Annotated in this window: 102 protein-coding genes and 1 riboswitch (1 of these 103 running past the window's edge); of the genes, 54 read left to right on the forward strand and 48 right to left on the reverse strand. The window is 69.4% G+C overall.

What is annotated here, in order from left to right:
• Window positions 1-57 precede the first annotated feature (57 nt).
• Both K0817_RS00220 and K0817_RS00225 read right to left on the reverse strand, forming a co-directional pair.
• Window positions 58-1161 (reverse strand): BMP family protein, encoded by a 1104-nt coding sequence (locus K0817_RS00220; protein ID WP_219978325.1) that lies wholly within the window; start codon window positions 1159-1161, stop codon window positions 58-60.
• Between the two features lie 164 nt (window positions 1162-1325).
• Window positions 1326-2441: a mannose-1-phosphate guanylyltransferase gene (locus tag K0817_RS00225; protein ID WP_219978326.1), complete on the reverse strand. Its 1116-nt coding sequence runs from the start codon at window positions 2439-2441 to the stop codon at window positions 1326-1328.
• 116 nt (window positions 2442-2557) lie between these two features.
• Between K0817_RS00225 and sdhC the strand changes: the two genes are divergently transcribed.
• The 8 genes from sdhC (at window position 2558) to K0817_RS00265 (ending at window position 11530) form a co-directional block, all read left to right on the forward strand.
• Window positions 2558-2989 carry a succinate dehydrogenase, cytochrome b556 subunit gene (gene sdhC / locus K0817_RS00230; RefSeq protein ID WP_219978327.1) on the forward strand — a complete coding sequence of 144 codons (432 nt, stop codon included), beginning with the start codon at window positions 2558-2560 and terminating at the stop codon, window positions 2987-2989.
• Window positions 2989-3447: a succinate dehydrogenase hydrophobic membrane anchor subunit gene (locus tag K0817_RS00235; RefSeq protein ID WP_219978328.1), complete on the forward strand. Its 459-nt coding sequence runs from the start codon at window positions 2989-2991 to the stop codon at window positions 3445-3447. The genes sdhC and K0817_RS00235 overlap by 1 nt, the downstream gene beginning before the upstream one ends.
• A gap of 38 nt (window positions 3448-3485) precedes the next feature.
• Complete coding sequence (sdhA, locus tag K0817_RS00240; protein WP_219978329.1) at window positions 3486-5312, forward strand: succinate dehydrogenase flavoprotein subunit; 1827 nt, start codon at window positions 3486-3488, stop codon at window positions 5310-5312.
• Window positions 5312-6115, forward strand: a complete 804-nt coding sequence (locus tag K0817_RS00245; RefSeq protein ID WP_253735082.1) for a succinate dehydrogenase iron-sulfur subunit — start codon at window positions 5312-5314, stop codon at window positions 6113-6115. Before sdhA ends, K0817_RS00245 begins: the two co-directional genes overlap by 1 nt.
• Before the next feature lie 10 nt (window positions 6116-6125).
• A complete protein-coding gene (locus K0817_RS00250) occupies window positions 6126-7397 on the forward strand; it encodes an MFS transporter (RefSeq protein ID WP_253735083.1) in 1272 nt (423 codons plus the stop codon).
• Between the two features lie 9 nt (window positions 7398-7406).
• Entirely contained in the window at window positions 7407-8651 is a 1245-nt protein-coding gene (locus K0817_RS00255; RefSeq protein WP_219978330.1) for a YihY/virulence factor BrkB family protein, read from the forward strand.
• 30 nt (window positions 8652-8681) lie between these two features.
• Window positions 8682-9530, forward strand: a complete 849-nt coding sequence (locus K0817_RS00260) for an exodeoxyribonuclease III (protein ID WP_219978331.1) — start codon at window positions 8682-8684, stop codon at window positions 9528-9530.
• Between the two features lie 116 nt (window positions 9531-9646).
• Window positions 9647-11530, forward strand: coding sequence for an NHL repeat-containing protein (locus tag K0817_RS00265; protein ID WP_219978332.1), 1884 nt, complete (start codon window positions 9647-9649; stop codon window positions 11528-11530).
• A gap of 18 nt (window positions 11531-11548) precedes the next feature.
• Here the strand turns inward: K0817_RS00265 and K0817_RS00270 are convergent, their stop codons facing one another.
• A complete protein-coding gene (locus K0817_RS00270; RefSeq protein WP_219978333.1) occupies window positions 11549-12592 on the reverse strand; it encodes an NAD(P)-dependent alcohol dehydrogenase in 1044 nt (347 codons plus the stop codon).
• Between the two features lie 150 nt (window positions 12593-12742).
• On the opposite strand from K0817_RS00270, the gene K0817_RS00275 reads away from it, so the two are divergent.
• From K0817_RS00275 to K0817_RS00290, 4 genes are all read left to right on the forward strand, one after another.
• Window positions 12743-13441, forward strand: a complete 699-nt coding sequence (locus K0817_RS00275; RefSeq protein ID WP_219978334.1) for a TetR/AcrR family transcriptional regulator C-terminal domain-containing protein — start codon at window positions 12743-12745, stop codon at window positions 13439-13441.
• A gap of 27 nt (window positions 13442-13468) precedes the next feature.
• A complete protein-coding gene (trpS, locus tag K0817_RS00280; protein WP_374209509.1) occupies window positions 13469-14473 on the forward strand; it encodes a tryptophan--tRNA ligase in 1005 nt (334 codons plus the stop codon).
• A 219-nt stretch (window positions 14474-14692) separates the two neighbouring features.
• Window positions 14693-15259, forward strand: a complete 567-nt coding sequence (locus tag K0817_RS00285) for a GNAT family N-acetyltransferase (protein WP_219978336.1) — start codon at window positions 14693-14695, stop codon at window positions 15257-15259.
• A 54-nt stretch (window positions 15260-15313) separates the two neighbouring features.
• Window positions 15314-16174 carry an Fpg/Nei family DNA glycosylase gene (locus K0817_RS00290; protein ID WP_219978337.1) on the forward strand — a complete coding sequence of 287 codons (861 nt, stop codon included), beginning with the start codon at window positions 15314-15316 and terminating at the stop codon, window positions 16172-16174.
• A gap of 1 nt (window position 16175) precedes the next feature.
• Here the strand turns inward: K0817_RS00290 and glpK are convergent, their stop codons facing one another.
• Both glpK and K0817_RS00300 read right to left on the reverse strand, forming a co-directional pair.
• The gene (gene glpK, locus K0817_RS00295) at window positions 16176-17714 is read right to left on the reverse strand and encodes a glycerol kinase GlpK (RefSeq protein WP_219978338.1); all 1539 of its coding nucleotides are present in this window, start codon (window positions 17712-17714) and stop codon (window positions 16176-16178) included.
• Window positions 17715-17788: 74 nt separating this feature from the next.
• Entirely contained in the window at window positions 17789-19504 is a 1716-nt protein-coding gene (locus K0817_RS00300) for a glycerol-3-phosphate dehydrogenase/oxidase (protein ID WP_219978339.1), read from the reverse strand.
• 96 nt (window positions 19505-19600) lie between these two features.
• Here K0817_RS00300 and K0817_RS00305 point away from each other — a divergent pair, with 96 nt between their 5' ends.
• The 8 genes from K0817_RS00305 (at window position 19601) to K0817_RS00340 (ending at window position 28591) form a co-directional block, all read left to right on the forward strand.
• The gene (locus tag K0817_RS00305; RefSeq protein WP_219978340.1) at window positions 19601-20560 is read left to right on the forward strand and encodes a sugar-binding transcriptional regulator; all 960 of its coding nucleotides are present in this window, start codon (window positions 19601-19603) and stop codon (window positions 20558-20560) included.
• Between the two features lie 310 nt (window positions 20561-20870).
• Window positions 20871-21953 (forward strand): bifunctional diaminohydroxyphosphoribosylaminopyrimidine deaminase/5-amino-6-(5-phosphoribosylamino)uracil reductase RibD, encoded by a 1083-nt coding sequence (gene ribD, locus K0817_RS00310; protein ID WP_219978341.1) that lies wholly within the window; start codon window positions 20871-20873, stop codon window positions 21951-21953.
• Window positions 21953-22636 carry a riboflavin synthase gene (locus K0817_RS00315; protein ID WP_219978342.1) on the forward strand — a complete coding sequence of 228 codons (684 nt, stop codon included), beginning with the start codon at window positions 21953-21955 and terminating at the stop codon, window positions 22634-22636. Before ribD ends, K0817_RS00315 begins: the two co-directional genes overlap by 1 nt.
• A complete protein-coding gene (gene ribA, locus K0817_RS00320; protein WP_219978343.1) occupies window positions 22633-23961 on the forward strand; it encodes a GTP cyclohydrolase II in 1329 nt (442 codons plus the stop codon). Before K0817_RS00315 ends, ribA begins: the two co-directional genes overlap by 4 nt.
• Window positions 23958-24434: a 6,7-dimethyl-8-ribityllumazine synthase gene (gene ribH / locus K0817_RS00325; protein ID WP_219978344.1), complete on the forward strand. Its 477-nt coding sequence runs from the start codon at window positions 23958-23960 to the stop codon at window positions 24432-24434. The genes ribA and ribH overlap by 4 nt, the downstream gene beginning before the upstream one ends.
• Before the next feature lie 83 nt (window positions 24435-24517).
• Entirely contained in the window at window positions 24518-24868 is a 351-nt protein-coding gene (locus K0817_RS00330) for a Fe-S protein (RefSeq protein WP_219978345.1), read from the forward strand.
• 226 nt (window positions 24869-25094) lie between these two features.
• Window positions 25095-26570, forward strand: coding sequence for an MFS transporter (locus tag K0817_RS00335; RefSeq protein WP_219978346.1), 1476 nt, complete (start codon window positions 25095-25097; stop codon window positions 26568-26570).
• An 11-nt stretch (window positions 26571-26581) separates the two neighbouring features.
• Window positions 26582-28591, forward strand: coding sequence for a YgcG family protein (locus K0817_RS00340; RefSeq protein ID WP_219978347.1), 2010 nt, complete (start codon window positions 26582-26584; stop codon window positions 28589-28591).
• Between the two features lie 11 nt (window positions 28592-28602).
• Here K0817_RS00340 and K0817_RS00345 read toward each other — a convergent pair whose 3' ends face one another.
• The 3 genes from K0817_RS00345 to K0817_RS00355 are packed head-to-tail and all read right to left on the reverse strand — an operon-like array spanning window position 28603 to window position 31240.
• Window positions 28603-29421, reverse strand: coding sequence for an ABC transporter permease (locus K0817_RS00345; protein ID WP_219978348.1), 819 nt, complete (start codon window positions 29419-29421; stop codon window positions 28603-28605).
• Entirely contained in the window at window positions 29418-30302 is an 885-nt protein-coding gene (locus K0817_RS00350; protein ID WP_219978349.1) for an ABC transporter permease, read from the reverse strand. The genes K0817_RS00345 and K0817_RS00350 overlap by 4 nt, the downstream gene beginning before the upstream one ends.
• Window positions 30299-31240, reverse strand: a complete 942-nt coding sequence (locus K0817_RS00355; protein WP_219978350.1) for an ABC transporter ATP-binding protein — start codon at window positions 31238-31240, stop codon at window positions 30299-30301. Before K0817_RS00355 ends, K0817_RS00350 begins: the two co-directional genes overlap by 4 nt.
• A gap of 139 nt (window positions 31241-31379) precedes the next feature.
• Here K0817_RS00355 and K0817_RS00360 point away from each other — a divergent pair, with 139 nt between their 5' ends.
• A complete protein-coding gene (locus tag K0817_RS00360) occupies window positions 31380-31595 on the forward strand; it encodes an AsnC family protein (RefSeq protein ID WP_253735084.1) in 216 nt (71 codons plus the stop codon).
• Between the two features lie 26 nt (window positions 31596-31621).
• Window positions 31622-33604 (forward strand): ABC transporter ATP-binding protein, encoded by a 1983-nt coding sequence (locus K0817_RS00365; protein WP_253735085.1) that lies wholly within the window; start codon window positions 31622-31624, stop codon window positions 33602-33604.
• 121 nt (window positions 33605-33725) lie between these two features.
• Here the strand turns inward: K0817_RS00365 and K0817_RS00370 are convergent, their stop codons facing one another.
• Window positions 33726-35606 (reverse strand): phosphoenolpyruvate carboxykinase (GTP), encoded by a 1881-nt coding sequence (locus K0817_RS00370; protein ID WP_219978351.1) that lies wholly within the window; start codon window positions 35604-35606, stop codon window positions 33726-33728.
• A 122-nt stretch (window positions 35607-35728) separates the two neighbouring features.
• Between K0817_RS00370 and K0817_RS00375 the strand changes: the two genes are divergently transcribed.
• A complete protein-coding gene (locus tag K0817_RS00375) occupies window positions 35729-37165 on the forward strand; it encodes an XRE family transcriptional regulator (protein WP_219978352.1) in 1437 nt (478 codons plus the stop codon).
• A 172-nt stretch (window positions 37166-37337) separates the two neighbouring features.
• Here the strand turns inward: K0817_RS00375 and K0817_RS00380 are convergent, their stop codons facing one another.
• The 4 genes from K0817_RS00380 to K0817_RS00395 form a co-directional block, all read right to left on the reverse strand.
• Window positions 37338-38450 (reverse strand): winged helix DNA-binding domain-containing protein, encoded by a 1113-nt coding sequence (locus tag K0817_RS00380; protein ID WP_219978353.1) that lies wholly within the window; start codon window positions 38448-38450, stop codon window positions 37338-37340.
• A gap of 36 nt (window positions 38451-38486) precedes the next feature.
• The gene (locus tag K0817_RS00385; RefSeq protein ID WP_253735086.1) at window positions 38487-38660 is read right to left on the reverse strand and encodes a hypothetical protein; all 174 of its coding nucleotides are present in this window, start codon (window positions 38658-38660) and stop codon (window positions 38487-38489) included.
• 32 nt (window positions 38661-38692) lie between these two features.
• Window positions 38693-38854 (reverse strand): hypothetical protein, encoded by a 162-nt coding sequence (locus K0817_RS00390; RefSeq protein ID WP_253735087.1) that lies wholly within the window; start codon window positions 38852-38854, stop codon window positions 38693-38695.
• A 348-nt stretch (window positions 38855-39202) separates the two neighbouring features.
• On the reverse strand, window positions 39203-40117 hold the full coding sequence (locus tag K0817_RS00395; protein ID WP_253735088.1) for a DMT family transporter: 915 nt from the start codon (window positions 40115-40117) through the stop codon (window positions 39203-39205).
• 81 nt (window positions 40118-40198) lie between these two features.
• On the opposite strand from K0817_RS00395, the gene K0817_RS00400 reads away from it, so the two are divergent.
• Window positions 40199-41164, forward strand: a complete 966-nt coding sequence (locus K0817_RS00400; RefSeq protein ID WP_219978356.1) for a LysR family transcriptional regulator — start codon at window positions 40199-40201, stop codon at window positions 41162-41164.
• A gap of 12 nt (window positions 41165-41176) precedes the next feature.
• Here the strand turns inward: K0817_RS00400 and K0817_RS00405 are convergent, their stop codons facing one another.
• Window positions 41177-41686 carry a DUF1990 family protein gene (locus K0817_RS00405; protein ID WP_219978357.1) on the reverse strand — a complete coding sequence of 170 codons (510 nt, stop codon included), beginning with the start codon at window positions 41684-41686 and terminating at the stop codon, window positions 41177-41179.
• 63 nt (window positions 41687-41749) lie between these two features.
• Between K0817_RS00405 and K0817_RS00410 the strand changes: the two genes are divergently transcribed.
• On the forward strand, window positions 41750-42439 hold the full coding sequence (locus K0817_RS00410; protein WP_219978358.1) for a DUF4166 domain-containing protein: 690 nt from the start codon (window positions 41750-41752) through the stop codon (window positions 42437-42439).
• Here K0817_RS00410 and K0817_RS00415 read toward each other — a convergent pair.
• From K0817_RS00415 to K0817_RS00425, 3 genes are all read right to left on the reverse strand, one after another.
• On the reverse strand, window positions 42408-42821 hold the full coding sequence (locus K0817_RS00415; RefSeq protein ID WP_219978359.1) for a hypothetical protein: 414 nt from the start codon (window positions 42819-42821) through the stop codon (window positions 42408-42410). The two genes, K0817_RS00410 and K0817_RS00415, sit on opposite strands and share 32 nt — an antisense overlap.
• A gap of 77 nt (window positions 42822-42898) precedes the next feature.
• Window positions 42899-44380 (reverse strand): NAD-dependent succinate-semialdehyde dehydrogenase, encoded by a 1482-nt coding sequence (locus K0817_RS00420; protein ID WP_219978360.1) that lies wholly within the window; start codon window positions 44378-44380, stop codon window positions 42899-42901.
• A gap of 164 nt (window positions 44381-44544) precedes the next feature.
• A complete protein-coding gene (locus tag K0817_RS00425; protein WP_219978361.1) occupies window positions 44545-46473 on the reverse strand; it encodes an FAD-dependent monooxygenase in 1929 nt (642 codons plus the stop codon).
• 168 nt (window positions 46474-46641) lie between these two features.
• On the opposite strand from K0817_RS00425, the gene K0817_RS00430 reads away from it, so the two are divergent.
• Window positions 46642-47361 carry an IclR family transcriptional regulator gene (locus K0817_RS00430; protein WP_219978438.1) on the forward strand — a complete coding sequence of 240 codons (720 nt, stop codon included), beginning with the start codon at window positions 46642-46644 and terminating at the stop codon, window positions 47359-47361.
• 6 nt (window positions 47362-47367) lie between these two features.
• Here K0817_RS00430 and K0817_RS00435 read toward each other — a convergent pair whose 3' ends face one another.
• Window positions 47368-47679, reverse strand: a complete 312-nt coding sequence (locus K0817_RS00435; RefSeq protein WP_219978362.1) for a hypothetical protein — start codon at window positions 47677-47679, stop codon at window positions 47368-47370.
• 139 nt (window positions 47680-47818) lie between these two features.
• On the opposite strand from K0817_RS00435, the gene K0817_RS00440 reads away from it, so the two are divergent.
• Both K0817_RS00440 and K0817_RS00445 read left to right on the forward strand, forming a co-directional pair.
• A complete protein-coding gene (locus K0817_RS00440) occupies window positions 47819-49471 on the forward strand; it encodes a thiamine pyrophosphate-binding protein (protein WP_219978363.1) in 1653 nt (550 codons plus the stop codon).
• A 165-nt stretch (window positions 49472-49636) separates the two neighbouring features.
• Window positions 49637-51682, forward strand: coding sequence for a primary-amine oxidase (locus tag K0817_RS00445; protein ID WP_219978364.1), 2046 nt, complete (start codon window positions 49637-49639; stop codon window positions 51680-51682).
• 69 nt (window positions 51683-51751) lie between these two features.
• Here K0817_RS00445 and K0817_RS00450 read toward each other — a convergent pair whose 3' ends face one another.
• The 3 genes from K0817_RS00450 to K0817_RS00460 form a co-directional block, all read right to left on the reverse strand.
• Window positions 51752-53233, reverse strand: coding sequence for an APC family permease (locus tag K0817_RS00450; protein WP_219978365.1), 1482 nt, complete (start codon window positions 53231-53233; stop codon window positions 51752-51754).
• A 132-nt stretch (window positions 53234-53365) separates the two neighbouring features.
• The gene (locus K0817_RS00455; protein WP_219978366.1) at window positions 53366-54166 is read right to left on the reverse strand and encodes an SDR family NAD(P)-dependent oxidoreductase; all 801 of its coding nucleotides are present in this window, start codon (window positions 54164-54166) and stop codon (window positions 53366-53368) included.
• On the reverse strand, window positions 54153-54776 hold the full coding sequence (locus K0817_RS00460) for a TetR/AcrR family transcriptional regulator (protein ID WP_219978367.1): 624 nt from the start codon (window positions 54774-54776) through the stop codon (window positions 54153-54155). Before K0817_RS00460 ends, K0817_RS00455 begins: the two co-directional genes overlap by 14 nt.
• A gap of 80 nt (window positions 54777-54856) precedes the next feature.
• On the opposite strand from K0817_RS00460, the gene K0817_RS00465 reads away from it, so the two are divergent.
• The 3 genes from K0817_RS00465 (at window position 54857) to K0817_RS00475 (ending at window position 58298) form a co-directional block, all read left to right on the forward strand.
• A complete protein-coding gene (locus K0817_RS00465) occupies window positions 54857-55900 on the forward strand; it encodes a phosphotransferase enzyme family protein (protein ID WP_219978368.1) in 1044 nt (347 codons plus the stop codon).
• Entirely contained in the window at window positions 55897-57189 is a 1293-nt protein-coding gene (locus K0817_RS00470) for an aspartate aminotransferase family protein (protein WP_219978369.1), read from the forward strand. Before K0817_RS00465 ends, K0817_RS00470 begins: the two co-directional genes overlap by 4 nt.
• Before the next feature lie 158 nt (window positions 57190-57347).
• Window positions 57348-58298, forward strand: coding sequence for a helix-turn-helix domain-containing protein (locus K0817_RS00475; protein WP_219978370.1), 951 nt, complete (start codon window positions 57348-57350; stop codon window positions 58296-58298).
• A 9-nt stretch (window positions 58299-58307) separates the two neighbouring features.
• Here the strand turns inward: K0817_RS00475 and K0817_RS00480 are convergent, their stop codons facing one another.
• The 6 genes from K0817_RS00480 to K0817_RS00505 form a co-directional block, all read right to left on the reverse strand.
• Entirely contained in the window at window positions 58308-59309 is a 1002-nt protein-coding gene (locus K0817_RS00480; RefSeq protein ID WP_219978371.1) for an ABC transporter permease, read from the reverse strand.
• The gene (locus K0817_RS00485; RefSeq protein WP_219978372.1) at window positions 59306-60838 is read right to left on the reverse strand and encodes a sugar ABC transporter ATP-binding protein; all 1533 of its coding nucleotides are present in this window, start codon (window positions 60836-60838) and stop codon (window positions 59306-59308) included. Before K0817_RS00485 ends, K0817_RS00480 begins: the two co-directional genes overlap by 4 nt.
• Before the next feature lie 59 nt (window positions 60839-60897).
• Entirely contained in the window at window positions 60898-61902 is a 1005-nt protein-coding gene (locus K0817_RS00490; RefSeq protein ID WP_219978373.1) for a sugar ABC transporter substrate-binding protein, read from the reverse strand.
• A 46-nt stretch (window positions 61903-61948) separates the two neighbouring features.
• On the reverse strand, window positions 61949-63598 hold the full coding sequence (locus K0817_RS00495) for an amidohydrolase (protein WP_219978374.1): 1650 nt from the start codon (window positions 63596-63598) through the stop codon (window positions 61949-61951).
• A 246-nt stretch (window positions 63599-63844) separates the two neighbouring features.
• Window positions 63845-65332 (reverse strand): aldehyde dehydrogenase family protein, encoded by a 1488-nt coding sequence (locus K0817_RS00500; protein WP_219978375.1) that lies wholly within the window; start codon window positions 65330-65332, stop codon window positions 63845-63847.
• 156 nt (window positions 65333-65488) lie between these two features.
• Window positions 65489-66391, reverse strand: coding sequence for a LysR family transcriptional regulator (locus K0817_RS00505; protein WP_219978376.1), 903 nt, complete (start codon window positions 66389-66391; stop codon window positions 65489-65491).
• A gap of 134 nt (window positions 66392-66525) precedes the next feature.
• Between K0817_RS00505 and K0817_RS00510 the strand changes: the two genes are divergently transcribed.
• Complete coding sequence (locus K0817_RS00510) at window positions 66526-67902, forward strand: aminomethyl transferase family protein (protein ID WP_253735089.1); 1377 nt, start codon at window positions 66526-66528, stop codon at window positions 67900-67902.
• A gap of 17 nt (window positions 67903-67919) precedes the next feature.
• On the opposite strand, the gene K0817_RS00515 is transcribed toward K0817_RS00510, so the two are convergent.
• Genes K0817_RS00515 through paaA form a run of 6 tightly spaced genes read right to left on the reverse strand, consistent with a single transcriptional unit; the run spans window position 67920 to window position 72499 of the window.
• Complete coding sequence (locus K0817_RS00515; protein ID WP_219978378.1) at window positions 67920-68681, reverse strand: enoyl-CoA hydratase/isomerase family protein; 762 nt, start codon at window positions 68679-68681, stop codon at window positions 67920-67922.
• Window positions 68682-68700: 19 nt separating this feature from the next.
• Complete coding sequence (paaE, locus tag K0817_RS00520; RefSeq protein WP_219978379.1) at window positions 68701-69867, reverse strand: 1,2-phenylacetyl-CoA epoxidase subunit PaaE; 1167 nt, start codon at window positions 69865-69867, stop codon at window positions 68701-68703.
• Window positions 69867-70367, reverse strand: a complete 501-nt coding sequence (paaD, locus tag K0817_RS00525) for a 1,2-phenylacetyl-CoA epoxidase subunit PaaD (protein WP_219978440.1) — start codon at window positions 70365-70367, stop codon at window positions 69867-69869. The genes paaE and paaD overlap by 1 nt, the downstream gene beginning before the upstream one ends.
• Window positions 70368-70378: 11 nt before the next feature.
• Entirely contained in the window at window positions 70379-71200 is an 822-nt protein-coding gene (gene paaC, locus K0817_RS00530) for a 1,2-phenylacetyl-CoA epoxidase subunit PaaC (RefSeq protein WP_219978380.1), read from the reverse strand.
• A gap of 7 nt (window positions 71201-71207) precedes the next feature.
• Window positions 71208-71513 carry a 1,2-phenylacetyl-CoA epoxidase subunit PaaB gene (gene paaB / locus K0817_RS00535; protein ID WP_219978381.1) on the reverse strand — a complete coding sequence of 102 codons (306 nt, stop codon included), beginning with the start codon at window positions 71511-71513 and terminating at the stop codon, window positions 71208-71210.
• A complete protein-coding gene (gene paaA / locus K0817_RS00540) occupies window positions 71510-72499 on the reverse strand; it encodes a 1,2-phenylacetyl-CoA epoxidase subunit PaaA (protein ID WP_219978382.1) in 990 nt (329 codons plus the stop codon). The genes paaB and paaA overlap by 4 nt, the downstream gene beginning before the upstream one ends.
• A gap of 54 nt (window positions 72500-72553) precedes the next feature.
• Here paaA and K0817_RS00545 point away from each other — a divergent pair, with 54 nt between their 5' ends.
• Window positions 72554-73192 (forward strand): TetR/AcrR family transcriptional regulator, encoded by a 639-nt coding sequence (locus tag K0817_RS00545; RefSeq protein ID WP_219978383.1) that lies wholly within the window; start codon window positions 72554-72556, stop codon window positions 73190-73192.
• Between the two features lie 273 nt (window positions 73193-73465).
• Here the strand turns inward: K0817_RS00545 and paaZ are convergent, their stop codons facing one another.
• Together paaZ and K0817_RS00555 are read right to left on the reverse strand one after the other, a co-directional pair.
• The gene (gene paaZ, locus K0817_RS00550) at window positions 73466-75574 is read right to left on the reverse strand and encodes a phenylacetic acid degradation bifunctional protein PaaZ (RefSeq protein ID WP_219978384.1); all 2109 of its coding nucleotides are present in this window, start codon (window positions 75572-75574) and stop codon (window positions 73466-73468) included.
• Entirely contained in the window at window positions 75571-76317 is a 747-nt protein-coding gene (locus tag K0817_RS00555) for an enoyl-CoA hydratase/isomerase family protein (RefSeq protein WP_308211834.1), read from the reverse strand. Before K0817_RS00555 ends, paaZ begins: the two co-directional genes overlap by 4 nt.
• A gap of 113 nt (window positions 76318-76430) precedes the next feature.
• On the opposite strand from K0817_RS00555, the gene paaI reads away from it, so the two are divergent.
• The gene (gene paaI / locus K0817_RS00560; protein ID WP_219978386.1) at window positions 76431-76847 is read left to right on the forward strand and encodes a hydroxyphenylacetyl-CoA thioesterase PaaI; all 417 of its coding nucleotides are present in this window, start codon (window positions 76431-76433) and stop codon (window positions 76845-76847) included.
• Between the two features lie 88 nt (window positions 76848-76935).
• Here paaI and K0817_RS00565 read toward each other — a convergent pair whose 3' ends face one another.
• The gene (locus tag K0817_RS00565; protein ID WP_219978387.1) at window positions 76936-78321 is read right to left on the reverse strand and encodes an MFS transporter; all 1386 of its coding nucleotides are present in this window, start codon (window positions 78319-78321) and stop codon (window positions 76936-76938) included.
• A 129-nt stretch (window positions 78322-78450) separates the two neighbouring features.
• Between K0817_RS00565 and K0817_RS00570 the strand changes: the two genes are divergently transcribed.
• The 9 genes from K0817_RS00570 (at window position 78451) to K0817_RS00610 (ending at window position 87598) form a co-directional block, all read left to right on the forward strand.
• Window positions 78451-80061 (forward strand): fumarylacetoacetate hydrolase family protein, encoded by a 1611-nt coding sequence (locus K0817_RS00570; RefSeq protein WP_219978388.1) that lies wholly within the window; start codon window positions 78451-78453, stop codon window positions 80059-80061.
• A complete protein-coding gene (locus K0817_RS00575) occupies window positions 80058-80750 on the forward strand; it encodes a GntR family transcriptional regulator (protein ID WP_219978389.1) in 693 nt (230 codons plus the stop codon). The genes K0817_RS00570 and K0817_RS00575 overlap by 4 nt, the downstream gene beginning before the upstream one ends.
• A 58-nt stretch (window positions 80751-80808) precedes the next feature.
• Entirely contained in the window at window positions 80809-82371 is a 1563-nt protein-coding gene (gene hpaE, locus K0817_RS00580) for a 5-carboxymethyl-2-hydroxymuconate semialdehyde dehydrogenase (RefSeq protein ID WP_219978390.1), read from the forward strand.
• 120 nt (window positions 82372-82491) lie between these two features.
• Window positions 82492-83658: a 3,4-dihydroxyphenylacetate 2,3-dioxygenase gene (hpaD, locus tag K0817_RS00585; RefSeq protein WP_219978391.1), complete on the forward strand. Its 1167-nt coding sequence runs from the start codon at window positions 82492-82494 to the stop codon at window positions 83656-83658.
• A 137-nt stretch (window positions 83659-83795) separates the two neighbouring features.
• A complete protein-coding gene (locus tag K0817_RS00590) occupies window positions 83796-84581 on the forward strand; it encodes a 2-keto-4-pentenoate hydratase (protein WP_219978392.1) in 786 nt (261 codons plus the stop codon).
• Entirely contained in the window at window positions 84566-85369 is an 804-nt protein-coding gene (locus tag K0817_RS00595; protein ID WP_219978393.1) for an HpcH/HpaI aldolase/citrate lyase family protein, read from the forward strand. Before K0817_RS00590 ends, K0817_RS00595 begins: the two co-directional genes overlap by 16 nt.
• A gap of 99 nt (window positions 85370-85468) precedes the next feature.
• Window positions 85469-86023, forward strand: coding sequence for a hypothetical protein (locus tag K0817_RS00600; protein WP_219978394.1), 555 nt, complete (start codon window positions 85469-85471; stop codon window positions 86021-86023).
• Window positions 86024-86096: 73 nt separating this feature from the next.
• Entirely contained in the window at window positions 86097-86477 is a 381-nt protein-coding gene (locus K0817_RS00605; RefSeq protein WP_219978395.1) for a YciI family protein, read from the forward strand.
• Complete coding sequence (locus K0817_RS00610; RefSeq protein WP_219978396.1) at window positions 86477-87598, forward strand: RNA polymerase sigma factor; 1122 nt, start codon at window positions 86477-86479, stop codon at window positions 87596-87598. The genes K0817_RS00605 and K0817_RS00610 overlap by 1 nt, the downstream gene beginning before the upstream one ends.
• A 237-nt stretch (window positions 87599-87835) precedes the next feature.
• Here K0817_RS00610 and K0817_RS00615 read toward each other — a convergent pair whose 3' ends face one another.
• Window positions 87836-88717, reverse strand: a complete 882-nt coding sequence (locus tag K0817_RS00615; RefSeq protein WP_219978397.1) for a bifunctional methylenetetrahydrofolate dehydrogenase/methenyltetrahydrofolate cyclohydrolase — start codon at window positions 88715-88717, stop codon at window positions 87836-87838.
• A gap of 87 nt (window positions 88718-88804) precedes the next feature.
• Window positions 88805-90079 carry a serine hydroxymethyltransferase gene (glyA, locus tag K0817_RS00620; protein WP_219978398.1) on the reverse strand — a complete coding sequence of 425 codons (1275 nt, stop codon included), beginning with the start codon at window positions 90077-90079 and terminating at the stop codon, window positions 88805-88807.
• A gap of 47 nt (window positions 90080-90126) precedes the next feature.
• Window positions 90127-90211: riboswitch (ZMP/ZTP riboswitch) on the reverse strand.
• A gap of 64 nt (window positions 90212-90275) precedes the next feature.
• Here glyA and K0817_RS00625 point away from each other — a divergent pair.
• The 4 genes from K0817_RS00625 (at window position 90276) to K0817_RS00640 (ending at window position 95051) form a co-directional block, all read left to right on the forward strand.
• Window positions 90276-91823 (forward strand): beta-N-acetylhexosaminidase, encoded by a 1548-nt coding sequence (locus K0817_RS00625; RefSeq protein WP_253735090.1) that lies wholly within the window; start codon window positions 90276-90278, stop codon window positions 91821-91823.
• Window positions 91820-92965, forward strand: a complete 1146-nt coding sequence (locus K0817_RS00630; protein WP_219978399.1) for an N-acetylglucosamine-6-phosphate deacetylase — start codon at window positions 91820-91822, stop codon at window positions 92963-92965. Before K0817_RS00625 ends, K0817_RS00630 begins: the two co-directional genes overlap by 4 nt.
• A 302-nt stretch (window positions 92966-93267) precedes the next feature.
• The gene (locus K0817_RS00635) at window positions 93268-93660 is read left to right on the forward strand and encodes a YrdB family protein (protein WP_219978400.1); all 393 of its coding nucleotides are present in this window, start codon (window positions 93268-93270) and stop codon (window positions 93658-93660) included.
• Window positions 93660-95051 carry an FAD-binding oxidoreductase gene (locus K0817_RS00640; protein WP_219978401.1) on the forward strand — a complete coding sequence of 464 codons (1392 nt, stop codon included), beginning with the start codon at window positions 93660-93662 and terminating at the stop codon, window positions 95049-95051. The genes K0817_RS00635 and K0817_RS00640 overlap by 1 nt, the downstream gene beginning before the upstream one ends.
• Before the next feature lie 36 nt (window positions 95052-95087).
• Here K0817_RS00640 and K0817_RS00645 read toward each other — a convergent pair whose 3' ends face one another.
• From K0817_RS00645 to K0817_RS00675, 7 genes are all read right to left on the reverse strand, one after another.
• On the reverse strand, window positions 95088-95765 hold the full coding sequence (locus tag K0817_RS00645) for a hypothetical protein (protein WP_219978402.1): 678 nt from the start codon (window positions 95763-95765) through the stop codon (window positions 95088-95090).
• 31 nt (window positions 95766-95796) lie between these two features.
• Complete coding sequence (locus tag K0817_RS00650) at window positions 95797-96576, reverse strand: glucosamine-6-phosphate deaminase (protein ID WP_219978403.1); 780 nt, start codon at window positions 96574-96576, stop codon at window positions 95797-95799.
• Window positions 96569-97516: an ROK family protein gene (locus tag K0817_RS00655; protein WP_219978404.1), complete on the reverse strand. Its 948-nt coding sequence runs from the start codon at window positions 97514-97516 to the stop codon at window positions 96569-96571. Before K0817_RS00655 ends, K0817_RS00650 begins: the two co-directional genes overlap by 8 nt.
• A gap of 43 nt (window positions 97517-97559) precedes the next feature.
• Complete coding sequence (locus tag K0817_RS00660) at window positions 97560-98459, reverse strand: carbohydrate ABC transporter permease (RefSeq protein ID WP_253735094.1); 900 nt, start codon at window positions 98457-98459, stop codon at window positions 97560-97562.
• A gap of 2 nt (window positions 98460-98461) precedes the next feature.
• Window positions 98462-99457 (reverse strand): carbohydrate ABC transporter permease, encoded by a 996-nt coding sequence (locus tag K0817_RS00665; protein ID WP_219978405.1) that lies wholly within the window; start codon window positions 99455-99457, stop codon window positions 98462-98464.
• A 138-nt stretch (window positions 99458-99595) separates the two neighbouring features.
• Window positions 99596-100840, reverse strand: a complete 1245-nt coding sequence (locus tag K0817_RS00670) for an extracellular solute-binding protein (RefSeq protein WP_219978406.1) — start codon at window positions 100838-100840, stop codon at window positions 99596-99598.
• Between the two features lie 96 nt (window positions 100841-100936).
• Window positions 100937-102091: an ROK family transcriptional regulator gene (locus K0817_RS00675; protein ID WP_219978407.1), complete on the reverse strand. Its 1155-nt coding sequence runs from the start codon at window positions 102089-102091 to the stop codon at window positions 100937-100939.
• A 291-nt stretch (window positions 102092-102382) separates the two neighbouring features.
• Between K0817_RS00675 and K0817_RS00680 the strand changes: the two genes are divergently transcribed.
• A complete protein-coding gene (locus K0817_RS00680; RefSeq protein WP_219978408.1) occupies window positions 102383-103894 on the forward strand; it encodes a L,D-transpeptidase family protein in 1512 nt (503 codons plus the stop codon).
• Window positions 103895-103982: 88 nt separating this feature from the next.
• Here K0817_RS00680 and K0817_RS00685 read toward each other — a convergent pair whose 3' ends face one another.
• Window positions 103983-106214: an NADP-dependent isocitrate dehydrogenase gene (locus K0817_RS00685; RefSeq protein WP_219978409.1), complete on the reverse strand. Its 2232-nt coding sequence runs from the start codon at window positions 106212-106214 to the stop codon at window positions 103983-103985.
• Window positions 106215-106358: 144 nt separating this feature from the next.
• Between K0817_RS00685 and K0817_RS00690 the strand changes: the two genes are divergently transcribed.
• Window positions 106359-106811: a GNAT family N-acetyltransferase gene (locus tag K0817_RS00690; protein ID WP_219978410.1), complete on the forward strand. Its 453-nt coding sequence runs from the start codon at window positions 106359-106361 to the stop codon at window positions 106809-106811.
• 160 nt (window positions 106812-106971) lie between these two features.
• Window positions 106972-107937: an acetylxylan esterase gene (locus K0817_RS00695; protein ID WP_219978411.1), complete on the forward strand. Its 966-nt coding sequence runs from the start codon at window positions 106972-106974 to the stop codon at window positions 107935-107937.
• 30 nt (window positions 107938-107967) lie between these two features.
• On the opposite strand, the gene K0817_RS00700 is transcribed toward K0817_RS00695, so the two are convergent.
• A complete protein-coding gene (locus K0817_RS00700) occupies window positions 107968-110097 on the reverse strand; it encodes an alpha-galactosidase (RefSeq protein ID WP_219978412.1) in 2130 nt (709 codons plus the stop codon).
• Complete coding sequence (locus K0817_RS00705) at window positions 110094-111116, reverse strand: LacI family DNA-binding transcriptional regulator (protein WP_219978413.1); 1023 nt, start codon at window positions 111114-111116, stop codon at window positions 110094-110096. The genes K0817_RS00700 and K0817_RS00705 overlap by 4 nt, the downstream gene beginning before the upstream one ends.
• 287 nt (window positions 111117-111403) lie before the next feature.
• Here K0817_RS00705 and K0817_RS00710 point away from each other — a divergent pair, with 287 nt between their 5' ends.
• The 4 genes in view from K0817_RS00710 to K0817_RS00725 are tightly spaced (at most 19 nt apart) and all read left to right on the forward strand, a layout consistent with a single transcriptional unit that may run on beyond the window.
• The gene (locus K0817_RS00710; protein ID WP_219978414.1) at window positions 111404-112717 is read left to right on the forward strand and encodes an ABC transporter substrate-binding protein; all 1314 of its coding nucleotides are present in this window, start codon (window positions 111404-111406) and stop codon (window positions 112715-112717) included.
• A gap of 19 nt (window positions 112718-112736) precedes the next feature.
• A complete protein-coding gene (locus K0817_RS00715; protein WP_219978415.1) occupies window positions 112737-113729 on the forward strand; it encodes a carbohydrate ABC transporter permease in 993 nt (330 codons plus the stop codon).
• Complete coding sequence (locus K0817_RS00720) at window positions 113726-114625, forward strand: carbohydrate ABC transporter permease (RefSeq protein WP_219978416.1); 900 nt, start codon at window positions 113726-113728, stop codon at window positions 114623-114625. Before K0817_RS00715 ends, K0817_RS00720 begins: the two co-directional genes overlap by 4 nt.
• Window positions 114622-115343, forward strand: partial view of a glycoside hydrolase family 2 protein gene (locus K0817_RS00725; protein ID WP_219978417.1) — the start only. Its footprint extends 1804 nt past the window's final position; 722 of the gene's 2526 nt are visible here — the first part of the coding sequence; it begins with the start codon at window positions 114622-114624; its stop codon lies off the right edge, out of view. Before K0817_RS00720 ends, K0817_RS00725 begins: the two co-directional genes overlap by 4 nt.

The following is a 115343-nucleotide window of genomic DNA, read 5'->3' on the forward strand; positions in this document are numbered from 1 at the left end:
GGACAGATGCGCGCATCTGTCCGGCCGCCTGGTGTGTGTGTGTGTGCTGTTCGGGCCTTACGGCGACGACGGCGAGGTGGCGTCGATCGAACCGTCGATGATGCCCTGACGGATCTCCTCGAGCTCGTCGGCGAGCGCCGGGTCGACCAGCGACTCGAAGTCGTGGAACGGCGAGATGCCGACGCCGTCGTTCTCGAGCGTGCCGATGAACGGCGTCACGTCGAACTCGCCGTTGGCGGCCTCGGTCGCTGCCTCCTGGACGGCGACGTCCATGCCCTTGAGGATCGACAGGAGCAGCAGGTCGGCCACCGACGAGTCGGTCTCGTAGACATCGGCGTCGACACCGAGCAGCGCGATGCCGCCGCCCGAGTCGCGGATGGCCTCAGCGGCCGACTGGTAGATCGGGCCGCCGACCGGCAGCAGAACGTCGACGCCCTGGTCGATGATCCCCTGCGCGACCTGCTTCGCCTTGTCGTTCGCCGCGAACTCCTCGGTGAACTGACCTTCCTGCGTCTCGACGTCCCAGCCGACGACCTGCACGTCAGTGCCGTTCTGCTCGTTGTAGTACTCGACGCCGCGCTGGTAGCCGTCCATGAAGATCGTCACCGGCGGGATCTTGGCGCCGCCGAAGGTGCCGACCTTGCCGGTCTCGCTGAACGAGGCCGCCGCGTAGCCGCCGAGGAACGCGGCCTGGGCGGTGTCGAACACGAGGGGCTTGATGTTCGGGGCGTCGGTCTCACCGTCGAAGTCGTTGTCGGCCCAGTCGTCGATGATGGCGTAGTTGATGTCGGGGTTGGCCAGTGCCGCCTCGACCGTCGGGGCGCTCAGCAGGAAGCCGACCGAGACGATCAGGTTGCAGCCTTCCGCAGCGAGGTTGTCGAGGTTCGCCGCATAGTCGCTCGCGGAGGCCGACTCGGTCGTGGCGATCTCGAAGCCGAGCTCGTCTGCCGCTGCTTCGAGGCCGGCGAGGCCGAGCTGGTTGAACGACTTGTCGTTGAAGCCGCCCTCATCCGAGACCATGCAGGCCTTGAAATCCGTCGCGGCGTCGCCGCCGTCGTCGGTCGGGTCCGCCTCAGGTGCGGTGCCGCAGCCCGCGAGGGCCAGGGCGATGCTCGCGGCGGCAGCCACGCCGGCGAGCTTCTTGGTGCGTGAGATGGTCAACTCAGCCTCCACTAGATGGCCCCGCGTCCTTCACGGGGACTGCATAAAGTTACACACTGTGACGCCGCAGTTGCATACGCGGCGAACGCCTTCCGGGCAATGGTTACAAAGACGCAATACAGCCGTCATGAGCGGATGCCGCGGCATCCGTCCCCCGCCGACGATCAGAGCACTTCGCCCCGCCCGCTCAGCTTGAGCGCGTCGACGACGCCCTTCACGCGCTGGGCGTGCTCGCTCGTGGTGACCAGGAGTGCGTCCTCGGTGTCGACGACGACGATGTCGCGTACCCCGATGAGGCTGATCACGCGACGAGTCTGGCTCACGACGATGCCGCTGGCGGCGTCCGAAAGGATCCGGGCGTTCGGACCGAGGATCGCCAGGTCGTTCTTGCGTCCGCCGGAGTTGAGCTTGGCCAGGCTCGCGAAGTCTCCCACGTCGTCCCAGTCGAAGTGCCCGGGGATGACGGCGAGACGGCCACGTGCCGCGGCGGGCTCGGCGACGGCGTAGTCGATCGCGATCTTGGTGAGTGTCGGCCAGATGCGGTCGACGACGGGACCGCGCAGGTCGCGGTCGTCCCACGCCTCGGCGAGGTCCATGAGGCCGGCGTACAGCTGCGGCTCGTTCTCGGCGATCTCGCCGAGAAGCACGTCGGCGCGTGAGATGAACATGCCCGCGTTCCACAGGTAGTTCCGATCGGCGAAGTACTCCTTGGCCGTCTCGAGGTCGGGCTTCTCGACGAAGCTCTCGACCAGACCGGCCTCAGGAGCACCGTCGACGACGAGCGCCGAGCCCTTCTTGATGTAGCCGAATCCGACGGATGCCTCGGACGGCTGGATGCCGATCGTGCAGATGTATCCCTCGCGAGCCGTGGCGACGGCCTGACGCACCGCCCAGTCGAACAGCTGCGGCACGCGGATGACGTGGTCGGCGGCGAACGAGCCGATGATCACGTCGGGCTCGCGACGCACCAGGATCGCGGCGGCCAGGCCGATGGCGGCCGTCGAGTCGCGGGGCTCGGACTCGAGGAACACGTTCTTGTCGGCGATGCCCGGCAGCTCCTTCTCGACGGCGGCGCGGTGCGCGCGGCCGGTGACGACCGCGATGCGATCGCTGCCGGCCAGCGGCTCGAGCCGGTCCCACGTGTCGCGCAGGAGGGTTTGCCCGGACCCGGTCAGGTCGTGCAGGAACTTGGGCGCATCGGCACGTGAGAGGGGCCAGAGCCGGCTGCCGATGCCGCCGGCGGGGATGACGGCGTAGAAGTCCTCGATCGCGTGGGCCATGCGTCACAGGCTAACCGGCTCTCGCTCACCGGGACGGGGTGAGGTCGCCCTTCGTCGCCGGTCGGCGAATGCGGGAATAGGATGAAACGGACAGGTTCCAATCAGGGAGGACGGCCGTGTCTGCACCAGCGCGCGTCACACCGTCGGTATCCGAGACCACTTCCCGAGTCCCCCGCGGCACGTTGTACCGCGGGAACGAAGGCATGTGGTCGTGGGTGCTGCATCGCATCACCGGCATCGCCATCTTCTTCTTCCTCCTGGTGCACGTGCTCGACACGGCACTGATCCGGGTCTCTCCCGAGGCGTACGACGCCGTCATCGGCACGTACAAGAACTGGGTGATGGCGCTCGGCGAAGTCGCCCTCGTGGGCGCGATCGCCTATCACGCCTACAACGGCCTGCGCATCATCGCGGTGGATCTGTGGGCGTGGGCCACACGCCACCAGCGTCAGCTGTGGTGGGGCGTGCTGGGTCTGTGGGTCGTCACGATGCTCGGCTTCACGCCGCGCCATCTCATGCTGGCGTTCGCGACGGGAGGCGGCCACTGATGACAACCATCGCCGATCCCCGCGCACCGCGCACCCCCGTCCGCCGCAAGGGTCCGAACCTCGAGAAGTGGGGCTGGATCTACATGCGGGTCTCGGGCGTCTTCCTCGTGATCCTCATCTTCGGCCACCTGTTCGTGAACCTGATGCTCGGCGAAGGCATTCACGGGCTCGACTTCGCCTTCATCGCCGGCAAGTTCGCGACCCCGTTCTGGCAGTGGTGGGACGTGCTCATGCTGTGGCTCGCGCTCATCCACGGCGCCAACGGCATGCGCACCATCGTCAACGACTACGTGACGCACCCCACGGCCCGCCGTGTGCTGGTGTGGGCGCTGTGGCTGTCAGCCGCGTTCCTGATCCTGCTCGGCACGCTCGTCGTGTTCACGTTCGACCCGTGCCTCGGCTTCGACCCCGAGACCGCGTCCGACGTGATCACCGAGATCTGCAGCGCGCAGAGCTGAAGCGAATCCCCGCAAGAGACAATCGAGGCAATCGACACGTGAGCACTCAGACCGCGGACTCCTACGTCAAGGACGGCGTCCACTACCACCAGTTCGACATCGTCATCGTGGGAGCCGGCGGCGCCGGCATGCGCGCGGCGATCGAGGCGGGACCGGGGGCTCGGACGGCCGTCATCTCGAAGCTGTACCCGACGCGCTCGCACACCGGTGCGGCGCAGGGCGGCATGGCGGCGGCGCTGGCCAACGTCGAAGAGGACTCGTGGGAGTGGCACACCTTCGACACCGTCAAGGGCGGCGACTACCTCGTCGACCAGGACGCGGCCGAGATCCTCGCCAGGGAGGCCATCGACGCGGTCATCGACCTCGAGAACATGGGCCTGCCCTTCAACCGCACGCCCGAGGGCAAGATCGACCAGCGCCGCTTCGGTGGCCACACCGCCGATCACGGAAAATCCCCCGTGCGTCGCGCGTGCTACGCGGCCGACCGCACCGGCCACATGATCCTGCAGACGCTGTTCCAGAACTGCGTGAAGCTCGGCATCAATTTCTTCAACGAGTTCTACGTGCTCGACCTCATCACGGTGCAGGGCGAGGCCGGCGGCACCGAGGTCGCCGGAGTGGTGGCTTACGAGCTCGCCACCGGTGACCTCCACGTCTTCCACTCGAAGGCCGTGATCTTCGCCACCGGCGGCTTCGGCAAGATCTTCAAGACGACCTCCAACGCGCACACCCTCACGGGCGACGGCGTCGGCATCGTCTGGCGCAAGGGCCTGCCCCTCGAGGACATGGAGTTCTTCCAGTTCCATCCGACGGGCCTCGCCGGACTCGGCATCCTGCTCACCGAAGGCGCGCGTGGCGAAGGTGCGATCCTGCGCAACGCCTCGGGTGAGCGCTTCATGGAGCGCTACGCCCCGACGATCAAGGACCTCGCACCGCGCGATATCGTCAGCCGCTGCATGGTGCAGGAGGTGGCCGAAGGCCGTGGCGCCGGACCCCACCGCGACTACGTGCTGCTGGACTGCACCCACCTCGGCGCCGAGGTGCTCGAGACCAAGCTCCCCGACATCACCGAGTTCGCCCGCACCTACCTCGGTGTCGACCCCGTGGTCGAGCCGGTGCCGGTCATGCCCACCGCGCACTACGCGATGGGCGGCATCCCCACCAACGTCGAAGCCCAGGTGCTCAGCGACAACACCACCGTCGTTCCCGGCCTGTACGCCGCCGGCGAGTGCGCGTGCGTGTCGGTGCACGGCTCGAACCGTCTCGGCACCAACTCGCTCCTGGACATCAACGTGTTCGGAAAGCGGGCCGGGCGCAACGCGGTCGAGTACGTCAAGACCGCCGAGTTCGTGCCGCTTCCGGAGGACCCGGCTGCTGAGGTGCGCGGCCTGATCGAGGGCCTGCGCAACAACCAGGGCACCGAGCGGATCGCGGTGCTGCGCAAGACCCTCCAGGACGAGATGGACCGCAAGGCGCAGGTGTTCCGCACCGAGGAGTCCCTCGGCGAGGTGCTCGAGGTCATCGCCGAGCTGCGCGAGCGATTCAAGAACATCCACGTCGACGACAAGGGCAAGCGCTACAACACCGACCTGCTCGAGGCGGTAGAGCTCGGGTTCCTGCTCGACATCGCCGAGGTGGTCGTCGTGACCGCCCGCAATCGCAAAGAGAGCCGCGGCGGGCACATGCGCGACGACTTCCCCACGCGCGACGACGAGAAGTACATGCAGCACACCATGGCCTACCTGTCCGGAGATGCCGGGTCGTCGCACGCGGACGACCACATCCGCCTCGACTGGAAGCCCGTCGTCTTCACGAAGAACGAGGCCGGCGAGTTGCGTTACCCGCCGTTGGAGAGGAAGTACTGATGGCGACCACAGCCACAGACGTCATCGAGCGCACCGATGCCGACGCCCAGGAGATCGCTGAGGATGCCGCGGCGCAGGACACCGGCATCCAGTCGTTCCTGGTGACCTTCATCATCCGCCGGTTCAACCCGGAGGTCGACGAGGAGCCGCGCTGGGTGGACTACGATGTGGAGCTCTACTCCACCGACCGGGTGCTCGACGCGCTGCACAAGATCAAGTGGGAGGTCGACGGGTCACTGTCGTTCCGCCGCTCCTGCGCGCACGGCATCTGCGGCTCGGACGCGATGCGCATCAACGGCCGCAACCGGCTGGCGTGCAAGACCCTCATCAAGGATCTCGACATCTCGCAGCCGATCTACGTCGAGGCGATCAAGGGCCTGCCGCTCGAGAAGGACCTCATCGTCGACATGGAGCCGTTCTTCGCCTCCTACCGCGAGGTGCAGCCCTTCCTCATCGCGGGCTCCAAGCCCGAGCCCGGCAAGGAGCGCATCCAGTCGATCGTCGACCGCGAGGTCTTCGACGACACCACCAAGTGCATCCTGTGCGCGGCGTGCACGTCGTCGTGCCCGGTGTTCTGGACCGACGGCCAGTACTTCGGCCCCGCGGCCATCGTCAACGCCCACCGGTTCATCTTCGACTCGCGCGACGACGCGGGCGATGTGCGCCTGGACATCCTCAACGACAAAGAGGGCGTGTGGCGGTGCCGCACGACCTTCAACTGCACCGAAGCCTGCCCCCGCGGTATCGAGGTGACCAAGGCGATCGCCGAGGTCAAGCAGGCCGTGCTGCGCGGACGGCCCTAGGACGCCCGCAGTGGGCGAGTCGCAACGGAGCGACCGGCCGCAGTACGAATCCGGCGGCGGCGGACGACATGACGACGAGCGGATGCCGACGGCATCCGTTCCGGTAGGTCTGCGGTCGTCGCGCTTCGCGGTCTCGGCCGCGTACGTGGCACAGGGCCTCGGCTACGCCGTGGTCGTCACGTCTTTGCCCGCCCTCAAGGCCCGCCAGGACGTCGATGACACGGTCGTGTCGCTGCTGGTTCTGGGCGTGGCACTGGCCGCCGCGGCGGGATCGGTGCTGGCCAATCTCGTCGCCGTGCGCTTCGGCAGCCGCGCGGCACTCGCGCTCGGGCTCGTGATCCAGGCGGTCGCGCTTCCGGTGATCGCCGTGCCCACTCCTTTCGCGGGATTCGCGGCGGCCTTCGCGGTCTTCGGCATCGGCCTCGGCTGTGTCGACGCCGCGGCCGCGATGCAGGGCGTCGCCGTCCAGCGCGCATACGGCCGGCATCTGCTCGGCGGATTCTTCGCCGGCGCCACGGCTGCTGCGATCGCCGGCGCCCTGCTGGTCTCGGTGGTTGCGGCATCCGCCCTTGCCGCCGGCATCGCGCTGACGTGCGCCGCCGCGATCGCACTCGGCGCCGCGATCGTCGTGGCCCGACTCGGCCTTCGCGAGACCCCGGTGGATGAGGCGCTGCCGAAGGCCGAGCGGGCGCGCCTCCCCCGGGCGGGCATCTGGGTGTTCGGCCTCGTGGTGCTCGCGGTCTTCGTCGCGGACTCGGCGGTGAGCACGTGGAGCACGGTGTACCTGCAGGACGACCTGTCCGCACTCGCCTGGATCGCGCCGCTCGGCTATGCCGCGTACCAGTCGGTGGTGCTGGTCACGCGGCTGGTGACCGACCGACTTGTGACGGCGATCGGCCGGCGCCGGCTCGTCGCGATCGCGGCGAGCGTCTCGGCCGTCGGCTGCGCCCTCGTCGCGCTGGTTCCGGTTCCGGCAGCGGCGGTGGCCGGGTTCGCGCTGGCCGGTGTGTCGGCGGGCGTGCTGATCCCGGTGACCTTCGGCGCCGCCGGCGAGCTCGACCCGCGCCATAGCGACCAGGTCATCGCGCGCGTGAACCTCTTCAACTACGCCGGGGCGATCCTCGGCGCCGTGGTGGTCGGACTGCTGGCGGATGCGCCCGGGCTCGGGCCGGCGTTCCTGCTTCCCGCGGTCGCGCTGGCGGCGGTGCTCTTCGCGGTGCCGCGATTCCAGACGAGAACGGATGCCGCGTCCACCGCGGGACGAGGCATCCGTCATCGCTAATCTGACATCGTGAGCGAAAAGGGCCGATCCGGCCGGCACCGGCACCGGCACGCGCAGGTTCAGGCGGACGCGGCGCAGCGCGAGGAGGAGTCTCTGCGGGAGCGGTGGGAGGCGACCCAGGAGAGCCTGCGCGAACGCTTCGACGAGCCGATCAACCGGGCCACCGCCCTCACACAGCGCACGCTCGCGTGGTTTCCGGTGCGCGTGTGGCGACGGTTCCTGCAGCGCAACGGCTTCCTCCTCGCGGCGGGCGTCAGCTACCAGGCCCTGTTCGCCACGTTCGCGGGGATCTACGTCGCCTTCGCGATCGCCGGGCTGTGGCTCGGCGGCAGCTCGGAGGCGGTCGACGGGCTCATCGATCTCATCAACAGCTACATCCCCGGACTGATCAGCGAGAACGGCCTTTTCACGCCGGAACAGGTCACCGCGATCGCCACGAGCAACGCCGGCGTGCTCGGCATCACGGGTGCGATCGCCCTCGGGACACTGCTGTGGACCGCCATCGGCTTCGTCACCTTCGCCCGGCGTGCCGTGCGCGACATCTTCGGGCTGCCGCCGGACCTTCGCAGCTACTTCATGCTGAAGGCTCGCGACCTGTTGGGCGCCATCCTGTTCGCGCTGGCGCTTCTGCTCGGCTTCGCTGCCACCTCGATCGGAACCTGGGCGCTGCAGCTCGTCTTCGGGCTGTTCGGGTGGAGCGATTCGTCGGGCTGGTTCGGCATTGCGACCCGCATCGGCTCGATCCTCATCTCGTTCGTGATCTTCACCGCGGCCCTGGCCGCGCTCATCCGTTTCCTCACCGGGACCAAGCTGCCCTGGCGGCGCATCTGGCCGGGGGCACTGCTGGGCGGCGGCGCGATCACCGTCCTGCAGCTGTTCACCGGATGGCTCTTCATCTACACGCCGACCAACGCGCTGCTGGCGACCTTCGCGATCTTCGTCGGCATGCTGCTGTGGTTCCGGATCATCGGGATCATCATCCTCGTTGCCGCCTCGTGGATCGCCATCTCGGCCGAGGACCAGGACATCCCGCTGCGTCCGCAGAGTGACGCGGAGCGCGTCGCCGCCGAGCATGCCGCGCTGGTGGTGGCCGCCCGCGTGCGCCTGCGCACCGCGCAGCAGGCCCGCGACGCTGCACCGTGGTTCCGCGCGTGGGCGGCCGACCGCGCGGTGCGCAGCGCCGAGCAGGAGCTGGCGCAGGTGCAGGCATCCGCTCCCCCCGCACCGAAGCACGCGGGCAGTTTGTTCGAGTGAGTGTCGGCGGGGCTGGATAGGCTGGCGGGCGTGTCTCGCCGTGTTCGCATCGCCTCTGTCAACGTCAACGGAATCCGCGCGGCAACGCGCAAGGGCATGCTCGAGTGGCTCGACGCCGCAGACATCGACGTGATGGCCCTCCAGGAGGTCCGCGCCACCGAAGAAGAGCTGCGCGCCGCCCTGCCCGGCTGGGAGATCGTCAACGATGAAGCGCTCGCGAAGGGCCGTGCCGGCGTGGCGGTCGCGAGCCGGATGCCGTCGGTCGAGGTGCGCCGCGTGCTCGGACCCGAGCCGTTGGACAGTGCCGGGCGGTGGATCGAAGCCGACTTCGACATCGACGGCGAGCGATTGATCGTGGTCAGCGCCTACGTCCACACAGGCGAGGCCGAGACCCCGCGGCAGGATGCGAAATGGGCGTTCCTGGACGCGATGGAGGCGCGGCTGCCGCAGCTGGCCGCCGCGTCGCCGCTCGCCCTCGTGATGGGCGACCTGAACGTCGGGCACCGCGAGCTCGACATCCGCAACTGGAAGGGCAACGTCAAGAAGTCCGGGTTCCTCCCCCGCGAGCGCGCCTACTTCGACCGGTTCTTCGGCGAAGCCGGAACCGAGGTCGCCGGCGTCGACGGCTCGGTGGGAACGGGGCTCGGCTGGGTCGATGTCGGCCGACGATTCCACGGTGACGTCGACGGACCGTACACGTGGTGGTCCATGCGCGGGCGCGCGTTCGACAACGACGCGGGCTGGCGGATCGACTACCACCTCGCCACTCCGGCGCTCGGCGAGCGCGTGGCGGACTACCGCGTCGTGCGCGCACCCTCGTGGGACACCCGCTGGAGCGACCACGCCCCCGTCGTCGCGGACTACACCGTCGGCAGGTAGCCCGGTCGGAGCAAGCCGTCCGGCGCCGGGGCGGGCGGTGTCGAGGAGCGCCTTCTCTGGCGCGAAACCTCGTATGGCTAGACTCCGCGAGGGGAAGGCCACGGACGGGGGTTACTGTGCACGACCGGAAGATGCTCGCGAGCGCGAGCGCGCTCATGGCGGTGGCGGCCGCGCTGGTTCTGGGCGGCTGCGCCCCGGCGGCCGAATCGGAGCCGACGCTCACCGGATCCATCGACCCCGTCGCCGGTGGCGTCGACGCGGCCGGATGGACGGTCACCGCGTGGACCCTCGGAGCGGACGCAGCCGAACCGGGCGCGACCGCCACGACCGACGATGCCGGCGCCTTCGAACTCGACGCCGGAGACGCCGGCATCGTGTACGTCGACGCACGACCGGCCGACTCGGATCGGGCCCTGCTGGCCGCGGTCGCGGCCGCCGACGCGAGCGAGGTCACGCTCAACGAGCGAACGACGGTCGCGGCCGGATACGGGCTCGCCCAGTTCTACGACGACAGCGCCCCCTCGGGCGAAGCGAAGTGGCTGGCGAACGCGACGAGCATGGCGGCCAATCTCGCCGACCCGGTGTCGGGCGACTACGGCGAGGTTCTCACGACCTCGCCGAACGGATCCGAGACGAGCACGCTCGCCACCTTCACCTCACTGACCGACATTCTGGGCGCCTGCCTGACCGACGACGACGCGTGCGACGTGCTGTTCGACGCCGGCGCCGACGACGCCGTGCCGGCGACCGCGCCCGCCGCCTTCGCGGCGATCGCGCGCGACCCGTCGGCTTCGGTTGCGGCGCTGTTCGACGTGGCGACGAGAGCGAACGGCGAGAACCCGGGACTCTCCGACCCGCCCGCCGCTTGGACGCTCGCGCTGCGCTTCGACGGCGACGGCGAGTCGCTCGCCGGCCCTGGCAACTTCGCCATCGACCCGGACGGAAACATCTGGATCAACAACAACTACCAGTACAACGCCGACCCCTCCGTCGCCGTGTGCGGCAGCGATCAGGCCTTCGGATTCGCCCCGAACGGCGAGCTGATCACCACGCTCGAGGGCGGCGGACTGAGCGGCTCGGGCTTCGGTATCGAGTTCGACCGCACCGGGCGGCTGTGGTTCAGCAACTACGGGTTCGCTGCGCCGGCTCCGGGATGCCCCGAGGAGGATCAGCCGCTGCACAACAGCATGTCTCTCTTCGAGGGTGACAGCCCGCTGTCTCCCGACACCGGTTTCACGCAGGGAGACCTGAGCTGGCCGCAGGGCATCGAGTTCGACGCCAACGGCGATCTGTGGATCGCCAACTGCGGCAACGATTCGGTGGCCGTCTACCCCGGGGGTGATCCTGCGCAGGCGCGCAACCTCGGCTCGTTCGGGCTCGATGCGCCCTTCGCGATCGTCGACAACGGACAGAACGTCTTCATCACCGGCACGGTGAACAGCGCCGTCGCCGTGCTCGATCGCGACGGCACAGCAGCACCCTTCTCTCCGCTGACCCAGGGTTTCGATCGGCCGATGGGCATCGCCGCGGATGCGGCGGGCAACGTGTGGGTGGCGAACTCCGGCGGTATCACGCTGCCGTGCCCCGACCGGACCGCGGAAGGACGCGGCACGCCGTCGGTCACGATGATCGCGCCGGACGGCACCGTCTCCACGCCGTACACCGGCGGCGGCGTGACACTCCCGTGGGGTATCGCGACGGACGGCGACGGCAATCTGTGGGTCGCCGACTTCAGCGAGCAGCGGGTCGCCGCATTCTGCGGAGCGGATGCCACCACCTGCCCGCGCGGCCTGGTCACGGGCGAGGCGATCTCACCCGACGACACCGGGTACGCCTTCGACGGTCTGACCCGCAGCACGGGCATCGCCGTCGACCCATCGGGCAACGTGTGGGTCACGAACAACTGGATCACCGTGGCGGAGCAGACGAATCCCGGCGGTCACCAGATCGTGGCGTTCGTCGGGGCGGCGGCACCGGTCCCGGTCGAGCCCTTCGAATAGGACCTCCGCGCGATCGCCTCACTCACCGAGCGTGATGAGGACATTGCCGCGCTTGCGCCCGGTGGCGACGTACTCGTGGGCTTCGCGGATCGCCTCGAGCTCATACACGCGGTCGATGACGGGCCGGATGGCTCCGGTCGCGGCGAGCTCGGCGAGCCGCGCCAGCTGGGGGCCCGTCACGGCGGCGACGTCCTGGATGCGCCGGATGCCGTCACGCGTGGGTCGCAGCTTCGACCCCAGCATCCCTGCAAGATCGGCGATCACGAGCAGCAGCACCCCACCCGGCCGGAGCGCGCGTACCGACCGTGCGTGAGGCGCGTTGCCGACGCACTCGACGATCGCGTCGTATTCGATGCCGCCCGCCGAGAAGTCCTCGCGCGCGTAATCGATCACGTGATCGGCGCCGAGGTCGCGAGCCAGCTCGGCGTTGCCCGCGCTCGTGACGGCGGTCACCGTCGCGCCGCGCAGTTTCGCCAGCTGCACGGCCGCTGACCCCACGGCGCCCGACGCCCCGTTGACCAGCACGTGCTGCCCCGGCCCGATACGGCCGGCCTCGAGAAAGGCGTCCGCCGTGACGAAACCGAACGGCACGGCCGCCGCGTCGACGAACGAGACGCCGTCCGGGATCTTCGTCACCGCTCCTCCGGCGGAGATCGTCGTGTATTCGGCGTGACACCCGAAGCGCGCGCCGTGCATGAGCAGCACCCGGTCTCCCGGCGCGAACCCCGTCACGCCTGCGCCGACCTGCGCGACGACGCCGGCGGCGTCCATGCCGAGCACAGGGTGCCGCGGCCGCGTCATGCCGAGCGCGAACATCGTGGGGATGCGCAGCCCGCGCGGCACGTCGCGCGCCCGGACCCGGTGGTCGGCGATGCTGACGCTCGCGGCGTGCACCCGGACGAGGATCTCGCCCTCGCGCGGCTCGGGTCGCGGCACCCGTTCCACCGCCACGACATCCGGACCGCCGAAGCGGTGGACGACGGCAGCACGCATGGTCTGGCCGGGAACGGATGCCACCGCAGGAGCTTTGCCGGGGGCGTGGTCGTGATCGGTGCTGCTCATCGGGAGTCTCCGCTCTGGATTCGTACCTTACGATGTACGACTTACAACGTAAGGTAGCGGATTTCGCAACCGATGTCCAGCCTTCTTTGTGCCTCCGTGTTCGCGCCCGAGCTTGCGCGGGGGCGGTACCGTGGACGCGGGAGGTCAGGCATGACGACGGCCGCGACGACGCCGCGCAGGGAGCCGCTCTCGCGCGAGCGCGTGCTGCGCGAAGCGATCTCGATCGCCGACGACGGCGGGATCGACGCGCTCACGATGCGCCGTCTCGCACAGCAGCTGGGCGTCGAGCCCATGTCGATCTACTACCACGTGCGCGGCAAGGACGCCGTCATCACCGGCGCGCTCGACCTCATCTTCGAAGACGTCGGAGAGCGTGCGGCACACGCGACCACTCCCCCGCCGCCGTCGTGGCAAGACCATCTGCGCACCCGGATCCTCGCCGCGCGCGAAGTGCTCCTCCACCACCCGTGGGTGCCCCGCGCCCTCGAGGCGCGCGGCACGATGACCCCCGCCTTCGCCACGTGGGTCGACACCAACGTCTCGGTCATGCGATCGGGCGGGCTGTCGTGGGACCTCATCCATCACGCCATGCACACGCTCGGCAGCCGCCAGTTCGGCTTCTCGCAGGAGCTGATCCTCGACGACCCGCCGGGGACCGATGGCGAGGTGGACCCCGCGCGGGTTGCCGAGCTCGGCGCCCTCATGCCGAACGTGCAGGCCATGCTCGCGGAGGTCGTGCACGAAGACGAGGTCGGCACCCTGGGCTGGTGCGACGACCGCGTCGAGTTCGAGTTCGCGCTCGACATCCTGCTGGAGGGACTCGAGCGTCGCGCGCGCGCGACCGGCTGAAGCATCCGTCGCCCTTAGGATCGTGTGGTGAGCAAACCGCGTCTGTACTCCGGCATGCAGCCCTCCGCCGACTCGCTCCAGATCGGCAACTACATCGGGGCGCTCATGCAGTGGCGCGACCTCCAGCTCTCGTACGAGGCGTTCTTCTCCGTCGTCGACCTGCACGCGATCACGGTCGCGCAGGACCCCGAGCACCTGCGCGAGAAGACCCGTCGCACCGCCGCGCAGTACATCGCCGCCGGCATCGAGCCGTCGAAGTCGACCCTGTACGTGCAGTCGCACGTGCGCGCGCACGCCGAGCTCGCCTGGATCCTGTCGACCATCACGGGCTTCGGCGAGGCCGGGCGCATGACGCAGTTCAAAGACAAGTCGCAGCGGTATGGCGCGGACGCGACCTCGGTGGGGCTCTTCACCTACCCGGTGCTGATGGCCGCCGACATCCTCCTCTATCAGACCGACATCGTGCCCGTCGGCGACGACCAGAAGCAGCACGTCGAGCTCACGCGCGACCTCGCCGAGCGCTTCAACAGCCGGTTCGGCAAGACGTTCACCGTGCCGATGCCGGTGATCCAGCAGGAGACCGCGCGCATCTACGACCTGCAGAACCCGATCGCGAAGATGTCGAAGTCGGCGGAGTCGGATGCCGGGGTGCTCTGGCTGCTCGATGACCCGGCCGTGTCGGCGAAGAAGATCATGCGGGCCGTCACCGACTCCGAAGGCTCGGTGCGGTACGACCGCGAGGCCAAGCCCGGCGTGTCGAACCTGCTCGTGATCTACGCGGCATTGACCGGCCGCCAGATCCCTTCGATCGAGGACGAGTATGCCGGCCGCGGCTACGGTGACTTCAAAAAGGGCCTCGCCGACGTGGTCGTGGAGGAGTTCGGCCCGGTGCGCGCCCGCGCGCTCGAGCTGCTCGACGACCCCGCCGAGCTCGACCGCGTGCTGGCCATGAACGCCGCCAAGGCCGACGAGGTCTCGGGCCGTACGCTCGCCGACGTCTACGACAAGGTCGGCCTCCTCCGCCGCGTCTGACCCGCAGCCGCCGTCTCCCCCCTTCGCCTCCCTCTCCATCCCCCCGCCTCGTCGCCGAGCATGTGGGTTTTGCGCCGAGCATGTGGGTTTTGCGCCGAGCATGTCGACATGCTCGCTGCAAAACCGACATGGTCGGCGCGGGAGGGACATGGTGGGCGAAGGAAGCGGAGCGGGAAGGGAGGGAAGGAGGAAGGGATCCGGATCCCCTACGGTGGTGCGATGGAGCCCGTCACCCTGCGCACCGAACGGCTCGAGCTGTCGCTCCCGACACTCGACGACGTCGACGCGATCTTCGACGCGTGTCAGGATGCCGACACCCAGCGGTACACGACGGTGCCGTCTCCGTACGAACGTCGTCACGCCGAGGAGTTCGTGCCGAAGGTCGCCGAGGAGTGGAAGAGCGGCGCGCACGTGACCTGGGCGATGCGCGAGGGCGAAGTGCTGGCCGGGATGATCGGCCTGTACCGGCTGGACGGCCGAGGTGGCGGTGAGCTCGGCTACTGGGTCTCACCGTGGTCGCGTCGGCGCGGGCTGCTGATCGAGGCATCGCGCGCGGTGATCGACTGGGGCTTCGACCCCGCCGGAGCGGATCTGCACCGCATCGAATGGCGTGCCGTCGTCGGCAACGTCGGCTCGGCGCGCGCCGCACGGACCCTGGGCTTCCGCTACGAAGGCACCCTCCGCGAGGCGCTCGTCGGCTCGTTCGGCCGCGACGACGGCTGGATCGCGGCGCTCTTACGCACGGACGACCGGATGCCGCAGCCCTGGCCCGTCATCGAAGGCTGAAGCCGTTGCTGCCCTCGCGTGCGTCACGTCGGTGACGCGTGGCAGGATGAGCGCATGCCCGAGATGCCCGAGGTGCAGGGGCTCGTCGACTTCCTCGGCGAGCGCGTCACGGGGCTGCGCATCACCCGCTCGATGGTGGGCAACATCGCGGCGCTGAAGACCTACGACCCGCCGATCGACGCGCTGAAGGATGCCGAGATCACCGGAGCGTCTCGCCACGGCAAGTTCGTGGACCTCGCTACCACGGGGCCCCACCTGATCTTCCACCTCGCGAAGGCCGGCTGGCTGCGGTTCACCGACGAGCTCGCCCCGACCCTCATCAAACCCGGCAAGACGCCGATCGCGTTGCGCGTCGCGCTCAGCGACGGGTCGGGGTTCGATCTCACCGAGGCCGGCACCAAGAAGTCGCTCGCCGTGTACGTCGCTCGCGACCCGTCCGACGTCCCCGGCATCGCGCGGCTCGGCCCCGATCCCCTCGACCCGGGGTTCACGCGCGACACGCTGGCCTCGCTGCTCGAGGGGCGGCGCACCCAGATCAAGGGCGTGCTGCGGGATCAGGCGACGCTCGCGGGCGTGGGCAACGCGTACTCCGACGAGATTCTGCACGCTGCCAAGATGTCGCCCTATGCGCTCGCCTCGAGCCTCACCGCGGACGACATCGACCGACTCTACGCCGCGATGACACAGACGCTGACGGATGCGGTGACCGAGGCATCCGGCAAGCCTCCCGCCGAGCTCAAAGACGCCAAGCGGCGCGGCATGCAGGTGCACGGACGACGCGGCGAAACCTGCCCCGTGTGCGGCGACGAGGTGCGCAGCGTCTTCTTCGCCGACAACTCGCTGGAGTACTGCCCGACGTGCCAGACCGGCGGCAAGATCCTCGCCGACCGGCGCCTGTCACGCCTGCTGAAGTAACTCAGCCCTCGGTGGTGCCCATGAGCACCCGGGCATCGTCGTCGACCCAGTCAAGCGACTTCGACACGGCCTTGCGCCACATGCGGCACCGGCGCTCGCGTTCGTCCTGCGGCATCCGCGGCTCGAAGCGCACGTCCTCCTGCCAGTGCGCCCGCAACTCGTCGCGGTCGCGCCACACCCCCGTGGCGAGCCCGGCCGCGTACGCGGCGCCGAGCGCCGTCGTCTCGATCACCTTCGGCCGCACGACGGGGATGCCGAGGATGTCGGCCTGGAACTCCATGAGCAGGTCGTCGCGCGTCATGCCGCCGTCGACGCGCAGTTCGTCAAGTCCTCGCCCCGTGTCGGTGATGACCGCGTCGATGACGTCGCGCGTCTGGAACGCGGTGGATTCCAATGCGGCTCGCGCGATGTGGGCCTTGTTGACGTACCTCGTGAGGCCGACGAGCGCACCGCGCGCGTCCGGCCGCCAGTACGGCGCGAACAGGCCCGAGAACGCCGGAACGAAGTAGGCGCCTCCGTTGTCGTCGACGCTCGCCGCGAGCGTCTCAACGTCTTCGGACCGCTGGATGATGCCGAGATTGTCGCGCAGCCACTGCACGAGCGATCCGGTCACGGCGATCGATCCCTCCAGCGCGTAGCGCGCGGGCTCGTCGCCGCACCGGTAGGCCACCGTGGTGATCAGGCCGCTGCCCGACCGCACGATCTCGGTGCCGGTGTTGACGAGCAGGAAGTTGCCGGTGCCGTAGGTGTTCTTCGACTCGCCGGCGTCGAACGCGGCCTGCCCGAACGTGGCCGCCTGCTGATCTCCGAGGATGCCGGCGATCGGCACCCCGTCGAGCACGGACGGCAGGCGCGAGTGACCCATCACCTCGGACGACGACCGGATCTCGGGCATCATGGCGCGCGGGATGCCCCAGACCTCGAGCAGGTCATCGGCCCAGTCCAGGGTGCGCAGGTCCATCAGCAGCGTGCGCGAGGCGTTCGTGACATCGGTGACATGGATGCCGCCGCGCGTGCCGCCCGTGAGATTCCACACCACCCACGTGTCGGGCGTGCCGAACAACAGCTCCCCGGCCTCGGCGGCGGCCCTCGCACCGGGCACGTTCTCGAGGATCCACGCGACCTTCGACGCCGAGAAGTACGTCGCCAGCGGCAAGCCGGTCGTGTGCGCGAACCGGTCGGCTCCGCCGTCCTGCGCGAGCCGGTCGACGCGCGGCTGCGTGCGGGTGTCCTGCCAGACGAGTGCGTTGAAGACCGGGCGGCCGGTGCGCTTCTCCCACACGATCGCCGTCTCACGCTGGTTCGTCACGCCGATGGCGGCCACATCGGATGCCGCGACTCGCGCACGCGACAGGCAGGAGGCGATCACCCATTCGGTGTTGGTCCAGATCTCGACGGGGTCGTGCTCGACCCACCCGGCGCGCGGGAAGATCTGCTCGTGTTCGCGCTGCGCGGACGCGACCACCTGGCCGCCGCCGTCGAAGACGATGGCGCGGGTCGAGGTGGTTCCCTGATCGATCGCGAGCACGTGGTCGCCCAAGATCGTCTCCTTCCTGACGGGCGGCTGCGCCCGCGTGCGTGGCCGGCACGCCCTCGCGTCCGGCTGCGGTCAGGCTATCGGCTGGCGGCGGTCGCCCCGGCCCAGGACGGGTCTGCCGCGTGCACGGCTCGCAGCCCGCGAGCGACCTCGGACTCGACGCGCGCGTCATCCCACTCGAGAACCGGCGCCACCGTCGCGGCGATCTCGGCCGCGGCGGCCTCGGTCGCTCCCCCGACGAAGGCGATGCTCGTGCGCCGCATGAGCAGGTCATCGAGATGCACGACGTCCTCGGTCTCGGCGAGGAAGCGCAGCTCGGCCGTGGTGAAGCCGGGCACGTGGTCGAGCATCCGATCATCCGGGTCGTCCGCGATCGCTCGGATCACACTCGTCGCGACGGTTCCATAACGGTCCAGGAGCGTCCCGACGCGATCGGCGGGAAGTCCGTCGGCGTGCCCCGAGATCCACTGCTGCCGCGCCCGCTCGGTCGTCGGGAACCCCTTGCCTCCGCCGATCGCGACGCCCTTGGTGGTGCGGCGTCGCGGCTGTGCCAGCAGCTCGAGAGCACGGTCGGCCAGGTGCTCTGCCGACGCGCGGAAGGTCGTCCACTTGCCGCCGACGAGGCTCAGCACCGTGGCATCCGCGCCCGCGAGTGGTGTCGCCTCGATGCGGTAGTCCCGAGAGACGAAGCCGGGTGCGAGGTCGCCGTGCCCCGGCAGCGGCCTTACGCCGGAGAAGCGGTAGACGATCTGCGAGCGGTCGACCGGGATCTTCGGCAGCACCTGCGCGATGAGGTCGATGAAGTAGTCGACCTCGGCCTCGGTGCACACGATCGGGTCGGCCATGTCGTGTTCGAGGTCGGTCGTGCCGACCAGCACCCGCCCCTTGATCGGGTAGATGAGCACGATCCGGCCGTCCTCGTTCTCGAAGAACAGCTCGCGTCCGCCCGTCGCGGCCAGCAGCGCCGGATTGTCCACGACGATGTGGGACCCCTTCGTGCCGCCCATGTAGCGGGTGGCGTGGCCGAGGGCCTCGTTCGTAAGGTCGGTCCACGGCCCCGAGGCGTTGATGACGACGGATGCCGCGAACGCCACGTCGCGCCCCGACACCATGTCGCGCAGCACGACGCGGCCCTGCTCGACGCCCACCGCCGCCGTGTAGTTCGCGGCGCGCGCCGTGTCGACGCCGGCGTCGCGTCCGTCGCGCAGTACGTCGATCGCCAGCCGCTCGGGGTCGTGCAGCGAGGCGTCCCAGTATGTGGCGGTGTACTTGATGTCGGGGTTCAATTCCGGCAGTTCTCGAAGCGAGCGCTTGCGGCCGCGGAAGGCGTGCCGCGGGACGCGTCCGCCCCCGCGAGAGAACGAGTCGTAGATCACCAGTCCGATCTTGATGAGCGCCGCGCCGCGCTCGGTGTGCGCGCCGCCGCCGTGCCGGAGGAATCTCAGGGGCGCGCTCAGTACGCCCGAAAACGTCGAGAAGATCGGGATCGTCGTCTGCAGCGGACGGACGTAGTGCGGCGCGATGCGGAGGAGGTCGTTGCGCTCTGTCACGGCTTCGTGCACGAGCCGGAACTCCCCGTTCTCGAGGTAGCGGATGCCGCCGTGGATCATGTGGGAGGAGGCGGCGGATGCCCCGCTCACGAAGTCATCGCGTTCGACCAGGACGACGTCGACGCCCTGCATAGCGAGGTCCCGGAAGGTGGCGAGCCCATTGATCCCGCCGCCGATGATGAGGACATCGGCGTAGGGCCGTTCCGCCAGAGAGTCGAACGTGCGCCCTGTGCCCCGGGTCATTGCCATCGCCTGCCGTTCCTTCTTCGTCGTGACTCCATCATGACATCGCTGGACGTTGTTGCAGGGCATCTGCACATACGTGCAATGATGTCGCTCATGGACGAGCTGGACGACGAGCGGGATGTTCAGCGAGCGCTCACGGCCGCGCACCTCTACTACGTGCAGGACCGCACGATGGAGGCCATCGCGCGGGAACTCGGCACCTCGCGGTCGACGGTGTCGCGGCTGCTCGCGCGCGCCCGCGCGACGGGCATCGTCGACATCCGCATCCGCTCCCCTTTCGCGGCACCTCAGCTCCTGGAGGAACGGCTCGCCGACCGCTTCGGCGTGACCGCCCACGTGGTGCCCGTCCCCGACGATGCGAGCGAGGTCGAGCGTCTCGAGCGGGTGGCCGTCGCCGCCGCCCACCTGTTCGGCGACCTCATCGTGGACGACATGACAGTGGGCGTCGCGTGGGGCTCGACGACCGCCGCCATGAGTCGGCGACTGCTGCCCAAGCCGGTGCACGGCACTCGCTTCGTCCAGCTCAACGGCTCGGGCAACACCCAGACAACGGGACTCCTCTACGCGAGCGAGATCCTGAGCCGCTTCGCCTCCGCGTACGGCGGCAGCGCACAGCAGTTCCCCGTGCCGGCGTTCTTCGACGACCCTCAGACCAAGCGCGCGATGTGGCGCGAGCGCAGTACCCAGCGCATCCTCGCGATGCAGTCGGCCATGGACCTCGTCGTCTTCAGCACCGGCTCGGCCGGATCGACGGTGCCCAGCCACGTGTACTCCGGCGGCTATCTCGAGGCTCCCGAGCTCTCCGTCCTCGCGTCGGAAGGTGTCGTCGGCGATGTGGCGACAGTGTTCTTCCGCGCGGACGGGTCGAGCGACGGCATCCCGTTGAACGACAGAGCGACCGGCCCGCAGCTGGACGTCCTGCGCGCGGTTGCCCGACGGCTCTGTGTCGTGTCGGGCGTCGCGAAGATCACGAGTCTGCGCGGCGCGTTGGCGGCGGGCCTCGCGACCGATCTCGTCGTCGACGAGGCCGTGGCGAGAGCTCTGGCCGAGTGACGCCATGTTGCATGCGTCGACATGGAATGAATCCACCGATGCGGCGTTGACTACACTCGAGAGCATCAACGTGCTCCGGGGTCGGTGAGAATCCGAACCGGCGGTGATAGTCCGCGAGCCGAGGCTCCGCATCCGATTCGGATGCCGCCACGGTCGACCCGGTGGAAATCCGGGACCGACGGTGATGCGACGAGGTCCGAAAGTGGGCCGTGTCGCTAGTCCGGATGGGAGGCAGCACGGGTGGCGTCACGCGCGCCGCCGCTTCCCCTGCCCCGGAGCGCCTGGAACACGGTGGCGAAACGAGGCACGGATGGCGAGCGCAGCAGAACGCGAGTCGATGCGTCGTGCGCTCACGATCGCCGGGCAAGGTCCTCGCGGCGTGAATCCGCAGGTGGGCGCGGTGATCCTCGCCACCGACGGCACCGTGCTGGCCGAAGGGTGGCATCGAGGGGCGGGCACACCGCACGCCGAGGTCGATGCGCTCTCCCGGCTCGCGCCGGGCGAGGCCCGAGGAGCCACGGCCGTCGTGACCCTCGAACCGTGCAACCACACCGGTCGCACCGGGCCCTGTGCCGAAGCACTGATCGCCGCAGGCGTCGCCCGCGTCGTGTACGCGGTCGCCGATCCGGGGGCGCGGTCGTCCGGTGGCGCGACGAGACTGCGCCGAGCAGGCGTGGATGTCGAGGCCGGGGTTCTGCTCGAAGAAGGGCACGCTCTGCTGGATTCCTGGCTCGCGGTGCAGAGCCTCGGACGCCCGCACGTGACGGTCAAGTGGGCGCAGAGCCTCGATGGCCGGGCCGCGGCATCCGATGGCACCAGCAAATGGATCACGGGCCCCGCTGCCCGCGCCGACGTGCACCGCCGGCGGGCCCAGTCGGACGTCATCGTCGTCGGGACCGGGACGGTGCTCACGGACGACCCCGCGCTCACCGCGCGTGCCGAGGACGGAACGCTGCTGCCGCAGCAGCCGCTGCCGGTGGTGCTCGGTGCGCGTCCGGTCCCGGACGACGCGCTGGTGCACCGGCATCCCCACCGCTTCCTGCAGTACTCCGGCGACCTCATGGCGGTGCTCGACGACCTGCGCATGCGCGGCGCCCACCGTGTCTTCGTCGAGGGCGGACCGACCGTCGCGGCGTCCTTCGTGCGCGAGGGGCTGGCCGACGAGCTGCTCGTCTACGTCGCGCCGGTGCTGCTCGGGGGCGACATGCTCGCACTGCGCGACATCGGCGTCGACACCATCTCACACGCCCGCCGACTGTCGGTGTCGAGCGTTCAGACTCTCGGCGACGACATGCTCGTCATCGCCATCCCCACGCCCACTCCACACGCCGCTGACGCGTCGTGCGGAGCCTCGGGGCGCGTGGGCCCACCCACGTCAGAAGGAGACGCCTGATGTTCACCGGAATCGTCGAAGAGATCGGTCGTATCACCGCCGTCGAGCCGTCGGGCGACGGCGTGCGCCTGACCGTCGAGGGACCGAAGGCGGTATCGGATGCCGCGCACGGCGACTCGATCTCGGTCAGCGGCGTGTGTCTCACCGTCGTCGACCAGGGCGACGAATGGTTCACCGCGGATGTCATGAAGCAGACACTCGACATGTCGACACTCGCCGGCGTCGAGGCGGGCCGAGCCGTCAATCTCGAGCGGGCCACCGCCGCCCACGGACGCCTCGGCGGTCACATCGTGCAGGGACACATCGACGGCACCGGTGACGTGCTCGAAGTGCGCCCGGGCGCGCAGTGGCGAGTTCTGCGGATCGGCCTGCCGTCCGAGCTCGCTCCCCTCGTAGTCGACAAGGGCTCGATCGCCGTGGACGGGGTGTCGCTCACGGTCAGCGGTGCCAGCCCCGCACCGGCTGCGGCGACCACAGACGGTGCATGGTTCGAGGTTTCGCTCATCCCCGAGACTCTCTCCGCCACCACGCTCGGCGCGCTGGAGCCGGGCGACCGGGTCAACCTCGAGACCGACATCCTGGCGCGCCACGTGCAGCGCCTCCTGGCTTTCGCCCCCGCCGCTCCGGCAGCGCCGGCTTCGCCTGCGGCCACCGCCGCACCGACGGAAGGAGGCTCCGAATGAGCCTTTCCACGATCCCCGAAGCACTGGAGGCGCTGCGCTCGGGAAAGCCCGTCATCGTCGCCGACGATGAGAACCGCGAGAACGAAGGCGACGTCGTGCTCTCGGCACAGCTGGCAACGCCCGAGTGGGTGGCCTGGACCGTCCGCTGGACCAGTGGGTTCCTGTGCGCGCCGATGCCCGGCGACTGGGCGGACCGGCTCGATCTTCCCCCCATGGTCGAAGTCAACGAGGATGCCCGCGGCACCGCCTACACCGTGAGCGTCGACGCCGCCGATCGCCAGTCCACGGGCATCAGCGCCTCTGATCGCGCACACACGCTCAACGTGCTCGCCGATCCCGAGTCCACCCCGGCGAGCGTCATCCGCCCCGGCCACATCCTTCCGCTGCGAGCGGTGGACGGCGGCGTGCGCGAGCGCGCCGGCCACACCGAGGCCGCCGTCGAGCTGACACGCCTCGCCGGCCTTGCCCCGGTCGGCGTCATCGGCGAGGTCGTCGCGGACGACGGCAGCATGATGCGGCTGCCAGGACTGCAGGAACTGGGAGCCGAGTACGGCATCCCCGTCATCACGATCGAGCAGCTGACGGCGTACCTCGACGAGCACCACCCGTGCGACCCGGCGGTCCGCAGCGGTCACAAGCGCCGCGTGAGCCTGCGGGCCGAGGCCCGCGTGCCCACCGGACACGGCGAATTCCGATTCCTCGCGTACAAGGACCGCACCACCGGCACCGACCACATCGCGGTCGTGTCGGGCGAGCTGGGCGACGCCCCGCTCGTGCGCGTGCACTCCGAGTGCCTCACCGGCGAGGCGTTCGGCTCGCTCAAGTGCGAGTGCGGCCCGCAGCTCGAGGCCGCCCTCGACGCGATCGAGCAGGACGGCGGCGTCGTGGTGTACATGCGTGGGCACGAAGGACGCGGCATCGGTCTGATCAACAAGCTGCGCGCATACTCGCTGCAGGAGCGCGGCCTCGACACCGTCGACGCCAACCTCGCACTTGGCCTTCCCGCCGACGCCCGCGACTACGCCGCGGCCGCCGGCATCCTGGCCGATCTTGGCGTCGAGCGGGTGCGCCTGCTGACCAACAACGCCGACAAGGTGGCGCAGCTGCGGGCGCTGGGACTCGACATCGTCGAGCAGGTGCCGCTGCTCGTGGGCGTGGGGCCGAACAACCACCAGTACCTGGCGACCAAGCGCGATCGGATGGGCCACCTCATCGCCGAAGAGGATCTCGCCGACGCCCTCGCGCTCATGCACGAGACCGCCGAGCGGAACGGGGCCGCCGAACAGCTCGGGGCCGCCGAACAGCACGAAGGAGCAGCACAGTGAGCGGCAAGGGCGCACCCCAGGTCACCGGTCCCATCGACGCCACGGGAGTGGACGTCGTCGTGGTCGCGGGCACGTGGCACGAGGTCATCACCGACGGCCTCATCGCCGGCGCACAGCGTGCCCTCGAAGCCGCCGGGGCCTCGTGGCGCCTGGTGCGGGTGCCGGGCTCGTTCGAGCTGCCCGTCGTGGCGAAGGCGGCGCTCGAGCAGGGCGCCGATGCCGTGGTGGCGCTGGGCGTCATCATCCGGGGCGGCACCCCCCATTTCGAGTTCGTCTCGAATGCCGCGACGGACGGCCTGACCCGCGTCGCGATCGACACCGGAAAGCCGGTCGGCTTCGGCGTGCTGACCCTCGACGACGAAGCGCAGGGCATCGCCCGCGCGGGACTCCCGGGGTCTGAGGAGGACAAGGGCTTCGAAGCGGCGGATGCTGCGATGCGCACGGCCCTCATCCTGCGGAGCCTGCACGCCTGAGCCGAGCGGGGGAACCGGCGGCGTACACCCGGTGAGGACGACCTTCCTGGCGCACGGACGCCGGTACCCCTAGCGTGACGACCATGGAAGTCCTTCGTCACATCGTCGTACTGATTCACCTCGTCGGGTTCGCGGTGCTCTTCGGAGCCTGGGTGGTCGAGGCTGTCGGCAAGCGTCGGATCACCCGCCTGATGGACTGGGGCCTGGCGATCGCGGGTCTCGCGGGCCTCATCCTCGCCGCTCCCTGGGGCATCGAGGGCGAGCTGAACTACGTCAAGATCGGCGTGAAGCTCGTCGTCCTGCTCATCATCGGTGCGCTGCTCGGCATCGGCGCCGGTCGCCAGCGCAAGAACGGCTCGGTCGCGCCGGCGCTGTTCTGGTCGGTCGGCGTGCTCACGCTTACCAACGCCGCGCTCGGGGTGCTCTGGCGCTGACGCACCGCCGGCCCCGGATGCCGTGCGCCGCGTGGGCGTACGGCGTCCGGTCATCCCGTCCTCGGGGTGCGCCTGCCCGCCCCTAAGATGGATCTTCGCGCCTGGACGATCCCGTCCTCGCGCACGGTGACCCAGTGCAGTGCCGCCTGACGCGTCACCTCGCGTCGAGCGGCCGCCACCGCCCCGTCCCACGAGGACGCCAGCTCCCGCGACATACAGGTTCTCCATGGCTTCCCCCACCGCCGCCACCACCGCGGCCCCCGCTAATCCCCGCTCCCGCGTCATCACCGCGAGCCTCGTCGGCACGACGATCGAGTTCTACGACTTCTACGTCTATGCGACGGCCGCAGTCCTCGTCTTCCCCATCCTCTTCTTCCCCACCGGCAACGACACGACCGCCCTCCTGGCCTCGTTCGGCGTCTTCGGGGCGGCGATGATCGCCCGTCCGCTCGGGGCCGTCGTGTTCGGCCACTTCGGCGACCGCTTCGGCCGCAAGGCCACCCTCGTTGCATCGCTGCTCACGATGGGCATCGCGACGTTCCTCATCGGGTGCCTTCCCACCTACACCGACATCGGGTGGTGGGCGGCGCTGCTGCTGCTGGTGCTGCGACTGGCACAGGGCTTCGCGCTCGGCGGCGAGTGGTCGGGGGCCGCGCTCGTGGCCACCGAGAACGCCCCGAAGGGAAAGCGCGCGTGGTACGGCACCTTCCCGCAGCTCGGCGCGCCCCTGGGCTTCATCATCGCCAATTCGGTCTTCCTGGGGATCAACTTCCTCCTCCCCCACCCCGAAGGGGCCGGCCAGCGTTCGGCGGACTTCCTGGCGTGGGGATGGCGCGTGCCGTTCCTCTTCTCGGCCGTCATGGTCATCATCGGCCTGTGGGTGCGCCTGCGACTGGTCGAGTCCGAGACCTTCGTCAAGGCGGAGCAGAAGGGCGTCATCCGCAAGTTCCCGCTGGCCACCGTGCTGCGCCACCACTGGTGGCACCTGATCCTCGGCACGTTCATCATGCTGGCGACGTATGTGCTGTTCTATCTGATGACGAACTTCACGCTGTCGTACGGCACCAAGGCGGCCGATCTCGACACCGCCTCGGCGGCAGCCCAGGCGGCGGCCGAGGCGGCCGGCGAGTCGTTCGACCCCGCAGCATTCGCCGCGCAGTTCTATCCCGGGCTCGGGTTCGGATACACCGACTTCGTGCTGATGCAGATCATCGGCGTGGTGTTCTTCGGCATTTTCACGCTGCTCTCCGGCCCGATCGCCGACGCGATCGGCCGACGCCGCCTGCTCCTGTGGGTGACGGCGCTGATCATCGTCTTCGGCTTCACGTTCAATCTGTTCCTGCTCCCGCACGCCGACCCCAAGTTCACCGGCGCCCTCGTGCAGGCTTTCCTCATCTTCGGATTCATGCTGATGGGAGCGACGTTCGGGCCGATGGGCGCGGTCCTGCCGGAGCTCTTCCCGACGAACGTGCGGTACTCGGGGTCGGCGATCTCGTACAACGTCTCGTCGATCCTCGGCGCCGCGCTCGCCCCGATCGTTGCCGTCTGGCTGTGGGCCGCAGCAGGCGGCAGTCCGGCGCTGGTGGGCATCTACCTGTCGGCCATGGGCGTGCTGACCTTCATCGCGCTGCTCCTTGCTCCGGAGACGAAAGATGTCGACTACGACGCCGAGCTCGGCGTGGGCGCGAGCGGTTCGCTATGAGGACGACGGCGATGCCCCGGCTCGGCCGTCTCGCCGCGCTGCGCGCCGTTGCCGCGGGCATCGCCGTCCTCGGGTTTGCCGCGTTCGGACCCGCGACCGCGGCAAGCGCCGAGGAGCCGCTCGATCTGGACGGATCCCACGTCACCGACACGACCGGCACCCTCGTCGACGCCGAGCTCGATCGCATCCATGAGTCCCTCGACGCACTGTTCGACCGCACCGGCGAGAGCCTGTCGGTCGTGGTCACCGAGACCTTCGCCAATCCGCGGGATCCGGCCGGGTGGGCCGACGAGACCGCCGCGCTGAGCGGCCTGGGAGCGCACGACGTGCTGCTGGCGATCGCTATCGATGACCGCAACTACGCCTACTCCGTCGACAGCGCGTTCGCGCTCTCGAACGACGACATCGACGACGCGGTCAACGCCGCCCTCGTGCCGGCGCTTCGTGACGATCGCTGGGCGGACGGCATCACCGCCTTCTCGTCAGCCCTCGCCGATCGGCTGGATCCGCCGTTCCCGGTCGTGCCGGTCGCGATCGGCGCGGTGGTCTTCGCCGGGCTCGGCGGCTGGATCGTCCTGCGAGCCACCCGGCCCGCGCGGGAGGCCGCGCGAGCCAGGCGGGAGGCGGCTCGGGATCGCGCGGAGCGGACCGAGGACGCCAACGCCATGCTCGTGGCCACCGACGACGCGATCAAGACGAGCACGCAGGAGCTGGCCTTCGCCGTGGCCCAGTTCGGCGACGAAGTCTCGGACCAGTTCGCCAAGGCACTCGCCGACGCGCACGCGAAGGTCACCGAAGCCTTCACCTTGCGCGCGAGCCTGGACGATGTGGGAACGGACGCCACGGGGCAGGTCGACGAGACGCTCACGCGGATCGTCTCGCTGTGCGAGCAGGCGGACGCGGCATTGGACGATCAGGCTGCCGCGTTCGAGGCGCTGCGCGACATCGAGAAGCATGCACCGCAGCTGGTGGAGCAGTTGCACGCCCAGCGCGAGGGCATCCCCTCACGAATCGGCGCGGCCGAGGCATCCCTCGCGGCGCTGGCGGCAGCCTACGGTTCGGCTGCGGTGACGGGAAGCTCGGACTCGATCGCACGTGCACGCAAGCTCGTGCTCTTCCTCGAGGCGGAACTGGATCAGGCCAGTGGCCGGCTGGCGGCCGGACGAGCCGGCGAGGCGGCGGTGGATGTGCGTGCGGCGCAGCAGGCTGCGGGCCAGATCGACCAGCTCCTCGCTTCGGTCGAGACGCTCGAGACGTCGTTGCCCGCTCTCTCGGCCGCGCTCACGGCCGCCGTCGACGACACGCGGGCCGATATCGGCGAGGCGGAGTCGCTGGCGGCGGAGGGCACCGAGCAGGCGTCCCGGCTGGCTCCCGCCGTCGCGGCGGCACGGTCGGCGATCGCCGGAGCCTCCGACGCCGCGCCGGCAGACGCGCTGTCGGTGGTCGAAGCGGCCAACACCCAGCTCTCGGCGGCGCTCGCGCAGGTCCGCTCCGAACTCGCCCGCCGCGCACGGGCCGTCGAGCAGCTGCCACGCGCCATCGAGAGTGCGCAGCAGGCGCTGGCCGCCGCTTCCGGGTACATCACAGCGCGCCGCGCGATGATCACGTACGCGCCCCGCAGCCGACTCGCGGATGCCGAGAACGCCCTCGCCGCCGCGATGGCGGCCGCCGCGAGCAATCCCGAGCGCGCGCTGGAAGACGCCCGGCGCGCACGCGAGGACGCGCTCAGGGCCGACCGCATCGCCCGCAACGAGGTGAACCCGCCGCCGGACGACGACGACGGCTGGGCGACCGCAGCGGGCGGAGGGATCTGGGGCAGCCTGTTCGACTCGTCAGGCTCGTCCAGCAGCCGGGGATCGTCCGACCGCTCGGGATCCTTCAGCTGGGGCGGCGGCTCCTCGCGCCGCTCGTCGCGTTCCTCCTCATCGCGGCGCAGTTCCGGCTCACGGTCGCGTTCGAGCTCGCGAAGGTCGGGGGGTTCCGGTTCCCGCTCCCGGCGCTCCGGCGGCGGTCGGTTCTAGCTCCAGGTGCGTCAGTCGAGGAACAGCGCGCGCAGTCGCTTTGTCGTGAAGACCAGGCCGATCGCGATCATGACGATGAAGTACAGGACGTGCCACAGCATGTCGGGAGTCAGGATGCCGGTGGTGAGCCCGCGGACCAGTTCGACGCCGTGCCAGAGCGGGAAGGCCATGATGATCGACTGGACCCAGCCGGGGTAGATCGCAATGGGGTACAGCGTGGCCGAGAAGAGGAACATCGGCAGCAGCACGAAGTTGATCCAGTCCATGTGCTGGAACGTCTTCATGTAGCTCGTGACCGCCATTCCGAGGCTCGCGAACCCGAAGGCGATGAGCAGCACCGCCGGAATCGCGAGAATCGCGGTCCATGCGAGGTTGAGCCCCAGCAGCTGCATGATGATCATGAAGCCCGTTGCGTAGAGCAGTCCCCGAAGCAGTGCGTAGAGGATCTCGCCGAGCGCCACGTCCAGCGGTCCCAGTGACGTCGCCAGCATGCCCTCGTAGAGCTTGCCGTAGTTGAGTTTGAAGAAGACGTTCCACGTCGAGTCGTAGATCGCCCCGTTCATCGCCGAGACGGCGAGCAGCGCCGGCGCGATGAACGCGGCGTACGAGATCTCGACGCCGCTGGAGGTCTCGACGTCGCCGATGAGCGAACCCAGGCCGATGCCCATCGATGCCAGATAGAAGACGGGCTCGAAGAAGCCCGACAGCACGACGATCCAGCTCGACGAGCGCGCGGCGATCAGGCCGCGCTGCACCACCGACTGGGGGTTCCCCGCCCACAGCGCGCGAACGCCGCCGCTGCGGGCGGGAGCATCCGTCATCGTCGTCATTTCGCGAGCCTCCTCTCGAAGAGGCGACGCGCGATGATCAGCCCGCCCACAGCGAGCACCAGCAGGTACGCAACGTGCACCGTGACCATGAGCGGGTCCATCTGCTTGCCGTACGTGACCAGGCGTCCGAGCTCGGTCGCGTGCCACAGCGGCGAGATCCAGCCGATCCACTGCAGCCAGCCGATGTTGGCGAGCGGGTAGAACGTGCCCGAGAACAGGAACATCGGCATGAAGACGAACCGTTGCACAAGGGCGAACTGGCCCTTGTCGTCTTCGATCGTGGCGGCGTATGCCATGAGGGGAATGCCGAACGAGAGTCCGGCGAGCAGGCCGATGAACACCGACAGCCAGGCGGTCGAGGGCACCAGCGCGCCAGGCTGCAGAATGGCGAAGAACAGGGCGATGAAGGCGAAGTACAGCACGACGGTCACGGCCATGCGCGCGCCGGCGCCCGCAACGACACCGTTGGCGATCTGACTGGACGACAGCGGTGAGGCGTTGAAGCCGTAGAAGTATCGACGCCACTTGAATCCGGCCATGACGGGGTAGGTGAACTCCTCCGAGGCCACCGCGATCGCCGAGGTCATGAGCAGCGCGGGCGCGACGAACACCAGGTACGGCACCGTCTGTCCGCCGTCCTCGATCGGCGCGTCGATGATCGCGGCAAGACCCACCGCGAGGCCCAGGAGGTACAGCACTGGTTGCCCGAGGGCACCGACGATGATCGTCCAGCCGTACGCGCGCATGGCGCGCACCATGTGCTCGGTGACGTACCAGGTGCCGCGAGAGCGCGGCTTGCGACCCCACTCCATCGCCTCGGCGCGCAGCTCGTCCAGCGCGGGATCGGTCACCGCCGGCGCACGGTCGGGTCGCCCGCTCATTCGATCAGCGACCTTCCGGTCAGCCGCAGGAACACGTCCTCGAGGCTCGAACGGCGCACCAGGCTCGTGATGGGGTGGAGCCCGCGCTGGGTGACCTCCTCCAGCGCCGCCTCCCCGTCGTGCGCGTAGACGAGCACACGATCGGGCAGCACCTCGACGCGATCGCCGATCCCTTCGAGCTGCCCGGCGACCTGCTGGTTGCGATCCGACCCGAAGCGCACCTCGAGCACCTCGCGGCTGGAGTGCTCACGGATGAGAGAGGCGGGTGTGCCCTCGGCCATGATGCGGCCCTTGTCGACGACGATCAGTCGATCGCACAGCTGCTCGGCCTCATCCATGTAGTGGGTGGTGAGCACGAGGGTGGTGCCGCGCTCCTTCAGGCGGAACAGCCGATCCCACAGCACGTGCCGCGCTTGCGGATCCAGGCCAGTGGTCGGCTCGTCGAGGAGGAGGATGCGGGGGTCGTTGATGAGCCCGCGGGCGATGGTCAGCCGGCGCTTCATGCCGCCCGAGAGCTGGTCGACCTTGCTCTTGGCCTTGTCTTCGAGCGCAGCGAAAGCGAGCAGCTCGTCGGCCTTCTGCGCGCAGACCTTGCCGGGCAGGCCGAAGTAGCGCCCGTAGATGTAGAGGTTCTCGCGCGCGTTGAGTTCGCCGTCGAGGTTGTCCTGCTGGGGCACGACACCCAGCCGCGAGCGGATCTCGGGGCCGTACTGATCCGGGTCGAGCCCGAGGATCGACAAGTCGCCGCCGGTGCGCGTCGACACGGCGCCGATCATCTTCATCGTCGTGGACTTGCCGGCGCCGTTGGGGCCGAGCAGTCCGAACGACTCACCCGGAGCCACCTCGAACGACAGTCCGTCGACGGCGAGGAAATCCGGCTTGCCCTTCACCTTGTAGGCCTTCACGAGGTTGTTCGCTGCGATCACGGGGGCGGGCACCGGACTACCCTAGCGCCCGCCGCCGACACGCCGGCACGTGGTTTGTCAATGTAGGTTGACGCGCCACAATCCGTCAACTAGCGTTGACGCGACGGATGCCGCAGAGCGAGCGTCCGCAGCGACGAAAGCGGTGGACCCGGTGAGCGGTGACGACATTCGTACACTGATCGGCGCGGCCCCCGAGCGCGAGCCGCTCGCCGAGCTGCGCCGTCTCGCCGAGGCGCGCCGCGAGCTGGCGCGCGCCGAGGAGGTGCAGGTGCGCAAGGCACGCAACCTGGGCTTCTCCTGGCAGGCGATTGCGAGCGCCCTCGGCGTGAGCAGACAGGCCGTCCACAAGAAGTACGGTCGTAGGTAACCCCATTGCACGAACGAGGTACACCCATGCCCTCCGCCGAACTCGACCAGGCGCCCGAAGCTGACGTCGTCGCGCCTGCGACGCCGTCCAAGGGCCGCGGAATCCGGATCGGCCGCGGCAAAGCCGACGACGGGCCGCGCGCCAGTTTCGGACAGCTGCTGCCGTACATCTTCGAGCACAAGGGCACGCTCGTCGCGGTCGCCGTGCTCAGTGTGCTGGGCGCCGCCGCGACACTCGTCCAGCCCTTGCTCGTGGGTCAGGTCATCGAGCGCGTGCAGCAGGAGCTCCCCCTCGGCATCCTCATCTGGGCGCTCATCGGGTTCGTCGTGGTGGGATCCCTCATCTCGGGCTGGCAGCACTACCTGCTGCAGCGCACCGGCACCGCCGTGGTCTACTCCAGCCGCCGCAAGCTCATCGCCCGCATCCTGCATCTGCCGATCAGCGAGTTCGACGCCCGCCGCACCGGCGACCTCGTCTCGCGCGTCGGCAGCGACACCACGCTGCTGTACTCGGCCCTCACCCAGGGTCTCGCCGACTCGATCGGCAACGCACTGCTCTTCGTCGGTGCGATCGTCGCCATGGCCTTGATCGACCCGCTGCTGCTGGGCATCATCGTGCTGGTCATCGGCGTCTCGGTCGTGGCGGTGGTCGCCCTGAGCGGGCGGATCCGCACGGCGTCGACCGAGCAGCAAGAGAAGGTGGGCGAGCTCGCATCGGGCGTCGAGCGCGCCGTCGGCTCGATCCGCACCGTGCGCGCCGCCGGCGCCGCCGACCGCGAGACCGAATCCGTCACCGCGCGCGCGACAGACGCCTACCGGGTCGGCGTGCGCATCGCGAAGGTGTCGGCGCTGGTCGTGCCGATCGCCGGCATCGCGCTGCAGGTGTCACTGCTCGTCGTCATCGGCCTCGGCGGGTTCCGGGTCGCAACCGGGGCGATCACGATCGCTAACCTCGTGACGTTCATCATGTTCCTCTTCCTGCTGATCGCGCCGCTGGGCTCGTTCTTCGGCGCCATCACCTCGGTGAACCAGGCGCTCGGCGCGCTCGGCCGCATCCAAGAGGTGCTCGATCTGCCAACCGAGGCGCAGGACGACGCCGAGATCGCCGCGAGGGTCCTTGAGAACTCCACCGAGCAGCAGGCAGCCGCGGCCTCGGCGATCGAGTTCCGCGATGTGCACTTCCGCTACCCCGAGAACGTGGTCGCCGCCCGCCGCAAGGCGGCAGACGAGGCTCGCGCGGTGCTCGAGAATGCACACCTCGACACCTCGGCGATCTCCACACAGCCAGCGGAGGAACCGGATGCTGCGTCCGGGCCGACCGGCCCGGACGGCGAGGTGCTGCGGGGCGTGTCGTTCTCGGTGCCGCGGGGAGCTCGCGTCGCCCTCGTGGGTCCCTCCGGGGCGGGCAAGAGCACGACCCTCGCCCTCATCGAGCGGTTCTATGACCCGACGGGCGGTGCCATCCTGCTCGACGGCGCCGACGTGCGCACGCTGGACCGCGACCTGCTGCGCGCGCAGCTGGGCTATGTCGAACAGGATGCCCCAACGTTGGCCGGGACGATCGGCGACAACCTGCGGCTGGCCTCACCCGAGGCATCCGATTCCGAATGCGAGGCCGTACTGCGCGCCGTCAATCTGGGCGAGGTGCTCGACCGCAACCCGCTGGCCCTGGAGGCGCCCGTCGGCGAGAGCGGCGTGATGCTCTCGGGCGGTGAGCGCCAGCGCCTGGCGATCGCCCGGGCGCTGCTGGCTGCTCCCCCGATCCTGCTGCTCGACGAGTCCACCTCGTCTCTTGACGGGCTGAACGAGCAGCGCATGCGCGAGGCGATCGACGCCGTCGCCGCCGGCCGCACGCTCATCGTCATCGCGCACCGGCTTTCGACCGTCGTCGACAGCGACCACATCGTCGTGCTCGACCACGGTCGCGTGGTCGGTCAGGGCACACACTCCGAGCTGGTGACATCGACGCCGCTGTACCGCGACCTCGCGAAGCACCAGCTGCTCGTCTGAACCCTCCCCTGTCGCCGATCGCAGCCCGCAGCGCTTGACAGTGCCCGGCGACCGCCCGAAAGAGTAGGCGCCCGGCCCCTCTGCCAAGAAGAGGGCCGGGCGCCGGTCTAGGGGCGGCGTGTCAGCCGCGCTGCAGGCGGTACCGCAGAGCCGCCAGCTCAGCCCACAGCGGGGCGGGGATGCGCCCGTCGAAGGTGCGGTAGAACTCCTCGGTGAGATCGGCCTCGCGCAGCCAGGGCTCACGGTCGACGGCGAAGAGCTCGGCGAGGTCGTCCTGACTGACCTCGATGCCCTCGAGGTCGAGGTCTTCCGTGCGGGGCAGCCGCCCGATCGGGCTGTCGATCGCCGGCACCTCGCCTTCGATGCGGCGGATGATCCAGTCGATCACGCGGGAGTTCTCGCCGAAGCCGGGCCAGAGGAAGCGCCCGTCCGAGCCCTTGCGGAACCAGTTGACCTGGAATACGCGGGGCGCCCGGTCGAAACGCAGCTTCTGCCCGATCTTGAGCCAGTGCCCGAAGTAGTCGGCCATGTTGTAGCCGCAGAAGGGCAGCATCGCGAACGGGTCGCGGCGCAGCTCGCCCACCGTTCCCTCGGCGGCGGCGGTACGCTCAGACGAGACGTTCGAGCCCATGAACACGCCATGCGTCCAGTCCGTGGCCTCGACCACGAGCGGCATATTGGTGGCACGGCGTCCGCCAAAGAGGATCGCGTCGAGCGGCACGCCTTGCGGGGCCTCCCAGTCGTCGGCGATCTGCGGGCACTGGGCCGCCGAGACCGTGAAGCGCGAGTTCGGGTGCGCGGCAGGACGACCGGATGCCGGCGTCCACGGCTTGCCCTCCCAGTCGATGAGTTCGGCCGGGGGCTCGTCGGTGAGCCCCTCCCACCACACGTCACCGTCGGGCCGCAGCGCCACGTTGGTGAAGATGGTGTTGCCCCACAGCGTCTCGACGGCTGTGACGTTGGTGCTGGCACCGGTGCCGGGGGCGACGCCGAAGAAGCCCGCCTCGGGGTTGATCGCCCACAGGCGCCCGTCCTCGCCCGGCCGCAGCCAGGCGATGTCGTCGCCGAGCGTCTCGACGCGCCAGCCGGGGATCGTCGGCCGCAGCATCGCGAGGTTGGTCTTTCCGCACGCCGACGGGAACGCCGCGGCGAGGTGGTACGCGCGACCGGCGGGGTCGATCACCCGGATGAGCAGCATGTGCTCGGCGAGCCACCCCTCGTTGCGGCCGATCACCGAGGCGATCCGCAGCGCGAAGCACTTCTTGGCCAGGATGGCGTTGCCGCCGTAGCCGGAGCCGTACGACCAGACTTCGAGCGTGTCGGGGAAGTGCACGATGTACTTCTCGTCGTTGCAGGGCCACGGAACGTCGGTTTCACCCGGTGCGAGGGGCGCACCGACCGAATGCACGGTCTTGACCCAGTGCGCGCCGCCCGCGATCTCGCGCAGCACCTCGGTGCCCACGCGCGTCATGATGCCGATCGAGGTGACGGCGTACGCGCTGTCGGTGACCTGCACGCCGATGTGCGACAGCGGACCGCCCACTGGCCCCATCGAGAACGGCACGACGTACATCGTGCGTCCTCTCATCGAGCCCTCGAACAGCGGCGTGATGGTGGCGCGGATCTCGTCGGGCGCGATCCAGTTGTTGGTCGGGCCGGCGTCCTCTTCGCGCTCGGAGGCGATGAAGGTGCGCGCCTCGGTGCGGGCGACATCGCTCGGGTGCGAGCGCGCCAGGTATGACCCCGGCCGCCACTCGGGATTGAGCTTGATGAGCTTGCCCTCGTCGACCATCTCGCGCAGCAGCGCGTCGTTCTCGGCGCGAGAGCCGTCGACCCAGTGGATGCGTTCCGGCTGCGTGAGCGCGGCGATCTCGTCGACCCACGCCTGCAGGGCGACCATGCCCTCGCCCTGGATCGTCGGCACCTCGCCATATCGCCGTGCGACGGTGGCGCGTGTCGAGGCGGAGCCTTCGTTGCGGGTGAAGATGTCGGCAAGCGCCATGGTCGCTCCTCTTCGATTCAACGTGTCAGATTCTCGGTCTTCCTCTACTTTCCCCGCAGATGGACGCCTCTTCCGAAGAAATCGCGCGTCAAAAGTTGCGATTCTTTCGCTAACATCAAGGAATGCCCCCTACTCCGCTGGAGCTGACCACGCTGGGTCACCGCATCCGCCATCAGCGCCTCGCTCACGGCTTCACGCTCGACGAGCTCGGTGCCAAAGTCGGCGTCGCCGGCAGTCAGCTGAGCCTGATCGAGAACGGCAAACGCGAACCCAAGCTGTCGTTGCTGCAGGCGATCGCACACGCCACCGGGGCGCAGGTGGCCGACCTGCTCTCGACCGAGCCGCCCAACCGGAGGGCGGCGCTGGAGATCGAGCTCGAGCGGGCGCAGTCCAGCTCGGTGTTCCGTCAGCTCGGGATCGCTCCGGTCAAGGTGACCAAGGGCATGGCCGACGAGACGATCGAGTCGATCCTGGGGCTGCATCGCGAGCTGCAGCGCCGCGAACGAGAGGCGATCGCGACGCCCGAAGAGGCCCGGCGCGCCAACACGGAGCTGCGCTTGAAGATGCGCGAGCTCGACAACTACCTGCCCGAGATCGAGAAGCTCGCCGAGAAGCAGCTGAAGTCCGCCGGGCACGTCTCGGGGGCACTCACTCACCGCACCGTGAGCATCATGGCCGAGAAGCTCGGGTTCGAGCTGATCTACGCGAATGATCTGCCCCACTCGACCCGGTCGGTCACCGACCTGGAGCACGGTCGCATCTACCTGCCCCCGGCATCCATTCCCGGCGGCCACGGCTTGCGCTCGATGGCGCTGCAGGCGATGGCGCACCGGCTGCTGGGCCATGAGCGCCCCACCGACTACGCCGACTTCCTGCAGCAGCGGCTCGAGATCAACTACTACGCCGCGTGCTGCCTCATGCCGGAGACGGCCTCGGTGGCGTTTCTACAGCAGGCCAAGAAGGACCGCAATCTGGCGGTCGAGGACTTCCGCGACGCCTTCGGAGTGACCCACGAAGCCGCCGGCATGCGCCTGACCAACCTCGCGACCACGCATCTCGGCATCCGGCTGCACTTCCTGCGCGTCGACGGGTCGGGTGCGATCACGCGCGTCTACGAGAACGATGACCTGCCGCTGCCCATGGACGTCACCGGCGCCGTGGACGGTCAGGCCGCGTGCCGCAAGTTCTCAGCTCGGGCGGCGTTCTCGGAGCAGAACCGCACGACCGAGCATTACCAGTACACCGACACCCCCGCCGGCACCTACTGGTGCTCGACGCAGACCGGCACCACGTCGGCGGGAGAGTTCTCGATCACCGTCGGCGTCCCTTTCGACGACGCGCGCTGGTTCCGCGGGCGCGAGACGCAGAAGCGAGCCACCTCGACGTGCCCCGACGAGTCGTGCTGCCGGCGCGCACCCGCCGACGTCGCCGAACGGTGGTCGGGCAAGGCCTGGCCGAGCGCCCGCGTGCACATGCAGATGTTCTCGCCGCTGCCGAGAGGCGCCTTCCCCGGTGTCGACGACAACGAGGTCTACGACTTCCTCGACCGCCACGCCTGAGCCAGGCACCCGGCCGACGCCAAGCGAAAGCACCAGTCGGTGGGGTCAACGCGCCGTGACGGTCCCCACGCCCCCTCCAGGCGCCGCTGGCGCGTCGCCCGGAGCCTCCGAGCGCGTGGGCCCACCCACGCCCCGGCGTGTCATGTGACGGGCTGGTGTTTTCGCAGCTCGGCTACGCGGTGATGAAATCCCGGTAGCGGTCCAGGGCGGCCGCGATCTCGGCATCCGTCGCCGCTCCCGGCGTGAACAGCTCGGGAATCGGGTCATCGGCGTGACGTCCGACCGCGACGGAGTGCGTCCACACCCCCACGACTTCGCCACGCGCGACGAGGATCGGACGGACGATTCCGTTCATGCTCGGGCCGATCGCCGCGAGGAACTCGGGGGCACACGGAACGGTGCGGTCGGCGTAAGAGAGGTAGTACTCCTCGAACGGCGGGAGGGCGAGAACCTCGGGGATGGCGGTTGTGCGCGGCGCGGGGGCGTTCACGACGTACTGCGGCTCGGGTTCTTCACCCACGAGAGTGAGGCGGTCGGATGCCGCTTCCGCAGCGCTGCGCGCCACCCCCAGTGGCAGCGCCGACCACCACGCGAAGTCGCGAGGACCGGCCGGGCCGTGCGAGGCGATGTAGCGCACGAACATCTCGGCGTGCGGATCCGCCGGGGCCGCGGCATCCGCGATCCAATCCTCGGTCAGCACGATGTACTGCTCCCTCGTGGGCCCGCCCTGGCGCGGCACGACCGGCCCCTGGCACACCACCGCTCGCAGGGAGAGGGCGACCAGCAGGTGGTAGCCGCGCTGCTTCGCCGTCGAGACCCCGCTCGCCTCGAACACCTCGAACAGTTCCTTGCGGGTGAGTCGGTTGCCGCCCGCGAGCGCACGCCGGGCGGCAGTCTCGGCACGCGCGAGTTCGTCTTCGTCGATCGCCTCGGCGCGGCGCACCGCCGCGGCCTGGCGCGACTGCCGCTCGCCCGTGATCGACAGCACCCAACCCAGGTCGGCGGCCGGGATCGCGTGGATCGTGCCGCGCATCGTCCAGGACCGCACGATCTCGCCGCGGTCGAACGCCGCATCCACATCGCGGATCGTCGCGCGCCCGCGCGTTCGTGCAGCCAGGGCCCAGCGCCCGCCCCAGAACTCCTGCGCCTGGGTGGCCAGCATGTGTGCGGCCGCTTCGGCGACGGTGGGGGCCGGTGCGCTCAGTCGGTGGGACCGGAGCCTCGTGCTGCGCAGGGCCGACGTCGCTTCCACGCGGCCGGTGTCTGAAGGGACGGTGGAGACCATTCGCCCATCATGGCGCAGGGCGCCCACATTCTGGGATCAGGAAGCGTCGTCCTCCGCCGAGTCGTCGGGCATCTCGTCGCTGCGCGGTCCGACGAAGTCCCCGGTGATCGTGTGCTCGCGTTCGACGTCCTTGATGACATCCGTCTTCAGGTCGCTCACGGGGTTGCCCTCCTCATCCGGCGACAGGCGCGGAACGGGGGTGTCGGTCATCATCGTCTCCCTCCGGCTCTTCGGATCCGTGGTCACGCCTGCTCGTCCTCTTCCGGCTCGAACGTCGAGGGCTCGCCGGTGTGTCCGGCGGCGACGCCATCCGGGTCGTCGGGGATTGTGCCGTCGCGTCCCAGTCCGCCCGGCTTCTCCGTACCCTCTTCGCTGGTAGGTGCGTCATCAGCCTTGTGGTTCATGTGCTCCTCCATCTCTCGGCCTCGAATGTACGTCGACCGTCGAACGCGCGAAGGCGGCTTGACAAACGCCGAGTCGCCGCTGCCACCCGGAATCGTCACCGACGCGGTTTCTTGATCGCCCGGGCTGTTCCACTCCTGGAACTCGGCGACGGTCGCCCACGTTGTCGATGCCTTCGAGCGGCGGCAGCCCGGCTGAGGCGCGTGCCGAGATGATGTACGCGACACAATCCTCGGCGGACGCCTCGGCTGGGCACGGCGTCCGTGAACTGCACGTGGGCGCCATATCGCGTGTGCGGGCGGACAGGGCCTGCCGTCACCCGCGTGAACGGATGCCCCGTTCCAGCCCGGTCAGCGCCTGCGGCTCCAGGCGACGCCGGCCAGGCAGAGCACGCCGCCCACGATGCCCAGGAGAGTCGGCAGTTCGCCGAGCAGCAGCCAGGCCAGAAGGACCACGATCGCGGGAACCGCCAGCGTCGCCGAGGCGGTCGCACCGGCGGTACCCCGCTGCAGCACGCGCGCCCACAGTAGGAAGGCGACCGCCGACGGGAATACGCCGAGGTACACCGCAGCGGCCACGGCCGTACCCGGCGCGTGAGTGACCTCGCCGGCCAACGCGGGGAGGAAGGGCATCAGCGCGATCGCGCCGACCGCGCAGCCCACCCACGTGGCACTGAGGGCGTCGGTCGAGCGGAGGGCGACCTTCTGCACGAGCACACCGCTAGCGTAGAGCACGGCCGCGAGCAGGCCGAGCGCGATGCCCAGCGGATCGCTGTGCGCACCGACCCCGCCCGCCGCGATGAGCACCACGCCGACGAAGGCGATGCCGATGCCGATGATCAGCGGCTTGGGGAAGCCCTCTTTGAAGAGCACCCCCGCCACACCTGCGACGATCAGCGGAGCGATGTTGACGAGCATCGCGGCCGTACCGGCGTCGAGATGCCGCTCGGCGATATTGAGCACGAGCGTGTAGCCCCCGAACCAGAGCAGGCCGTACACGACCACGAGCACGAGCGAGCGACCACGCGGCAGCGGAGGCCGCCGCCACATCGCGACGCCGACGAGCACGACCGTGGCCACGAGCTGCCGTGCGAAGGCGAGCGCGCCGGGCGAGAGGTCGTCACCGACCCAGCGGATCGCGACGAAGGCCGAGGCCCAGAGCACGAGCACTGTCGCAGTGGCTGCCGCGATCGTCCAGTCCGGCCGAGGACGCGCTGGGTCATAAGGGAGGTCGACTCGCGCCAGCGGAGTCGTCGGGGTGGTCACTCCCCCACGATCGCGGCTCGCCCCGTTCAGCACAAGTGAACGTTTCTTTAGGTTCATTCAGAACTGCTGTACGGTTTCGGCATGGCCGATCTGCAACGCCTCCGAGTGCTCCGTGCCGTCGTTCAGGCCGGCTCGATCAATCGCGCGGCAGCGCGCCTGGGTTATACCCCCTCGGCTGTGAGCCAGCAGATCAGCGCCCTCCAACGCGAGACCGGACTGACACTCATCGAGCGGCACGGCCGCGGCATCGTGCCGACGGCCGCCGGTCGCGCGGTCGCGGATCGTGCAGGTCGCGTGCTGGAGCAGCTCACCGATCTGGATGCATTGACCGACGACCTCAAAGCCGGCAGGAGCGGCACGCTCCGCATCGAGTGCTTCATGTCGGCGAATCGCGCGTGGATGCCCGACGTGGTGGCGGCGCTCGATGAGTTCAGCGACTTGCGCATCGAGATCGGTCTCGCCGAGTTGAAGGGGCAGCGGTCGATCGATCCCGATCTGCAGCTCTACATCGCCGAGTCGGTGACCGCCGGGCACGACCCCACCGCCGCCGACGGCGAGCCCGACGGCTACGTCGTCGAACATCTCCTGACGGAGGAGTACCGCGCGGTGATGTTCCGCGACCACCCCCTCGCCCGCCGGCACTCGCTCTCGATCCAGGAACTGACCGGAGAGGCGTGGATCGACAACGACCATGCACGTGGACCATGCCGCGAGATCGTGCTGGTGGCGTGCCGCGAGGCGGGGTTCAGCCCGCGATTCAAAGTGGCCGCGCCCGACTACGCCACCGCCTTCGACTATGTTGCCGCGGGACTCGGCGTCACCGTCGTTCCGCGGCTGGGGGCTTACCTGCTTCCAGCGGGAACCGTCGCCGTGCCCGTCAGCGGTGCCGGCCTCCGGCGGCGGATCATGCTCAGGTTCAAGCGGTCGATGCGCAACCATCCCGCCGTCCAACGGGCGACGGACATCCTCCGTCAGCGCGCTGCGGAAGCCGCCGCTTCTTCCGCTGCATCCTCCGCCGCGTCAGCGACTGCAGCGTACGTCGGCTGAGACGGATGCCGGTCAGCGCGAAGCCCGCCGGCGGAGAGCACGCGTGTACCGGTGGCGTGCGACAGTCTGGGCCACCACGAGCGCGGGGTAGACCAACTTCCAGAACGGCGTGCTCGCGGGCCGGGTGAGCGAGCGGATGGTCAACAGGACCACGTCGCCCTCGCGGTGAACGACGAACGCTTCTTCGCCCGAAACCGGGTGGCCGGCGAGCGTCCGGTAGGCGAAGCCGACCCGGTCGGACGTCTCGACGACATCGACCACCTCCACCGGCTCTCGGATCGAGAGGCCGAACGGATGCGCCATGATGACCGGCCGGCTTCCCTGCGTCACCGCCGTGGCCGGAGTGACGGAGAACCCGCTGCGGGTCTTCACTCCCCAGCGCAGCACTTCCGTGGTCGCCCACGCCCAGACGTCCACCCCGGTGCCGAGCACGGTCGTCCGTTCCCAACGCCGGAAGCCGACGCCCTCCTCGCGCCACGCCGGGTCACCGGGCCGGGTCAGCGAAGTCCACTCCGCGCTCATCACAGGTCGATCCTCGCAGCTGTGGCCCGGTGGCTCTTGCGTAGTCTCGAGGTGGAGGGCGGGATGACACGGATCGGCACGGGGGCGGGCGGCGCGCGACAGCCGGACCCCGGGGAGGCATCCGTCTACCAACGCGTGCTGGGTGATGAATTCGCGCTCCTGCAGCCGCGCCTGCAGACGTACTTCGGTCCCATACCGCGCGGCAGCGTCGGCGTGGGATCGGGCATCTACGAAATGGCGGGCTCGCCCGCTCGCTGGCTCAGTCCTGTGCTGGCCATCATGGCGTCGCGGCACATCCTCTTCCCAGAGTTCGAGCGCGATGTGCCGTTCGCCATCACCAATACTCCGGGGCGCGATGGAAGCCTCAGCGCCACGCGGACGTTCCGCTTCGCCCGTCGGCATCGACTCATGGAAGACACGATGAGCGTCATCGACGGGCGCCTGGTCGATCGGCTTGGAAAGCGACGAGGACTGGAAGTCGCGCTCGACCTCTGGGTCGAAGACGGCGCACTGCGCATGGCATCCACCCGTTTGGCGCTGCGGGTCGCCGGCATCCGGCTTCCCCTGCCAAGACTTGCCACCGTGCACCTCGACGAAAGCGTCGACTCCGCGGATCTCACGCTGCAGCATGTAGACGTCCGGATCACCGCGCCCCTCGTCGGCGAGATCTTCCGCTACGCCGGCGACTTCACGTACGAGCTGCGGCCCGCCTCTGACAAGGTCAGCCCCCCAGTTGATACAGGTTCTCGGTGATCTTCGTCGCACCAGTGGGCACCGGCGCACCGTCTGGCACGAGCGAGTAGACCCCCGAGCGCCCCGAGACCCCCAGCTGGCCGCCGTCGGAGCTGCACCCGACCACCCAATCTTCGTCACTCGGGTAGACGACCAGGCAGACGCTCTGCGGCTCGTCCATCCGCGCCAGCCAGAACTCGACGCCGTCATGCTCACCGACGTGGCGAGCAGAGTCCGCGTCGATGTCGTCGGATCCATCTGCGACGGCTTCCGGCAGCTCATCACCTGCCTGACGCTCGCGGTCGAGCGCCGCATACGATGTGCCACCGAGCGCGCAACCGCTCAAGAGCAAACCCAGGCACGCTGCGGCAACTGCGGCTGTCGCACGCTTCTTCGACGTCATCCTCACCCCATCCATCGGCCGACCCCGATTCTTCCATCCGGCGACGTGCCGAGGCATCCCGCGCGCCTCGCGGAGGCTCAGAAGGGGTTGGCGGTGAGCGTGTACTTCGTCTGCAGGTATTCGTGGATGCCTTCCGCGCCGCCTTCGCGGCCCAGGCCCGACATCTTCCACCCGCCGAACGGGGCGGCGGCGTTGGAGACGACCCCGACGTTGAGGCCCATCATGCCGGTCTCGAGGCGCTCGATCATGCGCTGACCGCGCGAGAGGTTCTCGGTGAACACATACGACACGAGCCCGTACTCGGTGTCGTTCGCGAGGCGCACCGCGTCGTCCTCGGTGTCGAACGGGATGATCGCCAGCACGGGTCCGAAGATCTCCTCGCGCAGGATGTCCGAACCCGGCTGGACGTCGGTAACCACGGTCGGCTCATAGAACGTTCCGGGGCCGTCCAGCGCGTTGCCGCCGGTGGCGACGGACGCACCGCGGGCGACGGCATCCTTCACCAGCGTCGACGCCTTCTCGACGGCACGGTCGTCGATGAGCGGGCCGATCGCGACGCCCTCCTCGGTGCCGCGCCCGATCTTCATGCCCTGCACGCGCGCGGTGACCCGGCGCGCGAACTCGTCGGCGACCGATCGGTGCACGATGAACCGGTTCGCGGCGGTGCACGCCTGTCCGATGTTGCGGAACTTCGCCAGCATCGCACCGTCGACCGCCTTGTCGAGGTCGGCGTCGTCGAACACCACGAACGGGGCGTTGCCGCCCAGCTCCATCGACGTGCGCAGCACACCCTGCGCCGCCTGCTCGAGCAGTCGCTGCCCCACCGGCGTCGAACCGGTGAACGAGAGCTTGCGCAGCCGGGGGTCGCGGATGATCGGCTCCGACACCGCTCCCGAGGTCGACGTCGTGAAGACATTCACCACGCCCGCGGGAAGCCCGGCGTCCTCGAGCAGCTTGGCGAACGCCAGCGTCGTCAGGGGCGTCAGCTCGGCCGGCTTGATCACCACGGTGCAGCCCGCGGCGAGCGCGGGCGCGATCTTGCGGGTCGCCATCGCGAGCGGGAAGTTCCACGGCGTGATCAAGAAGCACGGACCGACCGGATGCTGCGACACGATCATGCGGCCGGTGCCCTCGGGGTTCGCGCCGTACCGGCCCTGCACGCGGGCGGTCTCTTCACTGAACCACCGCAGAAACTCGCCGCCGTACGCGACCTCGCCGCGCGCCTCGGCCAGCGGCTTGCCCATCTCGATCGTCATCAGCAGCGCGAAGTCCTCCTTGCGCTCCTGCAGCAGATCGAACGCGCGACGAAGGATCTCAGCCCGCTCCCGCGCCGACATCGCCGCCCACGCAGGAAACGCCTCGACGGCGGCATCCAGCGCCGCCTTGCCGTCCTCGGGCGACGCGTTCGCGATCTCTTTCACGACCTCGCCGTTGGACGGGTCATACACCTTGAGCGTCTTGCCACCGGACGCCGGCCGCCACTGCCCGCCGATGAACAGGCCATCGGGAACGGATGCCAGCAGCTCGGTCTCACGGTGCTGTGTCTGATTCGGTGTCACGGGGACTCCCTTGTCGGTTCCGGATGCCACGGCTCGCCGCATCCGTCAATCGCTGTCTTTCGGCCAATTCTGCCGCTCGGAGCGGCACGGTCACATGTACTTCGAGTACAGCCGGCTCTCGGGTTTCGCCCGGCTGTACCTGCCGTCCGTCTCACGGACCGGGGTCAGCCTGCCACGGCGGCGGAGGCGTGCTGCGGCAGGAACGCCTGTGCGAGGAAGCCCGACAGCTCTCCGGTCGCGTCCAGCGGGAAGACGCCGGCGACGTACTGGTCGGGACGCACCACCACGACGACGCCGTCGCGCGAGAGCCCACGCTCGGCGAAGATGTCGCTCTCGCTCCAGGCGCTGGGCGCGGCGGCATAGATCTTCTCCCAGTCGGTGAGGCCGAGCGGTCCGGTCTTCGGGAGGAACACGTCGGGCACGCGCGAGATGTCGACGTCTTCGAAGCGCTGCTGGTAGATCGCCTTGACGTCGAATACCGCGTCGACGTCGGCCCCGGCTGGCGTGAACCGTGCGATCGGCGCCTCGGGCGACAGCATCCATTCCGCCCATCGCGACAGCGCCGACGACTCCCCCGCGGCTGCGGCATCCGCGAACGCGTAGATCCGCCAGCGGCCGTCGGCCTTGGCGTGATGCCCGAGGTGCACGACGTTGCCGTCGCACACGCGCACCACCTCGACCGACTTGAAGCGCTTGCCGAGCGGGAAGCCTTCGGCGAGCGCCTGATGGGAGGCATCCGTCACGATCATCGAGGGGCCGTACTGCGTCATGAATCCGGACGGGAACTCGGCCGTCGCGAGGTAGTACGTCGCAAGGTCCTGCGGGTCGGAGATCTCTTCGGGCTTGCGCGCCATGAGCGCCGACCACTCGCGGTCGAAGTCGATGAGCTGCTGGGCGACCGGCTGCCGCTCGGCCGAATACGTCGACAGCAGCGAGGCGGGGCTGAGGCCGGTGAGCACGTGCCCGAGCTTCCAGCCCAGGTTGAAGCCGTCCTGCATCGAGACGTTCATGCCCTGGCCGGCCTTGGCACTGTGAGTGTGGCACGCATCACCGGCGAGGAAGACGCGCGGGTCGTGACCCTGATCGACGTCGACGTCGTCGAACTTGTCGGTGACGCGGTGGCCGACCTCGTAGACGCTGTGCCACGCCACCTGCTTCACGTCGAGCGTGTACGGATGCAGGATCTCGTTCGCACGGCGGATGATCTCGTCGATCGGGGTCTGGCGCACGCGGTGCTCGTCTCGCTCGGGCACCTCGCCGAGATCGATGTACATGCGGCTGAGGTAGCCGCCCTCCCGCGGGATGTGCAGGATGTTGCCCGCGGCCGAGTTGATCGCGCACTTGGTGCGCCAGTCGGGGAAGTCGGTGTTGACCAGCACATCCATGACACCCCACGCGTGGGATGCGAATTGCCCGACGTGCCTGCGGCCGATCGCCTCTCGCACGCCGCTGCGGGCGCCGTCGCAACCGACGACGTACTTGGCGCGCACGGTCTGCTCCTGCCCCGCACGCGGCCCGCTCGTGTGTCGCACCCGCACCTCGACAGGGTGCTCGCCGCTGTTCTGATCGGCGCCGCCGAGGACGGTCAGGCCGACGAACTCGATGCCGTAGTCCGGCACGACCCGGCCCGGCCCATAGGCGGCGGCCTCGGCGAAGTAGTCGAGCACGCGCGCCTGGTTCACGATGAGATGCGGGAACTCGCTGATCTTGAACGCGTAGTCCTCGGTGCGCGCGGTGCGGATGATGTTGCGCGGATTCTCGGGGTCGGGACCCCAGAAGTTCATGTAAGCGATGTTGTAGGCCTCGGCGATGATGCGCTCGGCGAATCCGAAGGCCTGGAACGTCTCGACGCTGCGCGGCTGGATGCCGTCTGCCTGACCGAGCACGAGCCGGCCCTCGCGCCGCTCGATGATGCGCGTCGTGACGCCGGGGAACTGCGACAGCTGCGCGGCGAGAAGCATGCCGGCGGGGCCCGATCCGACGATGAGGACGTCTGTCTCGTCCGGAAGCTCCACCGGGCGATCGACGCCGGCGCCCACCGCATCCTGGATCCGCGGTTCGCCCGACACGTACCCGTGATGATGGAACTGCATGAATGTCTCCTCTGCGACGCCGCTGTCGAGGTGCTTGCGATCGTATCGCGCGTGTTCTATATTCGAACGCAACGTTCTGATTCTGAACAGATCGTATACGACAGGCTCCGCTCGGGCAATGCTCCGCCCGCGGCCGCCTCGAGACTTGTCCGGGAAGGACTTCGCAGCATGACAAACGTGGAGTCTCGCATCGCCTCCGCGCCCGCGTCGCAGACGCTGAGCCGCGGCATCCGGATCCTCGAGGTGCTCGCCGACGCACGCGAGCCGCTGTCGATCGATGATGTGGCCACCCGCCTGGAGGTGCATCGGTCGGTCGCCTACCGGCTGTTGCGCACACTCGAGGACCACGGGCTGATTACGCGCGACACCGCAGGACGCGTGCAGTTGGGCGCGCGGCTCGCCGCCCTCGCGGCCGGGGTGGCGCACGACCTGCAAGCCGAAGCCCTCCCCGAGCTAACGACCGTTGCGAACGAACTCGGCATGACGTGCTTCCTCACGGTGCTCGACCACGACGAGTGCGTCACCCTCGCCTCGATCGAACCCCGGCATGCTGTTGCCTCGGTCGCGCACCGGCCGGGCACGCGGCATCCGGTCACCCGCGGCGCCCCCGGCAAGGCGATCCTGTCGCTCCTCCCGCACGCGTCGTGGCCGGGAGACGTTCCGACGACACTGACGGAGCAGGTGACGGATGCCGCGGCGCGCGGCTGGTTCGAGAGCCACGACGAGGTGATTCCCACGCTGCGCGCCGTCGCTGTGCCGCTCGTCGTGCGCGGGCGTGGTCCGGCCGCGATCGCAGTGGTCTACCTCGCCAGTTCGCACGAGCCGGCTGAGATCGCGGCGCGGCTGGCGCTTTCGGCCGCGGCCATCCGCGACGCACTCGGCGGCTGAGTACCGCTACGCCTTCGAGACCGGGAACTCCTCGACCAGCCGCGTGTCCGAGCTCGCGACGCGCTGCGGAACGCCGGCGAACGCCTCAGCACGGGCATCCGATGCCATGTACTCCTTCTCACGGGCCAGGAAAGCCTCGGCATCGCCCTCAGCGCTGACGGCCCACACGAACTCATTCGTCTCAGGGATGCCGTAGGCGAACTCGATGGCGAAGCCGGCCGCCGGCCGGACCTTCGGCATCCATTGCCCCCACCACGCGACGAACGCGTCGTATTCCCCGTCGACGAGCGTGTACCGGCGCAATTGAATCGTCCTCATGCCTCCCATCATGGCCGAAGTCCTATACTCGACTCGTCCGGTGGCATCGTCGCCCGCCGGTGCTCGGAAAAGGGGCACGCAGCGCACACGCGCGAGACACATACGGCCTTCCATCCGTCTATGTCTCAAGGGGTTCCTCATGCCCACCGTCTCCGCCCACGTCGCCCTCACCCTCGCGCACCACATCGACCACGTCTTCGGGGTGATGGGCAACGGCAACGCCTACTTCCTCGATGCGCTCGAGCGCTCCACCGACGTGCACTTCACCGCGGTACGCCACGAGGCCGGGGGCGTGGTCGCCGCGGACGCCTTCCACCGGGCCTCCGGACGCCTCGCCGCCGCGACGGCGACGTACGGCGCCGGTTTCACGAACACGATCACGGCCCTTGCCGAGGCGGTGCAGGCCCACGTGCCGCTGGTGCTGGTCGTCGGCGACGAGCCGACGTCGGGCCCGCGCCCGTGGGACGTCGACCAGATCGCACTCGCGTCGGCCGTCGGCGCGCGCACCTACACCGTGGGCCGAACGGATGCCGCGGCCACGACCGTGATCGCGATCGAGCACGCGCTGACCTACCGGGTGCCGACGGTGCTCGCGATCCCCTACGACGTCGCGGCGCGCGACGCCGGACCCCTGCCCCAGGCGCCGGAACCGCGGCTGCCGGACCCGCTCGCGCCGACGGGAGGATTCGCGCGGGCAACGGTGCGCGAGATCGCCGAGGCGCTCGCAGGCGCCCGCCGGCCCTTCCTGCTCGCCGGCCGGGGCGCCTGGATCTCAGGAGCCGGCGATGCGCTCGGCGCCCTCGCCGACGCCACCGGTGCCCTCACGGCTTCGACAGCACTCGGTCGGGGCGTGTTCCCGCGACCCGAGTTCGACCTCGGGGTCACCGGCGGGTTCGGAGCCGAGGGCGCCATGGACCTGGCTCGTCGGGCCGACGTCGCCGTCGTGTTCGGGGCATCCCTCAATCAGTTCACTATGCGGTTCGGCGACCTGTTCGCGCCGGGGACGCGCGTGTTCCAGGTCGACGTCGCGCCCACCGCGACCCACCCCCACGTCGCGGGCTACGTGCGCGGGGACGCCCGGCTGGTCGCCGAGGCGATCGCCCACGAGGTCCGCGCGATCGCGGCCGAGCCGAGCGACTGGCGCGACTCCGTCGACATCGCGGAGGCGCGAAAGCAAGAGACCGGCGATGCCCTCGCTCCCGACGGGCGGCTGGACCCACGGTCTGTCGCGAGCCGCATCGCCGAACTGCTGCCCGAGGATCGCGTGGTCGTCTCGGACGGCGGCCACTTCATCGGCTGGGCGAACATGTACTGGCCGGTCGCATCGCCCGACCGCATGATGATGGTGGGCACCGCGTTCCAGTCGATCGGGCTGGGCTGGCCGTCCGTGCCCGGAGCAGCGCTGGCGAAGCCCGAATCGACGATCGTGCTCACCACCGGCGACGGTGGCGGCCTCATGGCGCTCGCCGACCTCGAGACGGCGGTGCGGGTCGCCGGCGGCCGCGGAATCGCCGTGGTGTGGAACGACGCGGCGTACGGCGCCGAGGTGAACCTCTACGGGCTCAAGGGGCTCGCGCAGGAGCCCATGCTCATCCCCGAGGTCGACTTCGCCGCCCTCGCCGCCGGCGTCGGCGCCGAGGGAGTCGTCGTGCGCACGCTCGACGATCTCGACCGTCTCGCGACGTGGGCGGCCGAGCCCGCGGCATCCCGCCGGTTCCTGGTGCTCGACTGCCGCATCTCGGGAACGATCGTCGCGCCGTACCAGCAGGAGATCATCCGCGTGAACTCCTAGCCGGGCCTTGCGTCGTTCAGGGGGCGCAACACGCGGCAACCCACCCCACGAGGCCGCAGAACGCGACACCCGAACCCCGCCGCGCGCCATCAGGCATCGGTCATGCACGGGCGGGCAAACGATCCGGCAGACGATCGGCGACAGTGGATCGTGGAGGAGAAGCGAATGCCAGATCACACGACCACGTCCACGCACGCTCACGACCACGCAGGCGACAACCCCGACCTGCAGCCTGCCGTCCCGCCCCGCGCGACTCCGGCGCATCCGCTGGACCCGCTGAGCGCCGATGAGATCGAACGGGCGCGCGACATCCTCGAGGAGGGCGGATTCCTCGGCCCATCGGTGCGGGTTCCGATGATGCTGCCGCTCGAGCCGTCGAAGGAGCACCTGGCGGCATGGCGAGCCGGAGCCCCGATGGACCGTGGGGTCGACGTGACGCTCCTCGACACGCAGACCGGCGCCGTGGTGGAAGCGAAAGTGTCCATCACCAGCGACACCGTGCTCGAGCATCACGAATACCCCTCGACGCAACCGCCGTACGGTCAGCCGCAGTATCTGTTCGAGGAGTATGAGCGGGCGGCCGAGATCGTCAAGGCCTCCCCCGAATGGCGAGCGGCCATAACTCGTCGCGGGCTCGCTGACCGCATCGACCTGGCGTTCTGCACCCCGCTGGCGCCGGGATTCGTGGGGCGGGCCGAGGAGGTCGGGCGCCGGATCATCCGCTCGCTCACGTTCTTGCGCGACAGCGAGGACGACATCGCATGGGCGCACCCCGTAGAGGGCCTCATCGTGCACATCGACCTCATCGAGAACCGCGTCATCGGGATCGAGGATGAGGGCGATGTCCCGGTTCCGACGGGAAGCGGGAAGTACACGCCGGATGCCGTGGGCCCGGCCCGCACCACGCTCAAGCCGATCGAGATCACCCAGCCCGAAGGCCCGAGCTTCCGCGTCACGGGATCGCTCGTGGAATGGGAGAACTGGTCGATGCGCGTCGACTTCAACGCGCGCGAGGGCCTGGTGCTGCACGACGTGCGCTTCGACGGCCGGTCAGTGCTTGCGCGCGCGAGCGTGCCTGAAATGGTGGTGCCGTATGGCGACACCACGCCCACTCGCTTCTGGATCAGCTACTTCGACGCCGGCGAGTACCTTCTCGGCAAGAACGCCAATCACCTCGAGCTCGGCTGCGACTGCCTTGGCGTCATCCATTACTTCGATGGTCACGTCGCGGACGACCACGGACACGCGGTGCGCATCCCCAACGTGGTGTGCATGCACGAAGAGGACTACGGGGTGCTGTTCAAGCACACCGAACTCGGTCCGGTGGGCGCGCACGTACGGCGCTCACGGCGCCTGGTGGTGTCGTACTTCTCGACGATCGGCAACTACGACTACGGCTTCTTCTGGTACTTCTACCTCGACGGATCCATCCAGATGGAGACCAAGGCCACGGGCATCGTCTTCGTCGGCGGCGGGGAGCCGGGCTCGCACAACAGCCATGCCCCCGAGATCGCGCGGGGTGTCTTCGCTCCCGTGCACCAGCACCTGTTCAGCGCTCGCCTCGATGTCGCGATCGACGGGGAGGACAACCGCCTCGTCGAGATCGACGCGGTGCGCATCCCGATGGGCGAAGAGAACCCGTTCGGCAACGCCTTCACCTGGAACGAGACACCCGTGCGGAGCGAGGCCGAGGCCCAGCGGGAGGCTGACACCTCGACCGCCCGGGTCTGGGAGGTGCAGTCGGCGTCTCAGCGCAACGCCGTCGGCAGGCCGACGGCGTATCACCTGGTTCCCCAGCCCACCGCGCTGCTCATGGCCGACCCCGTCTCAACGGTCGCGGCCCGTGCCGCATTCGCCACCAAGCACTTGTGGGCAACGGCGTACGACCCGGAGGAACGGTGGCCGGCCGGACGCTATCCCAATGCCCACCAGGGCGGCGGCGGCCTTCCGGCCTACACGGCAGACGACCGCTCGCTCGACGGCGAAGACATCGTGCTGTGGCACACGTTCGGGCTCACCCACATCCCCCGGCCGGAGGACTGGCCCATCATGCCCGTCGACTATGCGGGGTTCTGGTTCAAGCCGTACGGGTTCCTCGACCGGAACCCGGCGATGGACGTCCCAGAGTCCAGTCAGGCTCATGGGGGACGGGCCGGCGACGCGCAAGACGGCGGCTGCGGTCGAGGCGACGGCTGCACCTGCGGGCATTGAGCCGTTGATGCAAGAGGAAGAGACCGCGGAGATGTCCGCGGTCTCTTCCTCTTCTTCGAGCGGTGGCGATCAGACCGGAGCGAGCTCGTCGAAGCGCTCCAGGTCGTTGTTCAGCCCCTCGTAGATGTCGGGACGCTTCGTTCGCAGGTAGTGGGCGTACACCAGCCCGCCCACCACCGCGAGCACGAGAAGCCACGGCAACAGCTGCACGTAGAGGGCCTCCGAGCCTGCGACCAGCGTGAAGTTGGCGATCGCCATGATGCTGAACACCAAGAGCGCGATGAACCCGATACCGGGCGCGATGAAGGTGCTCCACCACCGCGGATCACGCTTGCGACGGAAGTACACCACCACCGACAGCGCGGCGATCGCCTGCACGATCATGACCGCGAGGGTCGCGAATCCCAGCCCCACCGGCACGAGGGTCAGCACGGGCGGGAGCGGGTTGCCCTCGGGGTCCGTCTCGACGAAGACGACGAAGATGCCTGCCACGACGAGCGAGAAGATGAAGTTCACGAGGAGCGCGCGCTGAGGTGCGCCGTTGCGGTTGGTGGTGGCGAGCCAGCGGGGCAGCACGCGAGCGCGCCCCAACGCGAACAGGTAGCGCGCGGCGGAATTGTGGAAGGCCAGCTGCGCCGCGAAGAGGCTGACGACGAGCAGCACGAGCGAGATCGCGCCGACGATGGGGCCGAGGTAGGTGTCGATCAGTATGAGCACGAGGTCTCCGGCGGCGATGCTGTCGAGCGCCGCGGCCTGCGCCTCGGGCACACCGAGCGCGCTCACGATGGCCCATCCGACGATCGCGTGGAGCACGCCGATGATGATGATCGCAGCGTACGTCGCCCGGGGAATGGTGCGGCGCGGATCCTTCGCCTCCTCGCCGAAGAGCGCCGTGGCTTCGAAGCCGATGAACGCGGTGGCCACCAGAAGGAGCCCGATCCATATCGATCCCCCGACCAGGATCGTCGGGTCGAACGCTTGAGTGAAGGCCTCGATGCTGAAGCCCACCTGCACGAGCACCGACACCGCGAAGGCGACGAGGATGGCGATCTCGAGGATGAGCGCGACACCCAGCACCGCTGCGCTGACGTGGATGCCCGAGCGGGCCAGAAGGAAGACGATGACGAAGAGGATCACGGCCGCGACGTACCAGTGCACTTCGATGCCGAAGAGCGCGGGAAGCACGACGGCCCCGGTGAAGAACCCGATCGTGCCGAGTGCTCCCGCGACGAAGAAGTTGTAGCCGAGCGTCGCGATGATGCCGGTGACCAGACCTGCCGGGCGCCCCAGCCCCTTGACGGCGATGGCGTAGAAGCCGCCGGCGCTGACGAGGTCCTTCGTGATGGCGGCATACCCCACTGCGAACAGCAGCAGCGCGATCGCCACGATGATGACGGCGACCGGGATGCCGCCGCCGTTGCCGAAGGCGATCGCCAGCGGCAGGACGACGATGGCAACGGTGAGCGGGGCGACGGCGGCCAGGACGAGGAACACGATCGATGGCACGCCGAGCTGGTTCCGCTTGAGGCTGTCGTTTTCGGGTGTAGACATGCGAACTCCTTCGGCCGGATGCAGAAGAGTCTGTCGACCGCCGTGCGGCGGCTGTTGCCGTACGGCGCGGGTTCTTTGACGCTCAGCGCACGGTGCGCCCGGCAGCGTGAAGCGTCCGCGTGGGACGCCGGCTCACATTCCGGCGCGCGCGAAGGCCGTCGTGGGCAGGTCGACGCTCGTGGCGCCGCCGTCGACCGGGATCACCGCGCCGCTGATGTAGGAAGAGGCCGGAGACGCCAGGAAGAAGATGACCTCGGCGATCTCCTGAGGCTCGGCCGGTCGCGCCAGGGGCACGTCGGCGGTGACGGTGCGGTAGGCGGCCGCCCGGTCGTCCAGTCTCGCCGCGTCGGCGAACTCGTCCATCTCGGCATCGGCCATGGGCGTGCGCACCCAGCCGGGGCAGATCGCATTCGCACGCACGCCGTCGCGACCGTAGTCTCGCGCGATCGATCTGGTCAATCCGATGAGGGCGTGCTTGGCCGTCGTGTAGCCGACCGTGCTCGGGCCGGCGGCCAGCCCTGCGAGCGAGGAGACGACGACCACGCTCCCCCGGGCCGCGCGGAGCCGGTCGATCGCGGCGCGCAGGAATACGAACGCCGACTCGAGGTTGCCCCGCATGCTGGCAGCCCAGTCCTCGTCGCTGGTATCGGCGAGCGCGGCGAACCCGTGTCCGCCGGCGTTGGCGACGACGGCATCCAGCCGACCGTGCTCCGCCATGATGGTGGCGACCGCGGCTTCGCTGTCGCGCGGATCGGCCGCATCTGCCGTGAGCGCCCGTGCGCCGATGCGCTCCGCGACTCTCTCGACGAGGGGGGCGCGGCGCCCGATGACGACCACGCGCCAGCCGGCCGCGGCGAATCGCGTCGCGGCGGCCTCGCCGATGCCCGTGCCGCCGCCGGTGATGGCGACCACCCGCTGATCATCGCCGGCCATGCTGTCCTGCCTCGCCGTGGCGTGCCGTCTTCAGTCCGTCCAGGAGGCAGCGGATCGCGCGCACGAATCGCTCGGCCGATTCGGGGTCGCGCGCGGCCGCGATCCCGGCATCCCGAAGGCTGGACGACAACAGGACCGCCAGCGACTCGGGGTCGGCGTCGGCCGAGAGCTCGCCGCGTTCTCTCGCCGCCGCCAGCTCGGCACCGATGGCTTCGCGGTAGCCGCGGGAACCGGCCCCACCACCTTCGCGGAATCCCACGAGGGCCGGGCCCGACACGCTGTAGAAACGCCCGAGCGCGCCGCCGCTCGAGAACTCGATCATCGTGCGCGCGTACTCCTCGATGCGCTCTTCCCACGCGTCGAAGGCGGCGACCCGGGCACGGGCGAGATCCAGCAGCATGCGACCCGCCCGGTCGTACGCCGCCCGCAGCATCTCGTCGCGACCGTCCGGAAAGTGCGCGTACACGGTGGCGCGTGCCACACCCGCTCGCTCCGCGATGCTCTCGATGGTGGCGGCTCCGAGGCCTCCGTCCTCGATGAGACCCAGGGTGGCGGTGAGGATGTCGTCGCGCATCACACTGCGACGTCTTTCCCGAGCGGCGGTGGTCATCGAGCCTCACTAGAACGAGAGTCTGGAAACTGGACTCCGAGTATGGCATAGTGACGCCACGACCACCAGAGAGGTTTCCGATGGAGATCGATGCCGCCTTCGAACTCGTGCAACGCACCCTTCCGCTGTACGGGATGGATCAGGAGTGCGCGGTGACGTTCGTGAAGTACCGCGAGAACCACGTCTTCCGCGTCGATGCACCCGACGGCGGCTCGGTTGCGGTGCGCCTGCATCGCCCGGGTTATCGCGATCAGCAGGAGATCCTCACCGAGCTCGCATATCTCGATGCCCTCGGCAGAGCCGGTGTTCCTGTCCCTGATGTGCTGCGCGCCCAAGACGGACGCCTCGTGTGCGACGTCGCCGTCGGCGAGCACGCGCGCAGCGTGTCCGTGCAGCGGTGGATAGACCACGCGACCCCCTTCGGCGACATCGACGGCGCGCTCTCCGGTCGCCATGACCCGCCCGCCGCGCAGTTTCGTGACATCGGCGTCGTGCTGGCCCGGCTGCACGACGCCGAAGCCATGGTCGGTCGACCGGGTTCCTTCCGGCGCGACGCCTGGGACGCGGATGGACTCGCGGGCAGCCGCCCCCTGTGGGGCGATCCGGCAGCGCTGCCCGGCCTCACGCCGAGGGACAGGGATTCGGTGGCTCGCGGGAAGGTCCACGTTCACCGCAGGCTACGGGCGCTCGACACAGGTCCCGAGGTTTTCGGCATCATCCACGCGGATGCGACGCCCGAGAACGTGCTGATCACCCCCGACGGCGTCGTGCTCATCGACTTCGACGACTTCGGCACGGGGTGGTTCGCCTTCGATCTGGTGACGGCGCTCTTCCACCACGCGCGCAACCCCCGCTACCCCGAGTTCGAGCGCGCCCTCCGCGACGGGTACTCGGAACTGCGCCCGCTCCCGCCCGCCGAGGAATCCGCGTGGGACGACCTCATGCTGGCGCGCGGCCTGACGTACCTGGGGTGGGCCGCCGAGCGGCCCGGCGACCCGGCCTCCGATTTCATCACCGAGGTCGTCGCTCCGTGGGTCGCTCGCATCGCCGACGCCGCCACCGCGGGCGAACCGGCCCCCTGGCGCGTGAGGGCGCTCGACGACGAACGACAGGAACACCGATGACCGAAGATCTGCTCGAGCGACGCTTCGCCACCATCGGACGCCACTCGCCGCTGTTCTACGACCAGCCCGTTCACCTCGTCTCGGGTTCGGGGGTGTGGCTGACCGATGCGGATGGGCGCCGGTACCTGGACGCCTACAACAACGTGCCGCACGTGGGGCACGCCCACCCCCGCGTCGTCGAGGCGCTGTGCCGCCAGGCAGCGACCCTCAACATCCATACGAGGTACCTCGACGAACGCGTCGTCGAATACGCCGAGGAGCTGCTCGGCCGCTTCGAGCCCGAGCTCGATCGCGTGGTGTTCGCCAACAGCGGTTCGGAGGCGAACGAGCTCGCCTTCCGCGTAGCCCTGCAGCACACGGGCGCCCGCGGCATCCTGGTCACGGATTACAGCTACCACGGCAACACCTCGCTGCTGGCCGGGCTCACCACCGGGCTCAAGACGCACGAGGGACTCGCGCCGCACGTGCGTTCGTTCCCGGTGCCCGATATGGACGCCGCCGCCAACGATGGGCGGGACCCCGCCGTTGTGCGCGACGAAGCACTCCGCCACGTCGACGAGGCCATCGACCAGTTGCTGGGATCGGGCTTCGGGGTCGCCGCGGTCATCGTGGAGTCGATCTTCTCCACCGAGGGTCTTCCCCGCGTGCCGGCCGGCTTCGTCGAAGGCGTCGCCGCTCGCGTACGAGCGGCTGGCGGACTGGTGATCGGCGATGAGGTCCAGGCGGGACTGGGACGCACCGGGAGCACGTTCTGGGGCTATCAGCGATATGACCTCGTTCCCGACCTGGTGACGCTGGGCAAGCCGCTCGGCAACGGCCACCCGCTGGCGGCCACTGTCACGACGGCGGCGCTGTGGGAAGAGTTCGGCGCCCGCAACGAGTTCTTCAACACCTTCGCCGGCAATCCGGTTTCGTCCGCGGTGGGTCTGGAAGTGCTGCGGATCATCGACGACGAGGGTCTCTTCGCCCGATCGGCGCGTCTCGGTTCTGTCATCCGCAGCGACCTGACACAGCTGACCGCCCAGCACGATCGGCTCGGCCCGGTCAAAGGCGACGGACTGTTCTTCGGCTTCTCGGTGTTCGAGGATGCCGGTCATGCGCGCCCGGACGGCCCGGCCACGCGCCGACTGGTGGAGGAGGTGAAGCGACGTGGTGTTCTGCTCAGCCGCATCGGTCCGACCGGATCGGTGCTGAAGATCCGGCCGCCCCTCGCCCTGCAGGACGAGGACGTCCCGACTCTGACGGGTGCGCTGCGCGAGTCCGTCCTGACCGTTCTCGGTCAGCCATGACGGGCCCGTGACTCCCCGGACGTCGCGTTGACACAGCCGTAACACCGCTGGGGCCACCGCGAAACCTCTCGCAGCGAAGATCGAGTGACTGCGGCGAGAGAAGGGTGTAAAGTGCCACTGATCATATACGATCCTAGTTTCACGATGGGGTGAGACCGATGACTACCCGATACGCATTCCCTCCCGCCTCTCCCGCCAGCGTCCTGGCGCTACCGGACTACCGCGCGGCGGTCGGCGACGCGGTGGTCGCCCTCGATGTGCAAGCCGAGGCTCCGTCGAGCTTTCGCGGCGCGATTCGGGGGCAGTCCATCGGCGACGTGCACGTCCTCGGCATCGCCGCCGACGCGCACTCGGTCCATCGCACCGAGACGCTCATCAGGACGACGGCTCAGCACTACTTCAAGTTCACGCTGGTCGAACAGGGCGCCGGCCTCATCGTCCAGAACGGTCGCGAGACGGCGCTGAGCGCCGGAGACATGACCTTCTACGACACCGATCGCCCCTACTCGCTCATCTGCGCCGACGACACCCGCGTGTCGGTCGTCATGTTCCCGAAGGACCTTCTCGCCCTTCCGGCCGACCTGATCACCCGGCTGACAGCCACCAAGCTCGGCGCCGACTCCCCGGTGGGCGCGATCGTCCGCCCGTTCGTCGCCTCCCTGTCCGGGCAGATCGGCGAGCTCGACCCCTATGCGCTGCGCCGACTGTCACGAGGCGCCATCGACATGATCTCGACGCTCATCGAGGACGGCGTCGATGCGCGCGTGGCCGAGTCGGCGCACGAGACCCTCGTGCGCCAGGTCCTGGACTATATCGACGAGCACCTGCCGTCGCCCGACCTCTCCCCGCCCACGATCGCCTCCGCACACTTCGTCTCGGTGCGGCATCTGCACGCCGTGTTCAACGACCAGGGCACCACCGTCTCTACGGTTATCCGCAACCGCCGGCTCGAGCGATGCTATGACCAGCTCATCGATCCCCGATCGGCGGAGCGGTCAGTGACGGCGATCGCGTTGGACAACGGGTTCGTGGATGCCGCTCACTTCAGCCGTACCTTCCGTGCGCACTACGGCGTGCCGCCGAGCGCCATTCGTCCTCGGCGCCCCTGAACCCGATCGTTACGCCGCCATCGCGAGGCTCCGGGCTTTCGCGGCAGCCAGCCGGACCCGCAGCACGTGCGTGACGGCGCTGAGCCCGATCGCGATGATGAGCGCCAGGCCACTCGCCACGGCCTGCCAGAAGGTGGTCACGCCCAGGAGCACGAGCGAGTTGTTGAGCGCGCCGTAGAAGAGCACCCCGACGACCACGCCGAAGATCGTCCCTTCGCCGCCGGTGAGTGCGACGCCGCCGAGGAGCACGGCGGTCAGCACCACCAGCTCGAAACCGGCTCCGAGCTGACCCGCCGGGGCGCTGTTGAGGCGCGCGATCACGATGGTCCCCGCGAACCCGGCCATCGCGCCGGAGAGGACGAACAGTCCGAACGGCAGCGTCTTGACCCGGACGCCGGAAAGGTAGGCGGCCTCGCGATTCACGCCGACGGCGTAGACGTGCCGGCCCGTCGGCGTGAAGGCGAGGAAGATCCCGGCCAGGATCAGCAGCACCGTCGCGATCCAGACCGAGAGAGGGATCCCGGCCACAGTGCCGACTCCGAGCAGGCCGAACTCGTCGCCGAAGTTGTTACGCGGCGTGGGGCTGATCAGCTGTGCGACACCACGCACGGCGGTGAGGGTGCCGAGCGTCGTGATGAAGGAGTTCAACCCCAGGACGGTGACCACGAAGGCGTTGAAGAGGCCCACTGCCGCCCCCGCCGCGATCGCGAGGATGATGGCCACCATCGGGTTGCCCGAAGCCTTGTCCATCACCAGCGAGGCCACCACCCCGCCGAGCGCGAGGGTCGACCCTACCGACAAGTCGATGTATCCGGCGATGAGGAGCATCGCGACCGGGATGGCGACGATGGCGATCACCGCGCTGTCCTGCAGGATGCCGCGGATGTTCTGCCACCCGAAGAAGGCGTCCGTGGCGATCTGCACCCCGATCACCATCACGATCAGCACGATCAGCAGCGGGCTGCGCACGATCCCTCCGAGCGCGGCGCTGACGAAGCGGTTGTCTGTCATCGGATCGTTCCTTCGGGGATGTCGATGATGCGGGTATCGGGTGTGGTGTCGTGTACGGCAGACAGCAGTCCGTCGGCCGAGGTCTCCGAGACCACGAGCTCGTCCACGACGGCTCCGCGCGCGAAGATGAGGCAGCGGTGGGCGAGGTCGACGACCTCTTCGGGTTCGTTGGTGGCGATCAGCACTCCGACGCCGCGCTCCGCGGCGAGGCGCTTGACCGCGTCATAGATGTCTTTGCGGGCGCCGACGTCCACGCCCTGAGTGGGGTCGTCCAGCAGCATCACGCGCGTTCGGGCAGCGTCGTTCACCCACCGCCCGAGGAGGATCTTCTGCTGATTGCCTCCGCTGAAGCGCGCCGCCGGAAGCTCCGGGCTGACGGGCTTCAGCGAAAGCCAGGAGGCCACGCGATCGAACACGGACCGTTCAGCCGCGAGCGACCGGAAACCGCCCCGGCCCAAGCGGCGCATGGAGTTGACGACCGTGTTGTCGAGCGCGCTGAGCGAGCCGAAGAGCCCCTCCTTCGCCCGGTCGCTCGGCACGAGCGCGATTCCCCCTTTCAGCGCGCGCGCCGGCGACGAGGCGTCGCGCGGCACGCCGTCGACACTCAGCGTCCCTCCCGATCGAGGGAGGCGACCGAAGAGCGTGCCGAAGAACCGCGTTCGGCCCGAGCCGATCAGTCCATAGCACGCGACGATCTCTCCGGGAGCGACGGTGAGGTCGATCGGCCCCAGTCCCGGCCCCGTCAAGCCGCGAACCGCGAGCACCGGAGTGTCGGCGTAGCGCGGCGGCGCGGCGGGCTCGTGCGTCGCGCCGTGCCCGTCGCTGATCGCAGCGACCAGCGAGTCGCGAGTGATCGCCTCCCCGCGAGCCGACCAGACCGACCGGCCGTTGCGCATGACCGTGGCCGCGTCGGCCAGCTTGAGGACCTCGCCGAGAAGGTGCGTGACGTACAGGATGGCGATGCCACGGCCGGCAAGTTCGCGAACGAGTTCACCCAGGCGTTCCGCCTCGGCCCGCGAGAGCGCCGCTGTCGGCTCGTCCAGTATCAGGAGGCGCGCGTCGCGTTGGAGGACCTTGGCGATCTCCACCATCTGCCGCTGGCCGATCGGCAAAGCGCCGACCTTCATGTCGGGATCGATGCCGTGCGCTCCGACTCTGGCAAGGGACTCACGGGTGAGTTCACGCTGCTCGCGGCGTCGGATCAGGCCCGCACGCGTGCGCTCCTGACCGATGAACAGGTTCTCGGCCACCGTGAGGTTCTCCAGCACGCTCAGATGCTGGTAGATGACCGCGACGCCGGCGCCGATCGCCTCTCGAGGAGAGAGGCCGGAGACCTCGCGGCCGTCCAGCTCGATCGTTCCGGAGCTGGGATGGACGCCCCCGCCCAGGCACTTGATCAGAGTCGACTTTCCGGCGCCGTTGTGGCCGAGGAGGGCGTGCACTTCTCCGTCCGGGATGTGCAGGGTGACGTCGTCGAGGGCGACGGTCGCGCCGTAGCGCTTGGTGAGACCGTGGACGGCGACCGCCATGTCCACTCCCTTCGTGAGTGCGGGGTCGGGGCGGATCCATTCCGCCCCGACCGTGATGGTCAGCCGCCGAGTTCAGCGATGTAGGTCGCGAGGTTGGGGTCGTCGGCGGTCACGACCGTGACCGGCAGGTCGACGCTCGCGTCTTCGTCACCCTCCCCGAGGGCGATGGGGATGTCGATCACATTGGCAACGAGCTCTTCGAGCGAGAAGAAGGTGGCCGCGCGGAAGAATCCGCCTTCCTGCATCTTCTGCAGCAGGAACACATTGGGATCGAGTCCCCCGACGTACGTGCTGGGGTCGTCCTCTGCGCGCCCCGAAGCCACCAGCGCCTGGTAGGCCCCCTGGGCGGCGTCTCCGACGGCGGAGACGACGATGTTGACGTCGGGATGCTGCGCGAGCAGGGCGGTCGTCACCGTCAGCCCCTCGTCGGGGGTGACGGCCTGCTGCTCGGCGACGATCTGCAGGTCGGGAGCAGTCTCGAGCAGGCCGTCGAGGAGCCCTTGAGTCCTCTCCTTTCCGATCTGACGCTCCGTCTCGTTCAGCACGATGACCTTCGCGTCGGGTCCGACATTCTCGAGGGCCCATTCGGCGGCGTTCTGACCGACGTCGTACCCGGACTGGTAGAAGCTGAACTGCAACGTCGCGTCCTGGTTCTCCATGTCGCCGCCGTAGGTGACCCAGTACTTCCCGGCGTCGCGGTACTGCTGCGCGATGCCTTCCAGGCTCGCCGGATCCACCGGGAACGACACGACGGCGTCGACGTCGCTGGTGAGGAACGTGTTGAGTTGGCTCACCTGCTTCTGAAGGTCCATCTCGTCATTCGTGAAGACGATCTCGACGCCCTTCTCGGCGGCGCGCGCTTCGACGATGCTCACGATCGCCCCGTATACCGGCAGCGCCGTGAACGGGTAGTCGAAGAGGATCTTGTCGACGGTGCCGCGTTCGGTCGGTGCCGCACTTTCCCCACCGCCCGCGTCGTCGGCAGTGGTGGTGCTGCAGCCCGAGAGGACGAGGCCGGCGGCGATCGCCGTGACCGTGGCGGTGATGCGGATGCTGTGCTTCATGGTGCTCCTTGGTTGTGTGCTTCGGGTGACAGCGGACGCTGATGCGTCAGCGGGCATAGACCTCGCGGCCGGCGAACCACGTCTGGACCGCGTGGGTGTCGACGAGGCGTTCGATGGGCACGGTGTATGGGTCCTGATCGAGGACGACGAAGTCGGCGGACTTCCCCGGCGTCAGTGATCCGGTCACGTCGTCGACGCCCATCGCCTTGGCGCCGTTGATCGTGAAGACCTCGAGCGCTTCGTGGAGCGTGATGGCCTGTTCGGGCCAGAGTCGGCCCGGAGTGCGTCCGAGCGGGTCGGCCCGGGTTACCAGACCCTGGATTCCCTCCCAGGGGTTCGGCGAGACGCTCACAGGCCAGTCGGATCCGCCCGCGACCAGAACCCCGAGGTCGATCAGTTCGCGATTCGGCTGCATCTCGTGGGCGTCGGGCTGGGCGCGAACCTGCGCGATCGCATCCGGGATGACACCGGGGAACCACAGGTACGGCGAGATGTCGGCCGACACGTCCAGCGCCGCGAACCGGGGCCGGTCCTGCGGATGGACGAACTGTCCATGGGCGATCTGATAGCGCACGCCGGAGTGGCCCGCCTCGCGCACGCTCTCGATCGCGTCGAGTGCGACGCGAACCGCGGCGTCGCCCGTGCAATGGATCTTCGCACCAAGGCCCTGGGCGGCGGTGCGCAGCAGCCAGGACTCGAGCTCGGCCGGCTCCATCGTCGTGACGCCGCAATGATCGTGGCCGTGCTCCTCGTCGGGAAGGTACGGCGTGAGGAACGCCGCCGTGTGCGTCGGCGGCACGCCGTCCAGTGCGACCTTCACGAAATCCGGCCGGTGGTGAACGCTTCTGAACTCCTCGCGACGAGCGACCAGTTCATCCCCGAAGGGGGTGTTGGCGAACAGGAAGCCGCTGGACAACAGCGACGAGACGACCCACGCGTGCAACTGGCCGTCGGCGTCGAGGTCTCGGAGGGCCCCCATGATCTCGACGGTGGCCGCGGCATCCTGGAAGGCTGTGATTCCGTAGGAGTGCAGGATCTCGATCGCGCGCGCGCTCGCACGACGGTATCGCTCGGGGGTGCGCTGGAGGCTGGCGTCGACAGCCTCTGTCACGGCGATCGTGGCGGCTTCCATGAGAAGCCCGGTAGGTTCTCCCGTCACGGGGTCGCGGACGATGCGGCCCTGATGCGGGTCCGGGGTCTCGTCCGTGATGCCGGCCGCCCGCAGAGCGGCGGTGTTCGCGAACCGGTTGTGGTGGCTGTCGTCGGTGAGCACGACCGGACGCCCGCCTGCTGCCTCATCGATCCGCCGCCTGGCCTCGACGCGCGAGAAGTCGTCCAGGAGCAGGCTCCCGAACGCTTCGCCGATCACCCAATCGCCGGGCGCCAGAGCATCGGCATAGGCCCGCACCGCCTCCACTACGGCTTCGAAGGAGTCCGTGGGTGCGAAGCCGAGCTGGAAGAGGTCCGCCTCCCCCGCCATGAGGTGATGGTTGTGGACGTCCACCAGTCCGGGAAGGATCGCGGCACCGCCCAGGTCGCGGATCTCGGTTGCGGGACCGGCCAGGGAACGGATCTCTTCGTCCGACCCGACGGCGAGAATCCGCCCGCCGGCGACGGCGAGCGCGGTCGCCTGCGGGAGGGCGGGATCGAGGGTATGAACCACGGCGTTGGTGAGGACGAGGTCGGCAGCGCTCATGGAGACTCCTTTGATCTCGAGGACGGGTAGGAGACATGATCCGTGCTCTCCGGCGCGTGGCGCTTGACCGGGGACGCACCTGCATTGACAGCCGACGCATGCTCGGTCGCGCCTGCCCGGTGAGGCAATCCGCGTGCACCCGGAGGCAAATCGTCCGGTCGCCGCATAGGCGTGAGAAGGCGACAGACCGCCGGCCCCGCAGGGCCGGCGGTCTGTCGTCGCGGTGAGACGCTCGACGTACGCGGGTCAGCCGTTGATGACCTGCGGGACGGCGACGGCCTTCAGTCCTTCGACACCGAACTCCAGGCCGTAGCCCGATCCTTTCACTCCGCCGAACGGAATCATCGGATGGACGCCGCCGTGGGAATTTATCCAGACGGTTCCGGCCTGCAGGCGCTGCGCCACCTTCCGCGCTGCGTCCCGGTCGCTGGACCACACTGATGCGCCCAGTCCCGCCTCCAGGCCGTTCGCCCTCGCGATCGCGTCTTCGACGTCGGAGTATCGGATGACGGGAAGCGCCGGCCCGAACTGCTCCTCGTCGACGAGCGCCACGCCGTCTGCGACGTCGGCCACGATGGTCGTGCGGTAGAAGAGCTCGCCGAGTTCGGCGGCCGGAGAACCGCCGGCGACGACCCGCCCGCCGTTGCGCTTGGCGTCCTCGACCAGGCGGGAGACGATGTCGAACTGCTGCTCGTTCTGCAGCGGCCCCAGCACGTTCTCCTCATCGAGGCCAACGCCCATCGGCACCTGCTCGGCGAGCTGCCCCAGCGCGCTGACGACGTCCTCGTAGATCGAGTCGTGCACGTACAGTCGCTTCAGTGCGGCGCAGGTCTGCCCCGTGTTGATGAAGGCGCCCCAGAAGAGACCTTCCGCGATCGCCTGCGGATCCGCGTCCGGCAGCACGATGCCGGCATCGTTGCCCCCGAGTTCCAGAGTCAGGCGCGCGAGATTGCCCGCGGAACTCTCGATGATCTTCCGCCCGGTCGCTGTCGACCCGGTGAACATGACCTTGTCGATATCGGGATGCGACGCCAGGCGAGCGCCGAGCTCGCGTCCACCGGCGACGCCGATGAGGACGTCGGCGGGCAGCACTTCATTGATGACGGAGAGCAGGGCGAGCACGCTCAAAGGCGTGTACTCACTCGGCTTCACCACGACGGTGTTGCCCATTCGCAGTGCAGGAGCGATCTGCCACACCGCGATGAGCATCGGCCAGTTCCACGGGCCGATGGCGCCGACGACGCCCACCGCCTTGTAGATCAACTCCGCATGGACCTCACCATCGTCGACGACGACCTCTGGCTCGAGGACGGTCGCGGCGGCCGTGCGCAGCCAGGCGGCGCATCCGCCGGCCTCGAACCGCGCGCCAGGGCCGTTCAGCGGCTTACCCTGCTCGCGCGAAACGATGCGCGCGAGGGCCTCGGCGGACGCGTCGATGCGATCAGCGGCGGCGAGCAGCAGCCGGCTGCGTTCCTCATGGCCGAGCGCCTCCCAAGCGGGCTGTGCCGCCTTGGCGCGTGCCACGGCGTCGTCGAGCTCGGCCACGGACTGTTCCGGAGCTCGTCCGATGACCTGCCGCGTGGCGGCGTCCTTGATGTCGCGACCGCCGCCGGCGACCGGCCGCACGCGGTCGAGGAGTGCATCCTCCTCTTGCGCCGACGAGGCTCCGGTCGCATCGGCGGGTGCGTCCCCGTCGACGGCGGGGTCCGTGAGGGCGGGTGTGGGATCGGACATCTTCGTCTCCTTGGGTGTGAATCCGAGGCGGTGCGCGCGAGCGCGCCGCCGATGCCCTGCCAGCTTGCGCCGGCCGCGCTGTCGCCGCTTGTCGAAGAGCGCTCGACGAATGACGGGGCGCGAACGATAAGACTCCGCCGCCCGATCGATCAGGCGTCAGGCGTGCTCCTGCTGCAGGAACTCCTCCAGCGCCTGCAGTCGTGCCGTCCGAGGCGCGCCGTGCGGACGGGCCAGGCCCACGACCGTGCCGGGCACCTGGTCGGCGATCTCGAGGATCCGCACCGAGTGGCCGTCGTATGTCACGGCCGACTCCGGCCGCTGGAACAGGATCGCGTAGCCGAGACCTCGACCGACGAGGCACCGAGCGAGCTCGAAGCTCGCGGTGCGGTGCCCGATCCTCGGCTGCAGGCCGAGGGTGGCGAAGATGCTCTCGGTGTTCTGTCGAGTCGGACTCAGGTCGAGCATGATCAGGGGCTCGGCGAGCAGCTCGCGCAGGTGCACGCTGTCGCGGTGGGCGAGGTCGTGCCCTTCCGCGACGATCACGTGCGGCTCGTACGCGTGCACGGGCTCGAAGGTCAGCCGTTGCGACACATCGACGCTGTACATGAGCGCGGCGTCGATCCTGCCCTGCAGCAGCAGCTCGTGCAGCTCGGGTGCGGATGCCTCGACGAGCTCGATCGTGAGCCCCGGGTGGTCCCTGGCGAAGTCTTCCATGATGCCCGGGAGGAAGAACGGGGCGAGCGTCGAGAAGCACCCGACACCGAAGCGTCCCGTGAACCCTGTCCCCGCCTCCCAGGCGTCCGACACGAGCGAGTCGACGCTTGCCAGTACGCGGCGGGCGTGGGAGAGCACCCGAGACCCCGCCGGCGTCAGCGTGACACCGCGCCCCTTGCGCCGGACGAGAAGCTGCAGGGAGAGGTGGCGTTCCAGTTCGTCGATGGCGAGGGTCAGCGCGGATGCGGAGACATGGCAGCGTTCGGCCGCTGCCAGGAGCGTTCCCTCGGCGGCGATCGCGTCGAAGTACTCCAGTTGACGCAGTGTGAAAGGGACCGGGCTCATCTCAGTTCTCCTTATATGGAAGATCGCAGAAACATGTTTTACATGTGAGACGCCGGTGTCAAGACTGGGGGAAGGCGGGAAAGCGCCGCCAGGCGACGATGCTGTCGCCGCGTCTCGTTCAGAGAGGAATCGACGTGCCCAGCAATCTCGAAGAGGCCATCCAGCAGGCCGGAAGCCCCGTGACCCTCCTGTGGGAGTCGCAGTCTCCGCCCGCCATCGTCCCCCGCGTCGTTCCCGAGTTCTCGAACTGGCGTGACGAGCAGCTGGCGTGGCGCCGCACGGCCGTGCTGTACGACCAGTCGCATCACATGGCCGACCTGAACATCTCGGGCCCGGACGCGCTCAAGCTCATCCGCGACACCGCGGTGAACAGCGTCGAGGAATTCCCGGTCGACATGGCCAAGCAGTACGTCGCGGTCAGCCCGGACGGGCACGTCATCGGCGACAACATCCTCTTCCATCTCGCCGACGACGAGTATCAGGCCGTCGGGATCCCACCCTCGATCAACTGGCTGCACTACCACGCAGAGACCGGCGGCTACGACGTCCGGATCTGGCGGGACGACAACTCCCTGTATCGGCGCGGCGATCCCAAGGTGTACCGGTATCAGGTGCAGGGCCCGGGTGCACTGGAGGTCATCGAGGAGGCGACTGGTCAGGAACCGCCCACGCTCAGATTCTTCCGGATGACGCGCTTCACGATCGGTGGCAAGGAGGTGCGCGCGCTGCGGCACGGGATGGCGGGCGAACCGGGCTTCGAGATGTGGGGCCCGTGGGAAGACAACGAAGCGGTTCACAGCGCCTTGCTCGCAGCAGGCGAGAAGCACGGCATGATCCAGGTGGGCGGGCGCGCGTATCACACCAACGCGCTGGAATCGGGGTGGCTGCCGCGCCCGCTTCCGGCCATCTACAGCAACGACGCACTCGCCGGATACCGCCGCTGGCTGAGTGAGAACTCGTACGAGACGACCTCGCCCCTCGGCGGAAGCTTCTACTCCGACGACATCGAGGACTACTACTTCACGCCCTACGAGCTCGACTACGGCCGCATCGTCGCGTTCGACCACGACTTCATCGGGCGTGAGGCCCTGGAGAAGATGATCGCCGACGGGACCACCCGCACACGCCGCAAGGTGACGCTCGTCTGGAACGGCGACGATACCGCGGAGGCCTATGGCTCCCTCTTCCGCCCGGGCCCTGGGGCGAAGTTCATCAACCTGCCCATGGCGCTCTACGACACGTTCCACTTCGATCGCGTCGAGACGCCGGGCGGCGCCCTCGTCGGCCTCTCGACCTGGACGGGTTATTCGGCGAATGAGCGCGCCATCCTCTCGCTCGCGGTCGTCGACGAGAGCCTCGCCGAGCCGGGAACCGAGGTTGTCGTGGTCTGGGGAGAGGACACTCCGTCGTCGAAGGTTCAGGTCGAGGATCACGTGCAGGTGAGGATTCGCGCGACGGTCCAGCCGGCTCCGCTCGCCGAACGAGCGCGCACCACGTACCGCGCCGACTGAGGCGCCCGCGGCGACAGCTACTCCCCGCGGAACTCGGGTGACCGCTTCTGCTGGAACGCGGCGAATCCCTCGCGGTAGTCGGCGGTGGCGCGCAGCGCCTCCTGTCCGCGGGACTCTTCGGCCACGGCATCCCACAGCCGTTCGCCACGCATGCGTGCAATGAGGCGCTTCGATGCGAGGAAGGCCGCCGTGGGGCCGGATGCCGCGCGCCGAGCACGCTCGCGGGTGAACTCCAGCAGCTCGGCCGCGGGCATCGCACGGCTGAACAGTCCCGCGGCGACGGCATCGGCGCCGTTGAGCAGATCGCCGGTGAAGATGAGATCGAGCGCGCGGTGGGCGCCGAGCCGCTCGTACAGCAGGGCATGGCCGCCGGAATCCAGCAGCGCTCCGAGATTCGCGAACGGCGATCCCACCTTCGCGGTGTCGGCGACGTACACGACGTCGGTGGCGATGGCGAGCCCGAGCCCCACCCCGAGGCACGCGCCGTGGACGGCCGCGAAGGTCGGCGCCGGAAACGCGGCGATGCGCCGCATGAGCCGCTCGACCGCGCCGAGGTATCCGGGAACGTCGTCCGTCTCGGGGTCGACACCGGCGATGTCGCGCCCGGCGCAGAAGGCGCGGCCCTCGCCGCGCAGCACGAGCGCACGGACGCCGGATGCCTCCGCGTCGGCGTAGGCGGCATCCATCTCCTGCAGCGCGTCGAGCGAGAGGGCGTTGAGCTTCTCGGGCGCACTCAGGGTGATCTCGGCGACAGCATGGTCGATGGCGAGGTCGATCACGGACGGCTTCCTTTCGACTTCACGCATCCCAGTCGACGCTGACCGCGTCGCTGGTGGGCACGGACTGGCAGGTGAGGATGAGGCCGCGGGCGAGCTCGTCGGGCTCGAGCGCGTGGTTCTGCGCCATGTCGACAGTGCCCTCACGCAGTACGGCACGGCACGTGCCGCACACACCGCCGGCGCACGCGAAGGGCACGTCGCCGCGGGTGCGCAACGCCGCCGCGAGGATCGTCTCGCCTGCGGACACCGGAGTCGTCACGGTGCCGGACGTTCCGTCGAGGCGGAAAGAGATCGTGCGCACCGGCTCGCCCGGAGTCACCTCGACGGGCGGCGGCTTGGGTCCGGCGTGCTCGTCGCGGCCCGTCGAGAAGAGCTCGACGCGAATCGCGGATGCCTCGACCCCGAGTCGCAGCAGCACCGCCCGCGCGCGCTCGACCAGTTCGAACGGTCCACACAGGAACCATTCGTCGACGGTCTCGGGTCGCAGCACCCGGGTGAGAAGTGTCTCCAGGCGCCTCTCGTCGAGGCGCCCCGAGAAGAGGTCGGCGGGACGACGCTCGCGCGTCAGCACGTGGTGCAGGGCGAGCCGTGCCGGATACCGGTCTTTGAGGTCGGCGAGCTCGTCGAGGAACATCGCGTCGACCGCCGTGCGGTTGGAGTACACGAGGTCGAACGTGTCGTCGGGGCGCTCGCCGAGGTGGTGCTCGATGAGCGCCATGATGGGAGTGATCCCCGAGCCGGCCGCTATCGCGGCGAATCGTGCCGGCCGATCGTAGCGACCGTGCGGGGTGAAATGGCCGTCGGGGCTCATCACCTCGATGACGTCCCCGGCCTTCAGGTGTTCCAGGGCCCAGGTCGAGAAGGCGCCCCCGCGCTCGCGCTTGATCGCGACGTTGAGCGTGCCCGGTGCCGCAGCGCCGCCGGCGGGGGCGCGGCACAGCGAGTAGCTGCGCCGCACTTCGGCGCCGTCGAGCGTCATCCGCAGCGCGATGTGCTGCCCGGGACGGTAGTCGAACGCGTCCGCCAGCGCGGCCGGGATCTCGAAGCCGACCTCGATCGCGTCGGCCGTGAGGGAGCGCACCGATTCCACGGTCAGTGGATGGAAGGCGGCCCGACGCCGACCCGAGGGCGGTGCCGCGTCGTCCGGCGCGCTCACGGCGGTCGGAGAAGTCGTCGCGGCCGTCATCACAGCTCCTTGAAACGGTCGAACGGCTCACCGCAGGATCGGCACTGCCACAGCGCTTTGCACGAAGTGGAGCCGTAGCGCGAGAGCTCACGGGTGTGCAGCGAGCCGCACTGCGGGCACCGGATGCCGAGACCGAGGGCCACCGTGCCGTCCGCGCCGCGCGGCCGGGGTGGCGCGATCCCGAACTCCTCGAGCTTGCGGCGGCCTTCGGCGCTCATCCAGTCGGTCGTCCACGCGGGGCTGAGCGTCACTTCCACCCGTGCGTCGCGACCGCGGGAAGCGAGCGCGGCGACGATGTCGGCGCGCAGCGCCTCGATGGCGGGGCAGCCCGAGTACGTCGGGGTGATCTGCACCACTGCGACGTCGCCGTCGAGGCTGACACCGCGGAGCATGCCGAGGTCTTCGATGGTCAGCACGGGCAGTTCCGGGTCGACGACGGTGGCCGCGGCATCCCACACCTCCGCCAGCTCAGGATCGACGGGGCGCGGGCGGGCCTGCATCTCGAGGGTGCTCACCACGTCGCCCCCGGGTGTGCGCGCGCGAGAATCTGCATCTCGCCGAGGAGCCGGCCGAACTGCTCGGAGTGCCGTCCCTCGCGGCCGCCGCCGCGCGCGAAGGGCGCCTCCGGCACGGCGAGGCCGGCATCTTCGAGCACCGCCGTCACGCCCGCGAGCACCTCGTCGCGCAAGGACTCGGGTGCGACCGCGATGCCGTCGAGGCCCGCCGTCGCGGGATCGGGGTCGAACAGCTCGCCCACGAAGGGCCAGAGCTCGGCGAGCGCGCGGGTCATGCGGGCGTGCGACTCGTCGGTGCCGAGACCGAGGCGCAACGTCCACAGCGTCGCGTGCTCGGCGTGGTAGGCGACCTCTTTGACGGCTTTGGCTGCGATGGCGGCCATCGTGGGGTCAGCCGAGCCGGCGAGCCGGCGATACAGCGCGCCGAAGTACAGTGACGCGACGAGCTGGCGCAGGATCGCGAATCCGAAGTCGAGCCCGCCATCCCCGTTCGGCAGCTCGAACAGCCAGCGGCTGCGGAACTCCGGCTCGTCGCGGAAGTACGCCAGGTCGTCCTCGGTCTTCCCCCACGCCGAGCCGGCGTACGTGAGGAAGCCGCGCGCGTGCCCGAGCAGATCGAGCCCGATGTTGCCGAGAGCGACATCCTCCTCGAGTTCCGGCGCGTTCGCGATCCACTCCCCCAGACGCTGCGCCAGCACGAGCGCGTCGTCACCGAGCCCCAGCGCATAGCGAGCGACGGCATCCGTCGCCGGTTTCGCGGAAGCGGCGATCGCCTCGGCCGGGGTGTGGGGCTGCAGCAGAGACAGACGGTCGGTCATCGCGGCCTCACAGGTGCGGCACGTCGGCCGAGGCCGTGTACGCGGTCGGGTAGCGGTAGTCCTTGCCCTGTGGGGACTCGAAGAACGCGCCGCGGGCGTCGGGATCGGATGCCGCGATCGCTGTCGACGGAACGACCCAGATCGACACCCCCTCGCCGCGTCGCGTGTACAGGTCGCGCGCGTTGTGCAGCGCGAGCTGCGCGTCGGGCGCGTGCAGCGACCCCGCGTGGACGTGCGACAGCCCGCGCGAGGAACGCACGAACACCTCCCACAGGGGCCAGGTCTCGGGCGCGGAGGCACCCGGCGCGGTCATGACGCCACCTTCTCTCGCCCTGCTCGCTGTTCTTGGGCTGACCACTGCTTCTCGGCGTAGGCGCGTGCGGCCTCGCGCACCCACGCACCGTCCTCGTGCGCGCGGCGGCGCTTGGCGATGCGGATGCTGTTGGCCTGACCTCGACCGGCCAGCACTTCGCGGAACTCGTCCCAGTCGAGGTCGCCGTAATCCCAGTGTCCGCGCTCTTCGTTCCAGCGCAGGTCGGGGTCGGGCAGGGTCACGCCGAGGATCTCGGCCTGGGGCACGATCATGTCGACGAACCGCTGGCGGAGCTCGTCGTTGGAGAAGCGCTTGATGTTCCATGCCATCGACTGCGCGGAGTTCGGCGAGGCGTCATCGGGAGGCCCGAACATCATGAGCGCGGGCGCGTACCAGCGGTTCACCGATTCCTGCGCCATCTCGCGCTGGGCCTCGGTGCCGTTCATGAGCGTGAGCAGGATCTCGAACCCCTGCCGCTGGTGGAACGACTCCTCCTTGCAGATGCGGACCATGGCGCGGGCATACGGTCCATAGGAGGCGCGGCACAGCGGCACCTGGTTGCAGATCGCTGCACCGTCGACGAGCCATCCGATCGAGCCCATGTCGGCCCACGTCGGCGTGAGGTAGTTGAAGATCGACGAGTACTTGGCCCGGCCGGTCAGCAGCTGCTCGTACATCTCCTCGCGCGGCGTGCCGAGGGTCTGAGCGGCGGAGTAGAGGTAGAGCCCGTGACCGGCCTCGTCCTGCACCTTCGCCATGAGGATCGCCTTGCGCTGCAGGCTCGGTGCGCGCGTGATCCAGTTGCCCTCGGGCTGCATGCCGATGATCTCGGAGTGCGCGTGCTGCGAGATCTGCCGCACCAGCGTGCGCCGATACTCGTCGGGCATCCAATCGGCGGGCTCGACCTTCTGGTCGGCCGCGATGAGCTCCTCGAAACGCGCGGGGCCGGCCTCGTCGAGTTCGGGGGCTGGTGTCGCCATGGTCATGCGCGCCTCCTTGCGCTACTTACCGTTCGTTCAGTAATGCTACTCTTGCGTTCCATGACAGGCAACACGGCGGCTGCCGATGCGACGACGTTCCGCAAGGGGAACGGCCGCACCGATCGGGCGCCGTACGACCTCGGCACCGTGCTCGACATCGCCGTCGCGACGTTCAACGAGCGGGGATACGAGGCCACCTCGATCAGCGTGCTCGCCGAGCGTCTCGGTACCAGCAAGTCCGCGCTGTACTACCACGTCAGCGGCAAGGAGGAGCTCCTGCAGCGAGCGCTCGACAGAGCCCTGGGCGAGCTCGAAGCGGTGCTCGAGGCATCCGGCGCCGACGATCGCCGTGGGAATGCCGCCGACCGCCTGGAGTTCGTGCTGCGCGGGGCCGTGCGCGTGCTCGTCGCCGAGCTGCCGTACGTCACGCTCCTGCTGCGGGTGCGCGGCAACACCGACATCGAGCGCGACGCGCTGCGCCGCCGCCGCGAGTTCGACCATCGCGTGTCGCAGCTCGTCGAAGCCGCGCACGCCGAGGGCTCGCTGCGCGCCGACCTCGACCCGGGCACAACCTCGCGCCTGCTGTTCGGCATGATCAACTCGATCGTCGAGTGGTACCGGCCCGGAGGGCCGATGGATGCCGATGCCCTCGCGGACGCCACCGTCTCGGTCGCCCTCGACGGCCTCCGCGCCCGCTGACCCCGGACTCGGCGCCCCGGCTCTCGTCCCCCGTCGCCGCCGACACTCCGCCGACCTTGTCGCTTCTGCGCCGACCTTGTCGTTTCGCCACCGACCTTGCCGACATGCTCGGCGCGAAACCGACATGCTCGGCGCGAGAGGGACATGCTCGGCGCGAAACCGACATGCTCGGCGCGGGAGGGACATGCTCAGTGCGAAACCGACATGCTCGGCGCGAGAGGGACATGCTCGCCGCGAAACCGACATGCTCGGCGCGGGAGGGACCGGCGGGAGCTAGGCCTTCGCGACCAGAGTCAGCACGTCGTACGTCGCCACCACCTCGTCGCGCTGATTCACCAGGACGGCGTCCCAGCGCACCTCGCCGTACTCCTCGCTCTCGCGCGGGCTGATCTGCTTCGCGGTGAGGGTCACCCGCACCTCGTCACCCGGTGACACGGGCGTCACGAACCGCAGGTTCTCGAGACCGTAGTTGGCGAGGACCGGCCCCGGATCGGGGTCGACGAACAGCCCCGCAGCCCATGACAGCAGCAGGTATCCGTGCGCCACCCTGCCCGGGAAGAACGGGTTGGCCGCAGCGGCATCCTCGTCCATGTGGGCGTAGAAGGTGTCACCCGTGAACTCGGCGAAGTGCTCGATGTCGTCGAGTGTCACCGGCCGCGGCGACGAGACCACCCGGTCGCCGACACGCAGCTGCGCCAGCGGCTTGCGGAAGGGATGGATGCCGTCATCCGTCGTCGCCCCCGTGCGCCACTGCCCGGTCAGTCGCGTGAGCACCTCAGGCGATCCCTGCAGGGCCGTTCGCCGCATGTAGTGCAGCACCGAACGCATGCCTCCGAGCTCTTCGCCGCCGCCGGCACGGCCCGGACCGCCGTGCACGAGATGCGGCACCGGAGAGCCGTGCCCGGTCGACGTGCGCGCGACCGAGCCGTCGAGCACGAGCACGCGCCCGTGCCACGGCGAGATGCCCGCGACGAGGGTGCCGACCACGCCCGGATCGGCCGAGCACACGGTCGCCACGAGCGACCCGCCTCCGAGGTTCGCCAGCCGCACGGCGTCGTCGAGGTCGCGATAGCCGAGCACCGATGCGACGGGTCCGAACGCCTCGATGTCGTGGACCGCCGGGGCCGAGGCATCCCGGAACCGCAGCAGGATCGGCTCCACGAAGGCCCCCTCGCCGGCACCGGCACCCACCACCTCGGGGTCGTCGAGCGAACCCACCACGATCTCGCCGCCGCCCGCCACGAGATCCATCACCCGGGCGCGCACCTCGTCGCGCTGCGCGAGGCTCGCGAGCGGACCCATCGTCACGCCTTCGGCACGCGGATCGCCCAGTACGACCTTCGCGGCGAGCCGGTCGCGTACCGCCTCGACGACATCGTCGACGGATGCCTCGGACACGAGCACGCGCCGGATCGCCGTGCACTTCTGCCCGGCCTTGGCCGTCATCTCGGTCACGACGGAGGCCACGAACGCGTCGAACTCGGCCGTGCCGCGGACCGCGTCGGGACCGAGGATCGCCGCGTTGACGGAGTCGGCCTCAGTCGTGAGCGACACACCCCGGACCACGACGGCGTCGTCGCGGCGCAGCATCCGTCCCGTCGATGCCGACCCGGTGAAGCCGACCGCGTCGCGCGCGTCGAGGAGATCGAGGAACCCGTGCGCCGATCCGACCACGAGCTGCAGCGACCCTTCGGGCAGCAGGCCGGAGCCGACCATCACCCGCACGGCCGCTTCGGTGAGGTATGCCGTCGGCGTTGCCGGCTTGACGATCGTCGGCACTCCCGCGAGGAAGGCGGGGGCGAACTTCTCGAGCATGCCCCACACCGGGAAGTTGAAGGCGTTGACCTGGAACGCGACGCCGGGCAGGCGGGACCACAGGTGCTGACCGCCGAAACTGCCGTCGCGCGCGAGTCCTTCGGGGGCACCGTCGACGAGCGTCGTGGCGTTGGGGAGTTCGCGGCGACCCTTCGAGCCGTAGGTGAAGAGCACGCCGATACCGCCGTCGACGTCGATCATGCCGTCACGCGCGGTCGCCCCGGTCTGCGCGCTGATCGCGTAGAGGTCGTCCTTCGCCGCGGTGAGGGACTGCGCGAGCGCCTTGAGGATGAGAGCCCGGCGGTGGAACGGCAGGTCGCCGAGGGATGCCTGCCCCACCGTGCGTGCGTGCTCGACGGCGACCGCGAGGTCGGGGGCTCCCCCCACGCGGGCGACGGGGGCTCCTGTCGAGGCGTCCTGGAGGAGCGTCGTGCGGTTCGCGTCGGGCGCCCGCCACGCGCCGGCGATGTACGACTCGAGCAGCGGAGCCTCGGTGCCGTGGTCGTGCTCGGCGATCGCGGATTCGGGGCCGGGCGTCTCGGCGCCGATGGGGGTTTCGAGGGTCATGAGTTCTTCCTCTCCAGCCGCTGGTCAAGCCACGCGGTCATGCGTTCGTGCTTCGCGGGCAAGCCGAAGCACTCCGCCTGCGCGGCATCGGCGGCGGCCCGCGGGTCGTCGGTCGGGTCGTCGATCAGTCGTTTCGTGTGCCGGATCGCGAGCGCGTCGCGCGCTGCGATGCGGTCGGCCAGCGCGTCGGCGGCGGCGGCGAGCGCGGCGGGCGGATGCACCGCCACGACGAGTCCGGCGGCGAGCGCCTCACCCGCTTGCAGGATGCGGCCGGCCAGCAGCATCTCCTTCGCGAGCGGCTCGCCCACGAGCCGCGGCAGCCGCCACGTGGCACCCGCCGCGGGCACGATGCCCAGCGAGGGCTCCGGGCTGCCGAAGCGAGCCCGGTCGCTCACGATGCGGAGGTCGGCGGCGTAGGCGAGCTCGGCCCCGCCGCCGAGCGCCCACCCGTCGACCACGGCGATCACGGGCATGGGCAGCCGGGCGATGCGGTCGAACAGGCGCGAGTTGATGCCCTCGAGGGCGTCGGCGGGCGTGCGGTCGCGCAGCTCGGCGATATCGGCGCCGCCGGCGAACACGCCGTCACCGCCGGCGATGAGCAGGATCCGGGGGTCGCTCTCGAGCTCGTCGCACACGGCGTGCAGCGCGTCGACCATGGCCCGGTCGATCGCGTTGCGCGCGTCGGGGCGGTGCAGCCGCACCCAGACCCGGTCGGCCCGGTTCTCGCGCAGGATCGTCGGCATCGGCATCCGTTCGTCATCGTCGACCGCGAGCGTCGTGGATTACTGAACGCTCGTTCTGTACGATGATCGCACAGCGCCGCGGGCGGCTCAACGCCGGGCGGAGAGGAACGGGCATGGACGATGTCTACGCGACCGCGCACGGGCGCCGCATGATCGAGGCGGATGCCGCATCCGCCGCACTCGGCATGCGCGTGCTGCGCGCCGAGCCGGGCCGGGCGGTGGTCCGCATGACGGTGAGCGGCGAAATGCTCAACGGGTTCGCGGTTGCCCATGGGGGGCTCGTGTTCGCCCTCGCCGACACCGCTCTCGCTTTGGCGTGCAACGAGACGGATGCCGTCACCCTGGTCGCGGGCGCCGACATCGCCTTCCTCTCCCCCGCGCGCGCGGGGGACGAGCTCGAGGCCGTGGCCGAGCGCCGGACGGTCGAGGGCCGGTCGGGGCTCTACGACGTCCGGGTCTCAACCGCCGATGGGCGCGTCATCGCCGAGGTGCGGGGCCGCACCCGCACGACCGGCATGCCACGGCCCTGAGCCTCCGCGCGCCCTCCCGCCGCCCGGCCGGCCTCACGACACCCGACGACCCGCGACCCCGCCCGACGGCGAGAACACCGGCGGCGATTCAGGCCTTCGACAGTCCGTAGATCGGGCTCAACGACTGCTCGGCCTCGTGGTCGGGGCCGAGCGGGATGCCGCTGCGGTCGCGCAGCAGCAGTGTCCCGATGAGCCCCAGCATCACCATCCCCGACAGGTACCACGTCACCGAATCGGTGGAGCCGGTCGCCTGCACGAGTGCCTGGGCGATGGTCGGCGCGAACGCGCCACCCAGGATCGCTCCGATCGCGTACGAGATCGAGACGCCCGAGAAGCGCACCGACGCCGGGAAGAGCTCGGTGTACAGCGCCGCCTGCGGGCCGTAGGTGAAGCCGAGCCCCACGGTGAGGAGCACCAGGCCGAGCGTCAGGAGCCACATGTCGGCAGTGTTCACCAGGGGAAACAGCGCCAGGACTCCGGCCAGCAGCGCGATCCAGCCGATGATGTACGTCGTGCGGCGCCCGATGAGGTCGGACAGCCAGCCGCCGACCCACGTGAAGACGAGCCACGAGACAGCGGCGATCGACACGGCACCGAGCACCGGCGCTGTCTCGAGACGGAGTGCGCCCTCGGGATCCGTCGCGTAACGCTGGATGTAGCCACCGGTCGTCATGTACCCGACGGCGTTGTTGCCGGCGAAGACGAGCGCGGCGACGAAGACGAGCAGGGCGTGCTTGCGGAACAGCTGCACGACCGGCATCCGCGTCTGCTCCTTGCGCTGGGCGATCTCGGTGAAGACCGGGCTCTCCTCCACGCGGCGGCGCACGTAGTAGCCGACGAAGATCAGCACGACCGAGAACAGGAACGGAACACGCCAGCCCCATTCGAGGAACGCATCACCCGGCGCGATGACCGCCATGATGGCCATGGCACCCGAGGCCAGGAGCATGCCGATGGGGACGCCGATCTGCGGTGACGCGCCGAACAGGCCTCGGCGGGTCTTCGGCGCGTGCTCGACCGCCATCAGGACGGCCCCGCCCCACTCGCCTCCCGCCGAGATCCCCTGCAGGATGCGCAGGAAGATCAGCAGGATCGGGGCCGCGATGCCGATGGCGGCGTAGGTCGGCAGCAGGCCGACGAGGGTGGTGGCGGCACCCATAAGGATGAGCGTCCACATCAGCACGACGCGTCGGCCGTACTTGTCGCCGAAGTGCCCGGCCAGGAATGCGCCGAGCGGGCGGAACAGGAAGCTGATGCCGACGGTGATGAAGGAGAGAATCTGCGCGAACTGGGCGCCCGCGGGCGCGAAGAACAGCTGCGCGAACACGAGGCCGGCCGCGAAGGCGTAGATGAAGAAGTCGTACCACTCGACGGTGGTGCCGACGACCGTGGCGAACACGACGCGGCGTCGATCTGTCGCCGAGCTGATGGTGCCCGTGGGCGTGAGCGCGGGGCCGGGCTGCGATGTGCTCATGAGGTGACTCCTGTGTCTGTGCGTGACGTCGTCGTCTGCGGCAGGCGGTTCGGGATTGCTTGCCGGAACGTGGACGATCATATACGATTTCGGATACGACGCAACAGGTCGATGGAGTGAGGGAGCTCAATGGACGACAGGACGAATGCCACAGCCCCGTCCGGCACCGGATCCTCGAGCGACCCTCGGTTCGCGGCCCTCCCCGGCCGTCCGGGCAAGATCGTGGCGATCCACCTCAGTTATGCGTCGCGAGCGGATCAACGCGGACGCCGGCCGCAGCATCCGTCGTACTTCTTCAAGCCGTCGAGCTCGGTCGCCGTCTCGGGTGGCACGATCGAACGGCCGGCCGGCACCGAACTGCTCGCCTTCGAGGGCGAGATCGCACTCGTGATCGGCGCGTCGGCGCGCCGGGTCGGTCTGGCCGAGGCGTGGTCGCACGTGGCCGCCGTCACTGCCGCCGACGACTTCGGACTGTACGACCTGCGCGCGAACGACAAGGGCTCGAACGTGCGGTCCAAGGGACGCGATGGCTACACGCCCATCGGTCCGGCGCTCATCGACGCCCGAGCGGTCGACCCGGCCGCGCTGCGGCTGCGCACGTGGCTGAACGGCGACCTCGTGCAGGACGACACCTCGGCCGGCATGATCTTCCCGCTCGAGCAGCTCGTCGCCGACCTGTCGCAGCACTTCACCCTCGAGCCCGGCGACGTGATCCTCACCGGCACCCCTGCCGGCTCGTCGGTCGCCGTGCCCGGTGATGTGGTCGAGGTCGAGGTGTCGGTCGATGGCGGACCGACCTCGGGCCGGCTGATCACCACCGTGGTGCAGGGCGAGGCGCCGTTCGATGCCGACCTGGGCTCCCTCCCCGCGATCGACGACCTGCAGCGTGCCGAGGCGTGGGGCTCGCGCGAGGCCGCGGGCCTGCCGCCCGAGGGTGCCACCGCATCAGGTGATCTCACCGACGTAGGAGGAAACTCCTCGGATTCTCCTGCTGCCGTGACATCACCTGATTTCGCACCGGGCCTCTCGCCCGAGCTGCGCGCCAAGCTCGAGGCCGCGCCCGTGGCCGGGCTGTCGGCGCAACTGCGCAAGCGCGGGCTGAACAACGTGCACATCGACGGCGTCTCGCCGCTGCATCTCTCGCCCCGGCACGATGCCCCCAAGCTCGTCGGCACCGCGCGCACGCTGCGGTTCGTGCCGAACCGCGAAGACCTGTTCGCGTCGCACGGCGGCGGCTACAACGCGCAGAAGCGTGCGTTCGACGCCGTGGATGAAGGCGAGGTGCTTGTGATCGAGGCGCGCGGCGAGTCGGGGTCGGGCACGCTCGGCGACGTCCTCGCGATACGGGCGCACGCGCGCGGTGCCGCCGGCATCGTGACCGACGGGGGCGTGCGGGATGCCGCAGCCGTCGCCGCCGTCGGCATTCCGGTGTACTCCGCCGGCGCCCACCCCGCCGTGCTCGGACGCAAGCACGTGCCGTGGGATGCCGACATCGCGGTGGCCTGCGGCGGTGCGACCGTGCTGCCCGGCGACATCATCGTGGGTGACGCCGACGGCGTCATCGTGATCCCACGCACGATCGCCGAGGAGGTCGCCGACGCAGCGCTCGCGCAGGAAGACGAAGACGCCTGGATCGCCGCGCGCGTCGCGGAGGGGCATCCCGTCGACGGTCTCTTCCCCATGAACGTGCAGTGGCGCGAGCGATTCGACGCCGATCGCCTGGGAGAGGAGTCGCGATGAATGCCGCGCTTCCCGACACGACGCAGAGCAAGTCGCAGCAGGCATACCACTGGATCAAGGAGCGCATCGCGCGGCAGGAGTACACCCCGGGCTACCGGCTGGTGCTCGGCGCGATCGCCGGCGATCTCGACATGAGCGTCGTGCCGGTGCGCGAGGCGATCCGCCAGCTCGAAGCCGAGGGACTGGTGACGTTCGAGCGCAACGTCGGCGCGCGGGTGTCGATGGTCGACGACTCGCAGTACCGCCTCAGCATGCAGGCACTGTCGATTCTCGAGGGCGCCGCGACCGCACTCGCGGCGCGCCGGCTGACGGTCGACGACATCCGCGAGGCCCGGCGCATCAACGACCGGATGATCGAGACGCTCGAGCACTTCGACCCGCGCGCCTTCACGTCGCTGAACCAGGAATTCCACGCGGCGCTGTTCACGAAGTGCGCGAATCCGCGCATGCTCGAGCTCGTCAACGCCGAGTGGGCGCGGCTCGGGCACCTGCGCGACTCGACGTTCAGCTTCGTTCCCGGCCGCGCCGCCGAGTCCGTGCGCGAGCACGAGAACATCGTGCGGCTCATCGAGTCCGGCGCGCCGCTCGGCGAGATCGAGAAGGCCGCCAGGCGCCACCGCTCGGCCACCCTCGACGCCTACATGATCCACGAACACCCCGACGAGGCGCTGGGCCTGCCGGCGTTCTGATCGTTCCCGGATGCCGGGCGCCCAGCATCCGTCCCGCCCTCCCGTGAAGGAGCAACCCATGACCGACACCACCGCAGCACTGGATACCCGCCATGTGCCCGACGGGCTTCCCGACCACATCCAGCACTACATCGACGGCGCATTCGTCGACTCCGCCGACGGCGACACCTTCGACGTGCTCGACCCCGTCACGAACGAGACCTACGTGCACGCGGCCGCCGGCAAGAAGGCCGACATCGACCGGGCCGTCGCCTCAGCGCGGCGCGCGTTCACCGAGGGGCCGTGGCCCCGGATGCTGCCGCGCGAGCGCTCGCGGATCCTCCACCGCATCGCCGACATCGTCGAGTCGCGCGACGCCCGGCTCGCCGAGCTGGAGTCGTACGACTCCGGCCTGCCGATCACGCAGGCGCTCGGCCAGGCGCGGCGCGCGGCCGAGAACTTCCGCTTCTTCGCGGATCTGATCGTGGCGCAGGCCGACGACGCCTACAAGGTGCCGGGCCGCCAGATGAACTACGTCAACCGCAAGCCGATCGGCGTCGCCGGCCTCATCACGCCGTGGAACACGCCGTTCATGCTCGAATCGTGGAAGCTCGGCCCGGCGCTGGCGACCGGCAACACGGTCGTGCTCAAGCCCGCGGAGTTCACGCCGCTTTCGGCCTCGCTGTGGGCGGGCATCTTCGAGGAGGCAGGGCTGCCGCAGGGCGTCTTCAACCTCGTCAACGGACTCGGTGAGGATGCCGGCGACGCGCTGGTGAAGCATCCAGAGGTCCCGCTCATCTCGTTCACGGGAGAGAGCCGCACCGGCCAGATCATCTTCGCAAACGCCGCGCCCTTCCTGAAGGGCCTGTCGATGGAGCTCGGCGGCAAGTCGCCGGCCGTCGTCTTCGCCGACGCCGACCTCGATGCCGCAATCGACGCGACCATCTTCGGCGTGTTCTCGCTCAACGGCGAGCGCTGCACCGCCGGGTCGCGCATCCTCGTCGAGCGCTCGGTCTACGACGAGTTCGTGGAGCGATACGCAGCCCAGGCCGGCCGGGTGGTCGTGGGCTATCCGCACGACCCGAAGACCGAGGTGGGCGCGCTGGTGCACCCCGAGCACTACGACAAGGTGATGTCGTACATCGAGATCGGCAAGACCGAGGCGCGGCTGGTCGCCGGAGGCGGCCGCCCCGACGGGTTCGAGACCGGCAACTTCGTGCGTCCGACGGTGTTCGCCGACGTCGCCCCGCAGGCCCGGATCTTCCAGGAGGAGATCTTCGGCCCCGTCGTCGCGATCACCCCGTTCGACACCGACGAAGAGGCGCTCGCGCTCGCCAACGGCGTCAAGTACGGCCTCGCCGCCTACGTCTGGACGAACGACCTCAGACGTGCCCACAACTTCTCGCAGGCGATCGAGGCGGGCATGGTGTGGCTCAACTCCAACAACGTGCGCGACCTGCGCACTCCGTTCGGAGGAGTCAAAGCCTCGGGCCTCGGGCACGAGGGCGGCTACCGCTCGATCGACTTCTACACCGACCAGCAGGCCGTGCACATCACGCTCGGCCCCGCCCACAACCCGACGTTCGGCAAGGCGGATGCCACCGCCGAGCAGAGCGACGCCGCGACGAAGCTGCAGGCCTGAGCCGCGGCATCCGTCATTTCCTCGGCGAACCGTCGCAAACGGCCCTCGCCACGCCGCCGGCCCGACCATATGCGCCGGCTCGGCACCCCGACGAAGAGACACGAGACGCAAGGACGCGAAATGACCGACCGCAAAGACATGACCCTCACCTCCTCGGGCTTCTACGTCAGCCAAGAGGCACCCATCCGCGCCGCCGATCCGGTGCCGACGCCGACCGCGCCCGCCCCCGACATCCTGCGCTGCGCCTACATGGAGCTCGTCGTCACCGACCTCGCGGCTTCCCGCGCGTTCTACGTCGATGTGCTCGACCTCGTCGTGACCGAGGAGGACGAGACCACCGTCTATCTGCGCTCGATGGAGGAGTTCATCCACCACAACCTCGTTCTGCGGCAAGGGCCGGTCGCCGCGGTCGCCGCGTTCTCGTACCGCGTGCGGACTCCGGCGGACCTCGACCGGGCCGTCGCGTTCTACGAAGAGCTCGGGTGCGACGTGCGCCGCAATCGGGAGGGCTTCACGAAGGGCATCGGCGACTCGGTGCGCGTCGTTGATCCGCTGGGCTTCCCGTACGAGTTCTTCCACGACGTCGAGCACGTCGAGCGATTGGCGTGGCGCTACGACCTCTACACGCCCGGCGCGCTGGTGCGGCTCGACCATTTCAACCAGGTCACCCCCGACGTGCCCCGGGCGGTGAACTTCATGCAGAGCCTGGGCTTCCGCGTGACCGAAGACATCCAGGACGAGGCCGGCACCGTCTATGCCGCCTGGATGCGCCGCAAGCCCACCGTGCACGACACGGCGATGACCGGTGGCGACGGTCCGCGCATGCACCACGTCGCGTTCTCGACGCACGAGAAGCACAACATCCTCGCGATCTGCGACAAGCTCGGCGCCCTGCGCCGCTCGGACGCGATCGAGCGCGGTCCCGGCCGCCACGGTGTGTCGAACGCGTTCTACCTCTATCTGCGCGACCCCGACGGACACCGCGTCGAGATCTACACGCAGGACTACTACACCGGCGACCCCGACAACCCGGTCGTCACGTGGGACGTGCACGACAACCAGCGCCGCGACTGGTGGGGCAACCCCGTGGTCCCGTCGTGGTACACCGAGGCATCCCTCGTTCTCGATCTGGACGGCAACCCGCAGCCGGTCGTCGCACGCACCGACGAGTCCGAGATGGCCGTGACGATCGGCGCCGACGGCTTCTCGTACACGCGCCCGGACGAGAAAGCCGAGGAGCTGCCCAGCTGGAAGCAGGGCGAGTACAAGCTCGGCCACCAGCTCTAGCCGGAAGGCGCTGGGCTGAGGTGCCGCATGTCCCGAACTCGGTGGAGCGTGTCCCACATTCGGTCGCTAGCGGGGCTCAGACCGACCGAAAGTGGGACACACAGAATGAATCCGCAGTCAGCGAAGGGGAGAGACGGATGCTGTCACCCGAGGTGATCCGGCAGCTCGCGGACGAGCTCGCCGAAGCCGACCGCGCGCACGGGGTGATTTCCCGCATTACGGCGCGGCACCCAGGCGCGACGGTCGAGGACTCGTACGCGATCCAGGGCGTGTGGCGCGACACGATGCTGGCCTCGGGTCGCCGGCTCGTCGGCCGCAAGATCGGGCTGACGTCCAAGGCGATGCAGCAGGCGACCGGCATCACCGAGCCGGACTACGGCGTGATGTTCGACGACACCGTGTACCACTCCGGTGCCGAGATCCCGGTCGACCGCTTCTCGAACGTGCGCATCGAGGTCGAGCTCGCCTTCGTCCTGAAGTCGCCGCTGGAAGGGCCCGACTGCACCCTCGACGATGCGCTCGCGGCGATCGACTACGCCGTCCCCGCGCTCGAGGTGCTCAACTCGCACATCGAGCTCGAGGGGCGCACGATCGTCGACACCATCGCCGACAACGCCGCGTACGGCGCGATGGTGCTCGGTGACGTGCACAAGCGCCCCGATGAGATCGACCTGCGCTGGGTTCCCGGCGTTCTCGCCCGCAACGGCGAGATCGAAGAGACCGGCGTCGCGGCCGGGGTGCTCGGCCACCCCGCGACGGGTGTCGCGTGGCTGACGAACAAGTTCCACCAGCACGGCGCGCGCCTCGAGGCCGGCGAGATCATCCTCGCCGGATCGTTCACGCGCCCCATGTGGGTGACACGGGGCGATAACGTCAGGTGCGACTACGGACCCATGGGAGTGATCGAATGCCGCTTCGTCTGACGCCGACCTTCCGTACCGCGCTGGCCGAGGCATCCGCCCCGCTCGCAGGAATGTGGGTCTGCTCCGGCTCGCCGCTCGTCGCCGAGATCTGCGCCGGTGCGGGACTGGACTGGCTGCTCATCGACATGGAGCACTCCCCCAACGGACTCGAGTCGGTACTCGCGCAGCTGCAGGCCGTCGCCGCGTACCCCGTCACGCCGGTCGTGCGGGTGCCGATCGGCGACGTCGTGACGATCAAGCAGGTGCTCGACCTCGGAGCCCAGAACCTGCTCGTGCCGATGGTGTCATCCAGGACGGATGCCGAGGCCGCCGTCGCAGCCGTGCGCTATCCGCCGCGGGGCACACGCGGGGTCGGCTCGGCGCTCGCGCGGTCGGCGCGGTGGAACCGCGTCGACGACTACCTCGCCGACTCCGACGCGCACGTATCGCTCTTCGTGCAGATCGAGACCGCCGCGGGCGTCGCGGCGGCCGCCGACATCGCCGCCGTCGACGGCGTGGACGGCGTCTTCGTCGGACCGAGCGACCTCGCCGCGTCGATGGGCCTGCTCGGGCAACAGACCCACCCCGACGTCGTCGCCGCCGCCCTGCGGGTCTTCGACGCCGTGCGGGCAGCCGGCAAGCCGGTGGGCGTGAACGCGTTCGACCCGGCCGCGGCCGACGCGTATCTCGATGCCGGGGCATCCTTCATCCTCGTCGGTGCCGACGTCGCGCTGCTCGCGCGCGGCTCCGAAGCGCTCGCCGCTCGGTTCATCCCCGCCCGACCCGGCGCCGCTCGCGCCTCGTACTGACGCGCCGGCACTGTCGTCAGCATCCGCGGGTTCAGGCGCTCTGGTGCGCACGGAGTGACTGCGGAGCACCACGGCGAGTGAACGTGGCACAGTGAATCCATGAAGAAGTGGGTCGTGCGGTTCGTTTCGCTGCTCGTGTTCAACGTCGTCGTGCTGCTGCTGATCGGGTGGTTCACCCCCGCTCGCGTCGGCTGGGCGGCCTTGTGGGCCGGTATCGTGCTGACCGCGATCGTCATCTGGATCAAGCCGCTCGTCGAGAAGTGGTTCCGCTCGATGGCGGCGAAGTCGGCCGGTCGTCGCACCCGCGCGGGCGAGAAGCTGGTCGAAGGCCTGCTCGCCTTCGCCGTGGCATTCGTGGTGTGGATCGGTACCGTGCTGCTGACGAGCGTCTCGATCGGCGGCGGGATCTTCGGCGCCTTCTGGGGCTACGTGCTGCCGCCGGTGTTCCTTCTCATCGGCTGGGCGATCTACGACGCCATCGACGACCGGGTCGAGACGCAGGCCGGGGCGCTGTACGACCGAGCGACCGGCACCAGGGCCGCTGCCTCGGAGCCCGCGGTGCCGAAGCGCGAGACATCCGCCGCCCGAAGCGAACTGAACGACGGGCTCACCGAGGAGCAGCGGCGCATGCTCGACGAACTCGGCAAGTCCTGATTCCACCCGCGTGTCGATTGCCGGCTCGCTCGATCGTCATCGAAGTGTCACCGTTCCGACGAAAGGACACATCATGCGGTACACCCTTCTGCTGCACTACCCCGAGATGACGCCCGACGAGCTCGGTCCTGAGGCCATGGCCGAGGGCATGCGAGAGTTCGACGCCTACGCCGAGGCGCTCGACGCGGCCGGCGTGCTCGTGTCGGCCGAGGTGCTGCAGCCCTCCTCGGCCACCACCACCGTGACCGCCCAGGACGGCACGCTGCGCGTGCAGGACGGCCCCTTCGCCGACACCAAGGAGCAGATCGGCGGCACCTTCGTGATCGACGTCGACGACCTCGACGCCGCCATCGGCTGGGCCGGCAAGGCACCCTCGGTGAGCTGGGGATCCGTCGAGATCCGCCCGACGATGACCCGGTTCCACGACGGCGCCTGGACGGCGTTCGCGCGCTGATGCCCATCCCCGCGCACCCTCCCCGCAGCACCGACACTCTGCGCGGAGCCTCGGGGCGCGGGGGATCGGCCGACGACGCGCGGGAGGCGGCAGCGTTCGCCGCCCGTGCGTCGTACGGCCGCCTCCTGGCTCTGATCGCCGCGTCCACGGGGGACGTGGCGCTCGCCGAGGACGCCCTCGCCGACGCCTTCGAGAGGGCGCTGACGACATGGCCGGATGCCGGCATCCCCGCCAATCCCGAAGGATGGCTGCTCACCGTGGCCCGCAATCGCCTGCGCGACCTGTTCCGCTCCGCCGCCCACCGCACCGGCACGCCCCTCGACGATTCCTTGGAGGCGACGCTCGCCGACCCGGATCGACTCGACCCGTCGGACGTTCTCGAGCGACACGACGCGATCCCCGACAAGCGGCTCGAGCTGCTCTTCGCGTGCGCCCACCCCGCGATCGACCCGGGTATCCGCACGCCGCTCATGCTGCAGACGGTGCTCGGCTTCGAGGCCGCGGATGTCGCGCGGGCCTTCGGAGTGGGGCCGACGACGATGGCGCAGCGACTGGTGCGGGCGAAGCGCCGCATCCGCGATACGGGCATCCCGTTCCGGGTGCCGACGCGCGCCGACATGCCCGCCCGCCTCGAGGCGGTGCTCGAGGCGATCTACGGCGCATACGCGATCGACTGGCTCGACGATGTCCGTCATGCGCAGGCCGGCGATCCGCGCTTGACGATCGCCGACGAAGCCCGGTGGCTGGCCGTGCTGACGGCGAGCCTGCTCGAGGACGAGCCCGAGGCCTGGGGCCTGGCCGCGCTCCTCAGCTACGCGCAATCGCGGGTTCCGGCCCGCTCGAGCCGGCCCTGGCCGCCGCTCGACGAGCAGGACCCCGCGCTGTGGGACCGGGCGCTCATCGCCGAGGCCGCCGCGCTCCTGCGCCGTGCATCAGCTCTGGGCCGGCCGCTCGGCCGGTTTCAGCTCGAGGCGGCGATCCAGGCCGTGCACTGCGATCGCGCCCGCACCGGGATGCTGGATGCCCAAGCGCTCGTGAAGCTCTACCGCGGGCTCGTCGCGATCGCCCCCACCGACGGCGCCCGCGCCGCCCTCGCCGCCGCCGAGGCCCGCCTGGTCTGACCCCTCGCGGTCGCCCCCGGCATCCCCACCTCCCCTGCCGAGAACGTACGTCCTCGCCGAAACCGCACGCTGCCGGCGCCGGGGACGTACGTACTCGGCGAGAACGCACGTACTCGACGGGGCAGGGGGCGAAGGAACTCGGCGAGAACGCACGTACTCGACGGGGCAGGGGGCGAAGGAACTCCGCGAGAACGTACGTCCTCGACGGGGCAAGAGGGAGAGGGATCGAGGGATGCCTCAGCCGGCGGCGCGCTCGGCGGCCTCGACGACGTTCGTCATGAGCAGGGCGACGGTCATCGGGCCCACACCGCCGGGGTTGGGCGAGAGCCAGCCGGCGACCTCGGCGACGTCGGGATGCACGTCGCCGTGGATCTTCGACTTGCCCGTCTCGGGGTCTCTCTCGCGTGTGACGCCGACGTCGAGCACCGCAGCGCCGGGCTTGACGTCCTCGGCGCGGACGATGTGCTTGACACCCGCCGCCCCCACGATGACATCGGCCTGGCGAAGGTGATGGCCGAGGTGGGTCGTGCCGGTATGGGTCAGAGTGACCGTGGCGTTGTACTCCCGGCGCGTCAGCAGCAGGCCGATCGAGCGGCCGATCGTCACACCGCGGCCAACCACCACGACGTGCTTGCCGGCCAGGTCGTACCCGTTGCGCACCAGCAGCTCGATCACGCCGCGCGGAGTGCAAGGCAGGGGCGAAGTGATCGGGGTGTTCACGTTCAGCACGAGGCGGCCGAGGTTGGTGGGGTGCAGGCCGTCGGCATCCTTGGACGGATCGATGCGCTCGAGGATCGCGTCGGTGTCGAGGTGCTTCGGCAGCGGCAGCTGCACGATGTAGCCGTGGCACGCCGGGTCGGCATTGAGCTCGTCGATCAGGGCCTCGACCTGCTCCTGGGTCGCGTCCGCGGGCAGCTCGCGCTGAATCGAGTTCATGCCGATCGCCTCGGACTGCTTATGCTTCATGCCGACATACAGCTGGGATGCCGGGTCGGCGCCGACCAGCACGGTCGCGATGCCCGGCACGATGCCGCGTTCACGGAGTGCAGCGACCCGTTCGGCGAGTTCGCTCTTGATCGCGTCGGCGGCTGCCCGCCCATCGAGGACGCGTGCTGTCATATTGTGCTCCTTCGCGGTCGCGCGGAGAACCCGCGGCTCACATAACTATGGTCATAGGTACTTGCTCGAGGCAAGCGCCGAGGCGAGTCAGTAGTGCAGGCCGGGGTACAGCGGGAACGCCGCCGTCAGGGCTGCGACGCGCAAGCGCAGCGCCGCGACGTCGGCATCGGGAAGCAGAGCGAGCGCGATGATGTCGGCCACCTCGGTGAATTCGGCATCCCCGAACCCGCGGGTGGCAAGCGCCGGCGTGCCGATACGCAGACCCGACGTGACCATGGGCGGCCGGGGGTCGTTCGGCACGGCGTTGCGGTTCACGGTGATGTGGATCTCGTGCAGCAGGTCCTCGGCCTGCTTGCCGTCGATCTGCGCGTTGCGCAGGTCGACCAGCACGAGGTGCACGTCGGTGCCTCCCGAGCGGACCGAGATACCGGCATCCGCCACGTCTTGCTGCGACAGCCGATCGGCGAGGATGCGCGCACCGCGCAGCACCCGCTGCTGCCGCTCGGCGAACTCCGGGGTGGCGGCGAGCTTGAAGGCCGTCGCCTTCGCCGCGATCACGTGCATGAGCGGTCCGCCCTGCTGGCCGGGGAACACCGCGGTGTTGATCTTCTTGGCCAGATCCGGGTCGTTGGTGAGGATGAACCCCGAGCGCGGACCGCCGATCGTCTTGTGCACCGTCGACGACACGACGTGCGCGTGGGGCACCGGGTTGGGGTGCAGCCCCGCGGCGACCAGTCCCGCGAAGTGCGCCATGTCGACCCACAGGTAGGCGCCGACTTCGTCGGCGATCTCGCGGAAACGCGCGAAGTCGAGCTGACGCGGGTACGCAGACCAGCCCGCGATGATGACCTTGGGCCTGTTCTCACGGGCCAGGCGCGCCACCTCGTCCATGTCGACGGTCGAGGTCTCGGGATCGACGCCGTAGGCGACGATGTTGTACAGGCGGCCCGAGAAGTTGATCTTCATGCCGTGCGTGAGGTGGCCGCCCTGGTCGAGCGACAGGCCGAGCAGCGTGTCGCCGGGGCGCGCGATCGCGTGCAGCACCGCGGCATTCGCAGTGGCTCCGGAATGGGGCTGGACGTTCGCGAACTGGGCGCCGAAGAGGGCCTTGGCTCGCTCGATCGCCAGCTCCTCGGCGACGTCGACTTCTTCACAGCCGCCGTAGTAGCGTCGGCCCGGGTAGCCCTCGGCGTACTTGTTGGTCAGCACCGAGCCCTGCGACTCGAGCACCGAGACCGGCACGAAATTCTCAGAGGCGATCATCTCGAGGTAGCCGCGCTGGCGTTCCAGCTCGCGCTCGAGGACCTGCGCGATCTCGGGGTCGACCTCGGCGAGGGGTGCGTTGAAGAACTGATCGGTCATGCGATCTCCTGACTACGGCGTTCGGTGCGGCACGGGGTGCCGGGATTCACATCGGCCCAGGCGTGCGGTCGAATGCCGTTGTCGGTCGCTCCCCGGTGGTTGCCCACCTCAACGCCAGTCGCGACGTCCCGAGCATAGCCGATAGGGTGGGCCGCACGCATTTGTTAGGACGCTTTACACGCAAACTGGAGACATCGTGCCGCTACCCGCCGTCGTTCCCCTCCCGGCCTCCATCGAGGCAACGGGGACCGCGTTCACGCTCGGCGCGACAACGGTGATCGAGGGCGAACCGGATGCCGCAGCGGCGCTGGCCGCGGTTGTCCGGGCACGAACCGGTCTCAGCCTCGGCACCACGGACGGTCCGGGTGAGTACTCCGGTTCCGGCACCCGCATCTCGCTGCGCCTCGCGCCCGGTCGGGCTGCGGAGTCGTATCGCCTCGTCGTCGCCGACGGTGAGATCCTCATCACCGGTGCCGACGCGGCCGGCCTGTTCTACGGCGTGCAGACGCTCGGCCAGCTCCTCAGCCCCGCCGGCGAGGACTGGATCGTCCCCGGGACCGTGATCGAGGACGCCCCGCGTTTCTCCTACCGCGGCGTGATGCTCGACGTCGCGCGCCACTTCCACCCGGTCTCGACGGTGAAGGCCTACATCGATCGCGCCGCCTCGCTGAAGTTCAACGCCCTGCATCTGCACCTCACCGACGATCAGGGCTGGCGCGTCCACCTCGATTCGCGCCCCGAGCTCACCGCGCTCGCGAGCGGAACGGCCGTGGGTGGCGGCGCCGCTGATCAGCACAGCGGCGGCTTCTACTCGAAGGCGGACTACCGCGAGATCGTCGAATACGCGGCATCCCGTCATGTCACGGTCGTGCCCGAGGTCGACATGCCCGGACACACGCATGCCGTGGGACTGGCGTATCCGAACCTCGCGGAGGCACCGGCGCTGAGCGACGAGATCCGCGAGACGGCCCGTGTGCACGGCGGCGGGCTGCCGGTCGCCGGCAGCCCGTACCAGGGCATCGCGGTGGGGTTCTCGTCGCTGAACGTGCACGACGAGGCGACCTATGACTTCGTCGCCGACGTCTTCGGCGAGCTCGCGGCCATGACACCCGGCCCGTACCTGCACTTCGGAGGCGACGAAGCGCTGGGCACGGCCCCCGAGGACTTCGCGACCTTCGTCTCGCGCGTGAGCGACATCATCGCCCACCTGGGCAAGATCCCGGTGGCCTGGCACGAGGCCGGCGCGGCGCGGGATATCGCGGATACGACGATCGGCCAGTACTGGGGCTACGTCTCGCCCACGGACGGCATGGACGACCGCGCCCGCGCGTTCGTGGCGAACGGCTCCCAGCTGATCCTCTCCCCCGCCGACGCGATCTACCTCGACATGAAGTACCCGGCGGGTCCGTCCCTGGGCCTCGACTGGGCGAACGGACCGACCAGCGTCGAGCGGGCGTACACGTGGGAGCCGTCGGCCGTCATCGCGGGCATCGACGACACCGACATCCTCGGTGTCGAGGCGCCACTGTGGACCGAGACGGTCCACGACCTCGCGGGCATCGACCTCCTGGCCTTTCCGCGTATCGCCGCCGCGGCCGAAGCGGCCTGGTCGCCACCGACCGGGACCAGCGAGCTGCGCACCTGGGCGTCGTTCCGCGAGCGCGTCGGCGCCCTCGGCCCGCTGTGGTCGAGTCTGGGCATCGGGTTCCACCCGTCCGACGAGATCCCCTGGGTCGCCGAATGAGCACCCTCGTCCATTCGGTGCGCCTGTTCGGGGCGACCGGTTCCGACCCCGACGACGCGAACTGCTGGGTGCTCTTCGACGGCGGCCGGGTCGCCGCTGTCGGCTCCGGCGGTCCGCGGCCGACGGCCGACGAGATCGTCGACGGCGAGAACGGATGCCTCGTCCCGGGCTTCATCGACATCCACGGCCACGGCGGGGGCGGCGTGAGCTTCGACGAGGGTCCCGAGGCGATCCGCGTGGGGCGTGCCGTCCATCGCGCGCACGGCACGACGCGCGCGGTCATCTCGCTGGTCACCGCTTCCATCGACGACCTCGCCGCACAGATCGCGATGATCGCCGACCTGTGTGAGACGGATGCCACGATCCTGGGATCCCACCTGGAGGGGCCGTTCCTGGATCCTGGGCACAAGGGCGCTCACTCCGAAGCACTGCTGCAGACGCCCGACGCGGCATCCGTGGATCGCCTGCTCGAGGCCGGCCGCGGCACCATCCGGCAGGTGACCCTGGCACCCGAGCTGCCGGGCGCCGACGACGCGATCCGCCGGTTCACCGCTGCGGGAGTGGCCGTAGCCGTGGGGCACACCGCAGCCGACACCGCAGAGACCAGACGTGCCTTCGAGGCCGGTGCGACGCTGCTCACCCACGCCTTCAACGCGATGCACGGCATCCATCACCGTGCCCCCGGGCCGGTGGTCGCCGCTCTGCGCGACGAGCGCGTCACGATCGAGGTCATCGCGGACGGCGTGCACGTGGATCTCGACCTCATCGCGACCCTCTTCGCCGCCGCACCTGGCCGCGTCGCCCTCGTCACCGACGCGATGGCGGCGGCGGGCGCGCAGGACGGGAACTATGAGCTGGGCGGTCTGGCGGTGCGGGTCACCGGCGGCGTGGCACGGCTCGAGGACGGCGGCGCGATCGCGGCTTCGACCCTCACCCAGGACGCGGCCGTGCGTCGTGTCGTCGGGGCCGGCGTGCCGCCGTCGATCGCGTTCGCTGCGGCATCTTCGGTGCCCGCCCGGGCGATCGGGCGTCCGGACCTAGGCCGGCTCGACATCGGCGCCGCCGCCGACGCGGTGCTGCTGACCCCGCAACTGCACGTGCGGGCCGTCTGGGTCGACGGGGCGGCGAGCGCGTCGCCGTGAGATGTAGGCGGGGCCGGAGGTCCCTCCCCCGAGTTTCCTCCGAGCCCCGCCAGAGTCCGCGGCGATGCCGCGGAGCGGTGCGCTTCGCCATGCCCCCGCACGAGCGGGGCGCACCCCTCTGATGAAAGAGACTCCGGAGCGGCACATTCATGACGCGAGTTCGCGAAAATTCCCCCGGCACTCGAGACCTCGCGGCGGAGCATCCTGATCGAACCGCGCGGAAACACGTCCACGACCGCGGCGAGTGCACGGCGGAACGGACCGATCGTCGGCGGCGCGAGGGGCCGTCCTAAACTGGGAGCATGTCCGACACGCCCCACGTCACACCCGCCCGACCGGCCGAACCGGCGCCGGGAACGCGGACGCCGTTGACGGCGGTCGACGTCATCGCGTTCCTCTGCGAGATCATCGCGTTCGCGACGCTCGCGCTGTGGGGCTTCACGATGTGGGCCTTCCCGTGGAACGTCGTCGCCGGCATCGCCGCCCCCGTGGCCGCGATCCTCGCGTGGGCGCTGTTCGTGTCGCCGCGAGCCGTCTTCGACGTCCACCCCTTCGTGCGGGCGATCGTCGAGCTCCTCGTGTACGCATCCGCGATGGTCGCGTGGTGGATGATGGGCAACGCCTGGATCGGTCTGGCGTTCGGCCTGGTCGCGGTGACCGTCGGCGTCATCGCCGGACGCCGCCGACTCTCGTGATGGTGCCCGGCTCGGATGTCGTGGCGCTCCTGCGCGACGCACTCGGCGATCGCGTCGACACATCGCCGGCGGCACTGGCCGCGGCACGGGCCGACAAGTCCGGGCACGCGGCATCCGGCCTGCCCCTCGCCGTCGTGCGTGCGCGCTCGGTCGAGGATGTCCAGCAGACGCTGCGGATCGCGACGGCCACCGCCACTCCGGTGGTGACGCGCGGCGCCGGCACAGGTCTGGCCGGCGGCGCGAACGCGGGCCGCGGCGAGATCGCCCTCTCGCTGCGAGAGATGGACCGGCTGCTCGAAGTGCACGCCGACGACCTGCTCGCCGTCGTCGAACCGGGCATTCTCAACGCCGACCTCAACGCCGCGCTCTCTCAGCACGGACTGTGGTGGGCACCCGACCCCGCAAGCCGGGCCATCTCGACGGTCGGCGGCAACATCGCGACGGGAGCCGGCGGGCTGCTGTGCACCAAGTACGGCGTGGTTCGGGATGCCGTCCTCGGCGTGGATCTGGTGCTCGCCGACGGCCGGCTCCTGCGGCTCGGGCATCGCACCGTGAAGGGTGTCACGGGCCTGGACCTCACGTCGCTCGTGATCGGGTCGGAGGGGACGCTGGGTGTCATCGTCGGCGCCACGCTGAAGCTGCGTCGCCTCGTGCCCGGTGACGTGTGCACCGTTGCAGCCACCTTCCCCGATGTGCGCACCGCGGCCGAGGCATCCGCCGCCGTCACCGCATCCGGAGTGCAGCCGGCGATCATGGAGCTGATGGATGCCGCATCCCTGGCCGCCGTGCATGCGCTGCTGTCGCTGGAATCGCCCACACCGGGCGCGGCACAGTTGACGATCCAGACCGACGGCCCGGCCGCCGCCACGGAAGCCGATCTGATCGCCGGTGTGCTGCGCACCGCCGGCGGCACCGTGGCGGTGTCGCACGATCGCGAAGAGGGTGAGAGGCTGCTCGCGATCCGCCGCTCGATGCATCCCGCGATGGAGTCCCTCGGCACGGCCCTGATCGAGGACGTGTCGGTGCCTCGCAGCGCCCTGCCCGCGATGTTCGACGAGATCGCCCGCGTCGAGCGGCAGCATGGGATGGTGATCCCGACGGTGGCCCACGCCGGGGACGGCAACCTCCACCCCAACTTCATCTTCCATGCCGAGCCCGACGAGTTCGGCGTGATCGAGGCGCCGCCGCAGGTGTGGGCGGCCGCCGACGATCTCTTCCGCGCCGCGCTCAGGCTCGGCGGCACGCTCACCGGCGAGCACGGCGTGGGCGTGCTCAAGCGCCGTTGGCTCGCAGACGAGCTCGGCGACGACCAGTGGGAGCTGCAGCGGCAGATCACACGCGTCTTCGATCCGCAGGGCATCCTCAACCCGGGCAAGGTCTTCGCGCCCTGACGCCACCCTCTCGACCGCAGGCGACGGGGCGCACCGCTACGAGGCCGGTGGGTAGACCTGCACCGCGTCGTCGGGCTGGACGGGCTCTCGCGGGGTGGAACCGATGGCCAGGATGCCGAGTAGCAGCGTGCCGAGTGTGTCGAACGCCGCGGTACCGAACGTCAGCGCGATGAGCTCCCCCTGCCCGATGCCCGCACCGACGGCGGTCACCCACACGTGGGCGAGGACCTGCATGCCGCCAGCGACCCCGATCACGATGAGCGGCACCCACCGCAGTCGTCCTGGCACAGCGCCCGCCTGCGCAATAACCACGCCGGCGACCACGAGTGCAGCGAGCGAGAGGACCTGGAGGGATGTCCCCAGCATGACGGTGAGCTGCCGGTCCGCCGCGTCCATCGGAACCACGTTCCAGATCAGTATCGACAGGAACGGCTCGAGGGCGGCCACCATCAGCGCGATCACGCCGACAGGACGACGAGCCACCACGCTCCCCTGCCTGCGCACGCCCAGCGCGAAGATGGTCAGCGCGGCTGCCCAGATGAGAGGGAGCACGACCCCGGCGTGGGGCATGTGGATCGCAGGGGAGCTCGGCCACAGCACGAGCACGGCGTGCACGACGAGCAGCGAGCCGCCGATGACCCACGCGATCCGGGCGTCCTTGCTCGAGGTCGGGCCCGCGCCGCCTCCGTGGGCGGAGGGCGTGGGGACAGTCATGGCGCCAGCCTAGTTCGAGCTCGATCCCGGCCTACAGCCCCTGCCAGTCGGGCTTGTTGGCATACGCGTAGCGGTAGTAGCCGGCGCGATCGAGCCGCGACGCGGCCGCCTCGTCGACCACGACGGTGGCGTGCGGGTGCAGCTGAATGGCCGAGCCCGGCAGCGACGCCGTCACCGGGCCCTCGACCGCGGCCGCCACGGCGGCGGCCTTGCCCTCGCCGAACGCGAGCAGCACGAGATGGCGCGCGCGCAGGATGGTGCCGAGCCCCTGGGTGATGCAGTGCATCGGCACGTCGTCGACCGAGTCGAAGAACCGGGCGTTGTCGCGGCGGGTCTGCTCGGTGAGCGTCTTGACGCGCGTGAGCGACGCGAACGACGATCCCGGCTCGTTGAAGCCGATGTGCCCGTCGGTTCCGATACCGAGGAGCTGCAGATCTATGCCGCCGGCCTCGACGATCGCCTGCTCGTACTCGTCGCCGTGGTGCTCGATGCCCGCCGGCGACCCGTCCGGCGTGCGAATGCGCGAGGGATCCAGGCCCAGCGGCTCGACGACCTCGCGCGTGATGACCGAGCGGTAGCTCTCAGGATGCGACGGGTCGATGCCGACGTACTCGTCGAGCGCGAAACCGCGCACCCGCGACACGTCCACACCCTTGAGCCGGGTGCGCAGTGCCTCGTACACCGGCAGCGGCGTGGATCCCGTCGCGAGACCGAGGACGGTCTGGGGATCGGCGCGGATGAGCCCCGCGATCTCGTCAGCCACGAGCGCGCCCGCCTCCGCCTTGTCGCGGACGATCACGATCTCAGCCATGTGCCAGGGCCTCCTCGGTGTCGTGCTCCGCTTCCCCGGCGCCCACCAGCGCGGCCCCGAGCGCCGCCGCCGGCGAACCCGGCGGCAGGAACTCCGCCCGCTCGCCCAGCCGCAGCGAACGCATGAAGGGGGATGCTTCGGCGCTGGCGGTCAACTCGGCTGCGACATCCGCCATCAGTGGTTCTCCCAACGCCGTCACGCCCCCTCCGAGCACCACGATATCGACGTCGGCGGTGAGGATCAGCACGCGGATCGCGGCCGCGACGCCCCGAGCCAGACCCGCGCGCAGCTGCCTCGCCGACGCGTCACCCGCGTCGGCGGCGTCGAACACATCGCGCAGGGGCAGTGCGCCGCGGCGCGCCCAGCGCTCCGCGATGGCCCCGCCGCCCGCGAGTGCCTCGATGCAGCCGCGTTGACCGCAGCGGCACAGCGGCCCGTTCGGATCGACCGAGATGTGTCCCACTTCGCCGGCCGCACCGCGCGCGCCGCGCCACAGCAGGCCGCGCGAGACGATGCCGGCGGCGATGCCGGTCCCGAGGTTGAGGTACGCCATCGAGTCGGGCGCGCGCCCGTCCGCCGCGTGCAGTGCGTACGCGCCGAGCGCCGCGGCCTTGACGTCGTTCTCGAGCCGGACCGGCACACCGAGGCGGGGCGCGAGAGCGGCCGTCACGTCGAGCCTCTCGACTCCGAGGTTCACGGCATGGACGACGCGTCCTGATCCGGGCTCCACTTGACCCGGAATACCGATCCCCACCGAGCGCACGTCGCCCAGGTCGGCGCCGACGTCGGCGGCAACCGCACCGACGGCATCGAGGATGGTCCGTGTGACGGCATCCGGTCCCCACCCGGTGGGGAGCCGGACCCGGCCCACGATCGTGCCCGAGTCATCGAGTGCCACGGCATCGGTCTTGGTGCCGCCGACATCCAGCCCGACCTTCATCGACCGACCTCCCCGGGGAAGACGGCATCGTTCCGCTGGCGCATCAGCCCTTGACCGCCCCCGCCACGAGGCCGCTGGTCATGCGCGTCTGCACGATCAGGAAGAAGATCACGACCGGGATCGCCACGAGGGTGGAGCCGGCCATGAGCTCGGCCCAGTTGATGCCGCCGTTGGGATCCAGGAACGTGCGCAGCCACACCGGCAGCGTCATGGCTTCGGGGCGAGGGTTGAGCACGAGCGCATACAGGAACTCATTCCAGGCCTGGATGAACCCGAAGATGCCGGTCGCGACCAAGCCCGGCGCCAGGAGCGGGAAGGTGATCCGCCAGAACGCCTGCGACCGGCTCAGCCCGTCGATCATCGCGGCCTCCTCGAGCTCGACCGGAACGCCGTTGACGAACCCCCGGAGCGTCCAGATCGTAAAGGGCAGCACCGTGGCGATGTACACCGCCGACAGCCCCAGCACGGTGTTGAGCAGCTGCCAGCCGTCCATGAGGCGGAAGATCGAGATGATCATGGCCTCGGCCGGGATCATCTGGATGATGAGGATCGTGATGATGAACAGGGCGCGGCTGCGGAAGCGGAAACGCGTCACGGCGAGCGCCGCGAAGAACGCGAACACGAGTGACACGACCACGGTGATCAGCGTCACCATGACCGAGTTGCCGAGGGCCGGGAGGAACGGCGCCCGCGACGAGTTGAAGATCACGTTGACGTAGTTCTCGACCGTGCCGTTGTCGGGCCAGAAGTGCAGTTCGCTGCCGCGCACCTGGCCGTTCGGCTGGAACGACGTGTTCACCATCCAGTAGACGGGGAACACGGATGCCACGAACACGCCGATCGCGGCGATCCCCGCCAGGATCGACCCGACCCGGCGCTTCGCGCGGGGTGCGAGCAGCGAGGGCCTGCCAGAGGCCGCACGGCGGTCGGTGGGAGCAGCGATGATCACAGCGCCTCCTCCTTGATGTTGCGTCGCACGTAGAAGATCGACAGCGCGACCAGCAGCAGCACGACGATCACCGAGATCGCCCCGCCGGTGCCGAAGTCGCCCGATCCGAGCGAGACCCGGTAGATGTAGACGCCGAGGGTGTTGGTCTGCTCGGCGAGACCGCCGATCGACTGCAGGGCATAGATCTGCGTGAACACCCGCAGGTCCCAGATCACCTGCAGGATCGTGACGATGACGAGGATCGAGCGGATGAACGGCATGATGACGAGCCGGAACCGCTGCAGGCCGCCCGCGCCATCGAGCTGGGCTGCCTCGAGCACCTCGTCGGGCACCTGCGTGAGCCCCGCGTAGACGGTGAACGCCACGAAGGGCACCGCTCCCCACACGATGATGATCGTCGCGACGAAGAAGAAGCTCAGCGGATCGATCAGCCACGAGTGGCCGTCGAACTGCGCCAGCCCGAAGCCGTTGACCAGGATGTAGTTCAGGACGCCGTATTGGGTGTCGAAGATCCAGCCCCACACAATGGTGGCCGACAGCGGCGGCATCGCCCACGCCAGGAGCAGACCGATCGAGACGAGCGTGCGAAGGGCGGTGCCGAGCTTCTTCATGAGCAGAGCGACCAGGACGCCCAGGAACATGGTGGCCACGACGCACACGGCGGCGAAGGCCAGTGAGCGGCCCAGCACCTGCCAGAACGCCGGATCGCTCAGCACCGCGACGTAGTTGCCGAGACCCACGAACTCGGGCGGGGCACCGAAGATCTGCGCGCGTCCGAACTCCTGGAACGACATGATGACCAGCTGCAGGAGCGGCCAGCCCGTGATGACGGCGAGGACGACGAGGGCGGGCGTCAGCAGTGCGTAGGGCGTGAAGCCTCCGGCTCGCGCGAAGCGCCCGCGGCGGGGGCGTCCAGGACCGGAGGGCGCCGTGAGACGCTCGCCGTCGATGGCACTCACTGCCGACGGCAGCTCGCGGGACGCGGTGGACATGCGGACTCCTGTCCTTCTCGAGTATGGCCCGCACCTCGCGGCAGTGGGCATGGCCCGGGCCGGCGGCGGTGGCCGCCGGCCCGGATCGTCGGTGCAGCGCGGGCGAGCCGCACCGGTTCAGCGCGTCGGCGCCCGGCGTCAGCCGTTGAGGATGTCTTCGATCTGGACGTCGACCTCGGCCGCGAGCGCGGCGACGTCGCCGCCCTGTGCGATCTTGACGAAGAAGTCCTCGAGGATGCGCGCGGCCTCGACCTCTGCCCAGTTCGGCGATGCCGGGGTGAGCTTGGCGTTGCTGGCGGCCTCGGCGAACGCGAGGGCCTCGGGAGTGTCGCCCAAGGTCGACGCGAGCGACTTCTTCGCCGGGATCAGGCCGTTCTCGCCATAGATCGTCTGGAACTCATCGCTCAGGATGATTTCCAGGGCGCTCTTGGCGAGGTCGGGGTGAGCCGACTGGGCCGACACGCCGATGTTCGATCCGCCCGCGAAGACCTCGGCGGCTTCGCCGTCCATACCGGGGAGGGCGTAGACGAACGGCGCGGCCGGCGGGTTCTCGGTCTCGCACGCGCTCGCCAGCCCGAGTGCCCAGTTGGGCGCCGAGAACTGGATCGCCGAGCCCTCGCAGTACGGCGTCCACGGTTCGGCGTTGTCGCCGTCCTTGGGCGCGACCGAGGCAGTGGTCATCAGGTCCTGCACCTGCAGGAGGCCGGCGACCGACTCGGCCGAGCTCAGCTGCGCGTCCCACTCCTCGCCATCCTGCACCGCGATCTCGCCACCGTTCTCCCAGATGAACGGGAGCGCGTTGTACCAGTCCTGGCCGGCGAAGTAGATGCCGGACTTGCCGGGGTTGGCGGCGGCGAGCTCCTTCGCCTTGGCGATGTAGTCGTCGAGCGTGGCCGGCGCCTCGGTGACGAAAGCGGGATCGGCGAACACGACGCGGGCGCCGGCGTACAGCGGCGGAGCGTAGAACGCACCGTCGTAGGATCCCGCCTCGACGAAGCCGGGCAGCAGGTCGTCGCCGCCGAGGTCTTCGTACATGTCACTGATGTCAAGCAGGGCGCCGACCGACGTGAAGGCGGGGGCCTGGGTGTTGCCGAACTCGACCACGTCGGGGCTGTCAGAGCTCGACAGACTCGTCGTCAGGCGGTCGACCAGACCGTCCCAGCTCTGCTCCTCGATGGTGAGCGTCGCACCCGGGTTCTCCTCCTCGAACGTCTCCTTGAGGTAGTCGCGGGCGTCCTGCGGCGTGTCGGTGCCGTTGAGCCACACGCGGATCTCAGCACCTTCGGTCTCGGACGAGGATCCGTCGTCACCGGCGCCGGCACAGCCGGCGAGCACGAGCGCAGAGGCGCCGAGGAGCGCCACAGCTCCGAGCGTCTTCTTCATGGTGTCTTCCTTTGTGTTCTCTTGGTGTTCGGCTGGGTCGGGTGACCCATCCGGGGGGTGGGGGCCGAGGCCCCGCAGGAGGAGCGCCGCGCGGTGCTACGACACTCCGAGCTGACCCGACAGGACCATGACGGCGGCACCGCGCAGGACGATGTCCTGGCCTTGCGCCGTCATGCGCACCCGCACGGCATCATCGGCCGACGGGGCGAGGGTGCGGGCACGAAGGGTCTCGACGGCTTGATCCGCAAGGGGGCCGCCGAGCAGTTCGGGAGGACCCGAGAGCACGATCTCCGACACGTCCAGCGCGCCGACGACGGGAGCCAGAGCAATGCCGAGCCGCTCCCCCGCGTCGCGCAGGACGCTCACTCGAGCGTCGTCGTCGGCTGCCTCGGCCAGCCGTGAGGTCAGGGACGGCACCGACAACCACGCCTCGAGGCATCCCACCTTCCCGCAGGCGCAGGGAGGGCCTCCGTCGGTGCCGACGGTCACGTGGCCGATCTCGCCCGCGGCGAACCGGCTGCCTCGCATCGGCTGGCCCGAAGCCAGAAGTCCCGAGCCCACGCCGCGACCGACCTTGACCAGCAGGACGTCCTCGGCGGAGCCGCCGAACGTGTACTCCGCCAGGACGGCGGCGTTCGCGTCGTTGGCGACCAGGACGGGGAGCCCGAGCGCCTCACGCAGCGCGCCCTCGAGGTCGAATCCCGCCCATCCGAAGTTCGGGGCCGTCAGGATGATGCCGTGGTCGTCGACCACACCCGGTGTGCCGACGCCGATGCCGAGGACCGGAGCATGGGAGTCCGCCACGAGCAGGCGGGCCAGCTCGACGACCGTGCCCACGAGCTCGGAGGCATCCGGCACGGGTGCTTCGCGGCGCGCCACGATGTCGCCGTCGAGGGTCAGCACGGCGCCGATGAAGGAGTCGCTGCCGGAGAGGTCGAGACCGACGATGCGATGCCCGGCACGATCGAGGTCGACCAGGATCGCCGGCTTTCCAGGGCCCGAGGCTTCGCGGACGCCCATCTCGGCGACGAAGCCGTCTGCGATGAGCTCGGCGATCAGATCCGAGATCGTCACCCGGGTCAGCCCGGTCTCGCGCGACAGATCCGCCCGGCTCATCGCGCCCTGGTGGAACAGCGTCTGCAGCAGAAGCGAACGGTTGTGGCCGCGAGCGTGCTCCGGCAGCACCTTCACGCCGTGGCGCAGCGCGCGGCCGGGGGCAAAGGCGCTGCGCGTTCCCGAGGTGGTCACCATGTTTGTTAGTAGACCTTACGAACAAACTTTGCGCAACCCCTGGTCTCGCAATCGACATGGTGTTTACCGAACCGTTATGGCGCCGCTGCCGCACCGCCGCCGCGCCGCCCTGCGTCTGACAGCTTTCGCCCTCGCCGCGACAAGCCCCCTCGGACTCACCGTGGTGATCGAGGAGTTCCCAGCCATCTGCGCCCCCTGATCTGCGGAAAAGGTGTGACCTTGCTGTGATCCGCGGGCTCCCTACGTCCTTTACCATGGGGAATGACGTTGCTCATTCCGGGGGGTTTAGACGTGACGGATCTGGCCACGAAGCCGAACGCCGACGAGGCGTCCAACGGCGACGCCGCCGCCGCCATCGATGCCCAGGCGACGGCCGAGCTCGGCACCACCGAAGACAGCCCCGCGGGCGGCGGACCCGACGCGCCCGCGTACGTGTGGGCACCGCCCGAACCGCAGCCGAAGAAGCACCGCACCGCGATGTGGATCGGCATCGGCGTCGCCGCGGCTGCGGCCGCGGCCGCAATCGCGACCTCGCTCATCCTGATCGCTCCGGGAACGACAGTCGCGGGTGTTCCGGTGGGTGGTCTCACGCCCGGGGCCGCGGCCGACGCCATCGAGCAGGGCCTCGCCGAGACGGCCATCGTGCTCGGCGGCGACGGCGGCGGGGCCGAGGTCACCGGCTCCGACTTGGGGGCCTCGGTCGACGCGCGGGGCATCGCCGATGCCGCCTTCGCGGAGCACCCGATGTGGAACCCCACCACCTGGTTCTCGGCGCCCATCGAGGCCGAGATCACGCTCGACCCCGAAGCGGCGACCGCGTCCCTGCGCGCCGCTGCGCCCGACCTCTACACCGATCCTGTCGATGCGACACTGGCTTTCGACCCGGCTAGCGCCACCTACGTCGTCACCCCCGCCGTGCTCGGCACCGGGATCGACGTCGCCGCGGTGCAGCAGGCCCTGCAGAACGCGTTCGACGCCGGCGGCATGAGCGTCGAGTTCGACGTCGTGCCCGCAGACATCGAGGCCGCGATCCCCACGCCCGCCGCCGAGGCGACCGCCGCACAGCTGAACGGCATGCTCGACACGGTCGGTTTCTACGTCGGCGAAGAGCGCACGGTGCCCGTCGACCGCGCGGTCGCGGCATCCTGGCTCACCGTCACGCCCGCACCCGCAGAGGGCGCGTTCGAGATCAGCGCCGACGCGGCGGCGATCCAGCCCGTCGTGGACGGACTCGCCGAAGCCGTCAACCGGGCACCTGAGAACGCGTTGGTGATCACCAACAGCGCCGGTCGGGTGCTGCGCACGGAGGCCGCAGGCCAGAGCGGGCGCGAGCTCGGCGACACGCAGAACGTCGCCAACGACTTCGCGACGCAGCTGAGCAGCGGTGACGCCGCGTTCGATCTGCCCGTCAACGAGGTGCCCGTCACCACCGTCTCGCTCGCCCGCCGTATCGAGGTCGACCTCGGCGACCAGCGCGCGTACCTCTTCGAGAACGAGAACCTGGTCGGCTCGTACGTGATCTCGTCGGGCCTCTCGGACACCCCGACGCCCACGGGCAACTTCACGGTGAACGGGTACTCCCGCCAGCAGAGCATGGGGTGCTTCGAAGGCGCTCCGTACTGCGTGCGCGACGTCCCGTGGGTCACCTGGTTCGCGCCCGACATCGGCTTCCACGGCGCCAACAGCCTTCGCTCTTCGCTCGGGTTTCCCCAGAGCCACGGCTGCGTGAACATGTGGGACGGGCAGGCGAAGTTCATCTACGACTGGAGCGCGATGGGAACCGAGGTCTGGGTCCACCACTGATCCAGATCCCGTCGACACAGGCGAAGGAAACAAGAGAAGAGCGGCCCCGCGGGGACCGCTCTTCTCTACGTTCTGGGCCTGACTCGCTTCAGCTCCGCTGAGAGACCAGTCCGTCGATGATCTCGTTGAACGTCGCCGACGGACGCATGATGCTCGCGACCAGTTCGGGGTCCGGGCGGTAGTAACCGCCGATCTCGACGGGTGAGCCCTGCACGGCGACCAGTTCGCCGACGATCTTCTCTTCGTTCGCCTCGAGCGCCGCGGCGACCGGAGCGAAGGCGGCTGCCAGATCGGGGTCGGCCTGCTGCTTCGCCAGTTCCTGCACCCAGTACAGCGCGAGGTAGAAGTGGCTGCCGCGGTTGTCGATCGTGCCGAGGGCGCGACCTGGCGACTTGTCGTTCTCGAGGAACGTTCCCGTCGCGGCATCCAGCGTGTCGGCCAGCACCTGCGCCTTGACGTTGCCGGTGAAGTCAGCGAGGTGCTCGAGCGACGCGGCGAGCGCGAAGAACTCGCCCAGCGAGTCCCAGCGCAGGTAGTTCTCGCCGACGAGCTGCTGCACGTGCTTCGGTGCCGACCCGCCGGCGCCGGTCTCGAAGAGCCCTCCGCCCGAGAGCAGCGGCACGATCGAGAGCATCTTGGCGCTCGTGCCGACCTCGAGGATCGGGAAGAGGTCGGTGTTGTAGTCGCGCAGCACGTTGCCGGTGACCGAGATGGTGTCCTCACCCTTCCGGAGCCGGTCGAGCGAGTACTGCGTCGCCGCCGCCGGAGCCAGGATCTCGATCGTGAGGCCCTCGGTGTCGTGGTCGGCCAGGTAGGCCTTCACCTTGCCGATCAACTGGGAATCGTGCGCGCGCGTCTCGTCGAGCCAGAAGACCGCGGGAGTGGCGCTCGCGCGAGCGCGCGTGACCGCGAGCTTGACCCAGTCGCGGATCGCGACGTCCTTGGTCTGGGTGGCGCGCCAGATGTCACCCGGCCGCACGGTGTGCTCGAGGAGCACGTCACCGGAGCGGCCGACGACCTGAACGACGCCGGGAGCCGCGATCTCGAAGGTCTTGTCGTGGCTGCCGTACTCCTCGGCCGCCTGCGCCATGAGACCGACGTTGGGCACCGAGCCGATCGTGGCCGGGTCGAGGGGGCCGTGGGCGTTGACGTCGTCGATGACGGTCTGGAACACGCTCGCGTACGACGAGTCGGGGATGACGGCGAGCGTGTCATCCTCGCCGCCGTCGGCGCCCCAGAGCTTGCCGCCGTTGCGGATGAGCGCCGGCATCGAGGCATCCACGATCACATCGGAAGGGACGTGGAGGTTCGTCAGGCCCTTGTCGGAGTTGGTGTACGACAGGCGCGGGCCACGCTCGAGGTCGGCCGCGATGGCCGCGGCGATCTCTTCGCCGCCCTCGACCGACGGAAGGCCGGCGAGGATCGCACCCAGACCGTCATTGGGGGTGAGTCCGGCCTCGGCGATCTTGTCGCCGTACTTCGCGAACACATCGGCGAAGTAGGCCTTCACGACGTGGCCGAAGATGATCGGGTCGCTGACCTTCATCATGGTCGCCTTGAGGTGCACCGAGTACAGCACGTCATCGGCGGCGGCATCCTTCAGCGTCTGCTCGAGGAAGGCATCGAGCTCGGCCGCCGACAGGAACGTCGAGTCGACGATCTCGCCGGGGAGCACCTTCAGACCGCTCTTGAGCTCGGTGACCGTGCCGTCCTCGGCGACGTGACGGATGGTGAGCACGTCGTCGGCGGGAGAGACGAAGGACTTCTCGTTCGAACGGAAGTCGTCGTGGCCCATCGTGGCGACACGGGTCTTCGAGCCCTCGGCGAACGGCTTGTTGCGGTGCGGGTGCTTGCGCGCGTAATTCTTGACCGACAGGGGCGCCCGGCGGTCGCTGTTGCCCTCGCGCAGCACCGGGTTGACGGCCGAGCCCTTGATGCGGTCGTACCGCGCGCGGACGTCCTTCTCTGCGAGGGTCTCGGCCTCGTCGGGGTAGTCCGGGATGTCGTAGCCCTGCGACTGCAGCTCGGCGATCGCGGCCTTCAACTGCGGGATCGAGGCCGAGATGTTCGGCAGCTTGATGATGTTCGCCTCGGGCAGCGTGGCGAGGCCGCCCAGCTCGGCGAGCGCGTCACTCACCTGCTGCTCGGGTGTGAGGTTCTGCGGGAAGGCGGCGAGGATGCGCCCGCCCAGCGAGATGTCGCGCGTATCGATCTCGACCCCGGCCTGACCTGCGACGGCCTGCACGATGGGGAGGAAAGAGGCGGTCGCGAGCGCCGGAGCCTCGTCGGTATAGGTGTAGATGATGGTGGAGTCGGTCACCTGGAATCCTTCGTACGGGTCGGCCGACAGCCTATCGCACAGGACCAAGATGTCTCGACGTCAAGATATCTCTTCCGGTGAACGGGGTGTGAAACCGCGGGCGCGACAGTGCCGGATGTCGTCATCCGGGCTAGCCTGTGCTTCATGGGTGATCTGCGACTCGTCGAACTGTCCGCCAGCACGATCGTGGCGGTCAACAACATGTCGCTCAAACCCGGCCAAGAGCAGTTCCTCGCACCCGTCAGCTACGGCGTGGCCGCGACGGTCGTCAATCCCCAGACGACGTGGCAGCGCGTCGTCCTGGACGGGGAGGAGGTCGTCGGCTTCGTCAGCGCCAACTTCGACCCCGAAGAGACGCAGGACCACTTCCGCTCGGTGCTGTGGCGCATCAACGTGGACGCCGACGATCAGGGCCGCGGCGTCGGCCGGTTCGCGGTCGCGGGGCTCCTCGAAGAGGCGCGCAACCGCGGCATGGACCACGTCGACGTCATCTATGAGGCGGGCGAAGAGGGTCCTGAGGCATTCTTCCGTCGCGTGGGCTTCACGCCGGTGGGTGAGACCGAGTACGGTGAGGTCATTGCGGAGATCCGTCTGTAGTCCGATCCCCCGTCAGACCGACATGTCCGCCTGGATCAACCCCTGAGCCGGGGTTTCTCGAGACCGGCGGCGGGGCCTCGAATACCCCTCCCCCATCGAGGCCTCGTCGCCCTCGAGCGCCGGTGCGCTCTGAGGGGGATCCGCCCGCTAGGGTAAGCGCGTGCCGAGATTCGACCTCCCCCTCGCTGAGCTTGAGCAGTACTCCCCCGTCATCCGTGAGCCCCTCGACTTCGACGACTTCTGGGCGGCCACGATCGATGAAGCGCGGAGGTCGGATGCCGCGCCCGAGATCGCGCGGGCAGAGACTCCCCTGACGCTCGTCGAGGTCTTCGACCTCACCTTTCCCGGATACGCCGGCGAACCGGTCAAGGCGTGGCTCACGCGGCCGGCGGGCGTCGAGGGTCCGCTTCCCGCGGTCGTCGAGTTCAACGGCTATGGCGGTGGGCGCGGCCTGCCGGGCGAGCGCCTGAACTGGGCGGCGGCGAGATACGCGCACCTGTTCATGGACACGCGGGGACAGGGCTCGATGTGGGGCTCGGGCGGGCAGACCCCCGATCCGCACGGCGCCGGCCCGGCATCGGCGGGCTTCATGACCCGCGGCATCCAGGACCCCGCGACGTACTACTACCGTCGCGTGTTCACAGACGCCGTGCGCGCGGTGGACGCCGTCCGGAGTCTGCCCTGGGTCGACGCCGAGCGCGTCTCGGTCTGCGGCGGCAGCCAGGGCGGCGGCATCGCGCTGGCTGCGGCCGCGCTGAGCGACGGCCTGGTCGCCGTCATGCCGGATGTGCCGTTCCTGTGCCACTTCGAGCGCTCGGTGGGCCTCACCGACACCGACCCCTACCAGGAGGTCGTGCGCTACCTCTCGGTGCACCGTGGGGCCGACGACCGCGTGTTCGAGACACTGTCCTACTTCGACGGCGCGAACATGGCCACGCGCGCTGATGCCTCGGCGCTCTTCTCGGTCGCGCTCATGGACACGGTCTGCCCACCCTCGACGGTGTACGCGGCATACAACCGCTACGCCGGGCCGAAGCAGATCGAGGTGTACACCCACAACAACCACGAGGGCGGCCAGGCGTACCAGTGGGCGGCGCAAGCGCGCTTCCTCACGGCCCTCGTCTAGCTGCCCGTCCGTCCGACTCCGCCGGCCGGGTCACAGCGCCTCGATGTGCAGCACGAAGGCCTGCAGCGGCCACAGCGTCGGCAGTTGCAGGCCGACCTCGGCGAGCACCGCGCCGGGAAGCTCGATCTCGCCGTCCCGGAACCATTCCGGGGCGATCCAGCCGTACTGCGGGCCGCCGATCTCGCGGCGGACCCGGACTCGATAGCGGCGGTCGCCGCTCAGCCCCGGGATCCGCAGGCGCTCGGCACGGGCATCCTCCAGGCTCGCCACCGTCGCCGCGACGATGACGGCCGCGCTCGCGCCCACGAAGGCGGTGATCCGCCACGCCGGATCCCGCACCTCCGGATGCACCACCGTGCCACCGTGCAGGACCGGCCGCAACTCCTTGTAGAGGGCGGCGAACCGCGTGATGGCCGCTGTCTCGTCGGCGTCGCACGACAGGATGTCCCACTCGAAGCCGGCAGACCCCATCAGACTGGTCGCCATGCGGTACGACAGCGCGGTGGTGCGGCCCGACGAGTGCGACGTCGTCGGTCCGACGTGCGCTCCCACGAGCTCGGGCGGTAGCAGCAGACCCGTCCAGCGCTGGATGTCCTGTCGCTCGACCGGGTCGTTGGAGTCGCTGGCCCACACGCGGTCGGCAACCTCGAGGATCCCCAGATCGGTGCGCGCGCCACCGCTGGAGCACGACTCGATCTCGAGTGCCGGATGACGTGTCTTCAACTCGCGCATCAGCGCGTAGACCGCGCTCATCTGCGCGTGGCCGCCGGGCCTTCCGGCGTGGACGCTCTCGACCAGATCGCGGTTGTGGTCCCACTTGATGAAGTCGATGCGCAGCTCCCGCACGAGCGCGTCGATCTGACCGAGCACGTGCGCGTATGCGGCGGGGTTCGCGAGGTCGAGGACGTACTGCTGACGCCACGACAGCGACCGGTCGTGATCGAGGTGACCGGCGTCGTGGAGCAACCAATCGGGGTGAGCCCGCGCGACGTCGGAGTCGAGGCTGACCATCTCGGGTTCGAACCAGAGCCCGAACTGCATGCCGAGCCGGTGGACCCGGTCGGCGAGCGGAGCGAGCCCGTCCGGCCAGACACCCTGGTCGACCACCCAGTCGCCGAGGCTCGTCGAATCGTCGCGTCGCCCGAGGAACCACCCGTCGTCCAGGACGAAGCGCTCGATTCCCACGTCTGCGGCGCGCTCGGCGAGCGCCGTGAGGCGAGCCGCGTCGTGGTCGAAGTACACGGCCTCCCACGTGTTGAGCACGAGCGGGCGTGGCGAGGCCGGATGCTGTGACCGGGCACGCAGCCACGTATGGACGCGCTCGGCGAAACCGTCGAGCCCCTCGCTCGAGTGCACGAACGCCGTCCGCGGCGCTCGGTACGCCTCGCCCGGTGCCAGGCGGATCTCGCCGGGCCGCAGCAGCTCGCCGGCGCCGATGAGCGTCAGGGCGTCGGTGACGCGATCCACGCGCATGGTGAGATCGCTCGACCACGCCAGATGAACACCCCACAGCTCGCCGCTGCGCCAGCGCGGCTCGCCGATGGAGGCGATCGCCGCGATGGGGCTGTCGTGGCCGGGACGCCCGCGACGGGTCTGACGGACGGTCGCGCCGGCGGGCATCGCCGTGACGACCGGACGTTTCTCGCGCGCCCAGCGACCATCGAAGGTGAGCAGTGAGTCCGTCGTCGACGGCACCGGCAGCGACGCCTCGAACCAGTCGATGTCGATGGCATCCGCCTCGGGCGTGCCCTGGTGGGCGAGCGCCTGCTCGACCCAGACCACACCGCCCGCCTCGATGCCGATCGAGACGGTGAGGAGCAGTCCGGATGCCTCGTCCCGCGCCTCGACCGTGAATCGCTCTCTGCTCGCCTCGTCCGCGGTCACCACCCAGCGCGGGTGGTGAACGATGCCACGGCGGCGAAGCTGCATACCCGGCCGGCCCGACCATCCGTCCCCCTCCTGCGGTGACAGAGACAGCTGCCATGCGGCGTCGAGGGTGCCCGGCGGGGTCTGCCGGCTGAGAGCAGCCGCGATGGCGTCGGGGGCGATGTCGGCGCCGAGTGCGCCTCCCCAGTGCAGCACATGCGGCAAGGCGGCGCCCTCTCGTGCGATGAGCAGGGCGACGCCGTCGCGTTCGAGGTGGAAGAGGCGTCGGGTCATACGGGGTTCCTCTCAGCGGGGGGTCGTTCGCCGGTTCCGCGCTCGAGGATCCAGGTCGGCATCTCGAGTTGGCGGGTGAACCCGGCGGGGTCTTGCATGCGCTCGATCGCGAGGCTCGCGGCGGCGCGCCCTAAGTCGACCGGATCATGCGTGATCACAGAGACTCCGAGGACATCTGCGGTGTCGAAATCGTCGAAGCCTACGAGGGCGGTGTGCGTGTCACGACGATCGCGAAGCACGCGCAGGGCACTGATCGTGACCCGGTTGTTTCCGGTGATGATCGCGGTGGGCGCGTCCTCGATGTCGAGCAGGTCGGCGATGAAGCCGTCCGCGGGGACGGAGAGGTCGTCGGCGAGGCGCTCCCACCGCGAGGAATCGTGAACGCCGTAGGCAGCGAGGGCGTCGCGATAGCCCCGCAGGCGCTCGGCCTGGGTGTAGACCGACGCAGGGTTGCAGATGTAGCCGATGCGCCGGTGTCCGCGCTCGAGGAGCCTTGTGGTCGCGTCGAACACGCCGCGATGGTTCTCGAGCACGATCGAATCGGCGACGAGATTGCGTGCCGGGCGGTCGATCGCGATCACGGGCGTGCCCAGGTGCCGCTCGCCCTCGAGGTACGACTGGTCATCGGCGACGGGGATGAGCAGCAGCGCCCCCAGTCGCTGTCCGAGGAGAGCGTCGGCGACGCGCTCCTCGCCCTCGGCGGTGTCGTCCGTCGTCGCCACGACGAGCGAGAATCCGCTCGCGGACAGCTCGCGCTCGATACCCGCCGCGACCTTGTAGTAGAACGGGTTGCTCAGCTCGCCCATGATGAACCCGATCGTGTTGGTCGACCCGCCGCGGCGCAGGCCGCGCGCCAGGGGGTTCGGCCGGAACCGCAACCGCTTCGCCGCTGCGAGCACACGCTCGACAGTCTCGGGCGCCACGAGGTCGCGGTGCGTGAAGACCCGCGAGACGGTCTTCGAGCTCACGCCGGCGAGACGTGCGACGTCTTCGAGTGTCGCGCGCTGCTGAACGGTCATGCGGGCCCCCTTGCCGAGCGCCTTCACGCTAGCATCGCCGGCGGGCAGATGTCTACGTAGGACATTCACGGGACATCACGCGCTCAGCATCCACTTTATGGCGAATAAATCACCAGATGAAGACGCTATTCCGTGATCGCAGCACATATCGGACAAACAAAGACAGCGCTGACATTCACGCCTTGCGAAAGCGTTTCGACACTGCGTACTCTGACCCCGCGACGAACGCGCGCCGGTGCGAAGAATGCGCCGGCGGTTCAAGGGCGAACCTGACAAGGAGACATCTCATGGCGAAGAAGGCATTCGCGAGCATCGCGCTGCTGGCCACGGCCGCGGTCGCGGTGAGCGGCTGCGCCGGCGGCGGCGCAGCTGACGCAGACAACACGATCGACGGCGAGGTGACGGGCGACATCAAGGTCGTCACGTGGCGCACGGATCTGGTCGAGGACGGCACCTTCGAGAAGTACGCGGAGGAGTTCAATAAGGAGTACCCCGACGTGAACGTCACGTTCGAGGGCATCACCGACTACGCCGGCGAGATGCAGACCCGCATGTCGACCACCAACTACGGGGACGTCATCGGCATCCCCGCCATTCAGCCCGACCAGTTCGACCAGTTCCTCGAGCCGCTCGGCGAGACCGCCGACTTCGAGGACACCTATCGGTTCCTTCCCGCAGCGAGCTTCGAGGGCACGCAGTACGGCATCGCGTTCGGCGGCAACTCCAACGGCGTCGTCTACAACAAGAAGGTGTGGGAGGAGGCGGGAGTGACCGACCTGCCCACCACCGAGCAGGAGTGGCTCGACGCGCTGCAGCTCATCAAGGACAACACCGACGCCATCCCGCTCTACACCAACTACAAGGACGGCTGGCCGCTGACCCAGAGCTTCGGAAATCTCGGCGCGATCACGAACGATCCCGACGCGTCGACAAAGATGGCCGAAGACCCTGCCCCCTGGACAGAAGGCAAGGACCAGTACGCGATCGACTCGCTGCTGTACGAATCGGTCGCAGCCGGGCTGACCGAGGAGGACCCGCTCACCACGAACTGGGAGCAGTCGAAGGTCGACCTCGGAACAGGCAAGATCGCGGCGATGACGCTCGGCTCGTGGGCCATCTCGCAGATGCAGGCGGCAGCCGAAGAAAACGGCGGCTCGGCTGATGACATCGGCTTCATGGCGTTCCCCGCGAACGTCGACGGCACGCAGTACGCCGTGATCGGCGGCGACTACAACCTCGCCGTGAGCCGGCACTCGCAGGCCAAAGCCGCCGCGTGGGCGTGGATCCAGTGGGTCGTGGAGGATTCCGGCTACACCGAGACGCAGGGCATGATCTCGCCGGTGATCGACAAGGATCTGCCCGAATCGCTGCAGGGCTTCGCGGAGGCCGGAGTCGAGCTCATCGAGATGAACCCCGCCCCCGCCGGCAAGGAGGGCCTCATCAACGAGGTCGCCGACGACTCGCAGATCGACCTGTACGGCCCCATCTACCGGCAGAAGCTCGTCGACATCGCCCGCGGCGCCGCCGACGGCGACAAGGACAGCTACTTCGCCGAGCTGAACGAGCGCTGGGGCGCATCGGTCGAGAACCTCGCGGGCTGAGCGAGAGGACGGCAGCGACATGGCCATTGCAGCTCCGGGTGCCGCACCGGCGGATGCCCCTGCCATCCTCAGCGCTCCCGCGCGGGCGCGGCGACTCGGCGGGTTTCCTCGCCGATCCGCCCGCCCGCGCGGCGGCTCCGCCGGGCGGAGCCTCCTGCAGAAGCTCACGCCCTGGTTCTTCCTCGCCACGGCGGTGGGACTGCTGCTGCTGTTCACCTACTGGCCGGCGGTCAACCTCTTCTACTACAGCGTCACGGACTGGGACGGCATCGACCTGGAGAAGAACTTCGTCGGCCTCGACAACTATGTGCGTGTCTTCAGCGATCCGCGGATCTTCGCCGTATTCGGCGTCAGCCTGTACTACTTCCTGGCCTCGTTCGCGCAGATGGCGATCGCGCTGTACTTCGCCGCGATGCTGAGCTTCTCCACCCGATTCTCGAACCTCTTCCGCGGCATCCTGTTCTTCCCGTATCTGATCAACGGCGTCGCTATCGGTTTCGTCTTCCTGTACCTGTTCCAGCCCGGCGGCACTCTCGACACCGCGCTGGGCTGGTTCGGCGTCAGCGACCCGCCGCAGTGGCTCGGCGACCCCGACATCGTCAACTGGTCGCTGGCCGGCACGTCGGTGTGGCGCTACACCGGCTTGAACTTCGTGCTGTTCCTGGGCGCGATCCAATCCATCCCGCACGAGCTCTACGAGGCCGCCGAGCTGGACGGTGCCAGCCGGTGGCAGCAGTTCTGGGCGATCATCTTCCCCGGCATCCGGCGGGTCGTCGGCCTGTCGTTCATCCTCGCGATCGCCGGCAGCCTCAGCGTCTTCGAGGTGCCGTTCATCATGACCGGAGGCGCCAACGGCTCGGCCACCTTCGTGATCCAGACGCTGCAGACGGCCTTCAGCTTCCGGCAGGTCGGACTCGCCTCGGCGATGGCCGTCGTGCTGCTGCTCATCGTGCTGGTCGTCACCTGGATCCAGCGCCGAGTGTTCCCCGACGAGAAGGTCGATCTGACATGACGACGACACCCGTCCGCACCATGCCCCTGCGTACCTCGCCGCCCCGAGCAATCCGCGGTCGTTCGCCCGTGGAGCGCCTGCGCAGCACGAGCGCGACCACCGCGAAGTACACCAGCCTGGTCATCGCGGCCATCGTGACGCTGCTCCCGCTGTCGGTGCTGCTGTTCGCGAGCCTGAAGACCGCCCCGGAGTACGCCGAGACGGGGCCATTCGACCCACCGTCGAACTGGCTCAACTTCGACAACTTCGTCACCGCGTTCACCAGCGGCCAGATGCTCGAGGGCTTCGTGAACACCACCATCGTGCTCGTCGTCTCTCTCGTGGGTACGGTCTTCATCGGCACGATGGCCGCCTACGCGCTGGATCGCTTCGCGTTCCGCGGCAAGAAGCTCGTGATCGGACTCTTCCTGGTCGCGACGCTGATCCCGGGGGTGACCACCCAGGTCGCGACGTTCCAGCTGATCAACGGCCTCGGGCTCTACGACACCAAGGCTGCGCTGATCCTGCTCTTCATGGGCACCGACATCATCGCGATCTACCTGTTCATCCAGTTCATGCAATCGATCCCGGTGTCGCTCGACGAAGCCGCGATGATCGACGGCGCCAACCGGTGGACGATCTACTGGCGGATCGTGCTGCCGTTGCTCAAGCCGGCGATCGCGACCGTCGTCATCATCAAGGGCATCGCGGTGTACAACGAGTTCTACGCCCCCTTCCTCTATCTGCCGTCCGAGGGCATGATCTCCACGTCGCTGTTCCGGTTCAAAGGACCATTCGGCGCACAGTGGGAGGTCATCGCCGCCGGAACGGTCGTCGTCATCATCCCGACCCTCATCGCCTTCCTGCTGCTGCAGCGCTGGATCTACAAGGGCCTCACCTCAGGAGCCGTCAAGTGACCTCTGCCCTCCCGCTCACCGCGTCTCTCGCGCGCGTCCCGTTGCACGACGGCTGGCATCTGCGGGCCGTCGCCGGACCGGCGCCGCGGCCGATCGCCGCGGCATCCGTCACCGCCGTCGTGCCGGGGTGCGTCCACACCGATCTGCTGGCCGCGGGGCTGATTCCCGACCCGTTCCTGGACGACAACGAATCGGCGCTGGCGTGGATCGGTCTGGTGGACTGGGAGTACGCGACCTCGTTCGAATGGGCGCCCGACTCGGCTGCGCGCACCGACCTCGTCTTCGACGGGCTCGACACCGTTGCGCGGATCGCGCTGAACGGTCGCGAGCTCGGCGTGGTGGCGAACCAGCACCGCTCCTACCGCTTCGATGTGCGGGATGCCCTGGTCGAGGGCACGAACGAGCTCGTCGTGCGCTTCCGCTCGCCGGTCAAGTACGCCAACGAGCAGAGCATGGCGCTGGGCACGCGGGAGCGCCCGTACCCGCTCCCCTACGACGCGATCCGCAAGTCGGCCTGCAGCTTCGGGTGGGACTGGGGCATCGCGACGTACACGAGCGGCATCGTCAAGCCGGTCGCGCTCGAGACCTGGTCGGCCGCCCGGCTGGCGCACACGCGCGTGGTCGCCACGCCGCGTGGCGCGGGCGGCGTGATCGAGGTCGACGTGACCGTCGAGAAGGCGAGGGATGCCGCATCCGCACTCTCGGTCAATGTCGCCGT

Origin of the sequence: Microbacterium sp. HD4P20 (genome assembly GCF_019449275.2) — a bacterium.
Taxonomy (GTDB): domain Bacteria; phylum Actinomycetota; class Actinomycetes; order Actinomycetales; family Microbacteriaceae; genus Microbacterium.

Excerpts from the sequence above, each read along its gene's own strand:
- K0817_RS00590 (WP_219978392.1), top strand. The coding sequence starts at position 83,796 with ATGCTGTCACCCGAGGTGATCCGGCAGCTCGCGGACGAGCTCGCCGAA.
- K0817_RS00435 (WP_219978362.1), bottom strand. The coding sequence starts at position 47,679 with ATGAGGACGATTCAATTGCGCCGGTACACGCTCGTCGACGGGGAATAC.
- K0817_RS00615 (WP_219978397.1), bottom strand. The coding sequence starts at position 88,717 with ATGACAGCACGCGTCCTCGATGGGCGGGCAGCCGCCGACGCGATCAAG.
- ribA (WP_219978343.1), top strand. The coding sequence starts at position 22,633 with ATGAGCCTTTCCACGATCCCCGAAGCACTGGAGGCGCTGCGCTCGGGA.
- K0817_RS00270 (WP_219978333.1), bottom strand. The coding sequence starts at position 12,592 with ATGAGCAGCACCGATCACGACCACGCCCCCGGCAAAGCTCCTGCGGTG.
- K0817_RS00425 (WP_219978361.1), bottom strand. The coding sequence starts at position 46,473 with ATGCAGTTCCATCATCACGGGTACGTGTCGGGCGAACCGCGGATCCAG.
- K0817_RS00670 (WP_219978406.1), bottom strand. The coding sequence starts at position 100,840 with ATGAAGAAGACGCTCGGAGCTGTGGCGCTCCTCGGCGCCTCTGCGCTC.
- K0817_RS00655 (WP_219978404.1), bottom strand. The coding sequence starts at position 97,516 with ATGAAGGTCGGGCTGGATGTCGGCGGCACCAAGACCGATGCCGTGGCA.
- K0817_RS00665 (WP_219978405.1), bottom strand. The coding sequence starts at position 99,457 with ATGTCCACCGCGTCCCGCGAGCTGCCGTCGGCAGTGAGTGCCATCGAC.
- K0817_RS00315 (WP_219978342.1), top strand. The coding sequence starts at position 21,953 with ATGTTCACCGGAATCGTCGAAGAGATCGGTCGTATCACCGCCGTCGAG.
- K0817_RS00445 (WP_219978364.1), top strand. The coding sequence starts at position 49,637 with ATGCCAGATCACACGACCACGTCCACGCACGCTCACGACCACGCAGGC.
- K0817_RS00635 (WP_219978400.1), top strand. The coding sequence starts at position 93,268 with ATGTCCGACACGCCCCACGTCACACCCGCCCGACCGGCCGAACCGGCG.
- K0817_RS00545 (WP_219978383.1), top strand. The coding sequence starts at position 72,554 with ATGACAGGCAACACGGCGGCTGCCGATGCGACGACGTTCCGCAAGGGG.
- K0817_RS00595 (WP_219978393.1), top strand. The coding sequence starts at position 84,566 with ATGCCGCTTCGTCTGACGCCGACCTTCCGTACCGCGCTGGCCGAGGCA.
- K0817_RS00495 (WP_219978374.1), bottom strand. The coding sequence starts at position 63,598 with ATGAGCGCTGCCGACCTCGTCCTCACCAACGCCGTGGTTCATACCCTC.
- K0817_RS00410 (WP_219978358.1), top strand. The coding sequence starts at position 41,750 with ATGACACGGATCGGCACGGGGGCGGGCGGCGCGCGACAGCCGGACCCC.
- paaD (WP_219978440.1), bottom strand. The coding sequence starts at position 70,367 with ATGCAGGCCCGCCCGCGCCCCGTCGATCCTGAGCTGGCGGAGGTGTGG.
- K0817_RS00345 (WP_219978348.1), bottom strand. The coding sequence starts at position 29,421 with ATGACGACGATGACGGATGCTCCCGCCCGCAGCGGCGGCGTTCGCGCG.
- K0817_RS00305 (WP_219978340.1), top strand. The coding sequence starts at position 19,601 with ATGGACGAGCTGGACGACGAGCGGGATGTTCAGCGAGCGCTCACGGCC.
- K0817_RS00400 (WP_219978356.1), top strand. The coding sequence starts at position 40,199 with ATGGCCGATCTGCAACGCCTCCGAGTGCTCCGTGCCGTCGTTCAGGCC.
- K0817_RS00235 (WP_219978328.1), top strand. The coding sequence starts at position 2,989 with ATGACAACCATCGCCGATCCCCGCGCACCGCGCACCCCCGTCCGCCGC.
- K0817_RS00705 (WP_219978413.1), bottom strand. The coding sequence starts at position 111,116 with ATGACCGTTCAGCAGCGCGCGACACTCGAAGACGTCGCACGTCTCGCC.
- K0817_RS00600 (WP_219978394.1), top strand. The coding sequence starts at position 85,469 with ATGAAGAAGTGGGTCGTGCGGTTCGTTTCGCTGCTCGTGTTCAACGTC.
- K0817_RS00610 (WP_219978396.1), top strand. The coding sequence starts at position 86,477 with ATGCCCATCCCCGCGCACCCTCCCCGCAGCACCGACACTCTGCGCGGA.
- K0817_RS00630 (WP_219978399.1), top strand. The coding sequence starts at position 91,820 with ATGAGCACCCTCGTCCATTCGGTGCGCCTGTTCGGGGCGACCGGTTCC.
- K0817_RS00245 (WP_253735082.1), top strand. The coding sequence starts at position 5,312 with ATGGCGACCACAGCCACAGACGTCATCGAGCGCACCGATGCCGACGCC.
- K0817_RS00470 (WP_219978369.1), top strand. The coding sequence starts at position 55,897 with ATGACCGAAGATCTGCTCGAGCGACGCTTCGCCACCATCGGACGCCAC.
- K0817_RS00715 (WP_219978415.1), top strand. The coding sequence starts at position 112,737 with ATGGCCATTGCAGCTCCGGGTGCCGCACCGGCGGATGCCCCTGCCATC.
- K0817_RS00710 (WP_219978414.1), top strand. The coding sequence starts at position 111,404 with ATGGCGAAGAAGGCATTCGCGAGCATCGCGCTGCTGGCCACGGCCGCG.
- paaC (WP_219978380.1), bottom strand. The coding sequence starts at position 71,200 with ATGACCGACCGTCTGTCTCTGCTGCAGCCCCACACCCCGGCCGAGGCG.
- K0817_RS00650 (WP_219978403.1), bottom strand. The coding sequence starts at position 96,576 with ATGGCTGAGATCGTGATCGTCCGCGACAAGGCGGAGGCGGGCGCGCTC.
- K0817_RS00500 (WP_219978375.1), bottom strand. The coding sequence starts at position 65,332 with ATGTCCGATCCCACACCCGCCCTCACGGACCCCGCCGTCGACGGGGAC.
- K0817_RS00370 (WP_219978351.1), bottom strand. The coding sequence starts at position 35,606 with ATGGCGCTTGCCGACATCTTCACCCGCAACGAAGGCTCCGCCTCGACA.
- hpaE (WP_219978390.1), top strand. The coding sequence starts at position 80,809 with ATGACCGACACCACCGCAGCACTGGATACCCGCCATGTGCCCGACGGG.
- K0817_RS00720 (WP_219978416.1), top strand. The coding sequence starts at position 113,726 with ATGACGACGACACCCGTCCGCACCATGCCCCTGCGTACCTCGCCGCCC.
- paaE (WP_219978379.1), bottom strand. The coding sequence starts at position 69,867 with ATGACGGCCGCGACGACTTCTCCGACCGCCGTGAGCGCGCCGGACGAC.
- glyA (WP_219978398.1), bottom strand. The coding sequence starts at position 90,079 with ATGACCGATCAGTTCTTCAACGCACCCCTCGCCGAGGTCGACCCCGAG.
- K0817_RS00285 (WP_219978336.1), top strand. The coding sequence starts at position 14,693 with ATGGAGCCCGTCACCCTGCGCACCGAACGGCTCGAGCTGTCGCTCCCG.
- K0817_RS00565 (WP_219978387.1), bottom strand. The coding sequence starts at position 78,321 with ATGAGCACATCGCAGCCCGGCCCCGCGCTCACGCCCACGGGCACCATC.
- K0817_RS00455 (WP_219978366.1), bottom strand. The coding sequence starts at position 54,166 with ATGGCCGGCGATGATCAGCGGGTGGTCGCCATCACCGGCGGCGGCACG.
- K0817_RS00415 (WP_219978359.1), bottom strand. The coding sequence starts at position 42,821 with ATGACGTCGAAGAAGCGTGCGACAGCCGCAGTTGCCGCAGCGTGCCTG.
- K0817_RS00460 (WP_219978367.1), bottom strand. The coding sequence starts at position 54,776 with ATGACCACCGCCGCTCGGGAAAGACGTCGCAGTGTGATGCGCGACGAC.
- paaI (WP_219978386.1), top strand. The coding sequence starts at position 76,431 with ATGGACGATGTCTACGCGACCGCGCACGGGCGCCGCATGATCGAGGCG.
- paaA (WP_219978382.1), bottom strand. The coding sequence starts at position 72,499 with ATGACCATGGCGACACCAGCCCCCGAACTCGACGAGGCCGGCCCCGCG.
- K0817_RS00505 (WP_219978376.1), bottom strand. The coding sequence starts at position 66,391 with ATGAGCCCGGTCCCTTTCACACTGCGTCAACTGGAGTACTTCGACGCG.
- K0817_RS00375 (WP_219978352.1), top strand. The coding sequence starts at position 35,729 with ATGCCCCCTACTCCGCTGGAGCTGACCACGCTGGGTCACCGCATCCGC.
- K0817_RS00385 (WP_253735086.1), bottom strand. The coding sequence starts at position 38,660 with ATGACCGACACCCCCGTTCCGCGCCTGTCGCCGGATGAGGAGGGCAAC.
- K0817_RS00645 (WP_219978402.1), bottom strand. The coding sequence starts at position 95,765 with ATGACTGTCCCCACGCCCTCCGCCCACGGAGGCGGCGCGGGCCCGACC.
- K0817_RS00300 (WP_219978339.1), bottom strand. The coding sequence starts at position 19,504 with ATGACCCGGGGCACAGGGCGCACGTTCGACTCTCTGGCGGAACGGCCC.
- K0817_RS00290 (WP_219978337.1), top strand. The coding sequence starts at position 15,314 with ATGCCCGAGATGCCCGAGGTGCAGGGGCTCGTCGACTTCCTCGGCGAG.
- K0817_RS00340 (WP_219978347.1), top strand. The coding sequence starts at position 26,582 with ATGCCCCGGCTCGGCCGTCTCGCCGCGCTGCGCGCCGTTGCCGCGGGC.
- ribD (WP_219978341.1), top strand. The coding sequence starts at position 20,871 with ATGGCGAGCGCAGCAGAACGCGAGTCGATGCGTCGTGCGCTCACGATC.
- K0817_RS00330 (WP_219978345.1), top strand. The coding sequence starts at position 24,518 with ATGGAAGTCCTTCGTCACATCGTCGTACTGATTCACCTCGTCGGGTTC.
- paaB (WP_219978381.1), bottom strand. The coding sequence starts at position 71,513 with ATGACCGCGCCGGGTGCCTCCGCGCCCGAGACCTGGCCCCTGTGGGAG.
- K0817_RS00485 (WP_219978372.1), bottom strand. The coding sequence starts at position 60,838 with ATGGCGGTCGCCGTCCACGGTCTCACCAAGCGCTACGGCGCGACCGTC.
- K0817_RS00430 (WP_219978438.1), top strand. The coding sequence starts at position 46,642 with ATGACAAACGTGGAGTCTCGCATCGCCTCCGCGCCCGCGTCGCAGACG.
- K0817_RS00335 (WP_219978346.1), top strand. The coding sequence starts at position 25,095 with ATGGCTTCCCCCACCGCCGCCACCACCGCGGCCCCCGCTAATCCCCGC.
- K0817_RS00440 (WP_219978363.1), top strand. The coding sequence starts at position 47,819 with ATGCCCACCGTCTCCGCCCACGTCGCCCTCACCCTCGCGCACCACATC.
- K0817_RS00365 (WP_253735085.1), top strand. The coding sequence starts at position 31,622 with ATGCCCTCCGCCGAACTCGACCAGGCGCCCGAAGCTGACGTCGTCGCG.
- K0817_RS00555 (WP_308211834.1), bottom strand. The coding sequence starts at position 76,317 with ATGCCGACGATCCTGCGCGAGAACCGGGCCGACCGGGTCTGGGTGCGG.
- K0817_RS00350 (WP_219978349.1), bottom strand. The coding sequence starts at position 30,302 with ATGAGCGGGCGACCCGACCGTGCGCCGGCGGTGACCGATCCCGCGCTG.
- paaZ (WP_219978384.1), bottom strand. The coding sequence starts at position 75,574 with ATGACCCTCGAAACCCCCATCGGCGCCGAGACGCCCGGCCCCGAATCC.
- K0817_RS00675 (WP_219978407.1), bottom strand. The coding sequence starts at position 102,091 with ATGGTGACCACCTCGGGAACGCGCAGCGCCTTTGCCCCCGGCCGCGCG.
- K0817_RS00390 (WP_253735087.1), bottom strand. The coding sequence starts at position 38,854 with ATGAACCACAAGGCTGATGACGCACCTACCAGCGAAGAGGGTACGGAG.
- K0817_RS00640 (WP_219978401.1), top strand. The coding sequence starts at position 93,660 with ATGGTGCCCGGCTCGGATGTCGTGGCGCTCCTGCGCGACGCACTCGGC.
- hpaD (WP_219978391.1), top strand. The coding sequence starts at position 82,492 with ATGACCGACCGCAAAGACATGACCCTCACCTCCTCGGGCTTCTACGTC.
- K0817_RS00275 (WP_219978334.1), top strand. The coding sequence starts at position 12,743 with ATGACGACGGCCGCGACGACGCCGCGCAGGGAGCCGCTCTCGCGCGAG.
- K0817_RS00575 (WP_219978389.1), top strand. The coding sequence starts at position 80,058 with ATGAATGCCGCGCTTCCCGACACGACGCAGAGCAAGTCGCAGCAGGCA.
- K0817_RS00700 (WP_219978412.1), bottom strand. The coding sequence starts at position 110,097 with ATGACCCGACGCCTCTTCCACCTCGAACGCGACGGCGTCGCCCTGCTC.
- K0817_RS00475 (WP_219978370.1), top strand. The coding sequence starts at position 57,348 with ATGACTACCCGATACGCATTCCCTCCCGCCTCTCCCGCCAGCGTCCTG.
- K0817_RS00480 (WP_219978371.1), bottom strand. The coding sequence starts at position 59,309 with ATGACAGACAACCGCTTCGTCAGCGCCGCGCTCGGAGGGATCGTGCGC.
- K0817_RS00570 (WP_219978388.1), top strand. The coding sequence starts at position 78,451 with ATGGACGACAGGACGAATGCCACAGCCCCGTCCGGCACCGGATCCTCG.
- K0817_RS00225 (WP_219978326.1), bottom strand. The coding sequence starts at position 2,441 with ATGGCCCACGCGATCGAGGACTTCTACGCCGTCATCCCCGCCGGCGGC.
- K0817_RS00605 (WP_219978395.1), top strand. The coding sequence starts at position 86,097 with ATGCGGTACACCCTTCTGCTGCACTACCCCGAGATGACGCCCGACGAG.
- K0817_RS00450 (WP_219978365.1), bottom strand. The coding sequence starts at position 53,233 with ATGTCTACACCCGAAAACGACAGCCTCAAGCGGAACCAGCTCGGCGTG.
- K0817_RS00490 (WP_219978373.1), bottom strand. The coding sequence starts at position 61,902 with ATGAAGCACAGCATCCGCATCACCGCCACGGTCACGGCGATCGCCGCC.
- K0817_RS00405 (WP_219978357.1), bottom strand. The coding sequence starts at position 41,686 with ATGAGCGCGGAGTGGACTTCGCTGACCCGGCCCGGTGACCCGGCGTGG.
- K0817_RS00465 (WP_219978368.1), top strand. The coding sequence starts at position 54,857 with ATGGAGATCGATGCCGCCTTCGAACTCGTGCAACGCACCCTTCCGCTG.
- K0817_RS00380 (WP_219978353.1), bottom strand. The coding sequence starts at position 38,450 with ATGGTCTCCACCGTCCCTTCAGACACCGGCCGCGTGGAAGCGACGTCG.
- K0817_RS00690 (WP_219978410.1), top strand. The coding sequence starts at position 106,359 with ATGGGTGATCTGCGACTCGTCGAACTGTCCGCCAGCACGATCGTGGCG.